Source organism: Lysinibacillus sp. NPDC092081 (genome assembly GCF_044755845.1).
In the GTDB taxonomy this organism is placed as follows: Bacteria; Bacillota; Bacilli; order Bacillales_A; family Planococcaceae; genus Lysinibacillus.
Genome location: NZ_JBIVRU010000001.1, coordinates 56,703 through 172,045, shown reverse-complemented (window position 1 = coordinate 172,045; position 115,343 = coordinate 56,703). Strand labels below are relative to the sequence as shown.

Annotated in this window: 109 protein-coding genes, 1 other RNA gene and 2 pseudogenes (1 of these 112 only partly in view); 84 read left to right on the top strand and 28 right to left on the bottom strand. The window is 36.7% G+C overall.

Features of this window, described 5'->3' with window-relative positions:
• The 15 genes and pseudogenes from ACIQLB_RS00880 to ACIQLB_RS00810 form a co-directional block, all read left to right on the top strand.
• On the top strand, positions 1 to 318 hold the end of the coding sequence (locus ACIQLB_RS00880; protein WP_400719842.1) for a sensor histidine kinase. The gene continues 987 nt to the left of window position 1, outside the view; 318 of the gene's 1,305 nt are visible here — the last part of the coding sequence; its start codon lies off the left edge, out of view; the stop codon is at positions 316 to 318.
• A gap of 326 nt (positions 319 to 644) precedes the next feature.
• The gene (locus ACIQLB_RS00875) at positions 645 to 1,208 is read left to right on the top strand and encodes a histidine phosphatase family protein (RefSeq protein ID WP_400719840.1); all 564 of its coding nucleotides are present in this window, start codon (positions 645 to 647) and stop codon (positions 1,206 to 1,208) included.
• 20 nt (positions 1,209 to 1,228) lie between these two features.
• Positions 1,229 to 2,080, top strand: a complete 852-nt coding sequence (locus ACIQLB_RS00870; protein WP_400719838.1) for a GNAT family N-acetyltransferase — start codon at positions 1,229 to 1,231, stop codon at positions 2,078 to 2,080.
• A 168-nt stretch (positions 2,081 to 2,248) separates the two neighbouring features.
• Positions 2,249 to 2,470, top strand: a complete 222-nt coding sequence (locus tag ACIQLB_RS00865; protein ID WP_049666662.1) for a DUF2829 domain-containing protein — start codon at positions 2,249 to 2,251, stop codon at positions 2,468 to 2,470.
• Between the two features lie 55 nt (positions 2,471 to 2,525).
• The gene (locus ACIQLB_RS00860; RefSeq protein WP_400719835.1) at positions 2,526 to 3,281 is read left to right on the top strand and encodes a 3-oxoacyl-ACP reductase; all 756 of its coding nucleotides are present in this window, start codon (positions 2,526 to 2,528) and stop codon (positions 3,279 to 3,281) included.
• Between the two features lie 153 nt (positions 3,282 to 3,434).
• Positions 3,435 to 3,944 carry a QueT transporter family protein gene (locus tag ACIQLB_RS00855; protein WP_400719833.1) on the top strand — a complete coding sequence of 170 codons (510 nt, stop codon included), beginning with the start codon at positions 3,435 to 3,437 and terminating at the stop codon, positions 3,942 to 3,944.
• Between the two features lie 244 nt (positions 3,945 to 4,188).
• Positions 4,189 to 5,390 (top strand): annotated as a pseudogene (locus tag ACIQLB_RS00850) (IS110 family RNA-guided transposase).
• Between the two features lie 583 nt (positions 5,391 to 5,973).
• Positions 5,974 to 6,102 carry a hypothetical protein gene (locus ACIQLB_RS00845; protein WP_400719831.1) on the top strand — a complete coding sequence of 43 codons (129 nt, stop codon included), beginning with the start codon at positions 5,974 to 5,976 and terminating at the stop codon, positions 6,100 to 6,102.
• An 84-nt stretch (positions 6,103 to 6,186) separates the two neighbouring features.
• Positions 6,187 to 6,957: a hypothetical protein gene (locus tag ACIQLB_RS00840; RefSeq protein WP_400719829.1), complete on the top strand. Its 771-nt coding sequence runs from the start codon at positions 6,187 to 6,189 to the stop codon at positions 6,955 to 6,957.
• Complete coding sequence (locus tag ACIQLB_RS00835; RefSeq protein WP_400719827.1) at positions 6,950 to 8,170, top strand: YcaO-like family protein; 1,221 nt, start codon at positions 6,950 to 6,952, stop codon at positions 8,168 to 8,170. The genes ACIQLB_RS00840 and ACIQLB_RS00835 overlap by 8 nt, the downstream gene beginning before the upstream one ends.
• A gap of 15 nt (positions 8,171 to 8,185) precedes the next feature.
• Positions 8,186 to 8,899, top strand: a complete 714-nt coding sequence (locus ACIQLB_RS00830) for a SagB/ThcOx family dehydrogenase (RefSeq protein WP_400719825.1) — start codon at positions 8,186 to 8,188, stop codon at positions 8,897 to 8,899.
• Positions 8,886 to 9,692, top strand: coding sequence for an arylamine N-acetyltransferase (locus ACIQLB_RS00825; protein ID WP_400719824.1), 807 nt, complete (start codon positions 8,886 to 8,888; stop codon positions 9,690 to 9,692). The genes ACIQLB_RS00830 and ACIQLB_RS00825 overlap by 14 nt, the downstream gene beginning before the upstream one ends.
• Before the next feature lie 128 nt (positions 9,693 to 9,820).
• The gene (locus ACIQLB_RS00820) at positions 9,821 to 10,456 is read left to right on the top strand and encodes a DUF2268 domain-containing putative Zn-dependent protease (RefSeq protein ID WP_400719822.1); all 636 of its coding nucleotides are present in this window, start codon (positions 9,821 to 9,823) and stop codon (positions 10,454 to 10,456) included.
• 485 nt (positions 10,457 to 10,941) lie between these two features.
• Positions 10,942 to 11,877 (top strand): arginine deiminase family protein, encoded by a 936-nt coding sequence (locus ACIQLB_RS00815; protein WP_400719820.1) that lies wholly within the window; start codon positions 10,942 to 10,944, stop codon positions 11,875 to 11,877.
• A gap of 24 nt (positions 11,878 to 11,901) precedes the next feature.
• The gene (locus ACIQLB_RS00810; RefSeq protein ID WP_400719818.1) at positions 11,902 to 13,227 is read left to right on the top strand and encodes an amino acid permease; all 1,326 of its coding nucleotides are present in this window, start codon (positions 11,902 to 11,904) and stop codon (positions 13,225 to 13,227) included.
• Here ACIQLB_RS00810 and ACIQLB_RS00805 read toward each other — a convergent pair.
• The gene (locus ACIQLB_RS00805; RefSeq protein ID WP_400719816.1) at positions 13,224 to 14,000 is read right to left on the bottom strand and encodes a YqcI/YcgG family protein; all 777 of its coding nucleotides are present in this window, start codon (positions 13,998 to 14,000) and stop codon (positions 13,224 to 13,226) included. The genes ACIQLB_RS00810 and ACIQLB_RS00805 overlap by 4 nt on opposite strands.
• 226 nt (positions 14,001 to 14,226) lie before the next feature.
• Here ACIQLB_RS00805 and ACIQLB_RS00800 point away from each other — a divergent pair, with 226 nt between their 5' ends.
• Both ACIQLB_RS00800 and ACIQLB_RS00795 read left to right on the top strand, forming a co-directional pair.
• Positions 14,227 to 15,090 carry a GNAT family N-acetyltransferase gene (locus ACIQLB_RS00800; RefSeq protein ID WP_400719814.1) on the top strand — a complete coding sequence of 288 codons (864 nt, stop codon included), beginning with the start codon at positions 14,227 to 14,229 and terminating at the stop codon, positions 15,088 to 15,090.
• 10 nt (positions 15,091 to 15,100) lie between these two features.
• A complete protein-coding gene (locus tag ACIQLB_RS00795; protein ID WP_400719812.1) occupies positions 15,101 to 15,505 on the top strand; it encodes a GNAT family N-acetyltransferase in 405 nt (134 codons plus the stop codon).
• 45 nt (positions 15,506 to 15,550) lie between these two features.
• Here the strand turns inward: ACIQLB_RS00795 and ACIQLB_RS00790 are convergent, their stop codons facing one another.
• On the bottom strand, positions 15,551 to 15,988 hold the full coding sequence (locus ACIQLB_RS00790) for a MarR family winged helix-turn-helix transcriptional regulator (protein WP_400719810.1): 438 nt from the start codon (positions 15,986 to 15,988) through the stop codon (positions 15,551 to 15,553).
• Between the two features lie 121 nt (positions 15,989 to 16,109).
• Here ACIQLB_RS00790 and ACIQLB_RS00785 point away from each other — a divergent pair, with 121 nt between their 5' ends.
• Positions 16,110 to 16,697 carry an NAD(P)H-dependent oxidoreductase gene (locus ACIQLB_RS00785; RefSeq protein ID WP_400719808.1) on the top strand — a complete coding sequence of 196 codons (588 nt, stop codon included), beginning with the start codon at positions 16,110 to 16,112 and terminating at the stop codon, positions 16,695 to 16,697.
• A 42-nt stretch (positions 16,698 to 16,739) separates the two neighbouring features.
• Here the strand turns inward: ACIQLB_RS00785 and ACIQLB_RS00780 are convergent, their stop codons facing one another.
• The 3 genes from ACIQLB_RS00780 to ACIQLB_RS00770 form a co-directional block, all read right to left on the bottom strand.
• Positions 16,740 to 17,771: a HAMP domain-containing sensor histidine kinase gene (locus ACIQLB_RS00780; RefSeq protein ID WP_483869698.1), complete on the bottom strand. Its 1,032-nt coding sequence runs from the start codon at positions 17,769 to 17,771 to the stop codon at positions 16,740 to 16,742.
• A 122-nt stretch (positions 17,772 to 17,893) separates the two neighbouring features.
• Positions 17,894 to 18,571: a response regulator transcription factor gene (locus ACIQLB_RS00775; RefSeq protein ID WP_400719804.1), complete on the bottom strand. Its 678-nt coding sequence runs from the start codon at positions 18,569 to 18,571 to the stop codon at positions 17,894 to 17,896.
• 17 nt (positions 18,572 to 18,588) lie between these two features.
• A complete protein-coding gene (locus ACIQLB_RS00770; protein ID WP_400719802.1) occupies positions 18,589 to 20,343 on the bottom strand; it encodes an ABC transporter ATP-binding protein in 1,755 nt (584 codons plus the stop codon).
• Positions 20,344 to 20,939: 596 nt separating this feature from the next.
• On the opposite strand from ACIQLB_RS00770, the gene ACIQLB_RS00765 reads away from it, so the two are divergent.
• From ACIQLB_RS00765 to ACIQLB_RS00745, 5 genes are all read left to right on the top strand, one after another.
• A complete protein-coding gene (locus ACIQLB_RS00765) occupies positions 20,940 to 21,515 on the top strand; it encodes a MarR family winged helix-turn-helix transcriptional regulator (protein ID WP_400719800.1) in 576 nt (191 codons plus the stop codon).
• A complete protein-coding gene (locus ACIQLB_RS00760) occupies positions 21,508 to 21,816 on the top strand; it encodes a hypothetical protein (protein ID WP_400719798.1) in 309 nt (102 codons plus the stop codon). Before ACIQLB_RS00765 ends, ACIQLB_RS00760 begins: the two co-directional genes overlap by 8 nt.
• Positions 21,817 to 22,098: 282 nt before the next feature.
• Positions 22,099 to 23,361 carry an MFS transporter gene (locus ACIQLB_RS00755; RefSeq protein WP_400719796.1) on the top strand — a complete coding sequence of 421 codons (1,263 nt, stop codon included), beginning with the start codon at positions 22,099 to 22,101 and terminating at the stop codon, positions 23,359 to 23,361.
• A gap of 544 nt (positions 23,362 to 23,905) precedes the next feature.
• Positions 23,906 to 24,676, top strand: a complete 771-nt coding sequence (locus tag ACIQLB_RS00750) for a helix-turn-helix domain-containing protein (protein WP_400719794.1) — start codon at positions 23,906 to 23,908, stop codon at positions 24,674 to 24,676.
• A 32-nt stretch (positions 24,677 to 24,708) separates the two neighbouring features.
• On the top strand, positions 24,709 to 27,702 hold the full coding sequence (locus ACIQLB_RS00745) for an efflux RND transporter permease subunit (RefSeq protein ID WP_400719792.1): 2,994 nt from the start codon (positions 24,709 to 24,711) through the stop codon (positions 27,700 to 27,702).
• A 149-nt stretch (positions 27,703 to 27,851) separates the two neighbouring features.
• On the opposite strand, the gene ACIQLB_RS00740 is transcribed toward ACIQLB_RS00745, so the two are convergent.
• Positions 27,852 to 29,882, bottom strand: coding sequence for a multicopper oxidase family protein (locus ACIQLB_RS00740; RefSeq protein WP_400719790.1), 2,031 nt, complete (start codon positions 29,880 to 29,882; stop codon positions 27,852 to 27,854).
• Between the two features lie 616 nt (positions 29,883 to 30,498).
• On the opposite strand from ACIQLB_RS00740, the gene ACIQLB_RS00735 reads away from it, so the two are divergent.
• From ACIQLB_RS00735 to ACIQLB_RS00710, 6 genes are all read left to right on the top strand, one after another.
• Positions 30,499 to 30,981: a cell wall elongation regulator TseB-like domain-containing protein gene (locus tag ACIQLB_RS00735; RefSeq protein ID WP_400719788.1), complete on the top strand. Its 483-nt coding sequence runs from the start codon at positions 30,499 to 30,501 to the stop codon at positions 30,979 to 30,981.
• 16 nt (positions 30,982 to 30,997) lie between these two features.
• The gene (locus ACIQLB_RS00730; protein ID WP_400719786.1) at positions 30,998 to 32,191 is read left to right on the top strand and encodes a pyridoxal phosphate-dependent aminotransferase; all 1,194 of its coding nucleotides are present in this window, start codon (positions 30,998 to 31,000) and stop codon (positions 32,189 to 32,191) included.
• A gap of 28 nt (positions 32,192 to 32,219) precedes the next feature.
• A complete protein-coding gene (gene asnS, locus ACIQLB_RS00725) occupies positions 32,220 to 33,515 on the top strand; it encodes an asparagine--tRNA ligase (RefSeq protein ID WP_400719784.1) in 1,296 nt (431 codons plus the stop codon).
• A gap of 161 nt (positions 33,516 to 33,676) precedes the next feature.
• Entirely contained in the window at positions 33,677 to 34,405 is a 729-nt protein-coding gene (locus ACIQLB_RS00720; protein ID WP_400719782.1) for a DnaD domain-containing protein, read from the top strand.
• Between the two features lie 12 nt (positions 34,406 to 34,417).
• Positions 34,418 to 35,080 (top strand): endonuclease III, encoded by a 663-nt coding sequence (gene nth / locus ACIQLB_RS00715; protein WP_400719780.1) that lies wholly within the window; start codon positions 34,418 to 34,420, stop codon positions 35,078 to 35,080.
• On the top strand, positions 35,077 to 35,391 hold the full coding sequence (locus ACIQLB_RS00710) for a YpoC family protein (RefSeq protein WP_400719778.1): 315 nt from the start codon (positions 35,077 to 35,079) through the stop codon (positions 35,389 to 35,391). The genes nth and ACIQLB_RS00710 overlap by 4 nt, the downstream gene beginning before the upstream one ends.
• Positions 35,392 to 35,462: 71 nt before the next feature.
• Here the strand turns inward: ACIQLB_RS00710 and ACIQLB_RS00705 are convergent, their stop codons facing one another.
• Positions 35,463 to 38,168 (bottom strand): PBP1A family penicillin-binding protein, encoded by a 2,706-nt coding sequence (locus ACIQLB_RS00705; RefSeq protein WP_400719776.1) that lies wholly within the window; start codon positions 38,166 to 38,168, stop codon positions 35,463 to 35,465.
• A complete protein-coding gene (gene recU, locus ACIQLB_RS00700) occupies positions 38,165 to 38,815 on the bottom strand; it encodes a Holliday junction resolvase RecU (RefSeq protein ID WP_400719774.1) in 651 nt (216 codons plus the stop codon). The genes ACIQLB_RS00705 and recU overlap by 4 nt, the downstream gene beginning before the upstream one ends.
• A 423-nt stretch (positions 38,816 to 39,238) precedes the next feature.
• On the opposite strand from recU, the gene ACIQLB_RS00695 reads away from it, so the two are divergent.
• From ACIQLB_RS00695 to mdh, 25 genes are all read left to right on the top strand, one after another.
• Positions 39,239 to 39,433 (top strand): endonuclease, encoded by a 195-nt coding sequence (locus ACIQLB_RS00695; protein ID WP_400719772.1) that lies wholly within the window; start codon positions 39,239 to 39,241, stop codon positions 39,431 to 39,433.
• Positions 39,434 to 40,169: 736 nt separating this feature from the next.
• On the top strand, positions 40,170 to 40,556 hold the full coding sequence (locus tag ACIQLB_RS00690; protein ID WP_400719770.1) for a YppE family protein: 387 nt from the start codon (positions 40,170 to 40,172) through the stop codon (positions 40,554 to 40,556).
• The gene (locus ACIQLB_RS00685) at positions 40,528 to 42,792 is read left to right on the top strand and encodes a DEAD/DEAH box helicase (RefSeq protein WP_400719768.1); all 2,265 of its coding nucleotides are present in this window, start codon (positions 40,528 to 40,530) and stop codon (positions 42,790 to 42,792) included. Before ACIQLB_RS00690 ends, ACIQLB_RS00685 begins: the two co-directional genes overlap by 29 nt.
• 513 nt (positions 42,793 to 43,305) lie before the next feature.
• The gene (locus ACIQLB_RS00680) at positions 43,306 to 44,562 is read left to right on the top strand and encodes a ribonuclease H-like domain-containing protein (RefSeq protein ID WP_400719766.1); all 1,257 of its coding nucleotides are present in this window, start codon (positions 43,306 to 43,308) and stop codon (positions 44,560 to 44,562) included.
• A 118-nt stretch (positions 44,563 to 44,680) separates the two neighbouring features.
• Positions 44,681 to 44,974 (top strand): cell division regulator GpsB, encoded by a 294-nt coding sequence (gene gpsB / locus ACIQLB_RS00675; RefSeq protein WP_370043473.1) that lies wholly within the window; start codon positions 44,681 to 44,683, stop codon positions 44,972 to 44,974.
• Positions 44,975 to 45,034: 60 nt separating this feature from the next.
• An RNA gene (gene rnpB / locus ACIQLB_RS00670) (RNase P RNA component class B) lies at positions 45,035 to 45,415 on the top strand.
• A gap of 294 nt (positions 45,416 to 45,709) precedes the next feature.
• Complete coding sequence (locus ACIQLB_RS00665) at positions 45,710 to 47,449, top strand: putative bifunctional diguanylate cyclase/phosphodiesterase (RefSeq protein WP_400719763.1); 1,740 nt, start codon at positions 45,710 to 45,712, stop codon at positions 47,447 to 47,449.
• Between the two features lie 3 nt (positions 47,450 to 47,452).
• The gene (locus tag ACIQLB_RS00660; protein WP_400719761.1) at positions 47,453 to 48,589 is read left to right on the top strand and encodes a THUMP domain-containing class I SAM-dependent RNA methyltransferase; all 1,137 of its coding nucleotides are present in this window, start codon (positions 47,453 to 47,455) and stop codon (positions 48,587 to 48,589) included.
• Between the two features lie 85 nt (positions 48,590 to 48,674).
• Entirely contained in the window at positions 48,675 to 50,582 is a 1,908-nt protein-coding gene (locus ACIQLB_RS00655; protein ID WP_400719759.1) for an ATP-dependent DNA helicase, read from the top strand.
• 246 nt (positions 50,583 to 50,828) lie between these two features.
• Positions 50,829 to 52,271, top strand: coding sequence for a sensor histidine kinase (locus ACIQLB_RS00650; protein ID WP_400719757.1), 1,443 nt, complete (start codon positions 50,829 to 50,831; stop codon positions 52,269 to 52,271).
• A complete protein-coding gene (locus ACIQLB_RS00645) occupies positions 52,264 to 52,842 on the top strand; it encodes an ANTAR domain-containing response regulator (protein ID WP_400719756.1) in 579 nt (192 codons plus the stop codon). Before ACIQLB_RS00650 ends, ACIQLB_RS00645 begins: the two co-directional genes overlap by 8 nt.
• Positions 52,843 to 53,137: 295 nt before the next feature.
• The gene (gene eutH / locus ACIQLB_RS00640; RefSeq protein WP_400719755.1) at positions 53,138 to 54,400 is read left to right on the top strand and encodes an ethanolamine utilization protein EutH; all 1,263 of its coding nucleotides are present in this window, start codon (positions 53,138 to 53,140) and stop codon (positions 54,398 to 54,400) included.
• Positions 54,397 to 54,738, top strand: coding sequence for an ethanolamine utilization microcompartment protein EutS (eutS, locus tag ACIQLB_RS00635; RefSeq protein WP_053482454.1), 342 nt, complete (start codon positions 54,397 to 54,399; stop codon positions 54,736 to 54,738). The genes eutH and eutS overlap by 4 nt, the downstream gene beginning before the upstream one ends.
• 12 nt (positions 54,739 to 54,750) lie before the next feature.
• Positions 54,751 to 55,248 (top strand): EutP/PduV family microcompartment system protein, encoded by a 498-nt coding sequence (locus ACIQLB_RS00630; protein ID WP_400719754.1) that lies wholly within the window; start codon positions 54,751 to 54,753, stop codon positions 55,246 to 55,248.
• Positions 55,249 to 55,268: 20 nt separating this feature from the next.
• Entirely contained in the window at positions 55,269 to 56,693 is a 1,425-nt protein-coding gene (locus ACIQLB_RS00625; protein WP_400719751.1) for an ethanolamine ammonia-lyase reactivating factor EutA, read from the top strand.
• 5 nt (positions 56,694 to 56,698) lie between these two features.
• A complete protein-coding gene (locus ACIQLB_RS00620) occupies positions 56,699 to 58,069 on the top strand; it encodes an ethanolamine ammonia-lyase subunit EutB (protein ID WP_400719749.1) in 1,371 nt (456 codons plus the stop codon).
• A 9-nt stretch (positions 58,070 to 58,078) separates the two neighbouring features.
• Positions 58,079 to 59,110: an ethanolamine ammonia-lyase subunit EutC gene (gene eutC, locus ACIQLB_RS00615; RefSeq protein ID WP_400719747.1), complete on the top strand. Its 1,032-nt coding sequence runs from the start codon at positions 58,079 to 58,081 to the stop codon at positions 59,108 to 59,110.
• Positions 59,111 to 59,121: 11 nt separating this feature from the next.
• Complete coding sequence (gene eutL / locus ACIQLB_RS00610; RefSeq protein ID WP_400719745.1) at positions 59,122 to 59,772, top strand: ethanolamine utilization microcompartment protein EutL; 651 nt, start codon at positions 59,122 to 59,124, stop codon at positions 59,770 to 59,772.
• A gap of 14 nt (positions 59,773 to 59,786) precedes the next feature.
• Positions 59,787 to 61,277, top strand: a complete 1,491-nt coding sequence (locus ACIQLB_RS00605) for an aldehyde dehydrogenase family protein (RefSeq protein WP_400719743.1) — start codon at positions 59,787 to 59,789, stop codon at positions 61,275 to 61,277.
• A 16-nt stretch (positions 61,278 to 61,293) separates the two neighbouring features.
• Positions 61,294 to 61,572 (top strand): BMC domain-containing protein, encoded by a 279-nt coding sequence (locus ACIQLB_RS00600; protein ID WP_053482447.1) that lies wholly within the window; start codon positions 61,294 to 61,296, stop codon positions 61,570 to 61,572.
• A gap of 149 nt (positions 61,573 to 61,721) precedes the next feature.
• The gene (locus tag ACIQLB_RS00595; RefSeq protein ID WP_400719740.1) at positions 61,722 to 62,312 is read left to right on the top strand and encodes a phosphate propanoyltransferase; all 591 of its coding nucleotides are present in this window, start codon (positions 61,722 to 61,724) and stop codon (positions 62,310 to 62,312) included.
• Positions 62,313 to 62,324: 12 nt separating this feature from the next.
• Positions 62,325 to 63,191, top strand: a complete 867-nt coding sequence (locus tag ACIQLB_RS00590; RefSeq protein WP_400719738.1) for a phosphate propanoyltransferase — start codon at positions 62,325 to 62,327, stop codon at positions 63,189 to 63,191.
• A 33-nt stretch (positions 63,192 to 63,224) separates the two neighbouring features.
• Complete coding sequence (locus tag ACIQLB_RS00585) at positions 63,225 to 63,509, top strand: EutN/CcmL family microcompartment protein (RefSeq protein WP_079560024.1); 285 nt, start codon at positions 63,225 to 63,227, stop codon at positions 63,507 to 63,509.
• Positions 63,502 to 63,867 (top strand): BMC domain-containing protein, encoded by a 366-nt coding sequence (locus tag ACIQLB_RS00580; protein WP_400719735.1) that lies wholly within the window; start codon positions 63,502 to 63,504, stop codon positions 63,865 to 63,867. Before ACIQLB_RS00585 ends, ACIQLB_RS00580 begins: the two co-directional genes overlap by 8 nt.
• A complete protein-coding gene (gene mdh / locus ACIQLB_RS00575) occupies positions 63,867 to 64,814 on the top strand; it encodes a malate dehydrogenase (RefSeq protein WP_400719733.1) in 948 nt (315 codons plus the stop codon). The genes ACIQLB_RS00580 and mdh overlap by 1 nt, the downstream gene beginning before the upstream one ends.
• 292 nt (positions 64,815 to 65,106) lie before the next feature.
• Here mdh and ACIQLB_RS00570 read toward each other — a convergent pair whose 3' ends face one another.
• Entirely contained in the window at positions 65,107 to 66,249 is a 1,143-nt protein-coding gene (locus ACIQLB_RS00570; RefSeq protein WP_400719731.1) for an MFS transporter, read from the bottom strand.
• Between the two features lie 64 nt (positions 66,250 to 66,313).
• Entirely contained in the window at positions 66,314 to 66,910 is a 597-nt protein-coding gene (locus tag ACIQLB_RS00565; protein ID WP_400719729.1) for a TetR/AcrR family transcriptional regulator, read from the bottom strand.
• Positions 66,911 to 67,094: 184 nt separating this feature from the next.
• On the opposite strand from ACIQLB_RS00565, the gene ACIQLB_RS00560 reads away from it, so the two are divergent.
• The 8 genes and pseudogenes from ACIQLB_RS00560 to ACIQLB_RS00525 all read left to right on the top strand — a co-directional run.
• Positions 67,095 to 67,919 (top strand): MerR family transcriptional regulator, encoded by an 825-nt coding sequence (locus ACIQLB_RS00560; RefSeq protein WP_400719727.1) that lies wholly within the window; start codon positions 67,095 to 67,097, stop codon positions 67,917 to 67,919.
• Positions 67,920 to 67,943: 24 nt separating this feature from the next.
• On the top strand, positions 67,944 to 68,948 hold the full coding sequence (locus ACIQLB_RS00555) for a serine hydrolase domain-containing protein (RefSeq protein ID WP_400719725.1): 1,005 nt from the start codon (positions 67,944 to 67,946) through the stop codon (positions 68,946 to 68,948).
• 317 nt (positions 68,949 to 69,265) lie between these two features.
• Entirely contained in the window at positions 69,266 to 69,706 is a 441-nt protein-coding gene (locus ACIQLB_RS00550; protein WP_400719723.1) for a CcdC protein domain-containing protein, read from the top strand.
• Positions 69,707 to 69,712: 6 nt separating this feature from the next.
• Positions 69,713 to 70,912 (top strand): sensor histidine kinase, encoded by a 1,200-nt coding sequence (locus ACIQLB_RS00545; RefSeq protein ID WP_400719721.1) that lies wholly within the window; start codon positions 69,713 to 69,715, stop codon positions 70,910 to 70,912.
• Between the two features lie 155 nt (positions 70,913 to 71,067).
• Positions 71,068 to 71,739: a response regulator transcription factor gene (locus ACIQLB_RS00540; RefSeq protein WP_400719719.1), complete on the top strand. Its 672-nt coding sequence runs from the start codon at positions 71,068 to 71,070 to the stop codon at positions 71,737 to 71,739.
• Positions 71,740 to 71,875: 136 nt separating this feature from the next.
• Complete coding sequence (locus ACIQLB_RS00535; protein WP_400719717.1) at positions 71,876 to 73,372, top strand: carboxypeptidase M32; 1,497 nt, start codon at positions 71,876 to 71,878, stop codon at positions 73,370 to 73,372.
• A gap of 630 nt (positions 73,373 to 74,002) precedes the next feature.
• Complete coding sequence (locus ACIQLB_RS00530; RefSeq protein WP_400719715.1) at positions 74,003 to 75,535, top strand: MDR family MFS transporter; 1,533 nt, start codon at positions 74,003 to 74,005, stop codon at positions 75,533 to 75,535.
• Between the two features lie 434 nt (positions 75,536 to 75,969).
• A pseudogene (locus tag ACIQLB_RS00525) lies at positions 75,970 to 76,169 on the top strand (transposase); the annotation flags it as partial.
• Positions 76,170 to 76,291: 122 nt separating this feature from the next.
• Here ACIQLB_RS00525 and ACIQLB_RS00520 read toward each other — a convergent pair.
• From ACIQLB_RS00520 to ACIQLB_RS00505, 4 genes are all read right to left on the bottom strand, one after another.
• Positions 76,292 to 77,953: a b(o/a)3-type cytochrome-c oxidase subunit 1 gene (locus tag ACIQLB_RS00520; protein ID WP_400719713.1), complete on the bottom strand. Its 1,662-nt coding sequence runs from the start codon at positions 77,951 to 77,953 to the stop codon at positions 76,292 to 76,294.
• Positions 77,940 to 78,431, bottom strand: coding sequence for a cytochrome c oxidase subunit II (locus tag ACIQLB_RS00515; protein WP_400719711.1), 492 nt, complete (start codon positions 78,429 to 78,431; stop codon positions 77,940 to 77,942). Before ACIQLB_RS00515 ends, ACIQLB_RS00520 begins: the two co-directional genes overlap by 14 nt.
• Positions 78,432 to 78,898: 467 nt before the next feature.
• Positions 78,899 to 79,021 (bottom strand): hypothetical protein, encoded by a 123-nt coding sequence (locus ACIQLB_RS00510; RefSeq protein ID WP_255349996.1) that lies wholly within the window; start codon positions 79,019 to 79,021, stop codon positions 78,899 to 78,901.
• Positions 79,022 to 79,378: 357 nt separating this feature from the next.
• Complete coding sequence (locus ACIQLB_RS00505; RefSeq protein ID WP_400719709.1) at positions 79,379 to 79,834, bottom strand: chemotaxis protein CheX; 456 nt, start codon at positions 79,832 to 79,834, stop codon at positions 79,379 to 79,381.
• A 574-nt stretch (positions 79,835 to 80,408) separates the two neighbouring features.
• Between ACIQLB_RS00505 and ACIQLB_RS00500 the strand changes: the two genes are divergently transcribed.
• A complete protein-coding gene (locus ACIQLB_RS00500; RefSeq protein WP_400719707.1) occupies positions 80,409 to 81,023 on the top strand; it encodes a pyroglutamyl-peptidase I in 615 nt (204 codons plus the stop codon).
• Positions 81,016 to 81,177 carry a LamB/YcsF family protein gene (locus ACIQLB_RS00495; RefSeq protein WP_400721622.1) on the top strand — a complete coding sequence of 54 codons (162 nt, stop codon included), beginning with the start codon at positions 81,016 to 81,018 and terminating at the stop codon, positions 81,175 to 81,177. Before ACIQLB_RS00500 ends, ACIQLB_RS00495 begins: the two co-directional genes overlap by 8 nt.
• 161 nt (positions 81,178 to 81,338) lie before the next feature.
• Here ACIQLB_RS00495 and ACIQLB_RS00490 read toward each other — a convergent pair whose 3' ends face one another.
• Positions 81,339 to 81,659: a DUF4183 domain-containing protein gene (locus ACIQLB_RS00490; RefSeq protein WP_400719705.1), complete on the bottom strand. Its 321-nt coding sequence runs from the start codon at positions 81,657 to 81,659 to the stop codon at positions 81,339 to 81,341.
• A gap of 29 nt (positions 81,660 to 81,688) precedes the next feature.
• A complete protein-coding gene (locus tag ACIQLB_RS00485) occupies positions 81,689 to 82,111 on the bottom strand; it encodes a DUF4183 domain-containing protein (RefSeq protein ID WP_400719703.1) in 423 nt (140 codons plus the stop codon).
• A gap of 776 nt (positions 82,112 to 82,887) precedes the next feature.
• On the opposite strand from ACIQLB_RS00485, the gene ACIQLB_RS00480 reads away from it, so the two are divergent.
• The 6 genes from ACIQLB_RS00480 (at position 82,888) to ACIQLB_RS00455 (ending at position 91,956) form a co-directional block, all read left to right on the top strand.
• Positions 82,888 to 86,499: a dynamin family protein gene (locus ACIQLB_RS00480; RefSeq protein WP_400719701.1), complete on the top strand. Its 3,612-nt coding sequence runs from the start codon at positions 82,888 to 82,890 to the stop codon at positions 86,497 to 86,499.
• 10 nt (positions 86,500 to 86,509) lie between these two features.
• Entirely contained in the window at positions 86,510 to 87,319 is an 810-nt protein-coding gene (locus ACIQLB_RS00475; RefSeq protein WP_400719699.1) for a sulfurtransferase, read from the top strand.
• A gap of 215 nt (positions 87,320 to 87,534) precedes the next feature.
• Positions 87,535 to 88,077 (top strand): RNA polymerase sigma factor, encoded by a 543-nt coding sequence (locus ACIQLB_RS00470; RefSeq protein ID WP_400719697.1) that lies wholly within the window; start codon positions 87,535 to 87,537, stop codon positions 88,075 to 88,077.
• Positions 88,067 to 89,233 carry an anti-sigma factor family protein gene (locus ACIQLB_RS00465; RefSeq protein WP_400719695.1) on the top strand — a complete coding sequence of 389 codons (1,167 nt, stop codon included), beginning with the start codon at positions 88,067 to 88,069 and terminating at the stop codon, positions 89,231 to 89,233. The genes ACIQLB_RS00470 and ACIQLB_RS00465 overlap by 11 nt, the downstream gene beginning before the upstream one ends.
• 313 nt (positions 89,234 to 89,546) lie before the next feature.
• Positions 89,547 to 90,377, top strand: coding sequence for an MBL fold metallo-hydrolase (locus tag ACIQLB_RS00460; protein ID WP_400719693.1), 831 nt, complete (start codon positions 89,547 to 89,549; stop codon positions 90,375 to 90,377).
• 376 nt (positions 90,378 to 90,753) lie between these two features.
• Entirely contained in the window at positions 90,754 to 91,956 is a 1,203-nt protein-coding gene (locus ACIQLB_RS00455) for an NAD(P)-dependent malic enzyme (RefSeq protein ID WP_400719691.1), read from the top strand.
• Between the two features lie 66 nt (positions 91,957 to 92,022).
• Here the strand turns inward: ACIQLB_RS00455 and ACIQLB_RS00450 are convergent, their stop codons facing one another.
• From ACIQLB_RS00450 to gdhA, 3 genes are all read right to left on the bottom strand, one after another.
• Entirely contained in the window at positions 92,023 to 92,670 is a 648-nt protein-coding gene (locus ACIQLB_RS00450; protein WP_400719689.1) for a Yip1 family protein, read from the bottom strand.
• Between the two features lie 163 nt (positions 92,671 to 92,833).
• Positions 92,834 to 93,520 carry a phosphoribosylaminoimidazolesuccinocarboxamide synthase gene (locus ACIQLB_RS00445; RefSeq protein ID WP_400719687.1) on the bottom strand — a complete coding sequence of 229 codons (687 nt, stop codon included), beginning with the start codon at positions 93,518 to 93,520 and terminating at the stop codon, positions 92,834 to 92,836.
• A gap of 186 nt (positions 93,521 to 93,706) precedes the next feature.
• Positions 93,707 to 95,080: an NADP-specific glutamate dehydrogenase gene (gdhA, locus tag ACIQLB_RS00440; RefSeq protein WP_400719685.1), complete on the bottom strand. Its 1,374-nt coding sequence runs from the start codon at positions 95,078 to 95,080 to the stop codon at positions 93,707 to 93,709.
• A gap of 187 nt (positions 95,081 to 95,267) precedes the next feature.
• On the opposite strand from gdhA, the gene ACIQLB_RS00435 reads away from it, so the two are divergent.
• A complete protein-coding gene (locus tag ACIQLB_RS00435; protein ID WP_400719683.1) occupies positions 95,268 to 95,741 on the top strand; it encodes a YaiI/YqxD family protein in 474 nt (157 codons plus the stop codon).
• On the top strand, positions 95,731 to 97,065 hold the full coding sequence (locus ACIQLB_RS00430; protein ID WP_400719681.1) for a D-serine ammonia-lyase: 1,335 nt from the start codon (positions 95,731 to 95,733) through the stop codon (positions 97,063 to 97,065). The genes ACIQLB_RS00435 and ACIQLB_RS00430 overlap by 11 nt, the downstream gene beginning before the upstream one ends.
• 144 nt (positions 97,066 to 97,209) lie before the next feature.
• On the opposite strand, the gene ACIQLB_RS00425 is transcribed toward ACIQLB_RS00430, so the two are convergent.
• The 4 genes from ACIQLB_RS00425 to ACIQLB_RS00410 all read right to left on the bottom strand — a co-directional run bounded on the left by ACIQLB_RS00425 (position 97,210) and on the right by ACIQLB_RS00410 (position 100,906).
• The gene (locus ACIQLB_RS00425; RefSeq protein WP_049666523.1) at positions 97,210 to 97,401 is read right to left on the bottom strand and encodes a hypothetical protein; all 192 of its coding nucleotides are present in this window, start codon (positions 97,399 to 97,401) and stop codon (positions 97,210 to 97,212) included.
• Positions 97,402 to 97,603: 202 nt separating this feature from the next.
• Positions 97,604 to 98,545, bottom strand: a complete 942-nt coding sequence (locus tag ACIQLB_RS00420; protein WP_400719679.1) for an alpha/beta hydrolase — start codon at positions 98,543 to 98,545, stop codon at positions 97,604 to 97,606.
• Positions 98,546 to 98,574: 29 nt separating this feature from the next.
• Positions 98,575 to 99,648 (bottom strand): LLM class flavin-dependent oxidoreductase, encoded by a 1,074-nt coding sequence (locus ACIQLB_RS00415; RefSeq protein ID WP_400719677.1) that lies wholly within the window; start codon positions 99,646 to 99,648, stop codon positions 98,575 to 98,577.
• Between the two features lie 22 nt (positions 99,649 to 99,670).
• On the bottom strand, positions 99,671 to 100,906 hold the full coding sequence (locus tag ACIQLB_RS00410) for an MFS transporter (protein ID WP_400721619.1): 1,236 nt from the start codon (positions 100,904 to 100,906) through the stop codon (positions 99,671 to 99,673).
• A 234-nt stretch (positions 100,907 to 101,140) separates the two neighbouring features.
• Here ACIQLB_RS00410 and ACIQLB_RS00405 point away from each other — a divergent pair, with 234 nt between their 5' ends.
• Positions 101,141 to 101,722 (top strand): TetR/AcrR family transcriptional regulator, encoded by a 582-nt coding sequence (locus ACIQLB_RS00405; protein WP_400719675.1) that lies wholly within the window; start codon positions 101,141 to 101,143, stop codon positions 101,720 to 101,722.
• A gap of 288 nt (positions 101,723 to 102,010) precedes the next feature.
• On the opposite strand, the gene ACIQLB_RS00400 is transcribed toward ACIQLB_RS00405, so the two are convergent.
• Entirely contained in the window at positions 102,011 to 103,192 is a 1,182-nt protein-coding gene (locus ACIQLB_RS00400) for a pyridoxal-phosphate-dependent aminotransferase family protein (RefSeq protein ID WP_400719673.1), read from the bottom strand.
• 191 nt (positions 103,193 to 103,383) lie between these two features.
• Between ACIQLB_RS00400 and ACIQLB_RS00395 the strand changes: the two genes are divergently transcribed.
• The 3 genes from ACIQLB_RS00395 to ACIQLB_RS00385 are packed head-to-tail and all read left to right on the top strand — an operon-like array spanning position 103,384 to position 104,462.
• Positions 103,384 to 103,542 carry a hypothetical protein gene (locus tag ACIQLB_RS00395; protein ID WP_400719671.1) on the top strand — a complete coding sequence of 53 codons (159 nt, stop codon included), beginning with the start codon at positions 103,384 to 103,386 and terminating at the stop codon, positions 103,540 to 103,542.
• Positions 103,514 to 104,041 carry a DUF1835 domain-containing protein gene (locus ACIQLB_RS00390; RefSeq protein WP_400719669.1) on the top strand — a complete coding sequence of 176 codons (528 nt, stop codon included), beginning with the start codon at positions 103,514 to 103,516 and terminating at the stop codon, positions 104,039 to 104,041. The genes ACIQLB_RS00395 and ACIQLB_RS00390 overlap by 29 nt, the downstream gene beginning before the upstream one ends.
• A complete protein-coding gene (locus ACIQLB_RS00385; protein ID WP_400719667.1) occupies positions 104,010 to 104,462 on the top strand; it encodes a DUF3658 domain-containing protein in 453 nt (150 codons plus the stop codon). The genes ACIQLB_RS00390 and ACIQLB_RS00385 overlap by 32 nt, the downstream gene beginning before the upstream one ends.
• 58 nt (positions 104,463 to 104,520) lie before the next feature.
• Here the strand turns inward: ACIQLB_RS00385 and ACIQLB_RS00380 are convergent, their stop codons facing one another.
• The gene (locus ACIQLB_RS00380) at positions 104,521 to 105,012 is read right to left on the bottom strand and encodes a hypothetical protein (RefSeq protein WP_400719665.1); all 492 of its coding nucleotides are present in this window, start codon (positions 105,010 to 105,012) and stop codon (positions 104,521 to 104,523) included.
• A 512-nt stretch (positions 105,013 to 105,524) separates the two neighbouring features.
• On the opposite strand from ACIQLB_RS00380, the gene ACIQLB_RS00375 reads away from it, so the two are divergent.
• From ACIQLB_RS00375 to ACIQLB_RS00360, 4 genes are all read left to right on the top strand, one after another.
• On the top strand, positions 105,525 to 105,848 hold the full coding sequence (locus tag ACIQLB_RS00375; protein WP_400719663.1) for a phosphoribosyl-ATP pyrophosphohydrolase: 324 nt from the start codon (positions 105,525 to 105,527) through the stop codon (positions 105,846 to 105,848).
• A 99-nt stretch (positions 105,849 to 105,947) separates the two neighbouring features.
• Positions 105,948 to 106,175: a YdbC family protein gene (locus ACIQLB_RS00370; RefSeq protein WP_400719661.1), complete on the top strand. Its 228-nt coding sequence runs from the start codon at positions 105,948 to 105,950 to the stop codon at positions 106,173 to 106,175.
• Between the two features lie 316 nt (positions 106,176 to 106,491).
• Positions 106,492 to 106,785 carry a hypothetical protein gene (locus ACIQLB_RS00365; RefSeq protein WP_400719659.1) on the top strand — a complete coding sequence of 98 codons (294 nt, stop codon included), beginning with the start codon at positions 106,492 to 106,494 and terminating at the stop codon, positions 106,783 to 106,785.
• Positions 106,786 to 106,814: 29 nt separating this feature from the next.
• Complete coding sequence (locus ACIQLB_RS00360; protein ID WP_400719657.1) at positions 106,815 to 108,077, top strand: HEAT repeat domain-containing protein; 1,263 nt, start codon at positions 106,815 to 106,817, stop codon at positions 108,075 to 108,077.
• A gap of 527 nt (positions 108,078 to 108,604) precedes the next feature.
• Here the strand turns inward: ACIQLB_RS00360 and ACIQLB_RS00355 are convergent.
• From ACIQLB_RS00355 to ACIQLB_RS00345, 3 genes are all read right to left on the bottom strand, one after another.
• Positions 108,605 to 108,751 (bottom strand): YrzI family small protein, encoded by a 147-nt coding sequence (locus tag ACIQLB_RS00355; protein ID WP_082172726.1) that lies wholly within the window; start codon positions 108,749 to 108,751, stop codon positions 108,605 to 108,607.
• 1,094 nt (positions 108,752 to 109,845) lie between these two features.
• Complete coding sequence (locus tag ACIQLB_RS00350) at positions 109,846 to 110,472, bottom strand: nitroreductase family protein (protein ID WP_400719654.1); 627 nt, start codon at positions 110,470 to 110,472, stop codon at positions 109,846 to 109,848.
• A gap of 96 nt (positions 110,473 to 110,568) precedes the next feature.
• Positions 110,569 to 111,813 (bottom strand): ferredoxin reductase family protein, encoded by a 1,245-nt coding sequence (locus ACIQLB_RS00345; RefSeq protein ID WP_400719652.1) that lies wholly within the window; start codon positions 111,811 to 111,813, stop codon positions 110,569 to 110,571.
• 212 nt (positions 111,814 to 112,025) lie between these two features.
• On the opposite strand from ACIQLB_RS00345, the gene ACIQLB_RS00340 reads away from it, so the two are divergent.
• The 4 genes from ACIQLB_RS00340 (at position 112,026) to ACIQLB_RS00325 (ending at position 115,255) form a co-directional block, all read left to right on the top strand.
• Complete coding sequence (locus ACIQLB_RS00340) at positions 112,026 to 112,514, top strand: metal-dependent hydrolase (RefSeq protein ID WP_400719650.1); 489 nt, start codon at positions 112,026 to 112,028, stop codon at positions 112,512 to 112,514.
• A gap of 396 nt (positions 112,515 to 112,910) precedes the next feature.
• The gene (locus ACIQLB_RS00335) at positions 112,911 to 113,240 is read left to right on the top strand and encodes an APC family permease (RefSeq protein ID WP_400719648.1); all 330 of its coding nucleotides are present in this window, start codon (positions 112,911 to 112,913) and stop codon (positions 113,238 to 113,240) included.
• A gap of 432 nt (positions 113,241 to 113,672) precedes the next feature.
• A complete protein-coding gene (locus ACIQLB_RS00330) occupies positions 113,673 to 114,464 on the top strand; it encodes an SDR family NAD(P)-dependent oxidoreductase (protein ID WP_049666109.1) in 792 nt (263 codons plus the stop codon).
• 269 nt (positions 114,465 to 114,733) lie between these two features.
• Positions 114,734 to 115,255: a hypothetical protein gene (locus tag ACIQLB_RS00325; protein WP_400719645.1), complete on the top strand. Its 522-nt coding sequence runs from the start codon at positions 114,734 to 114,736 to the stop codon at positions 115,253 to 115,255.
• Positions 115,256 to 115,343 lie beyond the last annotated feature (88 nt).

The following is a 115,343-nucleotide window of genomic DNA, read 5'->3' as shown; positions in this document are numbered from 1 at the left end:
AAAATCTTGTCGAATTTAATAGATAATGCGATTGATGCGGCAAATGAATTACCGGAAGAGCAACGAAAAATTACAATTTGCTGCAAAGCGGATGATAAGCAATATGAATTTAAGGTTACAAATACCGGACCAAATATTGTAGAAGCAGGTCAAATATTCAAGCAAGGATTTTCCACTAAAAAACCAGAATCTGGTAAAATAAGAGGCCAGGGCTTGTTTATTGTGAATGAAATTGTTAATAAGTACGACGGTCAAATTTCTATCGATTCATCCAAACATTTAGAGACAACAGCAATAGTAACCATTCCAATAAAGTAAATTTCTAAACTTCCTACAGAAAATTGTAGGAAGTTTTTTTATCTTTATTGATTGAAGTCTCGACCGACTAAATAAAAGGTTTTAGCGGCGAAGTAAAGGGGTTTACCGGCTAAAAGGGGAGTTTTAGCGGCGAAGTAAAAGGATCTAGTGGCTAAATGGTAAGTTCCACCGGCAAAATAAAGGAATTAACGGTTAATTTAGCTGCTCTACCGATGAAGTAACTCCTTCACTATGCAAAAAAGCTGTTTTAACTTTCATATTTACATTTTTTGAGCAATTCATTTCATATATTACTAATAATCAACATGGTATTCTATTAGGAGGGGATGAAATATTTGGATAAATCAATCCTTGATTTATTGAAAAAGGGTGGATTCGTTTTGTATGCAAGGCATGGCCAAGCAACTGTCGGGGGAGATCAGCCAAATTTAAATTTTCAAGATTGTTTTACTCAAAGAAATTTGTCTGAAGTTGGGCGAAGGGAAGCTATTTACTTTGGACAAATGCTACGCTATCTACAAATTCCAATCAGTTCACCGATTGTCGTAAGTCCTTTTTGTCGAACAATTGAAACGGCACAGCTCGCATTTCCTTATGCCCATATTCAAATTGATCCAATGGGGTATGAAATTTACAAATTGGGTGGAAACATTCCTATCGTTGAAAAAACAAATATATTATCAAATCTGCAATCGATGTTAGAAAGAACGCCACCGCAGGGTATGAATCAAGTAATCATTGCCCATAGCTTTCCTGAAAGTGTTGGATTAGGAGGGATTACAAACATGGGAATGGTTATTGTTAAGCCAAAAGGTCCAGGAAACGGGTATGAAATAATAAAAAAATTAACTTTAGAGGAGCTACCTCTTCTTGGTAGTAGCTCAAATTAAAATAAGGATGGGAGAAAAGCATGGACATAAAAACGGTCTCACAGTGCACTTTAGAGGAAACTTTAAAAACTTGGAATAAAGGCTTTGAGGGGTATTTTGTACAAATAGAAATGAATGAAGAAATGTTTTTAAACCGACTCGTTGGAGAAGGACTATCGCCAGAGCTTTCAATCGTCGCATTTGATCATAATAATCCTGTGGGTATTGTATTAAATGGCTTCAGACAAATAGATGGTATGAAAACCTCTTGGAATGGCGGAACAGGCATTTCTCCAGACTATCGCGGTAAAGGTGTTTCTCGTGTATTAATGGAAGAAACCATCGCCATCTATAAAAGAGAGAATGTGGAAGTTGCAACGCTTGAAGCTATAAAAGAGAATAAAGTAGCAATTGCGTTATATGAGAAGTATGGCTATACAATTACAAATCAATTGCTATTTTTAAGTGGCGAATATGAAGCAAGAGTAGAGGAGCAAGCCACAATTTATGTGGAAACTATTAGACCAGAGCAGCTATCACATTTATCTTTTTATCAGGAAGATGTTCCTTGGCAATGTAGCTGGCAAAGTAATAAACAAGGTGAAGCTAAAGTTTTTTACAACGAGAATAATGAAGCGATAGGCTATATGTTATATAGAATAGTATGGGATAAGGATGGAGCCATCGACCACATAGTGCTTTATCAATTAGAGCTATTGGAGAATGGCAATGTAGAACATATTCCACACTTTATCGCAAGCATTACAAATCATAAAGTAAATTTAGCCACAGTTAACTTTTTAGCAAGCAATCCAGCTACGAGCTATTTGATGGAAATTGGGCTAGAAGTGAGGACAGAGCAAGTGCAAATGAAAAAGAAAATGGATCAATAGTTTGTGAGGTGAGTAGAGAAAATTAGGGAAGGCTTGAAATGTCAATGTTAGCATGGAACAGTTTTGCTTGAGAGCTAGTATCTTTATTTGGATTTGTACCAGGTTGTAAACATCCAAGAATTCCAGTATACTAATCCGATAAAGAATGTAAATAAAGGATGAATTTAAATGACGTTTGAAGAGATATTACCACGCTTAAAAGCGGGAGAAAAAGTAATTCGTAAAGGTTGGGGCGGTGCCGAATTGTATGTGAAGCTTGTTGGACAAAGCGAACATGACGGCGAGGCTTTGAATCCTTATTTTTTAATTAATGTACGTGGTGAGGGCTATACAATGTTCACACCGACAGTCTGTGATCTATTAGCGGAAGATTGGATAATTGTCAATTAATCGAAAGTGCCATCTCAAATGAGGTGGTTTCTTTGTTTTTTGAGGAGAGATATATATGAAGTTTGAAGAATATAACGGTAAAACGGTATTTGTAACGGGGGCTGCTTCAGGTATTGGTCAAGCCCAAGTTATTGCATTTTTAAATAATGGGGCGAGTGTATTCGGGTTTGATTTAGATGAGCAAGGGTTAGTAAATCTACATAACCAATTTCCTGAACAATTTGCCTATGAAGTAGGTAGTGTATGTAATAAGAACGATGTAGAGCAAGCATTTGAAGCTGCGATTTCTATATTTGAGCAAGTAGATATTTTATTAAATACCGCAGGCGTTTTAGATGGCTTTGCTAAAACGCTTGATACAGATGAGGCGCTTTGGGATAAAATTATGAATACCAATGTAAAAGGTACTTATTTTGTGACAAATACGATATTACCCCATATGGTTAAACGAAAATCTGGCACAATCGTTAATATGGCATCTATTGCTGGACTTGTTGCCGGCGGTGGAGGTGCGGCATATACAGCGTCTAAACATGCAATTGTTGGCTATACGAAGCAGTTAGACTTAGATTATTGTCGTGCAGGAATTCGTGCCAACGCCATTGCACCGGGAGCCATTCAAACACCGATGAACAAAGCGGATTTTGAAGGTGATGGTGCAATTGCAAAATGGGTCGCCGATGAAACGCCTGCTGGACGCTGGGCCCAACCAAGTGAAGTGGCAAGTTTAACACTTTATTTGGCTAGTCAATCAGCTGATTATATACACGGTGCCATTATACCGATTGATGGCGGATGGCTTACTAAATAGTATTGTTCAATCGTAAATTCTTCTGCTATAATACGCAAGTAAGCAAAAATTCAGCTTGCACTGCGGCACTTCAGATAGGGCGAAAAGCTCTCTTCCTTTGGCCGTAGTTATTACTAAAATAGCGAATATGCTATTTTACAAAGGAGAATAAAATTGAATACATCTATTGTAAAAGATTCTAGCCGTACTTCTGTAACCGAACTTACAAAGACGGCACTTGTTGCAGCTTTATATGTGGCTGTAACTGTTTTATTGTCAGTCATTAGTTTTGGGGCAGTTCAACTACGCCTGTCGGAGATGTTTAACTACCTGGCACTATACAACAAGCGCTATGTGTTAGCAGTGACTCTAGGAGTAGTACTCGCAAATTTCATGTCACCAACGTGGATATTAGATGTTCCTATTGGTGGAATTGCGACATTTCTCGTTTTAATTCTTTGCCGAAAAGTAACGAAAAATATAACAAATGATATTATGAAAATGGTTATAACTGCATTGATTTTTGCTATATCAATGTTCACCGTTGCAGGACAATTAACAATTCTCTATGATCTTCCGTTTTGGGCAACCTGGTTTACAGTAGGTGTTGGAGAATTGCTATCCATGACTGTTGGTGGTATGACTGTTTATTTATTAAATAAAAAAATTGATTTGACGAAATAGATTAAAGTAAAACATACTAACATTAGTAGCACAAACCAAGGTCATGGTTTGTGCTACTATTTTTTTATAGTAGAAGTGAAGAAAAGCCGACCAGCCTCTGGGACCATTTGTGAGTCAATCGGCTAACTTCATGCCCTTATATGAATCAGTTTAGTATGTTGGGTCCAAGAGATCGTGTATAAGAAAGTGGAATCGATAAGGTACTGTGAAGGCTTCTATGATTGGTCAAAAGGAGAAGAATAAGATGAAACATGTCATTGCGTTAGATGTCAGTAAAGGAAAAAGTACAGTGGCGATTTATGATGGTCACCGCCAATGTGAATTTGAAGGTGTGCTGCATCATACACGGGGTGATTTCGAGCGATTACACGAACGAATGGAAGAGATGACAAAGCAAGATGGACAAGCGCCAGATATCGTATTTGAAGCAACTGGCATCTATTCAAAACCTGTTGAAGCGTTTTTCAAAGATTACGGCTATGTATACTGCCGCATGAATCCACTTGAACGAATTTACAGATGGCAACGATGCGTCGCAATAAAACCGATATCAGTGATGCCCATGAACTCGCGAAGACACATTTCAAAATGGAACGCAAAACAACGTACATACAAGACGATTATTATGAACAGATGCGTGCACTGACTCGTTATTACGATGAAATTGACGAAGAAATCATTTTACTCAAAAGTAGAATGCATGCCATTTTACAGTTGAGTTTTCCAGAATTAGAAAAGCTGATTACACCGAGTTCAGCACTATTTTTAAATATTGTACAACTATATCCGCACCCCGCACTTTTACAGGCCCATTCAAAAACGATTATTAAAAATCGTTTAAAGGTCAATACGCGAAAAAGATTAACGCAAATGCGTGCGGAGGCTAAAGCTATTACATTATTAGAAGCAGCTGAAAATAGTTATCCAGCGATTAAACCCACAGATATTCGTTGTGATCAAGCACGAGATTACGCAGCTCGCATTGCGGATTTACTAGAGAAGAAAGATGCGCTTGTGAAACAGATGGTGCAATTGTCGGAAGGAAGAAAAGAATATTTAGTATTTCGTTCGATTCCTGGGATTGGCGATTCAACGGCGTGCCGATTAATTGGAGAGATTGGTGACATCCGCCGCTTTCAAAATGCGAAACAACTGAACGCTTACGCAGGCATTGATATTATGCGGTACCAGTCTGGGAATACGCAATATCGAGACAGGATTAATAAACGAGGAAACAAACATTTACGGAAGATTTTATATTTTATGGTGTGCGCCATGCTTATGGCTAAAGGAAAACCGAATCATTTTGTGGACTATTACTACAAATTAAAAAAGCAACCTCAGAGGAAGCCTCATAAGGTTGCGATCATCGCCTGCATCAATAAGTTACTGACGCGTGGCATTCTTTACGATTATGAGTCCGCACTACCAGCTCAGAAATCGTAATCACCTACATAGAACTATATCATAATGACCTTTCGAAAAAAATAAAAATCGTCAGGTCTTTTTGGCGTATCTAAAAATGAGTGTGAAGTGGTGAGGGATATCCCTCACCACTTCACACTCATAAAAATATAAATTATTCTTTAAATAAGGTTGACTAATCGTAAGAAAGAGGCTGGGACACAACTAGCTGATATTATAGAGAAATCGACGCTGTTCGATTTCTCTTTTTTGTGCTCCTGGCATGAACTTGGTGGTGAATGGCCCTCTTAAAAAAATAAACTAACTAATTATAAAAAAGCGAATATTATAAATTTTCCACTTTTTTATAATTTTGGGGTGATAAATATATGTATATTCAATCAAAGGTGAACGCCAACATTTACCTGACAAATTTATATTTATTCATGGTAAAGAGTGTTTTGAAATAGGCCGAAAAAAATATGTCCAGTTTTATTGAATTGTTTCCTTACCTAACAGGTACATATATAATATATAGAATATTATTTTTTTTCAGAAACTTTTAAAAATAGTTGTTGAAAATATTTTGAAAATTAGTATAATAATGTCAAAGGGGGTGTTTATTATGAAATTAAACATTAAAAGTGTAGATGTTCAATCGAATACAAAAGAGAATAAAACTTCACTACAATTACTTCAAGCAGGTTGTTGTTGCGGAGGTGGTAGCGAAATTCGTCCACTTAAAAAAAAATAAACTAACATTTGTATTAAATAATTGTGAAAAAGTAGCGAATATTATAAATTTGCTACTTTTTTATAACTTTGAGGTGATAAATATATGTATATTCAATCAAAGGGTGAACTCCAACATTTACCTGACAAATTATTATTTACTAATGGTAATGATTGTTTTGAAATAGACGGAGAAGATATGTCCAATTTTAATAAATTGTTTCCTTACCTAACTGGTACAGTTCCTTTAATTGAGTTGAGTAAAATAGTAGGAATAGAGGAACAAGATCTTTTAGAATTTTTTTATGAGTTGGAAAATAAAGGGCTAGTTATGATTGGAAACAAACCTTTTATGAGAGCTAGCTTGATCTCTGAAGGTTTAGATAAAAAAAAGTTAAATGAACTTTTTGATATACCAACTTTAAATCATGTTATATCTATTACTAATTTAGCTGATATACATAGTGATAATACAGACATTGTAATAGTGATTGATAGTGATGAAAGTGAGTTTTTTCCCCAAGTACAAAATTACTTAAGTACCATTAAAGTCCCCTGGATAAAGTTTTCTTTTAGTTATTCTAAAATTTTCATGGGTCCAATTTTCTTCCCAGATGGGGGACCTTGCTTCAACTGCTTCCAGAGTCGCGTTAGTAGAACTGAGAAGAGCGCTAAAATTAATAAAAGTTTAGGGGATTTAGAATCATATTTTGCGCCACTTATTGAAAAGGAATTATTGAAGTTTTGTAGAGAAAAAACGCCAATACAATGTTTTAATACTGAAATTGTTTTAGATACAGAAGCACTTGAAATTATCAAATATCCTGTGTTCCAAATGCCTGATTGTTTATTCTGTAGAGGTGAAGTTTATGTTTGAACAATTAATTAAAGGGAACAACTTAAGGGCAAGTTTTATATCTACATTTAACGAAATTCTTCCTTTGCCTGGTTCACCAAGACTTTTTAGATATTTAGCCGTAATTAATAGTGAGCAAAGTAATTTGAGTAGCGGTTCTGGATTCTCAATAAATAGAAATCATGCTAAAGCAGCTGCTATTGGCGAAAGTATTGAAAGATATTGTGCTAAACAACAATTAAATGCAAAGGATATATATTATAAAAAATACACAGAAATAAGCGAAATAGCTCTTAATCCTTTAATGATTACTAGATATACAGAAGAACAATATCTGAATACTACCTTATATCAAGACGTTGATTTTGATGAACCAAGAGCTTGGGTAGTTGCTAAAAATTTAGCTAATAATCAAGAAATATTAGTTCCGTTTGAATTGATTTATTTATCTTCGCCTCCGACTAATTTACCTCTAAGGGACATAATATCTACAGGATTAGCCTGCGGTCAGAATTTAGACAAAGCAATTCTTAGTGGTTTTAATGAATGTATAGAAAGAGATGCTTTTATAAACTTTTGGTTGCTTGGAGGTGTAAGAGGGGAAATAGATTTAATTACACTTAATGATGCATATATTGAAAAGTTAATAGAGACTGCTACTAATAGCAACTTAGAGATAAGAGTCTATGATATTACTACGGATTTAGAAATACCGTCAATTTTAACAGTTGTTAAAGTAAAAGGTAAGGAAGGGTTTTATCTAGGATGTGCAAGTGGCCTCGAATTTCTTTATACAATAAGAAAGTCAATTGAAGAAGGATTAGGAGGATTTTCGATTTACTATGAATTGATTCATCATTATAAGCAACCTATTGCTAAAAAACTAGATAATACTTCTAATTTAGATGATCACCCTCTTTATTATTTAGCAGGCAGAAATGATGAAATCTTATCAAAATTGCTACCTGATTCGATACCTAAAATAACTTTTGAAAACAAAAAATTGCAGTTTATAGATGTTATAGAAAATATTAATCGTTTAGGGCATGAAATTTATTTTAGTGATATTACAACCGAAGATGTTAAACGAATGGGTGTATCTGTTGTAAGAGTTGTAATACCAACTTTGTGTTTTCTCTCAATTAATGAACCTTTATTAAATTGTTCAAGGTTACAAGAGAAAGCTTCTATATTAGGAAAGAAAATAAATTTAGAACCACATCCATTTCCGTAAGGAGGGTACTTTAATTTGAGAGATTCATTCATTTACGAATTTTACCATAATAATTCTAAAAATTATCTTTCACAAATTTTAAACGCACCAGGGAGAAATTTCGACATTGATATAGATGGGAAAAAATACCCTTTAAATATCAATGACTTTAGTGATGTATCAAATGTTAAAGGAACGTATACATCATCTTATAGAAATTATGAAGATGCCAATTTAAACTTTGAATTACTCTTAGAAATATTAAAAAAAAGTTACTTTATAGACAATAGTGAGTTAGGAATTAAATCACTAACACCTTCAGCGGGAGGGATGTATCCAGTTGAAATATATGTTTTAACATCCGCTAGTCATTCGATGAAAGGAACATATCATTATATTAGAAATGAGGCGAAACTTAATTATATTAGAGATGCAATTGAATTTAGTTCTTTTCTCCCGGATAATAATAGTTTTGTTCAAAACGCTTCCTTTGTAATTGTTATGACCGCTCGAATGGAAAACATAATTAATAAATACGGTGCTAGAGGCTATAGGTATGCTCTCATCGAAGCGGGGCACATTGGCCAGAATATTTCTAGAGCAGTTACAGAACATCAAGATATCGGTTGTTGTGCTATCGGTGGATTTTATGACGACAAACTACATAACTTACTTAATCTACCATTAAATGAAGTACCCCTATATTTATATTGTATTGGTAAGAAAGGAGTTACAAATGAAAGATTTTAAAGAATACCTTGAATTATTAAAAATAGATGAATATATGCTGACTCATTTTACGAGGTTTGAGATACTCTCTAAGATTATCTTAAATCATCAGTTGTATATTCCTTTTGATACAGTTAGAATGTTTCACGATTATAACTCCGAGAAAAATTTAAAAGAGCTTTATTCAGATGTAGATCAATATATAAACTCAATTAAGAATAATGGTTATGGAGGGACATGCATTCATCTAACATGGGGTCTTTATAATCTTTTGCAATATCTTAACTACGAGGTAAAAATAATAAGATTTGAGGAAGAGCATTTTGCATTAGTTGTGAGCTGTGATTCGAAAGAATACTATGTTGATGTTGCTTTTTGGGCCCCATTATTTAAACCCTTTCCTTTAAAAAGTGATTGGATAGTAACTAATCATGCTCACACTGTTGAATGGAGATATTCTCAAGAAAAAGAGAGCGGTGTGTTACTTTGTGGAGGAGAACCAGCAAAAACATGGGATGGGAAATTTCTAAATGAAGATGAATTTTGGTGGTTTTCGGAAGAATTCATGAAAAAGGATAATAATACTTTTCTTCAAAATTTATATCTAAATAAATGGAGAGATGAAGATACTTTTTTGTTTATAGTTAACGATTGCTATAAAGTATTCCACAAAGGGAAAAAGATAGAAGAAATAAATTTTGACGCTAGAAGCAAAGACGAGTTCAAAAAAATAATAGACAATAATTTTAATGTAGTAGGTGAGGAATACATCAAATATTTTATAAATCTCGAAAAAGTGAAGGTGAGTGATTAGATATATTTTATGTAATTAATTTAATTTATAAACCAATTAATGAAATAAACGAACTACTTTCAAAGTTTGGTTCAAAACTTAATGTCAGTCAATTAATAGAATTAGGATTTAGTGAGATAATACATGAGATGAAAGATAATATGTATGAAAATATAGAAAATGAAGTATTCAACTTTATTAATTCAGCGAGTAATAGACTAATAAAAGTACCTACGAATGTGTATTTACTCCCATTTGTAACGAAAGATTTAACCTTTGTAGAAAAAATGAATGGAGTTGTTGCACATACAGATGGAAACAATACTATTTATATTTATCTAAATGTAAAAAGAAGAGTGAGTATGGATAATATTAAAAGTATTTGTTTTCACGAATATCAGCATGTAGTTCGAAACTCTATTGTAGAATCAAAGGAATCCAAAACTTTGTTAGATGTAATCATAGATGAGGGGTGTTCAGAAGTTTTTGTTGAATATGCACTCGGTAAGGAGTATGTAGGAAAATGGGCAACAGTCTTAAGTAAAAATGAAATAAACAAGTATTTAGAAATGTTTAAACACAAGTTAGAACTAACAGAACCGTATGAGATACAAAAATTTATGCTTGGTAATTCATCGGAATATCCATTGTGGTTAGGATACTCGATGGGATATCATCTAGTTTATAACTATAAAAATAATGAGTTTGTAAAAGACTTTGAAAGTTTAATAAGGATCAATCCGTACCAAGTTTATTTAAAATCTGGTTTCATAATTAACCAATAGGTGATCAATATATCATTTATTTTATGGGTAAAAGTGTGGATCCTGTTGTTATGAAGAGATATCTTTTTAATTAGCTTAAACTATACAATATAATAGATTGTATTTAAAGCACTTTTAAAGCGTTCAGTGAAGAGTTTAAGGAACGTGCACATACTCGTTAAAAAATAGGAGCGAAAATAGTGAATTAAAGAATAGACGCGGGTATGATACGGCAGTAGCTTCGGGTCTATTTAGTGAGGGGAAAAAAGGTTCAACAACCATCTTCGCCCTTCGCCGTGAATTTGAAACGAATCATTTACACGTTTAAAAGAAAAAAAGTAAAAAGACAAATTCTTGTAAATATGAACAAGAATTTGTCTTTTTACTTTTTCAACAATAAAAACCGTATGTTTTGTGCCCTCAAATAGGTCTGTTTTAGCTCTGTATAATTCCAATTTTGGTGGTAACGCTAACAGAGATAGTAATAATGAAGGGGAGAATATATTATGGACTCATTTCAACCGAATTGTTGGTCGGAGCATGAAGAGCTTAAGGTTGTTATGCTTTGTGCACCTTCAAAATTAGATGTAACAGATTTAACAATAGCTGAAAATGTAGGATGGAGTGCTGCTGTCAATCATGTAAAAGCTATGGAGAATTTCATGGAATTTAAGACAGCGCTAGAAAATGCGGGTGTCCATGTTATTGACTATTCGAAAGAGCTAACAAATGATGAGAAAACAGTAAGTGAGCAACTTATTAATAGGTACTTTGTACGCGATCTAGCCTGTGTTTTAGGAAATAGTATTTTCCTTGGAGAGGCAGGTAGCTCGCTAAGGCGTCCAGAGTATCCACATGCTCATTCAGTATTGGAAAAGTGGTTTCCAGAAAAATTTTTAAACATTAAACAACCGTCTACTGCTTTAGAATGTGGAGATGTGCTGATTTTAAATAAGGATGCCGTACTTATTAATATTGGAATGAGAACAACGTTAGAGGCTGTGGAAAGTATCAAGGAGCGCATCTTCCAAGAAGGATTTTCGGAAATTGCGATCATTGATTTGCCAAGACGTTCCGATACACTTCATTTAGATATGAATTGTAATGTGACGCACGCTAATCTGCTACTAGCTAAAAACTTTATACGTTATTTTCCTGTACACGTGTTCACAGCTCAAACAAGTCGTTTTGAAATGACAGAGCAATTTTTAAATCACCATGGCTTTGACGTTTACTGGCTTGAAAAATATAATACAATCCCTGATATCAATTTTATTAATCTTAATCCCGAAACACTGTTGATTAGTAAGCAAGCAACGAAGCAGCAATGGACGAAGCATCCACTATTGCAAAAGAAGAATTTGATAGAAATTAACGTCACGGAGCTTGAAAAAGGCGGTGGTGGCATTCGTTGTATGACATTGCCATTGGTAAGAAAGTAGAAAAAAGTAGGAGGGTTGATCAAAATGACATCTAAAACAAGTAAAGGAAGGTTGTCTTGGTGGCAGCTTTCGCTTCTCGGTATAGGTTGTACACTTGGAACAGGATTTTTTCTTGGGACAAGTATGGCCATTCATAAAAGTGGTCCTGCTGTTGTGATTCCTTTTTTGTTAGCGGCGATTGCTACGTACATTGTCTATGACGCTCTTGTGAAGATGTCAGTTGACAATCCAGATAAGGGTTCATTCCGTACTTATGCAAAGCAAGCTTTTGGCAATTGGGCAGGATTTAGTAATGGCTGGATTTACTTGATTTCTGAGATGCTTATTATGGGTAGCCAATTGACGGCGCTTGGTATTTTCACAAAGCTGTGGTTTCCGACACTGCCATTATGGGTTGCTGCGTCTATTTATGCTGCACTTGGATTAGCCGTTATTCTTACAGGTATGAAGGGCTTTGAAAAATTTCAAAATATTTTTGGTGCGTTAAAAGCAGCAGCGGTTGTGATGTTTATTATAGTAGCGGTTGTCTTAATAATAAAAGGATTTAATTCGGAATCAACGACACTCGATGCACTGCATGCAAATTATGAAGAATTTTTCTCACAAGGTGTGAAAGGACTATGGCTTGGGCTGTTATATGCCTTTTATGCATTTGGTGGAATTGAGGTTATGGGATTAATGGTCATTGATTTAAAAAATCCTAAGGAAGCACCGAAAGCCGGAAAAGTGATGCTTATTGCTATAACTGTCATTTTTCTAATGGCTATTATGCTTGCCTTGGCGCTTGTTTCTTGGAAGGACTTTAATATTGAGGAGAGCCCATTTATTACAGCGCTTAACGGTTATCACATACCTTTTTTTGCAGACATTTTTAATGGCGTGTTAATTATTGCTGGTTTTTCAACAATGGTAGCCTCTTTATACGCGGTCATAACGATTCTCATTACGTTGGCAGAAGATCATGATGCTCCAACGGCTTTGGCGAAAAAAGGGAAGATGAAGATTCCATTTCCTGCATTCCTTTTTTTAACGAGTGGTTTAATCATCACTATTGTTATAGGCTTTCTTATGCCAGAAAAGATTTTTGAATATTTGGTGACAGCTGCAGGCTTAATGCTAATTTATAACTGGCTCTTTATATTAGTGACATATAGCAAGCTAATGGAGCTGTCGAAGTGGGAGCATGTGAAGAATGGTATCGGGATGTTGCTCATAGTGGTGACGGTGTCTGGGACGTTAGGGGAAAAAACAAGCAGACTCGGTTTTTTCGTGAGCCTGCTTTTTATCATCATCATAGCAATTGCGACTTGGCTTGTCATGAAAAGGCAAAAACACGGTAAGCAAATCTAATGTTGTTCTTTATTCTGCGGAAAAATCAGAGAATGTTGCATACGTAAAAATGGACATTTCGATGGACTACTATTATCATCACTTAAAAAATACTGTTTCCATTCATAACTACCTTCTTGCCCATACCATTTTAAATCGGTATGAGCTGGAATAGCATCGTATTCGGTAATGCGTTGACGAATAAGTCTCTTTAATTTTCGACCAAAGGCAGTAGAGTTGTTCATTTCTTCAAATATCCAGCGTGGTTGAAATACCATTAATAAAGTGGAAAAATTACGACTCTTGCGTAATTTATGTGCGGGCGTTGCACAAGACACAAAATAAGGCTCACCGTTAAAACAAAATTCCCATTCATGATGCGATGGATCGGTTGGAATTTCCTTTGGCCAATCGATCTCATCAAATTTAGTTAAATTGTTTAAAATTGACCAAAATAAATTTCGATAATGCTCAACATCGAAGTTTGTATGCATATCATTAGGGGTTTTGAAGAAAATGGTATGTGTTGTATATTTTCCATATGTTTGAGCGCACTTATCGTATTCCTTTAAGCATAGTGCTAACGTCTTTATCGATTGCTCGTCTCGTGGATCTCCGATAAAACTATAGCGAAGCTCGTTCGATAAAAACCCTTTTCTAGCTGGAATACAGGGGAACGTATTTGCTTCATCTGCAACCATAGCAGCGAAGTCGGTATATGCTGACTGTTGCCATAATGGAAGTGTTTCAAAATGTTCTTCGATCCACTTCTTGTCTAACACTGCTACTTCCACTTATGTCTCCTCCTTCTATACATCCTTATACTATTAAAAAGTGTGCAAATGGGTGACGATGTATAAGCATTAACGTTTTTTAAATGCAAAAGCAAGAGGGATTCCCACTAAATAGTTCAGGACTTATTTATAGAAAAAATGATTAATGATAAGATAAAGTTCTGACAATCATAAAATACATATAGCTCGATCATTAAGGTCAGATAAAATGAAGGGATGAAGGCAAATGAATTCTCCAAATATAAAATTAACAAATCGCATGTTAAGGATTTTTCAGAATGCGGAAAAAGAAGCTTCCTCTTCACAACATAAAGTGTTACAGCCTATTCATTTTTTACTTGCTTGTTTAAAAGAAAAAGAGGGGGTGCTTGGCGAAATAGTATTCAAATGTACTATAGATAAAGCTTCTATAAGAAACTTGGTTAATGAACTTGATCTAAAATCAGACATGAATGTTACAAGCCATAATTTATTTAGTGTTCCAATAACAAATGATGTTTTAACAGTATTGGAACAAGCAACTTGTTATATGCAAAACTATAACCAGGTTTATATAAATGAAGGTCACTTTCTGAAAGCATTAATAAAGACGAATATGCTTGAGGGATTCGTTTCAGAAGAAGATACGAAAATGATTTTAAAGCTTGGTACCACTTCACGGGATATGGTTACTCATCTTCACAATTACAGTTTCCCAGATGTGATTTCTAGCAGTATTCGTAGAGTCGAACGTGATGATAAGAACAAGCTAATTCATTTTGTAGAAAGTCATTTTTCGCAAGATTGGTCAGAAACGATTAAAAGTGCATTTTTTAGTACTACGCCTTCCATATATGTAGCTTTTGATAATAAGGGAGATCTTGTTGGATTTGCTGCATTTGACGTTTATCAAAATAAAAAATGTTATTTTGGCCCAATGGGTGTAGCGAAATCTAATCGAGTGAAGGGGATAGGATATTCCCTCCTCCATCATTGTTTAAAAGATATGCATGAGATTGGATATGAATATGCAATTATCGGAGGAGCAGGTCCAATCGAGTTTTATGAAAAAGCTTGTTATGCTGTCGTCATCCCTGCTACCAACATTTAAGGAGAAAGTTATGAATATAGTTCAAGCAAACACTATTTCACCAGCTATTAGAAAACTACTTTCATTTGCAACTTCGGATAAAAAAGTTCAACAAGAGTATGAAAAATATATACTTTTATCGAATAGGACATTATATAGCTTCGAATCCGAAGTTGAGATAATTGGTTGTATTGGAATAGAACAAATCAGTTTATCAAAGTGTGAGATTAAACATATCGCCGTATTAGCTAATCAAAGAGGAAAAGGCATTGGCAGTAAAATGATTAACTTTATAGCATGTAAGTACCCATCAATTGTTGCTGAAACGGATTATGAGGCAGTAGATTTTTATCGACGCTATGGTTTTTTCGTAATTAGCCTAGGAGAGAAATACCCAGGTGTGGAACGTTTTCTATGTCAATATAATAAACAGTGAAAAAACCTGCATTGCTTTTCCTAATGAAAAGCAATGCAGTTTTTTTTATGATTTTGGATTAAAGACCTTTTCATCAAGAATGTTTAGTGCATTATGAATGTCCTCTAAATCTTTTTTAGATGCATGTTGGATAAGTTGTTGAAAGCGCTCTTCTATACAGTTGAATGCTTTCTCCATTATTTTTTCTCCATCTTCTGTAAGGCAAACATAGTGCTTTCTTCGATCTTCGGTATCGCTAATTTTTTCAATAAACTTTCTTTCCTGTAATTTTCGTAATTCTCGACTTGTATTAGGTAGGGACATATGCTGGCAATCACTAATTTCAGTAGGTGTAACTGGCTGACTTACTTTTATATATTCAAGAATTTTATATTGAACTGGTGTAATATTATCGATTTTAACGTTTTGAGTTAGTTCGTGCGTTACTTGGTGTACCGCTGTTGTAAAAGCTACGAACTGATTAAATAATTGTTTTTTGTCCAAATGGGTTCACCTCTTACAGACAAGATAACAAAAAACTTATCTTAAAACAATTATCATTTGACAACTAAAATTATATAGTTTACTATTTTGTTATCAAATGATAAGTAATGGAGGACGCATGATGAATACATTAATTATTTATACATATCCCAATCATAAAAGTTTGAATTATGCTTTTTTGCAGGAGGTTATGAAGGGTTGTCATGAAAATCCACTCATAAATGAGATTCAAGTATTAGATTTATATGAAGAGCAATTTAATCCGCTTTTAGTATTTCATGAACATAAACGACGTCGTGATATGTTTCGTGATCCAAAGCTTGAGAAATATCGAGAACAAATTAGTTGGGCTGATAAAATCGTTTTTGTTTATCCGATATGGTGGGGGAGACCACCTGCAATGCTTTTAGGGTATATTGATCAATTGTTTGCGGCCAACTTTGCTTATAAAGATAAAAAGGGACTATTTCCTGAGGGGCTTTTGAAGGGAAAATCTGTGGTGTGTATTTCGACAATGAAAGGGCCAACAAAATATCCACTATTATGGCTGAATAATGCTCATAAAATATTAATGAAAAGAGCGCTATTTAATTTTGTTGGCATTAAACAAGTGAAGTTTTTTGAATTTGGCAATATGGAAAGTAAAAAGGGGAGACAACGCAGAAAACTCGAAAAAATTTATCAATATTTTAGGGAAATAGCTTACTAGTTTACCTGTTTAATAGACTCGTGCAGACGAAGAAAGAATCTCCTATTCGTTTGCACGAGTCACATTGGCTTCTAACGGTAAGGTTACAAAAAACGTTGTAAATTCACCAAGTTTGCTTTCCACAGTAATTGTGCCGTTATGCATATCGGCGATTTTCTTGACAATAGATAGTCCTAAACCACTGCCTCCATTCTCAGCTGTCCTCGATTGGTCCGCCTTATAAAATCGTTCGAATACATGCTTTTGTTGTTCCGCCGTTAAACCAATACCATTATCATGAATGGCAATGGTGATTGTGTCTATTTGCTTCGTCATAGATAGTGTAATCATGCCAGCAGCTGGCGAGAATTTAATGCTGTTGCTTAGTAAATTCATCCATACTTGATTCATTAAATCTTCATCAGCCATTATCGAAATGTTTTCTAATTGCAGATCCATGTCGATATTTTTGGCTAGCCAATTTGGCTCAAGGGTAAGGACGACATTGCGCAATTGCTTATCGAGTCGGTAATGTCTCGGCTCGAAGGGATGGTGTTGTGATTCTAATGAAGTTAGCTTAAGTAAATTGTCACTAATTTTTGATAGTCGATTACTCTCCATCTCAATGATTGTTAAATAATGCTGTCGCTTATCCTCAGGGAGGTCAATGTTTTTCAATGCTTTAGCAAAGCCATTAATAGATGTTAGAGGCGACTGAATTTCATGAGAGACATTTGAAATAAATTCTTGGCGCATTCTTTCTATCTCGCCTAATTCGACTGCCATATGGTTGATGCCATGTATTAATTGACCAAATTGATCTTCGTCATCTGCTTTAAGATCTAATTTGACAGAAAAGTCACCTTTTGCAATCCGGCTTAATGCATCTACAATCGTATTCCAATAGTTCCGTTGTCTTTTTAACCCAATTAAAAAAGTGATGATGACTGAGCAAGCAAAGAGAACAAAAACGCCAATTACGGTCCATAATTGAAGCCAGAAACCTTTTGGATGTATGCCTAACCATTCATAAATCCAGGCCGTTATATGGTAGGAAAGAAAAGCAAAGACGATGCTAATGATAAGAAGAAGCATTAGAGTTAAAAAAAGCTTTAAAAAATTTTTTAGTCTTCTATGGTAGGAAAGAAAAGCAAAGACGATGCTAATGATAAGAGGCATTAGAGTTAAAAAAAGCTTTAAAAAATTTTTTAGTCTTCTCATGAAACAAGTTCCAATCGATAGCCTAGGCCACGAATCGTGCGAATAGCAAACCCACTTATTTCTTGTGGGAAACGCTGACGAAGTCTTTTTATGTGAACATCCACTGTACGTTCATCACCCTCGTAGTCAAATCCCCAAATTTCTTCGATTAATTGTTCACGTGAAAAAGTTTTCCCAGCATAGCTTGCTAAGGTAAATAAAAGTTCGAATTCCTTTAAACGAAGTATAAAAGGTTGCCCATTAAAGAGTACTTCATGTGTATTACGATTAAGCTTAACATTGCCAGCTTCCACAAGTTGAGATAGTGAAATGCGGTATCTCTTAAGTATTGATTTAACACGGACAATTAGCTCTGCAGGCTCAAAAGGTTTCACAAGATAATCATCTGTTCCAAGATGAAAGCCTTTTACCTTTTGAGAGGTTTCTCCCTTTGCAGTAAGCATCAAAATAGGCAGATTATCATTGAATGAACGTATTTCTTCGCATAATTCCCAGCCGTCCATATTTGGCATCATAATGTCCATGATAATCATATCCACCTTATCAGAATCCAATTTGGACAGTGCATCCACACCGTCCGTAGCTTCTATTACTTCTAAACCTTCATTTTGTAAAAATACCTTTACTAATTCTCGAATATGCGCATCATCATCTACAACTAATAGTTTTGTCATGCTAACAAATCCCTTCGTTATTCTTCTTTAATACGTAATTGTTGTATGGCAAACTCTCGATACATGTCATGAGTCTCAAATAGAGAATCATGTGAGCCGCAGCCCGTGATATGTCCTTTCTCCACAAAAAGTATTTGATCGGCATCTACTACCGTAGAAAGGCGGTGTGCAATGACAAGCGTTGTTCTTCCTTGCATTAAATTATCTAATGCTTTTTGAACATAGATTTCCGACTTACTATCTAGACTAGATGTTGCTTCATCTAACATTAATATTTGAGGGTCGCGCAAAAGTGCTCTGGCGATAGATATTCGTTGTCGTTGACCGCCAGAAAGCTTAATACCTCGTTCTCCGACTTCTGTATCAAATTGCTCTGGTAATTCATTGATAAATTGATCGGCATAGGCCATTTTGGCAACTCGCTCAAGCTCTTCATCCGGCACTTCTCTATCAATGCCATAGCAAATATTTTCGCGAATCGTACCAGACAGCAGTGCACTCTCCTGAGCAACATAGCCGATTTGGCTTCTCCAAGAATGTAATGAGTACGTGTTGATAGGGGTTTCTCCAAGTGTAATACGTCCGTTAGTAGGCTGATAATATCGCTCTAACAGGGAAAATGTTGTTGTTTTTCCTCCACCACTAGGTCCCACAATGGCCGTAACTTTACCTGGTTTAATGGTAAAATTAATATTCGATAAAATTAAGTCTTCTCCATATGCAAAGTCAACATTTTTTACATTAATCGGTTGATCCACTTTTTCTAATGTTTTTCCTTCAAAAATATCTTCTTCTTCATGCTCAAGTAATGCACTAATTCGCTCTGTAGCACCCATTGCTTTTTGAAGCTGTGTAAAGAACATTGTTAATTGGGTCATCGGCATGATGATTTGGATTAAATATAAAATAAATGCTACCATGTCGCCAGCTGTAAGCTCGCCTGAAGAAACTCGTACACCGCCATAACCAATAATGGCTACAAGGACTGACATTAAGACAAACGAAATGAGTGGCGAAATAAGCGCATGGATTTTAGCTTCTTTTAAGCCAAACGTAAAGAGGTTAGTAATTCCTTTCTTGCCACGCTCATATTCTATAATTTCGGCATTTGACGCTTTAACTAATCGTGTTTCTGGTAAAACTTGATTGAGCACTGCTGTAAATTTTGCTGTCTCATCTTGCATACCTTTTGAAATGACAAACATACGTCTTCCTAACAGCATTAAAATAATCATAGCAAGCGGAACAGCAATCAGCATGACTAAGGTCATTTTCCAATCTAAAATTAATAGAATAATGACTGATCCAATAATAGAAATAACGCCTGATAAACAATTCGCAAGGTGTTCCGTAATGAGCTCCTTGACTACAGATGTGTCATTCGTAACACGACTTAATGTTTCACCTGTATCGTTCTCATCGTAATAAGGAATTGGTAAATGAAGTAGCTTTCTCCATAGCTGATCTCGTAATGTCGCGACAACATGATGTCCGACACGATTTAAATAGTAAATGGAAAGTCCACCCGCAATAGCCTGCGCGATAAAAGCAATACCTAACAAAAGTATTTGCCAATAATCAAGCGATGCTAATGAAAAACCATCGACTAATTTTTTTGTAAATAACGGCACGATAAAGCCAACGCCCGTAGTTGCTAAACTCATCATTAATGCAATAATTAAAAGCCATATCGGTGGCTCAGCCTGTTTGACTAAGCGAACAAAGCGCCGCCAATCCTTCAGTTTTGTGGTATCTTTTGATGCCTCCTGCAAAGTGAATCCTCCTTCAATTTCATCAACAATAAAATATGAATCTTATATGTTACTAACTATAGCATGCCTATATGAACCGAATATGAAATGAGGTGAGATGATAAGGAAAAAGGTTACTCAAAATTCTGAGTAACCTTTTCGTGTGTCCATGGTGTGCTTATTCAAGAGCATGTTAAAACATTCATTGCTATTACACTATTAACCAGTAAAATCATTCTATCGAATGACTATCCAATAAGTCGATAGATTCTTAATGCTAATTGTAATTGGAGTAACCAAAAAGACGACTATGCCTCATGGTGAGGGGAAATCGACTTTTTCTGTTTTCCTAAGAGGGCTGGCTTTTTCTAATGTTTCAAATAGTGAATACTCTGGGGTAAGTAGGTATAACTGCACCAAGAGTATTGGTAAATGAAAAATAAATAAAAGTAGTTCCTCTTTTTGGATTTATATCATATAATAAACATAAACCGACAGTCGGTCTATTATTTAAAATATATCTCTTGCCATTTGCAAAATAGTCACCATGTTAACATTTCAAAAATCTTAAAGTATTATTTTAGTAAACATGGTGACTAAATAGAGAGGTGCTACATATGGATTTTAATCTGTTATTGAAGGAATTGCATTTTATGCAGCAAAGTTATGCGACATTGTTTTCAGTTGTCAATAAAGTTCAAATAAGAGGAGATGAATATTTAGAAGTATTAACTTCTAGACAGCATATGGCTCTAATTGCCATTGCCCATTTACCAGTAGAAAATACAACACTCGTAAATATCGCCAAAAAGCTTGGTACAACTAAGCAAACTGCGAATAAGTTAATAACGAGTCTGGTGAAAAAAGGATATGTTCAAACGATACCAAGTAAATTAGATAAAAGATCGATCAATGTCGAGATTACTTCAGAGGGAAAAACAGCTTTAATTGCTTGTTCGGAGAAGTCTACTTACTTTTTAGCAGATATCTTTAAAGACTTTAAAACAGAGGAAATTGAAACATTGTGGAAGCTATTACAAAAACTCTATCGTTTTGACGGTGAGGAATTAGATGGGTATGAAGAAACGGTAAATATGGAGGTAGAGGAGCCAGAACCGATTTCGGACTTCCAAGAGAGAGTTTTAACGGAGTTATTAAAACGGCGATATGGAGATGAAGAACGTCATGATTAAAGGAGATACATCATTTTTTTTTCATCAAAAAGCGAAAAAGACTGAACAGAAGTTAAAAGAAAAAGTTTATCTTATGAAACATAAAATAAAAAAATCTACGTATGACGTTAAGGGAAAATTTCATCGGAAATCAAAGATTAGTCGCACTGGAAATTATGTATCTATTATCGTGGGACTCTTGTTGCTAATAATTTCTTGGAGTGCGCAAATTGAGTGGCTCATTTGGTTAAGTAATATGAGTATTTTTAGTAATGTACTTCTTCTTGCGATACAAAAAAATAATTTATTTTCAGGCGTGTAGATTGGGGGAAAATAGAATTATCATTGAGTGATAATAGGATTTTTTTGTTGCTATTTTGCTAATATATTCCCATTTTAACTGATTGTAGCGTAGGGCTACTCGACTCCCGCTCCCCCAGGAAAGCAAGTAGCCCGTAGCGGAAATCAGAGCCTTCTAATTAGGGTGGATAAAAATGGTTAATCAACACACCTGATTAATTTTCTTAGTCATTGCAATATACACATTCAAGATGGGCGTGAATGTTAATTACTTTAATAGTTCTAAAAGGAAGGGGTCTAATGAATGGAATCACAGATTAAAAGAAAAGGTTTTTCAAAAGATTTTAACCTGATGGTGCTTGGGCAAATTATTTCTATTTTAGGATCTGCGCTGTTAAGGTTTGCCTTATCACTTTATGTACTAGATATTACAGGACGTGCAGATCTTTTTGCAGTACTATTTGCGATATCGAGTGTCCCAATTTTACTTGCACCGCTTGGAGGAGCAATTGCTGATAGGTTTAATCGACGTAATTTAATGGTGATTTTCGATTTTACAAGTAGCCTAATTGTTTTTATTTTCTTTGCAATGCTAGCAATGGGTAATAGCTCTGTTTTGCTTATTGGTGTTGTGATGGTACTACTTTCCTTTGTTAGTGCTATGTATGCGCCTGCAGTGATGGCCAGTATTCCGGTTCTTGTAGAAGAGGAAAAGCTTGAGCAAGCCAATGGAATTGTTAATGGTATTCAAGCATTGTCTAATGTAGCTGCTCCTGTATTAGGAGGAATACTGTACGGTTTGATTGGCTTAAAAGTGCTCGTCGTGTTGAGTGGTGTGTTCTTTTTCCTTTCTGCCATATTAGAGATGTTTATTCATATACCATTTATTCAACGAGAGCAAAGCGAACATATTATTCCCACGCTTGTCAATGATTTGAAAGAGGGCTTTAGCTATGTAGTGAAGCAATCTTTTATATTCAAATGTATGATTTTAGCGGCATTATTAAATTTATTATTAACACCGTTGTTTGTAGTAGGGGTCCCTATTATTCTCCGTGTTACAATGCAAAGTAGTGATACATTGTATGGAGTAGGGATGGGGTTAATTGATTTTGCTACAATTTTAGGAGCTTTATCTATGGGGTATTTTGCGAAAAAAATGGGTATCAATAATTTGTATATTTGGATTTTTATCACTGCTTTGTTGATTGTCCCAATGGCTCTAGCGGTCACGCCTCTGCTGCTTAATATTGGCTATTATCCATCCTATACTTTATTTGTTGTTAGCGCACTTTTAATCGCTATGATTATGACGATCATTTCTATTTACGTTATTACAGTTGTTCAAAAAGAAACACCAAATGAAAACTTAGGGAAGGTCATGGCTATCATCATCGCCGTTTCACAATGTATGGCACCAATTGGGCAAATATTGTATGGCTTATTATTTGAAGCATTTAGTGTTAAAGTCTACGTTCCTATTTTAATGATTAGTATTGCCATGGTAGTGATGGCAATAGCAACAAAGAGAATTTTACGATTTGAAAAGAGCGAGGCAGCTAAATGATTGACAAGAAATCTGTTGATCTATGTTTTACTCTTCAATATTGAGAATTCGAAACAAAAATCAATTATGCCTTGGCATAATTGCATCCGGAATCGACTTTGTGCTTAGGCCTGAATGAGGGCCAACACGATGTCGGTCATTTCGATAATGCCACAGGACGTGGCGTTCTTAAACTGAGTTCCTCTATTCAGCGGATGTTTGGACACCCGCTGAAAGAAGTTAAATACTGACTATCATTTTCAGATGATTAACCTTTGAGTCCCTTAATGCACAGCAAAAGGGGCTCTTTTTTGTAGATAAAAAAATTAGGTGTGTTGCTTAGGGAAATATAGGCTTATTATGGACCGATTAAAGGATCTTTTTGTTGATATTTTGCTTATGTGTACCCATTTTTAGGGATTGTAGCGGAAATCAGCGTATTCTAATTAATTTAAGTAGATAAAAATGGTTAATTAACACCCTAATATTTCGTTGGTTTGGTAAAAAAATCTTGACCTTCAAGTTAGTTGAAGGTTTACATTGAAATTAAGAGAGGTGTGATGATTTGAAAAAACATATGACAATTCAAGAATTCTCTGAAAGAACAGGTATAGCCAAAAGCACATTACGCTTTTATGAAACCAAAAATTTACTGTTACCGGAGGAAAGAAGTTCAAATGGCTATCGGGTGTATTCGGATAGTCAAATTGCAACAGTAAAGTTAATATCCACTTTGCGATTATCAGATGTATCTATTCATGAAATTCAAAGTTATTTACACGAGCAGGATGAAACGACTCGCCAAGAAATGATGAAAGTATGGATTCAAAATATGAAGCAAAAAAGAGAGCTGTTGGATATTAGCCTACGTTACTTGGAAAGTAATTCCATTCGAGATGATATCTATTTGATTGATAAAAATGATGAAAAAATTATTTGGTATACAGCTCAATCCACAACAGGTAAATTTGGAGCCCATTTTGAAAATAGAGCAAGCGAATTAAAACAATTAAATATTAACATTAAAAGTTATTATTTGAATTATTTATCAGGTCAAGATGTAATCAAAGCTCAAATCGGCTTTGGTGTTCCAGCAGATACAAAAATAAATGATATACCTGATAGTGATTTCATTGAACATATGCCTTCTTGTATATGTCTGGCATTACCATTTAAAGAAAAAATGTCAACGATCAAGGAAGGATACATAAAATTACTTCAATACGCGCTTCAACATAAATGGGTGCCGTCACGCTCCATTCTTGAGTGGTATCGAGGTGATGATTTTACTCAACTAGATTTATTGTTACCTGTAATGCAGATTGAGCAGGGATAAAAGGACTGGGGATAGTTTGAAGGAGGGGCAATATGAAACGATTCATCCGCTTTTGTATGAAAAATGCTTTAACAATGATATTCGTAATACCTCTGATTATTGTTGGAGGAATTTATTCATTACAAACATTACATAGTGAGAAATACCCGAATATTGATATTCCATATTTAACAGTAGTTATTCCTTATCAAGGCGCCTCACCCGAACAAGCGATGAATGATATAGGGGAGCAAATGGAAAGGGAATTTATGAAACTGGAAGGGAGAAAAAATGTATATACAAACGGTGTCGCCAATGCCGTATATTCAACTATTGAATTTGAAATGGCAATGGATATGAAGGAAGCAGAGCAGCTCGTAAGGAGAAGTGTAGATAAATTACAGTTGCCTAAATTTGCAGGGGAACCGAGGGTTGAATTAACTAAAGCTGGTGGAAACCCAATAATTTTCTCAATGGGTATATATGCTACAGAAAAAAATGACGAAGTTCAAACCTTTGTAAAGAATACTATAATTCCACAACTTTCTGTAATAGAAGGTATAAGTGATATAGAAATCAGTGGAACCACTGAAAAGTTTGTTTTTATTCGACTCCTGCCACATCAATTGATGGCAAGGGGAATTACATTAAACGATGTTCGAGAAGCTATTTTGGCAAATAATCTTTCGATGCCGACTGGAGACATCTCCATTTCAAATGAAGTATTGCCAGTGCGAATAAATAGCGAGCTAAAATCTATTGAGGATATTAAAGACATAAAGCTTTTTACTAAAGAAGTAAATTCGCAAAACATTACAACCACGAGTTTAGGAGAAATAGCTGAAGTTTCATATGAAAGTGAATACACAAACAATATGACACGCATTAACGGAAGGCAGGGCGTAAGTTTCAGTATTATACCTGAAGGTGGAGCTAATGCAGTAGCAATCGTTGATCAAGTGAAAAAAGAAATAAATAATTTAGCTATTCCGGAAGATTATAAAGTCGAAATCTTACGTGATCAATCCATTGAAATTAATCAATCGGTCCATTCTATGCTACGTGAAGTATTTTTAGGGGCATTAATGACAATCATCATCACCTTATTATTTTTAAAAAATATACGTTCAACTATTATTGCCGTCATCTCCATCCCGGTCTCAATTTTTGCATCTTTTCTTTTGTTGAAGGCAATGGGATATACATTAAATATTATGACACTTGCTGGTATTGCTGTAGCAGTTGGACGAGTGGTAGATGATTCAATTGTCGTCATTGAAAATATATTTAGAAGAGTAAGAGCTTCAAAAGAAAGAAATGTAGAATTAATAGAGCAGGCTACAAGTGAAGTAGCATCTGCGATTACTTCCTCAACGATAACAACTGTTGCTGTATTCTTACCACTTGCCTTTGTGCCAGGAATTGTAGGAGGTTTTTTTAAGCCACTTGCATGGACCATTGTGATTTCATTGTTAATTTCATTAATTGTTGCTGTAACTGTTGTTCCAATATTGTCAAAGATCTTTTTGTTAAAAATTACTCCTAAAGAATCACATGAAAATAGACTTCAAACTTGGTATCGAAATAGTTTGACTTGGGTTTTACACAATCGTTTAGTTACTTTAACCGTGGCAATATTAATTTTGATAGGTTCTATTTTCATTATTGCACCGAAGCTAGGGACAACCTTCTTGCCACAAGAGAAAGTGAATGATTTCAAAATCGACATCACAATGGCAAAAGGAACAGCTCCAATGAAAACAGCTGACGTCGTAAGTAGAGTAGAAAATATATTATTAGATCAAAAGGACATCAACCTTATAAATACTAATATTGACGGACACTCTGAAAGTGCAACGATTTCATTCGTTGTCAATGATTCTGTTGGAAATTTGACCGACTATGTAAATGACGTTCGACAACAATTAACAACGATAACTGAACCAGAGGAAGTGACAGTATCAGGGATTGGTGGAATTATAGGAGGAGCAGAAAGCAGATACACACTAGTTGTAAATGGGGCGGATTTTGAGGATATTAAAAAAGCAAGTGAGCAGATTACAACAGCTTTAAATGAAGTACAAGGAATGGAGGATGTGACAACATCTTTAGAAGGAGAAGTACCTGAAATCGTTTTCGATTTGGATGATAAAAAACTTGCTGAAAAAAGAATAACTTCAGCTATAGTTGCACAAAGTCTTCGAACAATCATTAATGGGGATGTAGTAACGACCATGAGAGTTGAAGAGGAAATGAGAGAAGTGAACCTAGGATTGAAGATGGGTGAGGTTACATCTCTAAAAGATTTAGGACAGCTCCAAATTAGTAATGCAATGGGAATGCCAGTCTTTCTTCATGAACTGGGAGAACTAAAGAGGGTTAATAATATAACTTCAATTACTCATCTAAATGGTAATGAATATATCATGGTGTATGGAACTATTACTGATGAAAAAGTAGGAGATGTAACTGCTCAAGCAGATAAGGTAATTAATAACTTACGGCTTCCTGAAAATATTAGCTATTATAAGGAAGGTGTATCTGCATCGATGGATGATGGTTTCAAAGATTTGTCGATTGCCATAGCAATTAGTGTTATCTTAGTTTATTTGGTTATGGTTTTTACCTTCAAAGAAGGAAAAGCACCGTTTGTTATCTTGTTCGCTATTCCATTTTCTATTATTGGTGCATTAATTGGACTTTATATAATGAAGGAACCAATCGGTATGCCAGCAATGATCGGTTTGCTCATGTTAAATGGAATTGTCGTAACGAATGCTATCGTTCTAGTCGATAAAGTGAAGCAATTTGAAAGATGTGGAATGACCAAACAAAAAGCTTTAATTGAAGCAGGGGTCGTACGTATTCGTCCGATTTTGATAACTGCTATTGCAACAATGGGCGCATTAATCCCAATGGCTATTTCGAATGAAACTGGGATGATATCAAAGTCTCTTTCTGTTGTAGTTATAGGTGGACTATCTACTTCTACTTTTTTAACATTATTTATCGTCCCTATTCTTTATAGTCTATTAAAAAAGAATTAAAATCATAGAGAGGCTGGACATAAGTATATTTTCAAGGAAAAGAATTTTTTTACATCAGAAAAGCGCGAGAAATCAACGTTTCTAAAATTGATTTCTCGCGCTTTTTAAGCGTTTGACCAGTTTTGTCCCAGCCTTTTATATTTGTAACATTAGTACCATCTTCTTCTCCGACGCCTAACAGGTATCCTTTGTCGAGCTTGAATCTCAGTAAATGGGAAGATTGGTTGAGGAATGCTTTCACTATCCGACACTTTATGAATTTGATGTTCCGGGAGTTCTACATTTGAAAAAGTGATATTTTTAGTATTGTTCAAGAATGGTGTAGATAGCTGATTATATTCCACATTGTCTACTAAATAAGCTGTTTCAGTAGAGCGAGTAATGTTTTGAGTAGTAGTTAAGAGGGGAATAGTTTGCGGATTATATTCTACTTCGTCTTCTAAATAAGTTGTTTGCAAAGAAGCATGAGCGTATTCTATTGTTTCTTCTGTGGGAGTGATGTGTGGAATATTGTTCAAGAGTGGTACAGTGTGCTCATTATTGCCCGTAACAATAGTAGAGTCGTCGTGATGCTGTTCTTGTGAATGCTCTACTTCATGCTGGATTTCAGCATGTTGCTCTTGCACAGGGTGAACGTCCTTCATGACGAGTATTGGTCGCATCATGTCATGATCTTCATGTTCTAGGAAATGACAATGCCACATATAATGGCCGACATGATCTTTCCAATGCATAATAATTTTCGTAACCTTCCCTGCTTCCGCCTTTACAGTATCCTTCCAACCTTGCTCATAGTTACGCGGTTTTTCAGAGGGACCTGTAAATTCCAGTCTACCTTCATTTTGATATAGCTCCATATCGAAAGGGCGCCGTTCTAGTATTTTAAATTGAATTAAATGTAGATGAATAGGGTGATCAAACTGTGTGGCATTCAAAAAATTCCATATCTCTATACTATCAAGTGCGGGTTTTTCAGTAGTAGGGTCATGATACATTCGATTATTTAATAATAACATTGGTCGACCAAAATCATCTGTCGTAGCGGTTAATGGTAAATGTCTCTCGATATGTGCATCGTGTGAATGTAAATCCATTGATACTGCAAGCCTTTCTGGTATTTCACTAGTATCCTCACACTTTAGAGGAAGACACACGTTAAACTGCATGATTTCTTTTGTATGTTCATCAATGAAATCTTCATCAGAATTGACTAACGTTATTTCTTGACCTTCATATTTTGAAAAATCGACAATGATATCTGTTCGTTCTGCCGGCAATAGCTCGACAGATTGAATTTCTTGAGGAGCTGTTAATAAGCCCCCGTCTGTTCCGATTTGTATCATAGGCTCACCATTTGACAGGCTAATAACATAACCTCTTCTATTGGAGCCATTCAGAAAACGAAATCTATATTTACGAGGTTCGACATTTAAATAAGGCCAAACTTTCCCGTTTGCGACGATGGTATTACCAACAAAGCCAGGTGTAATAGATGGGTGTACGGGTACTGGGAATGGTGGTTCATCAGGATAGTAAAGAGAGCCGTCTTCATTAAACGATTTATCTTGAATTAAGATAGGGTACTCATAGTCACCACAAGGTAGGTTAGAACGCTCCTCAAGCGAATCCCGAAGTAAATAAAAACCCGCTAATCCCGCATACACATTTAAACGAGTTAGCGCCATTGCATGATCATGGTACCACAGTGTAGTACCGGGTTGATGATTGGTATATTCATGTATTTCTTTACTGAATTTTGGGCCTGTTTGCGCATAATCTCTTGTATACCATGCCTCGGGATGGCCATCACTTTCCCAATCTACATTTGCGCCATGTAAATGTGTAACAGTTCTTACTTCCTTTGAATCGTTTGCCGCATGAAGTGAAAAATCAACGGGTAAAAAGTGCTTTAAGGGCAATTGGTTACTATATCTAACATAAATGCTTTTGTCTTTTATAGCCTCAATTGTCGGTCCGGGATAAAGCCCGTTATAGCCCCAGATGATGGATTTGGGGAAATCTTTATGGAAACAATGCTCTGCTTGCATCATTTTAAGTTCATAATAATCTTTTCTCTGTTGGCCTTTATAATATTTAGGTTTAGCGGTAACCGGTTTTGGCAGCTCATCCACAAATTTTGGTATTGTCGCTGGATCTGTAGGATTAACTTCTTTAGTCAAAACATCACGTCCCTTTTCAATTCTTAAAATTGCTCATTTCCTCATCATATGGGTAAAAATAATAGGCAACAAGGACAATAATGGAGATATTTGTGCTAATAAAAAAATATCTACATTTAATCATCTGCAGGAGTTCGACATTTAAAGAAAAGAATAGGGTATATGAACTGCCAGAAGAGGCTTTAAAGCGGAGGTGTGAGCATGGGTGTTTGTGTCAATTAGAGCAAGTAGGTTGATACTTATTCCGCACTAAAAATGACGCTCATGCGAACTGTGTTATATGTGAATTGTCATTGGTTTTTAGCGAAAATTTTACTTCCTATTGGCAATTGTGAATAGGAATTTTTATATTGAAAGAGTTATCATTTTAGGGGGGTGAACTAAAAAGAGAAAAATTACTACCCGAAACATTTGAAAACGTTATTCTATCAACGTACAATATATGAAATTAAGAAACACGACAGCACAAAATTGTTGTATAATGTTGTGGTATGAGGAAAGAAAGCAGGTTGACAAAAATGGAAAGCAAAATGAATGTATACGCAGTTATAGACATGCAAATGCATCAGGCGTTCGTGTTAAAGAATACGCTAGATGTGAAACATAAGGTGAATATATGAAAAACTGGTTGATTTTCATTTCTGTCTTTATGGTTTCATTGTCACTTGTCATTAGTATTTTAGTACTCTGGAAAGCCGAGGCTCCATTCCGTTCAATTGAAGAGCAGGCTGAACAGTTGGCACTCGATGCCAAAGCCCTCGCAATTGTTTCGGAGTCTTACACATATAATGGCAAACATTCGTATGTCACTGTGTTCGGGGTAGATGAATATGGTGATAAAAAAGCTGTCTTTGTTCCGACGAATCTAAAAGCTGATTCAATTAAGGAAGTACTTTTAAAAGATGGTATTACGGAAAAGCAGGCATTATCGGTTTTAAAAAAAGAAGGCAATGTACAAAAAGTCCTCAATATCAAATTAGGCTATGAGGAGCCAGGTGCTGTTTGGGAAATTACATACCTAAACGATCACGATAAGCTCAACTATGTCTATATTATGTTTAAGGACGGCGACTGGTGGAAGCGCATTACGAATTTATAAGAGGAGTAGATCCCGTATGAAAAATTTATTAGCAAACCGTGTAAAAACTTTAACACCTTCTTCAACTTTAGCAATTACTGCGAAAGCAAAGGAATTAAAAGAGCAAGGTATTGATGTTATTGGTCTAGGTGCTGGTGAGCCAGACTTCAACACGCCACAAAATATTTTAAACGCTGCCATTGACTCAATGGAAAAAGGTTTAACAAAATACACACCTGCTGGCGGTCTTCCAGTACTTAAGAAAGCGATTATCGATAAACTTCAACGCGACAACAATCTTACATACAAGCCGAATGAAGTAATTGTAGGTGTTGGAGCAAAACATATTCTTTATACTTTATTCCAAGTTATTTTAAACGAGGGCGATGAAGTTATTATTCCGATTCCTTATTGGGTTTCTTATCCTGAGCAAGTAAAATTAGCGGGCGGTGTACCTGTTTATGTGGAAGGCACACGTGAGCAAGGCTATAAAATTACTGCGGATCAATTAAGAGCTGCTGTGACAGATAAAACAAAAGCAGTTATTATTAACTCTCCTAGCAATCCATCAGGTATGATTTATTCTCGTGAAGAGATTGCTGAAATTGCTGCTGTTGCAGAAGAAAAAGATATTTTAATCGTGTCAGATGAAATTTATGAGAAGCTTGTATACAATGGTATTGAGCATTTTTCAATTGCTGAAGTTTCTGATGCAGTGAAAGCACGTACAATCGTTGTAAATGGTGTTGCAAAATCACACTCTATGACAGGCTGGCGTATCGGGTATGCTGCAGGGGATGTGGACATTATTAAATCAATGACTGACCTTGCATCACACTCTACATCAAACGCAACAACAACTGCACAATATGCAACAGTGGAAGCGTATAATGGACCACAAGACGCTGTAGAAGAAATGCGTCAAGCATTCGAATCTCGTCTTGAAAAAATTTATCCACAGGTAAGTGCAATTCCTGGCTTCAACGTTTTAAAACCTCATGGTGCATTCTATTTATTACCAGATGTAGCAGAAGCTATGGCTCATACTGGTTATGATTCAGTAGATGCATTCGCTGCGGATATTTTAACAGAAGCAAACGTAGCAGTGATTCCAGGTTCTGGCTTTGGCGCACCAACTACAATGCGATTATCTTATGCTACATCTTTAGACTTATTAGAAGAGGCAGTCCGTCGAATTGATACATTTGTAAAATCAAAATGGCAAGACTAATCCTTTTAACCAACTTTGGAGGATTTCTATGAAAAAAATTATGATTCAAGATATGCCAAAGCATATCGGTGAAACCGTCAAGCTAGGTGCTTGGCTAGCGAACAAACGATCAAGTGGTAAAATTGCCTTCTTACAATTACGTGATGGTTCTGGCTTTGTACAGGGCGTTGTTGTAAAAGAAGAAGTAGGCGAAGAAATTTTTGCCATTGCAAAAGGTATGTCCCAAGAAACTTCTATGTACATTACAGGAGAGGTTAAAGCAGATGAGCGTTCAAGCTTTGGCTGTGAGCTTGTTGTAACTGGTATTGAAGTATTACATGCTGCAACTGATTTTCCGATTACGCCAAAAGAACACGGTCCTGAGTTTTTAATGGATAACCGTCACTTATGGCTGCGTTCTCGTAAGCAACATGCGATCATGAAAATCCGTAATGAAATTATTCGTGCAACTTATGAGTTTCTTAACAACACTGGCTTTACAAAAATGGACCCGCCAATTTTAACTGGATCGTCTCCTGAAGGTACTTCTGAGCTATTCCATACAAAATATTTTGATGAAGATGCTTTCCTTTCTCAATCTGGTCAGCTTTACTTGGAAGCGGCTGCGATGGCTTTAGGTAAAGTGTTCTCATTCGGCCCAACATTCCGTGCTGAAAAATCTAAAACACGACGTCACTTAATCGAGTTTTGGATGATTGAGCTGGAAATGGCGTTTGTTGAATTTGAAGAAAACCTAGAAGCGCAAGAACAATACGTGGAGCATATCGTACAATCAGTGCTGGCAAATTGCAAATTAGATTTAGAGCGTCTTGGCCGTGATACATCTAAACTTGAAAATATTAAAGCACCATTCCCTCGTATTTCTTATGACGATGCCATTAAATTATTACATGAACAAGGATTTGACGATATTGAATGGGGCGATGATTTCGGTGCACCACATGAAACTGCAATTGCTAATTCATTTGATAAACCTGTATTCATCACTTGCTACCCAGTAGGCATTAAGCCATTCTACATGCAACCACATCCTGACCGTGATGATGTAGTATTATGTGCAGATTTAATTGCACCAGAAGGTTATGGTGAAATAATTGGTGGTTCTGAGCGTATCCATGACTATGATTTATTAAAATCTCGTCTTGAAGAACATCATTTATCTTTAGATGCTTATGCATGGTATTTAGAGCTACGTAAACAAGGCTCTGTACCACATTCAGGCTTCGGTCTAGGATTGGAGCGTACAGTGGCATGGATTTCAGGCACGGAGCACATCCGTGAAACGATTCCATTCCCACGTTTACTAAACCGCTTATATCCATAAGCAACAACTCTTGCTGAAAGTTGAGGCGGGAGACTTGTACCTGACGCTTCGCTTTCGGTACTATAAATTACTGCCCGTTAAAGCAGTTATAATTAAAAGTCGCGTAGTTATATGTCTACGCGGCTTTTCTACTTACGATGGAAAAAGGAGTCAAGTATAATATGAGCACAAATAACAATCGACTCCGTACATGGACTGAGCAGAGAATGATTCAAATTCCTCAGCTTTTTTTTCAGTTTTATAAGGAGTTAAATATTGAGGATGATGAGGCACTTATTGTTATGCATTTACTTGCGTTCCATATGGAGGGTAATGATTTTCCAACGCCTAATGATTTGATGAATCGTCTCACAATGCCTGGCAATGACATTACTTCACGTCTACAGCGATTAATGCAAAAAGGTTTCCTTGAAATAACAAGCGACGTTGATGCAAGTGGCAAATTATATGAAAAATATTCGGTATATCCACTTTGGGAGCGTATTATGCAGATGATTGAAATGAAGGAACATCAAAAATCAGCAGCATCACTTCAACAAGAAGAGGGTGAAATATTCCGGTTATTTGAAGAGGAAATAGGGCGTCTTTTATCTCCTTTAGAGCTAGAAAAAATCGGGTCTTGGCTAGATGAGGATAAGCACAGTCCAGCGCTTATTAAGGAGGCGCTTAAGGAGGCTGTGTTTGCTGGCAAGCTAAGTATTCGTTATATTGATCGAATATTATTAGAGTGGAAAAAGAAAAATATTACGACACCAAAGGCTGCACAGAAGCAAAGCGAGCAGTTCCGTGAAAAACAAACATTTAACAGACCACCAGTCCGTACGATGCAGCAAGAAACGCAGTCGACAAATAAAGTACCATTTTATAATTGGTTAGAAGAAAGAGAATAGGGGGCTTCCGATATGTTAACAAAAACACAATGGGAGCATTGTCTAGCGGAAATGGATCGTATGTTTCCGGATGCGCATTGTGAGCTAGTGCATGACAATCCGTTTGAGCTGACAATTGCTACGTTATTATCGGCACAGTGTACGGATGTACTTGTAAACAAAGTAACGAAAACATTGTTTCAAAAATATAAAAAGCCAGAAGATTATTTAGCTGTATCCCTAGAGGAGCTGCAACAGGATATTCGTTCCATCGGCTTGTATCGAAATAAGGCGAAGAATATTCAAGCATTATGTCAACGACTATTAGATGAGTACGACGGCGAAATACCAGCAAGCCGAGAAGCACTAGTCACATTGCCCGGTGTTGGTCGTAAGACGGCTAATGTCGTGTTGTCTGTAGCTTTTGATATTCCTGCACTTGCAGTGGATACACATGTAGAGCGCGTTTCTAAACGATTAGGGCTTTGCCGCTTGAAGGATACAGTGCTAGAAGTCGAAGAAACAATTATGAAAAAAACACCGATGGACAAGTGGTCGAAAACACATCATCAGTTAATTTTCTTCGGTCGTTATCATTGTAAAGCTCAAAACCCTAACTGTCACACATGCCCTTTACTTGATGATTGTAGAGAAGGACAGAAGCGTTTGAAAAAAGGACTGGTGAAGGAAGCGTGAATGTAGAGGCAATCGAAAAGGAAAAAATAGATGCTTGGTTTGCAGAATGGACAGAACTGGAGGCCAAAATTCATGCAGCTCATGATGCAAGGAATGGTGAAGCAAAAGGATTGATGGAAATGGCCATTTTATTGTTTGAGCGCTTAGTGCAAGAAGCAGGCGATGAAGTGTTCCCCATTAACGGTGTTGAACGATTAGCCTTTATAAAAGCAAAGCCTGGCCAATATGCTTGTTATCGTCAGCTCGATGAATTATTTAAGGAAACAAAAAAACGAGCAGCACGACTACGCTTGCAGGCTGCCAAAAAGTAATACAGAAGGACAGTCTAAGCAAATCTAAAGAGATAAAAAAGCAGAGTAGCGTTAAGCTACTCTGCTTTTTTTTATTCAGTACTTCCATTACCATCATCCGGTACGGTTGGTTCAGTTGGCGTTGTTGGTGGCTTGCTACCATTATTGTTGCCATTGTTACCTGGGGGGGTACCGTTATTTCCTGTATTGCCGTTGTTACCATTCCCAGCATTACCATTGCCATTGTTGCCATTGTTGCCATTGTTGCCATTATTACCATTATTACCATTTCCGTTACCATTGTGGTTACCGTTGTCTCCGTTATTGCCATTTTGATCAGGTGCCGTTGGTTCCTCAACATCTGGTTGATCCGGAGTATCTGGCTCTTTATTTTCATCAGTCGTACCTGTTACTTGGAAGGCGGTTGTACCTGGTTTACTGCGTGTACCATCTACAACTGCCACGACAGAAATCGTATATTTGCCATCTTCCAGTTGTTTGTTGCTAATTGTTAAGCCTTTGCTTTCCGTTTTACCAAGAGAAATAGTCTCTCCACCTTCTTTTGTAGCGGATACCTCGAAGGTAGTTGGTAGCGGTTCATCTGTTTCCGGATTAAGCATTGCATCATGCTCCCAAGAAATATTGATAGATTGACCTTCTGTATCAAGGCTTGCACTTACATTGTATGGTGAAGAAAGTTCTGGCATTGCGTATTCATTAGAAACTTCATTAGGCTCTGTACCACGTACAAATAGCTCTGTTCGACGTTTCTCACTTGGTGTAAAATTACTTGCTAATTTAAGCGGCTTTGTGCCTACTTCAATTGTAGCTTCCACAACTGAGTTTGGCTTTTTGAAACGTGGTGTTTCAACGTTCGCCGAAATTTCTTTCATAATTTGTTTAAATAAATGTTGTGGTAAACGACGTTCATCCCAAGTTGTAATTGGATCAAAGTGTTTTTCATAACCACTCCAAATAGCGATTGAATAGTTTGATGTGTAACCAGCGAACCATGAATCTGGGACACTTGTATCCGGTAAATTATGCTTGTTAAAATCAGCGCTTGAATAGTTTGTTGTACCTGTTTTACCTGCGATATCTAATCCAGATACATTGGCTGCAGTACCTGACGCATCAGGCTTATTGCCGACAACGTCACGTAACATATCTGTCACCATATAAGCTGTATAATCGCTCATTGCTACATTAGACTCTGGTGTGTAATCTTTTGTTGTTTTACCGTCACGGTAAACGATTTTTGTAATCGCATAAGGATCAGTGTAAACACCATTATTCCCAAATGCTGCATAGGAAGCTGCCATTTGTGTAGGAGACATAGTAATATCCCCACCACCGATCGCGTCAGATTCATAAACCTTTTCAGCATTAATACCTAATCGGCCAACAAATTCTTGTGCTTTGTCAATACCAACTTCTTTTAATGTTTTAACAGCTGGAACGTTACGTGAAGCATATAAAGCTTTACGTGCTGTCATTGTACCCATATATTTATTATCCCAATTCGTGATAGTTTGTTTCGTTCCTGTGTATTTCATAGGTTCATCCACAAGTGTTTGACCTGTTGACCATTTTAAATTTTCGATTGCTGGTCCATAATCTAGTAATGGCTTCATTGTTGAACCTGGTTGATGTTGTAAGTCATATGCATAGTTGAAACCACGTTCTACCCCGTAATTGCGTCCGCCGCCGATTGCTTGAATTTGACCTGTTTTCGTATCAACGACAGTTACACCCGATTGAATCTTTTCTGTTGGGAAGTTACTGTCATCATTCATAATGTTTTCAACAATTTGTTGTGCTTTCGGATCAAGTGTTGTATAGACTTTAATTCCTTCAGCCATTGCACTACCATCACCGTTTTTCTCTAGCTCATTAATAACGACATCAAGGAAGGCATCGTATTTAGAGCCAGAAAATTTTTGACGTGTTGCGTCGTCAGCTAAACCAGCTTGAACGTTTACTTTCTTTGCTTCCTCCATCTGAGCTTTTGTAATTTTACCATGTTGATACATTAATCCTAGAACCGTATTACGACGTTTTTCTGCAAGTTCTGGATTTTTTAATGGATTGTATGCATTTGGGCGTTGTACTAAACCCGCAAGTAATGCTTCTTCATCTAAAGTTAAATCTTTTAGTTCTTTACCATAGAAATATTGGGCTGCTGTACCGAAGCCATAAACACGACCTGACATCAGCATTTTGTTAAAGTACATTTCAAAAATTTCTTCTTTTGTATATTTACGTTCTAATTGGAAGGAAAGCCAAGCTTCCTGTGCTTTACGTTTTAATTTTTTCTCATTTTGTAAAAATGAATTTTTAACAACTTGTTGTGTTAATGTCGAGGCCCCTTGTGCCCCGAAGCCATCACGGAAGTTTGCGAGTATTGCACCACCGAGGCGATAAAAATCCATACCACCGTGTTCGAAAAAGCGAACATCTTCCGTTGCAAGGATAGCGTTAATCATATCCTGTGGTATATCTTCATATTTTACAAATTTACGGTTTTCTGCACCAATTGTTGCAAACAAATCACCGTTTTTATCATAAAACTCAGACGAAACAGGGTCCTTCAGTAATTTTTCATCTAGTTCAGGTGCGGTACTTGCATAATAGGCGAATAACCCGGCACCTCCAATAAAACATGCTGCAACAATAGCTACAAGTGTTAACGTAATGCGCTTGAACCATTTTTTCTTCGATGGTTTCGAATCGCTTTTTTTATTTTTTTGAGCGCGAGCCTTTTGATGCTCACCGCGTGTCGCACGACGTTCAGTCATTCTACTATCTCCTCACTTTCAGAACCATGGCTTTTTGCTTCAATTAGCATTTGGACAATCGGTAAATAATCGATCCGTGGATAATAGCTTGTAGGAATTTCAAAAGCTTCCTTTTCTATAGTTGAAAAGGGAATCGATTTACGTTCACCGTTTTCCATCGCTAGCCAGGCCTTTTGTAAAACATCGTATGGCACAATAAAATATCGTTCAAAAGCTGAGAAACGAACGATAATAAAAGCCACACCATTTTGTTCCGTCACTTGCTGCATATGTGTCATTTGATGTACGTGAATATTTTTTAGTGGAAAACTGGTTTTTGAAGCCGTTTCCTTTGCATCAAAATCAATATAATGCCCGTTCCAAACACCATTGTAATCTGTAGTTGAGGGTGTTCGGAAATAAGCCTCACGAATAACTGCAGCACTTCGTGATGGGTACTCTACTTTGACGATTTGCACGGGAACAGGTTTCTTATGAATGATAGCAAGTCGTCTTTTTACATAATAATCGTTTGCTTCATCAATTTCATCTTCTAGTGTTTTTCCTCGATTACTAAAAGAAAAATCCTTGTCCTTTCCCTTTTTTGCTGTTTTTTGAACAGTTGGATTAGGGGAATACAATTTCCCGTTCGGATAACGAATTGTCACTTAGTTCACCCTCTATAATACTGCTATTATACAATAGTTTACCATGATTAAGTAGCAGTTCTCCACTTCTATAGATAGTATGATTGATGCTAGATTAGCAATAGTTAAAATTACCAACAAATAACCGATCTTTAGGCAATTTTCTATTTTTAAAGTCGAAAAATATCATGTTGCATAATTTATTCTATAACGCGAATCGTCAAAATAACTGATGAAATTTTCACACGAATTTATAGAAAAAACTGGTCTCTACGTTAGTTTCTCTACTTGATAGACGATATTGAAGACAACGAAAATAGATTAGTTCAATTAAATTTTATCGAAATACTTCTTCTTTCAGCTAACTTACGCTTATTTTGTCACGCATGAAGGTAATTTTATACATGCGAGGAATACATAAATTAAAGCAAAGGAGGCGTTATTTTGAACAAGTTAAAACAATTAGTTGCGCAGTTGGATCTAGTCAATCAATTACTGTTAACGAGAGTGTCTTTGGAAAAAAATGCTCAAAACATGAATTTTTTTATGCAGCTCAAATCTGTTAGCCAGAAAGTAAGCTTAGCAGAAAAGAACTGGCAAGTAAAGAATGCTTGTTCGCCTATTAGTAGTGAAAAATGATAGACTTTGGTACACTTATCTCATATGCAATTGAAATAACCCAATATGAGTATTTTTCATACATTATCTACCATGATGAGTGATGTACCTTGAATAGGACTCATCATCAAAAGCTAGGGGTGTCATTTTCTTGAAAGATATGCCATTTATATGGGCTAATTGCGGTGAAGACTGGGCAACGCCTTAGTCACAGGTGAGACCCGAGAACGAGCTAGTAGTGGATGAAGGCTAAAAGCATTACGTCCTGAGATAACTCTTTTGTGGCCAACATTGTGCGCTGTCGTTGCACTTTCACACAGTCGAAACGGAAATCAATCCCAAGTAATGGTGATGAGCCATAAATAAAGCTTTTATACATCATTGGGAGTAAAATTACTCATATAACATAAATAATTTTGTAGACTATTTTTTAGGTAGAACGAATGTTAATAGGTTCGGAAAATTAGCTTTAAATGATACTATGCGTTAACGTAAATGCAGATGAATCTTCATTTAAAGGATGGATTCAACCTAAATACGATAAAATTTCAAGGCTCATCACCAAAAGTTGTGTTGAAACGTGTGCCATGTAATAGGTTAACGGTTTCGCACAGACGAACCCATGTTGTTGCTGTCGCTCCGCTTTCGCACAGACGAACCCATGTTGTTCCTAAGCGACTCATTGGACGGCACAGACGGAACAGAGTAAATCCTACGTTATGGTGATGAACCTTCATTGATGAGATGAGGTGCAAAATTGATATTAATACAGCAAACTTCCAAATTAATAGATGAATGTGATAAATGTGTTTCACGCTTCTGGCAAATGCGTGAGGAGAATCGTACGCCCGACTTTTTTGTTGAGGTTAAGCCATACGCTGATGTTATTCACCAGTTTTTAAAGGAATGGCAGCAAGAGGCGCATGAGTGGATTCAAAAAAATCAACCAAAATATATGCATACACAACAAATTGCTTCAGCAGTAGAATCGATGGAGCAATTTGTTGTGCAATCCTTTTATAAAGAAACGAGTAAAAAGCGTTTTTTAGATGCGATTCATTCAACCTCGTATACGTTAAAAATTTTTGAACGGCTAGTGAAGGAGATAGAAACAGATGTTATCGAAAAAAAGGACCATCAGTGAACTATTAAACGAGTGGAGATATGATGAGGAATTGAAGGAACGCATTTTACACTGGCAAACGCTTGAAGGGCGTGAAGCTAAATATGCACCTTTCCCAGAAAATTTACATCCTTCACTTGTAAAGGCTCTTCGAACAAGAGGGATAGAACAACTATATACCCATCAACGTCAGGCGTTTGATTACGCAATGGAGGGTGTTTCTTTTACTGCCGTCACACCAACAGCGTCTGGAAAATCATATTGCTACCATCTACCGGTGCTTCAAAAAATAGTAGAAGATAAAAATTCACGTGCGATTTATTTATTTCCAACGAAAGCTTTAGCGCAGGATCAAAAAAATGATTTAAATGAATTAATCGAACAAAGCGGTGAAGAAATTTTAAGTTATACGTATGATGGGGATACTGCGCCTGGGATTCGTCAAAAGGTTCGGAAGGCAGGGCATATTGTGATGACAAATCCAGATATGCTTCATTCAGGGATTTTGCCACATCATACGAAATGGGTTTCACTATTTGAAAATTTGCAGTATATCGTCATTGATGAGTTGCATACATATAAAGGTGTGTTCGGTTCGCATGTTGCGCATGTTATTCGAAGGTTAAAACGTATTTGTGAGTTTTATGGCAGTAAGCCGATTTTTATTTGTACATCAGCAACTATTAAAAATCCAAAAGAGTTAGCGGAATCTCTAACGAATGAAAGCCATGCCTTAATCAGCGATTCCGGAGCGCCAGTTGGGAAAAAGACATTTCTTTTTTATAACCCACCTATCGTCCATAAAACATTTGGCGTGCGCCGAAGTGCTGTTTTAGAGGTGAGTGACCTCGCAAAAAGATTATATACAGCAGGTATTCAAACCATTATTTTTGCTAAAAGTCGTGTACGAGTAGAAATGATTGTGACGTATTTAAAGGAACTTACACGCAATAAGCTTTTAGATGAATCGGTGAGAGGTTATCGTGGTGGTTATTTACCCTCTGAGCGACGTGTTATTGAACGAGGTCTTCGTGACGGTACTATTCAAACAGTGGTTAGTACAAATGCGCTGGAATTAGGCGTCGATATTGGACAATTACAGGCATGTATCATGACAGGTTACCCTGGAAATATCGCAAGTGCTTGGCAGCAAGCAGGTCGTGCTGGCCGTCGCCAGGACGAGGCGTTAATCATTTATGTAGCGCAATCGGCAGCGCTTGACCAGTACGTAGTGAACCATCCGCTCTTTTTACTTGGCAGTGCACCAGAGGAAGCGCGTATTTATCCTGAAAATATGCTGATTTTAATGGATCATTTGAAATGTGCAGCGTTTGAGTTACCTTTTTCCACGCATGATACGTATGGTGAATATGAAATTCAAGAGTTACTTGAATATTTAGCGGAGGAAGGCGTTGTGTTTAAAACGAGTGAGAAGTGGCATTGGATGTGTGATCGCTTTCCGGCACATGATATTAGTCTTCGTTCTGCTTCACAAGAAAATGTTGTTATTATTGATATGACGGTCCCTGCACAAACAAAGGTTATTGGTGAAATGGATCGCCATAGTGCGATGACATTGCTACATGAAGAGGCTATTTATTTGCATCAGGGCATTCAATTTCAAGTAGAAAAACTTGATTGGGAAGAGAAGAAAGCGTATGTACGAGAAGTAGATGTCGATTACTATACTGACGCTAATCTAGCTGTTGAGATGAAGGTGCTAGAGGAAGATCGGAGTCGAGACTATAAGGATGGTGTTATTGGCTTCGGTGATGTTGGCTTAGTCGCGCAGGCAACGATATTTAAAAAAATACGCTTCGGTACACACGATAATATCGGTTCTGGACCTATTCATTTACCACCAGATGAAATGCACACAAACTCTTCGTGGCTATCATTCTCTGCGCTAGAAAAATGGTCGGAGGCGGAGCTAACAGACGCCATGACAGGAGCTGCATATGCGATGAATGCGTTCATACCATTGTTTATTCAATGTGATAGTAGTGATGTAGCAGTTGTCCCACAGGTAAAGGCAACTCATAATGAGCAACCGACATTTTTTGTTTATGATAAGTATCCTGGCGGTATTGGATTAAGTGAAAAGGTATATGATTTATGGGAAGATCTGTTGACTAAGACGCGGGAGCATGTAACGAGTTGTGCTTGTGAATCAGGCTGTCCATCATGTATAGGAGCTCAAGATAGCTTACAGCAAGCAAAGAAAAAAGTAATAGAACTTCTTCACATTTTAAATTAGAATACACAGAGGGCTTGAAGAGGAAAAAGTCTAAAAAACTATTCCTACAAGCCCTTTTTTTATTATTATATAAATCATTTTACGGTTATTACTAGCCAACTCTTTATGTATATTCTTCCGTTGTTATTTTTGGATATGCTTAATCGATTTTAAATAGTTAATTAATTTAAACCTATTGAGCCTATCACATGTGAACAATATTACACCTTACTAGCACATCTTCTCTTTGTGCAGAAGCTAAAAGATGCGCTATGATTAATATAGATTATACTTGTGGTAAAAAAATAAGGACAATCCTCAATTTTGAAAGTGTGATAATCATGTTATAACAAGCGTTTTATCCACTGTTCATTCGGAGGGTTTCACAATTTTTGGGTGAGCACTCTGATGGTAATGGCAGCAGCATGAAGGCTAGCTGTGATTGTGATTCAGTCTTTCCATCGAGATAGTTTAAAGGAAGCAAAAAAGTACTATAAGTTTTAGCAATCTTACATGCAGAAAATGGTGAAGTAAATGTCTTACGAAAATAAAATTTTACAAATGAAAAAAATGCTCGGTAAGAAAACGACAACAACTCTAAAAAAAGAGGATAAACCTGCTTATCAAAAACCTGTTGCTCCAAGCTATACTGAGCAGTGGGGAAAAGCTGGACTAACAATTGTAGAAAATGAATTCGGCATTGTTTTTAAACGACAAGTGCGTTATCCGTTTAGTTATCAGCATGGTCATTATAAGTTGCAGTCATTTTTTGATGCATTAGTAAAATGGCAAGAGGCAAAGTTCGAACATCCATATGCATTAGAAATGAATGAAAAGGTATTGTTTTTTGATACGGAAACTACTGGTTTAAAGGGTGTAGGCACACAAATTTTTCTTCTAGGCTTTTTAGAAGTATCAGAGGAAAATGAAAGCTTTATTTTAACTCAATATATTTTAGCTGATCCTGCACATGAGGCAGCGTTACTTTTTGAATCAAAGCTTTGGCAAAAAACAGCGACGGTTATAACCTATAATGGGAAAAGTTTTGACTGGCCGCAACTTGAAACACGTTGGACACTCAACCAAAAAGAATTACCTAAACTGCGTACACAACGGCAAATCGATTTATTGCATAGTTCAAAGCGTTTATGGAAAAATGATATGGAAAGAATGAAATTAAAAGCTGTAGAAGAAGAGAAGCTTGGCTTTTCTCGCATTGGAGATATACCTGGATATCTTGCACCTATTATTTATTTAGATGCAATCAAAAGCGGTGTTCCAGATACACTTATGAAAGTCCTTCTTCATAATGAATGGGATTTACTTTCACTCGTTACGCTTTATGTCCATTCTACAAATTTGCTATTTGAAGAGACGAGTGAAGAATCGGCAAAAACGTTTACAAATATCGGGAAATGGTATGCTGATTTAAAAGAGAGTTCACAGAGTGTAAAGGTTTTAGAAAAGGTTACGACCCAATTTGATGCACTAGAATCGGGAAATGCACAATATTATTTAGCAATACAGCATAAAAGAAATAAAAAGTTTAGTGAAGCGATCGATGGATTTGTGGCTGCTCTACATTTCGTTGATCAACGAAAAAAGTTGCATGTATTAGAACAACTAGCGATGATATATGAGCATCAAATGAAAGATTATGACCAGGCCTTTTATTATACGCAAGAGGGCATAAAATTAATAAAAAAGAATGAGCAATGGAGAGTAGAACAAAAGCAGAAATGGGAAATTTCTTGGGAAAAGAGGTTACTCCGGTTAGGAAATAAGAAATAATTTCCCGGGTAAGCGCAAGAAACGACAAGTTTAGCCTTACATTTGATGTTTTCAAACGATATAATGTGATGAAGTATGCTATAATGTAACGCATGTAGTGTGAGGAAGGGCGATGTGAATGGATATTAAATTAACGTCAAAAATGATCCTTGAAAAGGAATTTAAGAAAAATTTTAAAGGCTACAATGTAGAAGAAGTCGATTCATTTCTTGATGAAATAATACAAGATTATGAAACGTTTGAAAAAGTGGTGGCCCAACTTCGTGAAGAAAATAAACAGTTAAAAGAAGAAATTGATAATACGCCTAAGAGACAACCTGTCGCATCGGCAGCTGGTACGACAAACTTTGATATTTTAAAACGTCTTTCGAATTTAGAGAAACACGTATTTGGTAGTAAGTTGTACGAATAATTTTTGTCAATTATATTGTATTTATCATAAAACTCTAGTATAATCTTTTTTATCATCATGAAATTCTGGTAATCGCTGCGGCGCTAGACGTCGTAGAGGAAAGTCCATGCTCGCACGGTTCTGAGATGACCGTAGTGTTCGTGCTTACTGAAAAAATAAGGTAAGGCAGCTGTAATGGCTGACGGCGGAAGGAAAACCTAAGTCTTAATGATATGGTTGAAACTTCCTGAAAGTGCCACAGTGACGTAGCTTGCTTGGAAACATGCAAGGTGGAACGAGGTAAACCCCACGAGTGAGAAACCCAAATTATGGTAGGGGCACTCTCTAAAAGGAATTGAACGGATAGAGGGACAGAGTTAACTCTGTAGATAGATGATTACTACCCGGCCGTACGAGGCGATAGCTGTTTGAGTACTCGGGAACAAAACATGGCTTATGGAATTTTTTGATGCTTATTTATGAAATGACAAGCGCTCTCCAATTTGGTGGAGAGCTTTTCTTTTGACTATAGAAAGAAAAAGTTACTTGTTAATCATGTCTAGACATGCGCGATATACGTTTGAGAATAAGGCTGTACACTGTTGGTCATGCCTCTGCTGCTACGATTCGAAACAAAAACATCTAATTAAACTGTTATCGCAACGATGTACATATTGTCTACTTAAGAGTAGACTGGCGCAAAAGCGCTTTTCTAAAAAATGAGGGTAGTAAAGAGAGATAGGATGGAGCGGAAACATGAACCGAGTGAACGATAGTCTGGGGAAGCTAAATTCGATTTCCAATTATCCTACTGCCTTAATAACAAAAACCTTTGAAAATGTATCTGAAGGCATCATGATCACAGATAAAGATAAAAGAATAGAATTGGTCAATCCTGCATTTGAATTTGTAACTGGCTATAAACGTGATGAAGTAATTGGAAAAACACCAGCCGTTCTACAGTCAGGTGTACATGAATTGCAATTTTATTTAGATATGTGGGAAAAGATACGACAAGAAGGCATTTGGCAGGGGGAAATATGGAATCGTCGAAAAACCGGAGACGTATATCCAGAATGGTTAACAATTGTAGGTGTAGCCAACGATGAGGGAGAGATTACAAATTACTGTGGTATTTTCACAGATTTGTCTGAAAGAAAAATAGTAGAAAATGAACTAGAAAAGAGTTTATTAACGGACTCTTTAACGGAAGTATCAAATCGATTTGCATATATTGAAAGAATGGATAATCTATTAGAATCATCTTCTACTATTTCTCATTCAGTACAGCATGCAGTCTATTTTTTAGATTTAGATCGATTTAAACAAATTAATGATACGTTAGGTCATGCAGTCGGAGATACCATTCTAGTAGAAGTGGCAAAGCGTTTAAAAACATTGTTAAAAAATAAAGATATCATTGCAAGATATGGCGGTGATGAGTTTATTATTACGTTAACAAACGTTAAGAATGCCAAAGAAGCCGCAAATTTTGCTGAACAAATTATCGGGATTATTGAACAGCCTTTGGATGTTAATGGTCAAGATATTTTTATTTCTACGAGTATTGGTATCAGCATGTATCCATCAGAAGGTGATACAACCGAGCAATTGATTCATTGTGCTGACAAGGCAATGACTTATTCAAAAAAGAATGGCCTAAACGACTATGCATTTTATTTTGAGGAATTGAAGACTGACTCTCAGCGTGTTTTATTATTAGATTCGGAACTACGGAGAGCTATTGAAAACCAGGAATTTGAGCTTCATTTCCAACCTAAAATATCTGTGGAAAATGAAGAGATTCAAGGGTTAGAGGCACTTGTACGTTGGAATAGTGAAAGATTGGGATTTGTCTCGCCAGCAGAATTTATTCCTTATGCTGAGGAAACAGGACTAATCATTCCTTTGAGCGAAGTGATTATAGAAAAAGCTTGTAAGGCAGTTATAGAGATGCGTCGAAGTGGCTACAAGACTCCGGTTGCCATCAATATTTCAAGCATTCACTTTAAGCAACAAAATTTTTTAGACTCTGTTCAAGCGATATTAGAGCGTTATAACACGCCTGCTAACAATTTTGAAATCGAAGTTACAGAACGTACTGTGATGAACAGTGCAAATGAAACGGTTAGCAAGCTTGTGCGACTTAAGAAAATGGGCTTTAAAATTTCTATTGACGATTTTGGGACAGGCTATTCGTCTCTTAGTTATTTAGTTCGTTTCCCTCTTGATTATTTAAAAATCGATCGAAGCTTCATTCAACATATTGGCTCACTCGATGAAAAACAGGCAGTAGTGGATGCGATTATTCAAATGTCGCATCGCTTAAAAATGAAAGTTGTTGCTGAAGGTGTAGAACAAGCACAACAAGTGGATATACTACGTAAAATGAACTGTGATATAATTCAAGGCTATTATTACAGCAAACCGTTGCCACTTCATGAACTTATTGAGTTTATGGAGTATTGGGAAATTGAGCATCAAGGAAGGAATTAGTGTATGGCAAACTATAAATTAGTAGCAACTGCTGCAATGGGATTAGAGTCGATTGTGTCACAAGAGGTAAAGGCACTAGGCTATGAAACAACAGTCGAAAACGGCAAAGTGTATTTTGAAGGTGACGAAACGGCCATTGCACGAACAAACTTATGGCTACGTGTAGCAGACCGAGTAAAAATTGTTGTAGGACAGTTTCCTGCTAAATCTTTTGAACAGTTGTTTGAAAGTGTAAAAGCTTTACCGTGGGAAAAATACTTACCAGTTGATGCGGCTTTCCCAGTATCAGGGAAGTCTGTTAAATCCCAATTATTTAGTGTGCCAGATTGTCAGGCAATTACTAAAAAAGCAATTGTAGAGCGCATGAAACAACATTATAAACGTTTAGGATTTTTAGATGAATCCGGTGCAACTTATAAAATTGAAGTTTCAATTTTAAAAGATGTGGCTACACTTACTATTGATACATCGGGTGCGGGCTTGCATAAGCGTGGATATCGTCAAGCACAAGGCGAAGCACCATTAAAAGAAACATTAGCAGCGGCACTCGTACAAATTTCTAAGTGGAATCCGAGTCGACCGTTCGTAGATCCATTCTGTGGTTCTGGCACAATTGCGCTAGAAGCAGCAATGTTTGGACAAAATATTGCACCGGGCTATAACCGTGAATTTATTTCAGAGGATTGGCCATGGATGAAGGCAAAATTTTGGGATGCAGCGCGAGATGAAGCGGATAGCTTAGCGAACTATGATCAACCATTAGAAATTTTCGGATCTGATATAGATCATCGCATGGTGAGTATTGCACAAGAAAATGCACTAGAAGCGGGCTTTGGTGATATGATTACGTTCAAGCAAATGCAAGCACGTGATTTTACAACACTGCTAACAGATGGTGTTATGATTGGTAATCCACCATACGGAGAGCGTATTGGTGACATCGAAGTCGTGGAGCAGGTAATTCGAGACTTAGGAAAAGTCATGAAAAACTATCCGACTTGGTCTGTGTACATGTTGTCCTCAATGAAAAACTTTGAGGAATTGTACGGTCGTCAATCGACGAAGAAGCGTAAATTATTCAATGGCTTTATTGAAACGAATTATTACCAATTCTGGGGACAAAAGTCTAAAAGAGATTAACGAATGATAACGGAAGATAAGATTTTTTCTTATCTTCCGTTTCGTCGCGTATAATAGGACCAGATAGTTAGAGGGGGAACGTCAATTGCGTAAATCTTTACCATTTGTATTAACAAAGGACCGCTCATTTTTTGAGTCATTAGGTGACTGGATGGGGGACGTCCTTTACGATGAATTACCTGAAAAGGGCTTTGAATGCCGTGATGAGCAAATTTTTATGGCCTATCAAATTGAGCAAGCCCTAAAAGAAAAAAACGTGCTTTTTGCGGAGGCAGGTGTAGGGACTGGGAAAACAATTGCCTACTTACTACCAGCTGTATCCTATGCACGCTATACTGGCAAACCAGCCCTTATCGCATGTGCAGATGAAACTTTAATCGACCAGCTAGTAAAAGAGGGCGGCGATATTTATAAGCTACAGAAAACGTTAGGTCTTGAAATTGATGTTCGCCTAGCAAAGTCACGAGACCAATATTTATGCTTAAAGCGTTTCGAGGAAGCTGAAAAAGTGGAAACCGATGAATGGATCGATGATATTGCATTTTCTATACCTGATGGAGTATATGCGCAGGGCTCAATGATTGCTATACAACCTTATGGTGAACGCAGCGAATATCCAACTGTCAGTGATGAAGATTGGCAAAAAGTAAACTACAACTCGATTATGCAGTGTTCAGTATGTGATCTACGTAATCGATGTGGTCAAACATTACATCGTGCACATTATCGTAAATCGACGGATTTAATCATTTGTTCGCAAGATTTTTTGATGGAGCATTTAGCAACAAAGGAGTCTCGTGAACGTGAAGGGCAACTAGCATTATTGCCTGAAGTATCAATGATGGTGCTAGACGAAGGTCATTTATTAGAATATGCTGCGCAAAAAGCAATGACGTATAAAGTACAGGCGACAACAATTGTGACATTGTTAGAGCGTTTAATGGTGGATGGTGTGCGAGAGCGTACATTATACGCGATGGAAAAATTACAAGATGACCATGAGCTATTTTTTGACCAACTACGAGATGATCTAGTAGCTTCTGAAGAAGAGCGTAAACGTATTAATAAATCGCCAAATCTGCTGAAATACGGTAAACAACTTATTGAGGATGTCGAAACATTACTCGAGGAATTTGTCTTTGAATCTGAAATGTATATGATTCCAGAGTATGAATTAAATATGGCAGAGGAGTATTTAGAACAATACGAGGCATCTTTACGTATTTTCATAGCACAGGGAGATGCAGTTGATTGGTTAGAAGAAACGGATGGGGAGGAAACGCTCGTAATTATGCCGCGTCTCATCACAGAAGTTTTATCAGAAAAATTATTCTCTAAAAAACTTCCAATAGTATTCTCTTCAGCAACTTTATCCGTCAATAAAGATTTTTCGTATATTGCCTATAGTTTAGGAATACGTAATTATCAATCGTTTTCTGTTCCCTCTCCATTTGATTATGAAGAAGTTATGCGAATTTATTTACATGAGCTATCTCAAAAGGGGAAAACAGCGCGTGTTCAACAGCTATTACGTGATGGTGAAAAAACATTAATTTTATTTAAATCAAAACAAGCAATGTTAGATTTCAAAGCGGAACTACCTCTTATGGAACGGATGTATGTAGCGTTTGAGGGGGATCGTGAACTATCAGGGATTGTTCGTGATTTCCAAGTAGGCACAATCAAAACATTATGCTCCTATCATTTATGGGAAGGTCTAGATTTGCCGGAGGAGGCATTAACACGAGTTATTATTTATGATTTACCATTCCCTCCACATGATCCATTATTTGATGCGAAACGTACATTTGCAGAAAATCCATATGAAGAAGTGGAATTACCGTTTATGCAACTTCGTTTACAACAAGGGATGGGACGTTTAATTCGTACTTCAAATGACCATGGAGATATCCATATTTTGTTGAATGAAGAAGAAGCAAAGCAGCGTGAAACATTTGAAAATATATTAGCCGTTACACCAGAAATAAAGTAGAAAAAAGCGAGATTGCACCTACTGCAATCTCGCTTTTTTTGTATATTAAAATAACATTTTTATCGTGAGATAATGATGAGTTTGAAAAAAAGTGTTGAATATTTCTCTTTTAAGCTATATAGTTCTTTGTAATGCAACGAAAATTATTAAAATAAATTATTTTTTATATTGAAAATAATTTTGCAAAAGGTTTATAATGATGACAAGATATTTCAAGAATAATCAAAATTAATTTTTGATTATTCCGTGATAGGGGGTTTTAGCCTGTCGAACATTCAATCATTGTGTCGAAAATATACGAACTTATCTGTAACAGATATAGAAAAGTTAATAGAAATAGAAACTACACTATCGTATTATGCTGAGTTGACAGATTGTTATATGTTCATAGATTGTATGATGGAAAACTTACCGCATGCAATTGTTGTAGCAGAGGCATTCCCACAAACAGAAAGTGGCTTATACGAAAAATCCGTAATTGGCAAATTTGTATTTGAAAGTTTTGAACCAGCAGTATTTGCTGCTTTTAGAAATAAAGAAAAATCGTCAATTACTAGAGCGATCACACAGGAAGGTATAACGGTTGAACAAAACGTTGTCCCTCTCTTTAATGACCAACAACAGGTTATTGCAGTATTAATCCAGGAAAAAAAGGTGGAAATGCAAACAACACCTAATGATGATTTACGACAAATGCCTTTTGCATTAATTGAGCATATTGTAGAGGCAAATTCTCAACCGATTCCAGTAGTTTCTGATTTGCTAGTAGAATCAATTATTCTCACAAATCATGAAAACAAAGTTATCTATAGCAATCCTGCGGGCTACCGATTTATATCGGAACTATCAGGGCTAGCGCGTTTTGACAACGTTGCATTGAATAAGATTTTACCTTTTTTACAGGAGGTCTATGATAAAGGCGATGATGTTTTTTTCTTAGAAATTACGATTGATCGTAAATCCTTTATTGTGAAGAAAATTCCTATTCGTGATCAAAACGATAAAGTGACACTCCTCATTATTCATGATCTTACAGAGCTTAAGCTGAAAGAAAATGAACTAATGATGAAAACATTTGCTATACGAGAAATTCACCATCGGGTGAAAAATAATTTACAAACAGTTACAAGTCTATTACGCTTGCAAATGCGAAATGATTTGTCAGCTGCAAGTGCAAGTGCATTTCAAGAGGCATTAAATCGAATATATAGTATTTCATCTGTTTATGAACTTATTTTAGAAAATGAGGATAACGCTGAAGAGAAAGTAGACGTTATCGCGTTGTCTAAAAAGATTGGATATAAAATGGTTGGGACATCCAACACACCATCTATTCAGTTAACCTTTCATCACGATAATGTACAGTTATTTTGTCATTCTAAAAAAGCTGTTTCGCTCGCGTTAATCATTTGTGAGCTACTGCAAAATGCACTGAAATATGCTTTTATTGGTCGTGAGGAGGGTGCAATCGATATTCAATTTCAACAGGATGCTTCCACTATTTCACTTTATATTTCTGACAACGGCGTTGGAATGCAAGAGGTGAAGGCATCGTTTGGAATGGAAATTATTACAAGACTTGTTGAATATGATTTAGCTGGCACATTTTCAATTATCCCTAGTGAACAAGGTACACATACTCAAATTCAGTTCCCTGTAAGTGAGGAGGTATTTATCCTAAATGACTAGGAAAGTTATGATTGTCGATGATGAGTCACTTATTGCGATGGATTTGAAATTTATGCTAGAGGATAATGGCTACGAAGTGGTAGCACAAGCGAATAATGGAGAATCAGCAATTGAGTTGGCTTTTACACATAAGCCACAGTTAATCTTAATGGACATTAAAATGCCAAAGCTAGATGGTTTAAAGGCAAGTAAAATTATTGAACAGCAGCTCGGTATACCGGTGCTATTTATATCAGCTTATAGTGAAAAAGAATTGTTGCTGTACATGAATCAAGACAATATTTTAGGCTATGTTATGAAACCGTTTTCTGAGAGGAATGTCCTTCCAGCTTTGGAAGTAGCGTTTCACCAGATTGATAAGTTTAACCGTCTAAATGGGGAATTGCTTCATAAACAAACAGAATTAGAAAAGCGAAAAATAATCGAACGAGCAAAAGGTTTGCTAATGCAGTCAGAGAACCTGAGTGAGGACGAAGCTTATAAAAAAATTCGCAATGAGAGTATGCAGACTCAACAGGAAATGGCGCTTATTGCAAGGCGCATTATCAATTCCTTACAAGTAAATAGTTAAAGCAAAGACGCTTTAAAGAGATTTCCTCTTTATTGCGTCTTTTTTTAATGTCACTCAGCTCCCACCTCTAAAGATGGTGAGATGAATGTGGTTGTGGTTCCTTTACAGTGGGTGTCCAACACCTGCTGGTTAAACATAAAGCCTCTGATGGATGTCATGGATTTTGAAAGGAATGAATTGTGCCTGCACAATTCAAAATCTAGACGCATTGTTTACCTATGCGAAAGCGAAGCGACACACAATCCAGCCAAGGCGAAATAGATATATAGATAAAAATAAAGGGGTGATGAGTAGGATGGCAATGGTAGGAACGGTTATCGTTTATATTATTATGACTTGTGCAGTTTTAGGGGCAATCGGAGCAATTCGAGATGCTGAATATGGAATCGGGAAAGAGTTTATGAATGGTATTCATACGGTTGGACATATTTTTGTACCTGCTGCAGGGATCATGGCTGCTATACCTTACTTAACGTGGTTTATAAGTCATTTTATTAGTCCGATTTTTGAATTGATTGGTGCTGATCCAGCTATTGCAGCAACGACAATTTTAGCTTCAGATATGGGAGGATACCAATTAGCAAATGCGTTAAAAGAGTCCTATGAAGGATGGGTCATGGCTCTAGTGGTCGGATTTATGTCTGGCGCAACAATCGTGTTCTCTATTCCAATGGGTCTTGCCATGTTAGATAAGCGTGATCATAAATATATGGCTTTAGGTATTATGGCGGGTGTTTTAACTATTCCGATTGGAGCATTTATTTCTTCCATCATGATTGTGACGTTTAATACAAATGTTCGGGAAGTGATTAGTACAACAGCGGAACCAACATATGTCTTTGCCATTTCAGTTTTACAAATATTAATTAATTTATTACCTTTATTTATTTTCGTAGTGTTAATTGCGTTAGGTCTTAAGCTAATTCCAAATGGCATGATCAAAGGCTTCATGATTTTTGGACGTGTGATGGATGCTGCTATCAAGCTTGTGCTAGTGTTCTCGATTGTAGAAATTTTCACAGGTGTTTTCACAAAAATTTTCGGTGCGTGGGGCTTTGATCCGATCATGGCAGATAAAGTCGATCAATTCCGGGCATTAGAAACAGCAGGGTATATCGGTATTATGCTTTCGGGTGCATTCCCAATGGTGTACTTAATAAGAAAATATGCATCGAAACCTCTAGAAGCGTTAGGGAATAAATTAGGCTTATCGTCAGTAGGAAGCGCAGGTCTTTTAGCGACAATTGCTAATATTTTAGCCATGTTTACACTCATTCGACATATGCCACCGAAAGATAAGGTTATTAACATTGCCTTTGGTGTTTGTTCAGCATTCCTTTTAGGAGATCATTTATCGTTTACGGCTAACTTCCAACCGACAATTATTTTACCTGTTATTGCTGGTAAGTTTTTAGCGGGTGTTATCGCTATTATTTTAGCCTATAAGCTATCTGTTCCAACAGCTCTAAGGTTAGAACAAGAGGATCGCAAGGCAGGAATTATTAAAGAAGGTGAATATCTAACAGATAAAAATCTTGAAAGAGGTGATGATGTGTGAGTGAAGAAAAGAAGCGGTTTATTCAGGAGTTTGTGCCAGGAAAGCAATTAACACTGAGTCATCTAATAGCAAATCCCGATCCTGAGATGTTTCAAAAGCTGGGCATTCAAGAAGCAGGTGCACTGGGCATCATGACATGTACACCGAGTGAGACAGTTATTATCGCAGGGGATTTAGCAACAAAGGCAGCCAATGTAAGACTAGGGTTTTTAGATCGCTTTACTGGCAGTCTCGTTATTGTTGGTAGTGTCTCCGAGGTTGAAATGGCGATGTTAGAGATTAACCGTTTTCTATCAGAGATGCTAGGCTATACGCCATCAAAAATAACTAAGTCATAGGATGTGCCGTATATGAAGAATCGAGTAATGATAATAGGTGGTGTGCAAGCAGGTAAGTCGACACTGATGAATGCATTATTGGGTAAAGATGGACAAGCCAATAAAACACAGGCACTCGTTTATGATGACTGGATTGTTGATACACCCGGAGAATATATAGAAAATCCGATGTATTACAAAAACATTATGGCGACATCGTTTGAAGTGACACATGTGATTTATTTGCAGGATGCCACCTCATCAAAGAGTGTTTTTCCACCGCAATTTAGCTTAGGAATTCCTAAAATACAAATTGGTGTCATTACAAAAATTGATGCACCCCATGCAGATGTAGAAAGAGCAACAGCGTTATTACAAAATGTCATGACGCAAGGTCCTATTGTGAAAACCTCTTCGTGGCAAAAGCTTGGTATTGAGTTTATTGCGCCACTTATTCAGCTCAATTCTGACGAAGAAATTCGTCAATTTGTGAAGGATCGTGATAGTCCTTATCTCATTTATTGCCCGTAGTGGCGAGAGGGGAGAGTAAGTTGAAGACAGAAAAAATTTATAGTGCAGGCATTGATATTGGTACAAGTACAACAAAGATGGTTGTCAGTAGTTTTCTGTTGAAAAACGTTGCAGGTGTAACACATGTGCCACGAATAGAAATTATAGAAAAAACGGTTTTGCATCAAAGTCCTATTATTAAAACACCGTTTATCAATAAAGAAATTATCGACATGGAAAAAATCGAGCAATTTATTTTTCAGCAATATCAATTAGCCCAAATTTCACCAGCAGATATTTCAACAGGTGCCATTATCATTACAGGCGAATCTGCAACAAAGGAAAATGCCAGCGAGGTTGTTCATGCGATTTCAGATACAGCCGGGCACTTTTTAGTTGCTACTGCTGGACCCGATTTGGAAGGCATCATTGCAGCAAAGGGCGCAGGTACCTTACAGCAATCTAAAAATACTGCGAAAGTTATCGCGAACATCGATATCGGTGGTGGTACAGCAAATATTGCGGTAATGCAATTCGGAGAAGTAATTGGTACGTGTACATTACATGTCGGTGGAAGACTTATAGAATTTCATAACGGAATGGTCCAATCGATTTCACCACCCATTATGAAACTTATGGAAAAATGGTCAAAGCCATTAAAGGTTGGTGATTCAGCAGAGGATGTACGCGTCATACAACTAATCCAAGAAATGGTGGATATAGTAACGATGACGCTAAGCGGACAATTAACAGATGAACAGCATCCATTATTGCTAGGACATTTGCCAACTTGGGATAAACCAGTTGAAGCAGTCGTTTTTTCCGGTGGAGTAGCCGCCTGTATTTATGAAAATGAATGTACAAACCGTCAGTATGATGATATTGGCGAAAAATTGGCAAAAAGTCTTTTCCAGCATGAACAGCTACAATCCTTTTTATGGTTAAAACCAGAGGAAACAGCGCGGGCAACTGTGACTGGTGCGGGTACGCAAACAACTGAAATTAGCGGTGCAACGATTCAGGTAGATGCGGAAGTATTGCCTTTAAAAAATGTGCCTGTTTTCAATTGTCATATGGATACGAACAGCAAAGAATTCGACAATACGGTGAAAACAGCTGTAGAACGAGCTGATGCTCTATTTTCTATCCAGGAGAATCGCTCTCCGTTTGCACTCTATTTTAGTCAGTCACCATATTTAAGTTTCCAGGATGTCCATGCATTATGTCAGGCCATTTTGAAGCACTTAGCGACGAGAAGCTCCAAGGAAATGCCAATTATCATAGTCATTCAATCAGATTATGCAAAGGTTATTGGGCAAACGATACGAGCGATCAATCAAACAGTTCCCATCATTTGCATCGATCAAATTAAAGTAGAAACAGGTGATTATATTGACATTGGGGAAGTACTACCATCCGGTGTTGTCCCAGTCGTTGTAAAAACACTTGCTTTCCACTCAAAGTAAGGAGGATGAATGTGAATCTATCGGTGATATTTGGTGGAGAAAAATATAATTTTAAATCATTAAAAGATGTAATGGCCAAGGCCAATGAAGAAAAATCAGGAGATCAGCTAGCTGGTATTGCGGCTGAATCTGTACAGCAACGAATTGCGGCAAAGGCCGTTCTTAGTGAGCTGTTAGTGAAGGATATAAGAGAACATCCATTAGTTCCTTCGGAAAATGATGAAGTGTCACGCATTATTGAAGGTGATATCAATGAGCAAATTTATGGAGAAATTAAAAACTGGAGTATCGAGCAATTAAGAGAATACATTTTGTCCAATGAAACAGGCGATCGGGAATTAAAACGATTAAGCAAGGGCATGAATTCAGAAATTATTGCGGCCGTTACAAAGCTGATGTCAAACTTAGATCTTGTCCATGCTGCCAATAAAGTGGAAATACTGTCCACTTGTAATATTACGATCGGACAAAAGGGCACGCTTTCCTCAAGATTGCAGCCGAATCATCCTACAGACAATATTGACGGTATTATTGCTTCATTAAAAGAAGGGTTGTCCTATGGTATTGGCGATGCGGTCATTGGAATTAACCCGGTAGATGACTCAGTTGAAAGTGTGAAAAAAGTATTGCAAGCCACAAAGGAGTTTATCAATGATTGGTCGATCCCTACACAAAACTGTGTGTTAGCGCATATTACAACACAAATGAAAGCCATTAAACAAGGGGCGCCAGCCGATATGATTTTCCAAAGTATTGCTGGAACGGAAATTGCTAATCGCTCGTTCGGTATTTCCGCTGACCTTATAAGAGAAGCAGAGGAGCTTGTGAAAAAGCAAGGAACAGGAACTGGCCCGAACTTATTCTATTTTGAAACTGGACAAGGTTCGGAGCTATCTGCTGAGGCACATATGGGTATTGACCAAGTAACACTTGAATCGCGCAATTACGGCTTTGCTAGACATTTTAATCCATATATTGTGAATACGGTTGTTGGCTTTATTGGACCTGAGTATTTATACAATAACAAACAGGTTATACGTGCAGGACTAGAAGATCACTTTATGGGCAAAATGCACGGCATCCCAATGGGCGTTGATATTTGTTACACAAACCATATTAAGGCAGACCAAAATGATGTTGAAGATTTAAGTGTTTTACTAACAGCAGCTGGTGTCAACTTTATTATCGCTGCACCTATGGGCGACGATATCATGCTGAACTATCAGTCAATGAGCTTCCATGATGTCGCAACATTACTTCAAACGTTTGGTAAAAAACCAGCTCCTGAATATCTAGCATGGTTAGAAAAAATGGGCATTTATGAAAATGGTCGTCTATCTGCAAGAGCTGGCGATTTATCTATATTTGAAAGGTAGGTGAGTCCATTGAATGAACAACTAGTATCGATGATTACACAGCTCGTTATGGAAAAGATGGGCAATAATGCGTCAGACAAACCTTCTCATGAAAAAGCTGTACCAGTAGAAGAACAAAAAGAAACACTTATTAAGTTTAACGATACGGAAGCCAATGCTAATTATGCTAATGAAGTAGCAAGTTCAAGTCTAACAGAACAATCAAATGAACCATTAATTAAACTTTATCATTCTGAATCAAGTAATCATGAACAATCGTATTACAGCGCAATTAATGATGAACCGAGTTACACTTCGACATCTAGTAAAGCCTTTAAATTTGAAGAGGATGAAGTGTCTGAAAGTGTACAAGCTGCTAAAAAGCATACACCAGCAAGAATAGGTGTTGGAAGAGCTGGGACAAGACCTAAAACAAAAACTTGGCTAAAGTTCCGACTCGATCATGCAGCGGCAGTAGATGCAGTATATGGAGAAGTGACAGAAGGGCTACTACAAAAGCTTGATGTCTTTCAAGTAACAACAAGAGTGACAGATAAGGAAGAATATATTACTAGACCGGATTTAGGTCGTCGTTTATCAGATGAAGCAAAGACACTTATTCAATCAGAATGTAAAAAAAATCCAAAAGTACAAATCGTTATTTCCAACGGATTAAGTGCAAGTGCGATTGAAGAAAATGTACAAGATGTTTATTTAGCGTTACAGCAAAGTCTTCGTAATTTAAATATTGAAATAGGAACTACTTTCTATATTGATAAAGGGCGAGTTGCTCTTATGGATGAAATTGGTGAGCTTTTACAAGCAGAAGTGATCGTTTATTTAATCGGTGAGCGTCCTGGACTTGTATCGGCTGAGTCAATGAGTGCTTATATATGCTATCAACCTAGAATGGGCACAGTAGAAGCTGATCGAATGGTCGTTTCGAACATTCATAAAGGTGGTATCCCCCCATTAGAGGCAGGTGCTTATTTAGGAACAGTCGTTCAAAAAATATTGCATTACAAGGCAAGTGGAGTAGGTCTTGTGGCAAAAGAAGGTTAGGGGGCCAAATAATGAATCCTCAAAAAATTATGGCAGAAATTTTGGCAATGCAAATCATTCCAAGAGTGAATAGTGAATTAGCGGAGCAATTAGATTTAAAGCCATATCACAATAGCATTGGACTCGTAACTCTAACAATAGATGATGTTGGCTATGTAGCGTTGGACGAAGCTACGAAAAAAGCAGATGTTGACGTTGTTTATGCAAAAAGCTTTTATGCTGGAGCGGCACATGCATCTGGACCATTATCTGGAGAGGTCATTGGTATTATTGCTGGTAGCTCGCCTGATGAAATACGCAGTGGTTTCGATGCGATACAGCAGAAAATTAAGTTTGATACGTATTTTGAAGCCATTCTTCAAAATGAAAGCCATGCTCTTTTTGCACATACTGTAGCAAGCTGCGGTACGTATTTGGCTGAGCTAGCAAACGTTAAGGTTGGAACAGCCCTTGCTTATTTAATAGCACCGCCCCTTGAGGCAGTCGTTGGTTTGGATACTGCATTAAAGGCGGCAGATGTAGAGCTAAAGGTTTTCTTTGGTCCACCATCTGAAACCAATTTCGGTGGCGGTTTAGTAAGTGGTAGCCAATCTTCCTGCCAAGCTGCTGCCGATGCTTTTAGAGAAGCTATTGAGAATTTAGCAAGAAATCCAGTTGTTTAGAAAGGAGGGGCTTTATGGCCACATTAGATAAAGATTTATTAGCAATTCAAGAAATGAGAGACGCAGTGAAACGTGCCAATATTGCACAGGCTGCTTACATGCAGTATTCACAGCAACAAGTAGATAATATCGTCAAGGCTGTTGCGGATGCCGCATTTAAAGAGGCAGAACGTTTGGCAAATATGGCCGTTCAGGAAACAGGGATGGGCATACCTAATCATAAAAAAATGAAAAATGAGGTAGCCTCTAGAGATGTCTATGAAGATATTAAAGATTTGAAGACTGTTGGTGTCGTTGGTGTCGATCGAATGAAGAAAGTGACAGAGATTGCTAGTCCGTTTGGAGTAATCGCGGGCATTGTACCAACGACAAATCCAACATCAACAGCAATCTTTAAAACACTTATCTCATTGAAAACTAGAAATGGTCTCGTACTAAGCCCACACCCATATGCGGTTGATTGTACAAAGGAAGCTTTAGAGATTTGTAGAGTAGCTGCAGAAAAAGCAGGAGCACCAGAAGGATTGCTACACTGTTTAACAATGTCTTCTATGGAGGCTACGCAGCAATTAATGAAGCACCCAGATATTCACTTAATTTTAGCGACTGGTGGCGGTGCGCTAGTAAAAGCTGCCTATAGTTCAGGTAAGCCAGCTTATGGTGTAGGACCAGGGAATGTTCCAGCTTACATTGAAAAATCGGCGAATATATCCAAATCAGTTCGCCAGCTTGTACAAAGTAAGTCTTTTGATAACGGCACGATTTGTGCGACAGAGCAATCAATTATCGTAGATAAAGTCATTGCAGAGCAAGTTTTAACAGAGTTAAAGAAAAACAATGCGTATATTTTGAGTGATGAAGAGAAGGTGAAGATGGAGAAGTTGATCTCTCCTGTTCCTGGGAAAGTAAATCCTCAAATTGTAGGTAAATCAGCAGCCTGCTTAGCAGATTCTATCGGTATTACCGTGCCGGAAGACACAAAAGTACTTGTAGGTATGGAAACAATGATCGGCAAGAACATTCCATTTTCACTTGAAAAATTATCACCGATATTTGCGTTATATACAGTCGAGGACAGTACAGAGGCAAAACAGGTGATGATTGATTTACTAAACATTGGTGGACGCGGGCATACATGCTCGATTCATACAGAGAATACAGCTTTAGCGGAGCAGTTTTCAGTCGATTTACCAGTGTCCCGAATTGTTGTCAATACATTATCATCTATTGGCGCTGTTGGTGGAACTACTGGATTGGCACCATCCTTTACATTAGGGTGTGGTACGTTTGGTGGCAATATTACGTCCGATAACATTACAGCGAGACATTTATTGAATATTAAACGTATGGCTTATGGCATTAAAGATGTAGATGTGCCAAAACCAGAATTCTTAGTAAAACCAGTAGTAGAGAATATTAAGGCACAAGATCCATCTTTGGATACAGCAGTAGTTCAACAAATTGTTGATCAAGTATTAAAACAAATCACATTACAAAATAAATAATTTGGAGGAATGACAAATGAGTACAGCATTAGGAATGGTAGAAACAAAAGGATTAGTAGGAGCAATTGAAGCAGCGGATGCAATGGTGAAGGCTGCTAGCGTTAATTTAGTAGGAAAAGTACATGTTGGTGGCGGTATTGTCACTGTATTAGTTCGTGGTGATGTAGGCGCTGTAAAAGCAGCTACTGATGCAGGTGCAGCAGCGGCCCAACGTGTTGGAGAACTTCTATCAGTTCATGTAATCCCACGCCCACACCATGAATTAGAATTAATTTTACCAAAAGCAGAGGCTTAATTTTAACTCTAGCATATAAAGGCGACGGAAAGAAAAGCCGAAGCGACGGATAGAACATCATAAAGGGAAGGGCAGGATGTTAGACATTGCGCCTCATCCTGCTTTATTCCCTATAAAAATATAGCTAAAAAGATATAGAGGTGGCTAACTTGAATACAGCGACGAAAACATTTCCTGTGGCCATTTCAGCTCGTCATATACATGTCAGTGAAGAGGATTTACAAGCACTTTTTGGTCCGAATGCAGCACTAACGAAGGATTTTGATCTTTCGCAGCCAGGACAGTTTGCAGCCAAAGAGCGTGTCTCTATAGAGGGACCAAAAGGTGTTCTTCACAATGTACGTGTATTAGGTCCTGTAAGAGCGGCAACACAGGTGGAAATTAGTCGAACAGATGCAATGAAATTAGGATTAACCCCTCCTTTGAGACAATCGGGTGATATCGAAAGTTCAACTGGCATCAAATTAATCAATCAAGAACATGAAATAATCATCAAGCAGGGAGTCATTATTGCACAGGCACATATTCATATGACGGAAGAAGATGCGATAGCATTGAACGTTCAAAATAATGAATTAGTATCTGTTGAAGTTGATAGTGAGCGACCTGTGACATTTCGTGGAGTTGTAGTTCGTGTATCGAATGATTTTAGTTTAGAGATGCATATCGATACAGATGAAGCGAATGCGGGCTTTATTGAACAACAAGCCCAAGGAAGAATTATCAGATCATTGACATAAGGAGGAGGTTAGATGCAGGAAAATTTAGTCCAAAAAATTGTTGAAGAAGTATTGCAGCAAGTTTTAAAAAATCAGCCTTCCTCTCAACATGACGGAAAAATCCCTGTTGGTGTATCAGCACGACATGTCCACCTTGCTCAAGCGGAAGTGGAGCAGCTTTTTGGTGAGAATTATCAATTAACACCGAAGTTTGAGCTTTCACAGCCAGGACAGTTTGCTGCTGAGGAAACAGTTGTTATTGCTGGTCCAAAGGGTTCCATTGAGCGAGTGCGCATTTTAGGCCCAGCTCGTTCATTATCCCAAGTGGAAATTAGCTGGACAGACGCGATGAAATTAGGGGTTAAACCACCACTAAGAATTTCAGGAGATATAAAAGGATCTAGCCCCGTTACACTTATTGGTCCAAAGGGTAGTGTCGTGCTAAATGAGGGACTCATTATAGCACAGGCACATATTCATATGTCACCAGCTGACAGTGCTCGGTTCCAAGTAGTGGACGGACAATCGGTACAAATTAAAGTAGAAGGTTTAAGATCCATTATTTTATCAAATGTAACGATTCGCGTGTCTGAGCGTTATCGCTTGGAGATGCATATCGATACAGATGAGGCAAATGCAGGTTTAATCCAACAAGGCGCATTTGCAGAGATTGTCAATGCTCAAGCTAATGAACAAATGAATGTCAAAGAACTTCCGCTAGTCGTAAGTCAAGCTGAAAGACCATTAAGCTATCAATTTGATAAGAAGCTACTTTCGCAAGTAGAAGTACTTGAAATAGAGGCGCAGGAAATTGTTGTTCCTAAAAAGACAATTGTGACAGCATTGGCTTATGACAAAATACGAGAGTTGAATAAGACGTTAACAATTCGCTCTGAGTAATTATAGTCCATGTGGGATAAAGAGGTGAAGTTCATGCAGATGGGAAGAGTGATAGGTAGTGTATGGGCAACACGTAAAGAAGAAGGGTTGAATGGCTTAAAATTATTAATTATTCAACCAATCGATTCTAATCAACAGCCGATTCGTTCAGAAATTGTAGCAGCTGACCGTATCGGGGCAGGGATCGGCGACGATGTGCTCATTACAAGTGGTGGATCATCCAGATATATTATGAAAGAAAATCCGTTGCCTATCGATGCGGTCGTTATAGGTATTATTGATTCTACAGAAGTGATGCGAGGTGAAGAGAATGAGTAGCGCTATTGGAATGATTGAGACAAAAGGATTAGTAGGCTCTTACGAAGCTGCTGATGCGATGATAAAGTCATCAGATGTAACTATCGTCAAGCAAGAGTTCGTTGATGGTGGGATTGTGACAGTCGTCGTGAAAGGTGATGTTGGTTCTGTCCAAGCAGCAGTAGAGGCTGGAAAAGCCGCTGCAATGCGCGTTGGAGAACTATTAGGTGCTCACGTAATTCCTAGACCAGATGAAGATGTTTTTCAAATGATTAAAGGGCCAGAAGCACCAAAGAAAAAGCCAGCATCAACTCCAACACCAACGCGTGCTAAAAAAACGACAGAAACAGCAGCTACTGAAAATCGAGGTGAGGCTTAATGACATTTCGAAAAAGTAAAATTGCTGTTATCGGAGCGGGTCATACAGGCGCGACATTAAGTTTATTTTTAGCCCAAAAAGAGCTAGGAGATGTTGTCCTGTTAGATATTCCAGAAGCGGAAAATCCGACAAAGGGAAAGGCGTTGGATTTATTACAAACAGGACCAATCGAAAAGTTTAATGTTTCTATTAAAGGAACGAGCAATTATGAGGATATAGCTGGAGCAAGTATTGTCATTATTACAGCTGGTATTCCTCGTAAACCTGGTATGAGTCGTGATGACTTAGTGACGACGAATGCAAAAATCATTCAACAAGTTTCTAAACAAATCAAACACTATGCACCTAACAGCATAGTGCTTATATTAAGCAATCCAGTCGATGCCATGACCTATGTTTGCTATAAGGAAACAGGCTTTCCAAAAAATCGTATCATCGGTCAATCAGGTGTATTAGATACAGCGCGTTTTAATACATTTGTAGCACAAGAACTGCAAATTGCACCAGAGGATGTATCAGGATTTGTTTTAGGTGGACATGGAGACGAAATGGTTCCTCTAATTCGATATTCCTATGCTGGAGGAATCCCATTAGAAAAACTGATTCCTCAAGACAGACTACAGCAAATCGTAGAACGTACACGTAAAGGTGGCGGTGAAATTGTTGGTTTGTTAGGCAATGGTAGTGCTTATTATGCGCCAGCTGCTGCATGTGCACAGATGGTCGAAATCATCATGAAAGATCAGCGTAAAATAATTCCTTCTATCGCCCTTTTAGAAGGAGAGTACGGTTACCACGAATTATTTTTAGGGGTGCCGACAATATTAGGTGGCAATGGCATTGAATCGGTCATAGAATTGCACCTTACAAATGAAGAACAAACGGCACTACATCAATCGGCAGAAGCCGTCAAACAAGTATTAACAATTTGTCAAAACATAGGGTAATCAGACTCTATACAACAATAAGATATGTAGGATCCCCAACTATATATATTTGTTGTTATAACATTTAGCTCTTGAAAATGTTTGATTGGAAACCGAACATTGTACTTGAAAGCTAGTTAAAATTCCCCCGTATTTATATAAAATAAGAAGCTCTCTTTGATCGCGAAGGCGACGAGGAGAGCTTCTTTGGTATACACACTCAAATTAGCAGTTTAAGATAGGGGCGAGTACCTAGATACTCCTGCTGAAAAATGGCTTGGTAGTAGCCGGAACACTTTAGATGTAGTACCCATTAATTTTTCTTCCTTTTATGTAAATAGGGGAATAATGATAGTAATCCTAAGGTAGCTAAACTAACGCCAATCCACAGTGGTGATATATAGCCATATCCATTACTAATACCTAGACCGCCAAGTGATGAACCAATAACAATACCAAGCGTAATAAAAGAACTATGAATGGTATTGATCATCGTATTATTATTAGCTGTTTTCATCACTCTCGCTACCATAGCTGGATTCATTGCAACACCAGTCAAGCCAATAAAAATAGTAGTAATAACTGCAATATATTTATTTTCAGCTCCTAAAGCAAATAAAGACAATGCTACGATTAAAATAATCAATCCACTCAACAGTGTTTCTATTGTGTATTTATCAGCAAACTTGCCAATCACTATATTTCCAATTATTGTTGCACTACCATAGAGAGCAAGTAAATATGGAATACTTGCGCTTGAAAAGCCAGTGATATTTGTAAAGATAGGTGTGAAATAACTAAATGCTGCAAACGTACCACCTATAATAAACATACTTGTTATGTACGCTGCCCAAAGATGAATGTTCTTAAAGCGTATGAGCTCGTCTTTCCAGTTTAATAGTTCTTTGTTTGGCGATGATGGTAGTAACAATTGAATCATAATCCCGGAAACTAGTACGAGAATAGTAACAAAGCCAAAACTAATACGCCAGCCAAAATTTTGCGAGATAATCGTTGTTATAGGTAAGCCTAAGACTGTTGCGATCATTAAACCTGCAAGTACGATAGATGCAGCTTTTCCTCTTGAATTAGGGGGAACCAATGTTGCAGAAAAGGAAATGGCAACACCAAATGCTGAAGATGAAGCAATACCGGTAATAATACGTGAAACCATCATACTATCATAGTTCCAAGCAATAGCTCCGAGTGACTGGCCCATTAAAAATACAAACATTAAAAATAATAATGCTTGTTTACAGCGTATTCGTAGAAGAGTCGCAGTTAAAATAGGTCCTCCTACTACCATTGCTCCTGCATAAGCAGTAATTAAATATCCGATTGAAGATACAGAAACCTGAAATGCAAGAGCAAGTTCGTTCATCATACCTGCAACCATAAATTCAGATGTAGTCATACAAAATATCGCTAAAGCTAGTAAATAAATAATCGATGGCATAAAAACACTCCTTAAATTTACTATTGTAACGTTCGGTACAAAAATGGTGCTAAAAAAGAGCGCACTAAGCGCCAAAAATAGATTCCAATGTTCCTTTCATAATCTGCTCAGACAACATCCGATTTTGCATCGAAACATTAAGAACACGAAAGCCGTAATAACTGCTTAAAAATAGACTAGCTATTTCCTCGGCTGTTTGCTTTTTTGAAATTTCGCCAGTTTGCAATCCTTCCTCCATTACTTTTTCAATAGCTTGTCTAAGAAGCTCGACATGTCGTGAGAAAATTTCTTGAACCGCTGAATCGTTTTGAGCTCGTTCCACGCCGGCATTAATTAATAAACATCCTTTTTGATCACTGTTCTCAAAGTCTTCTTTCAATGCCCATTGAAAAAAATTACTTAATCGTTCTTTAACTAGGATTGGAACATCTAGCAATTTCATTTGTTCCCTAATCCCAGTTTCATGATAGCGTTCTAATACTTGTTCATACAGTTCATGTTTACTACCAAAAGCATTGTATAAGCTGCCTTTCCCAAGTCCAGTATCATTGCATAAATCCTGTGTAGAACACCCCTCATATCCTCTTTTCCAAAAGGTTTTCATGGCGACATCTACAATTGAGGAATACTCAAACTCTCGGGGTCTGCCTCGTTTATTCAAATTTATCCTCCTCCCACATACATTAATAGAATATCCTTTTTGTACTAAGTGGTCAATAAAAGTTTTCAGTCAAGGAAAGTAAAAGATAAAGAGATAAAAGTATAAGTCTTGATTGACTTTGTCCTTAGGGGAAGGTGTATAAATGAATTGTAGCAAGTAACAAATAAATGAGTGAGGTGGTTTTGTGCTATCAATAGGAGAATTCTCGAAAATATGTGGTGTCTCTACAAAAACACTTCGATATTACGATGAAATCGGATTAATTAACCCCAATGAGATTAATGCTGAAAGCGGTTATAGGTATTATTCCATCGAACAACTTAAAAAGATGCTCTATATTAACCGTTTAAAATCTTATCATTTTTCTCTTGAAGAAATTAAAATGATGCTGGCATTAGAAGAGGATCAATCCGAAGAAATGCTTTGTTCAGTGCTTAACCAGAAGAGCAATGAACTTCAAGAGAAACTAAAGGCTTTTGAATTCCTTGTAAAACAACTAAGTCATGATATTTCAAACTTAGAAAAGGGGGTACCAATCATGTCGTACCTTGACGATATCGAAGTACACCTTATTGAAACAAAGCCAATGAATATCCTTTATAAGCGACTGGTATTGAGCAGTGATGACTATGCATTGGGATATGGAAATTATTTTAGCAAGCTATATGAAAAGATTGCTAAGGAGAAGTTCACTCTACTCGGTAAGCCGATGACGATTTACCATAGCCCAGAATTTAATCCTGCCGGCAATGATACTGAGTTTGCCATTCCAATAGCTGAGTCTGTCAAAGGAACGAGAGAATTGTCTGGTAGTCTCTGTGTTAAATCTGTTTTAAAGGGAGCTTATCCAGAATTAACATCTGTCTATGCTAATTTGATGAAGTGGATTGAAAACGAGGGTTATGAACTGATATCGCCACCATATGAAATATATGTAACAGATCCAAATCAAGAAAACGCCCCTGTGGATTATGTTACTGAGGTACATTTTCCTGTAAAGAAAAAATGACAAAACTACATTTAGGAGGTTCCTATGCAAACAATAATAAATTGGCACACGGTAGAGCCTGAAAGCATATATATGAACAATGAAAAGCTATCCAAGCTAGAGCACACGATAAAAAGTGATTATAACAATATAAATGGCATTGTTATAATTAGAAATGGTCATTTAGCCTATGAAAAATATTTTAATGGCAAAGGTCCTGATGATTGTCACCATGTAGCATCTGTGACCAAAAGTGTACTATCTGCACTTATAGGCATCGCTATTGATAAAGGATATATTCAGAGCGTGGAAGAGAAAGTGATAGATTTTTTCCAAAAATATATTTCTGATGCTGATAAGCAGAAACAACAGATTACTATACGGCATCTTCTTACAATGACAGTACCATATCCATATGAGGATTGGCACGAGCCGCTAGATATTCTATGTCAACAGCAGGATTGGATAAAATATACACTTGATATAATGGGTAAAAACGGGGATTTAGGCATTTTTAAATATTCCTCAGCTGGAGCACATTTATTGTCAGCTATTCTTACTCAAAGTACAGGCAAGAGTGCACGAGCGTTCGCCAATGAACATTTGTTTACACCGCTTGGCATGAAAGAAATTCCAGACTATAAAATGAACGCATATGGGTTTGATGATTTATTCGGGAAAAACGTTAAGGGGTGGGTTCATGATCCAAACGATCATTCGACAGGTGGATGGGGGCTAACATTAACTACTCGTGATATGGCGCGATTTGGCTACCTCTATTTAAATAAGGGCATTTGGGATGATAATAGAGTTCTCTCAGAGACATGGATTCGTGATTCAACGGAGATGAACCAAAACAATTACGGTTACTTATGGTGGTTAAGACAAGAAGATGGACTCTCTACATATTCAGCAATAGGGGATGGTGGCAATATGATTTGTTGTATACCGAAAATGAATATGGTTGTGGTAATTAGTTCAGAATTCATCAAGAATCCACGAGATAGATGGCCATTAATTAAAGAGTATATAATTCCAGCGGTAATATAAATTTTATGTTATACATAAAAAAGAAATATGAGTTATCCAAATAACAACTTCTTATACCGAATCTTGAAAGTAAATTTAACCTCTCCGAACAAGAATGAAAAGGCGGCTATAGTCATTTACATTCCTAATTGGGGAGGTTTTTTCTATGAGGGGACGAATATTATTGAAATAACAATCTAGTCCTTTTTCAGGTACTTCTTTGACACTACATCTACAGATGGATAGTAGTTCAAAAAATCAATCCAAAAATGGACGATTTTTATTTTCTTATAAATTATACTTTATTAAGAATTAATAAAACAAAGAGAGGGAAAGAAATGAGTAGTTACTTAGGTGTCCTTATTGTCATTATTCTTCTTATGGTAAGGGAGAAACAAATTAGACCAACTCGAATGTGGATAACACCGATTTTGTTAATTTGGTTAGCGTGTACTTCTATTTTAACTTCAGATAAAATAACGCCAATAAGCATTATTTTGTATTTCATTTGTTTAATAATTGGCATAGGTATAGGGATATGGAGAGGAAAACTAGAAAAAATTCGTGTTAATCATGAAAGAGGAATCGTAACTTCACAAAGTTCTGTTGCTGGGGTTATTGTATTTCTTGGCATTCTTTTTTTACGTCTACTTGCAGCAAATTGGGGGAAAGAGCATGCGGTAATATCATTAACGAATGCTCTTATGTTTATACCGCTTGGTAGTGTATGTGCTCGTCGGTATATTATTTATATGAGATACAAACAACTTACGGGATGAAAAAATATGAATTTAAAAAGTTTCTTTAACAATAAAATGAGAAGAGTTTTTTTAAACATCTTATTATTATGTTTTTTAATAAAAAATATAAGTGCTGTTACCATATCAAACATAATACTTGTCATTGTGATTTTCACACTGTATTCGGTTCTTCTATGGTTACCGAATACAGTGAGTAGTAAAACACGCATTTTTATGGGACTCTCGGTATTGATTTTAATAGCGTGTTTCTGGGGTGGTTTTGGACAGGAGCGGGCATCAATTGTCTTAATGTTTTATCTAATAGGATATGCTGCATTACGACTACCCGATAAATTATCCCTTATTTTTGCAGCTATTGTGATTGCTACAAACGTAATAATTTTACTTAAATTTGAACATAGCACGATGGATGACATATTTGCATTTTTTATTGTCTATGCAGGAATGTTTGCGATTTTTCGAAGTGCTCGTATTAGACGTGAAGCGAATGAATTAAGGGCCCATCATTTTAAAGAATTACAAGAAATTCATTCACAGTTAGAGTCTGCACATAAAGAACTTCAACAAGCACATAAGGAGTTAGAAGAATCTACAGTCCAATCTTTACGCTATGCAGTGCTTGAGGAAAGAACCAGAATTGCTAAAGATATTCATGATAGTATTGGACACGGGCTTACCACCATCATTGTTCAATTACAAGCGTTTCCTTATATAATGAGAGCAGATTCCTCAAAAATTGATAATACGTTACAAACGATTTTAGAAATAACGCGTGGATGTTTAACGGAAGTACGTACAGTTGTACATCAAATGGCGATAGATGATGAAGGGATAGGTTTGATTGCTTTGCAAAGCCTTATTAAACAAGTTCGAGAGCATAGTGGGTTAGATATTAAATTCACAATGACTGATGAAATTACAGAAGGGAAACTGGAGACTTTTGAACTGCTGTATCGAATTTTGAAAGAGGCATTGACGAATGTTATTCGCCATGCCGAAGCTTCGGATGTTGAAGTTACAATTTTTAATAATGGGACAAGTGTAATAATGAGTATAGTGGATAATGGGATATTTACAGAACAAACAAAATTCATTCCCGGGTTTGGATTAGCAGGGATAAAGGAACGATGTCAAAAAGTAGGTGGATCTTGTCTAATCCAATCACGTGATCCTCATGGGTTAGCTTTAATAGTAAAAGTACCAAGCAATTATGCCTCGACATAATTGCGTCCGGAATCGGCTTTCGGCTTTAACCTCTTTCAGCGGATGCTTGGACACCCGCTGAAAAATAACTTAAATCCGCATTCATCTTATCACCTATAGAGGAGGGAGACTCTTCTGAAAGATGTTAAATAGCGGTATTTGAAAGGTGAAGCAATATGAAGAATAATTTAATTCGTGTAGCGATTGTAGATGATCAAAAGTTAATACGTCATGGATTGAGTTACATTATTAAAGCTCAAGAAGATATGGAAGTTATAGGTGAAGCAGCAAATGGGCGTGAAGCTGTAGATCTAGTTAAGAGTACTGTTCCTCATGTTGTATTAATGGACGTTCAAATGCCAGAAAAGAGTGGTATTGAGGCAACTCGTGAAATTTTAACAGCATTTCCGAATATAAAAGTGGTCATACTTACAACGTTTGATTTAGAAGAATATGTTTATGATGGTATTCGTTCAGGCGCAGTAGGATATTTACTGAAAGACGCAACCCCAGATGAACTTATTGATACAATAAGAGCCGCATACCGTGGAGAAGCAATTTTTCGTACGTCTATAGCAGCAAAGGTTATGGCCAAAGCGATTAAATCAGCAAATGAGGATATTAAAACGAATAAAGCAAAAATAGAGATGTTTGAAATGTTCACTGAGCGTGAGCTTGAAGTTCTCCAACAAATGGCGTACGGATTAAAAAACGAAGAAATTTCCAATGTACTTCACATTAGTGAGAGTACAGTGAAGACGCATGTTCATCGAATACTACAAAAAATTGGTGCAGAGGATCGAACACAAGCTGTTGTATATGCTATTCGCAATCGAATAGTTTTGTAGCTAAGCTGAGGCTGAAGGTTTAACAAATTATAAAAGTGTCAACAGCTACTATGCGGTGAAAAATACTATAAAGTCCATAATATACAAAATTTTCGAAAATATGATAAACTAGTAGCGTGAAAAGGAGGATGTTAGCATGACTGTTCAACAATTTACTGATTATGTAAAAAAAATGCAGCACTACGGAGAAGCGTTAAGTGTGATTTATTGGGATATGCGTACAGGTGCACCTAAGAAAGGGTTAGCTCAGCGTTCAGAGGTAGTTGGGACATTATCTGCCTCCTTATTTGACATGCAAACTAGTGAAGAGTTAGGGCAATTACTAACGGATCTAGAGGGGCAAAAGGCAGATCTCGATTATGTTACGCTGCGTGTTGTAGAGGAAGTACGTAAAGAGTATGATCAAAATAAAAAAATTCCGGCTGAGGAATATAAGAAATTCGTCATTTTACAATCTAAAGCGGAAACAGCATGGGAAGAAGCAAAGGAAGCTAATAACTTTGCTTTATTCCTACCTTATTTAGAGGAAATTATAAGCTGGCAGAAGAAATTCATTCAATATTGGGGTATTAAAAACGGTTCTCCGTACAATACATTACTAGATTTATATGAACCGGATATGACGACTGATGTTTTAGATCAAGTTTTTGGTGACTTACGTGAAACAATCGTTTCTCTTGTGCAAAAAATCACAGCTTCACCAAATAAACCAGATACAAGCATATTATTTAAGCATTTCCCTCGTGAATCTCAGCGTGCATTATCATTAGAAATGTTAGCACAACTTGGCTATGATTTTGATGCAGGCCGCTTAGACGAAAGTGTGCATCCATTTATGATTGGCTTAAATCATGGAGATAATCGTATTACTACGAAATATGATGAAAACGATTTCCGCTCAGCAATTTTTGGAACGATCCATGAGTGTGGACATGCTATGTATGAACAAAATATCGATGCAAAGCTTGATGGTTTACCGTTAGCAACAGGTACATCTATGGGAATACATGAATCCCAATCTTTATTTTATGAAAATTTTGTAGGTAGGAACGAAAAGTTCTGGGAGCATAACTACGAGCGACTTCAAAAGTATTCACCTGAGCAATTTGGTGATATAGCATTAGCTGATTTCCTGCGAGCAATTAATATGGTGGAGCCATCGTTTATTCGTATTGAAGCAGATGAGTTAACATATCCACTACATATTATGATTCGCTATGAAATCGAACGTGACCTATTCAACGGCGATCTTCAAGCGAAGGATCTTCCACAAGTATGGAATGATAAATACGAAGAATATTTAGGTATTCGTCCTGAAACAGATGCAAAAGGGGTACTGCAAGATATGCACTGGTCAGGGGGCATGTTCGGCTATTTCCCATCTTATGCTCTAGGAATGATTTACGCTGCACAATGGAAGCATGCAATGGATAAAGATATTCCAAACTTTGATGAGCTGTTAGAAATGGGTGAGCTTCTACCAATTCGAGAGTGGTTAACAGACAAAGTCCATCAATACGGTGCGCTGAAAAAGCCGTTCGAATTGCTACAGGAGGCAACAGGGGAAGGCTTAAACGCAAAATATTTAGCAAACTATTTACAAGAAAAATATACGAAGCTGTATCAGCTCTAAATGACAAAGCGATTTCTTTATTGTTGAGAAATCGCTTTTCATAATGCCGAAAAACAAAATGGTCAAGAAAATTATTATGAATGTTGTGGCGTTTTCGATGAAGGTGGTTCTAAGCTACTCGCATTCCTTAGGGAGGCGTCGCGCCACTCCCACCGCTTACGTATGTTGCTGTCGCTACGTTTTCGCAGATGAAAAACATTTACTGAAATTTTGTTTTATCATTATAAATTAGAGTGACATGCAAGAAGATAAATGCTATGTGAAGTGGTTGAATGGAGTGAAGGTTGGGCGACTCCTTTACTCGTCGAAAAATTTCACCGGCTTTATATTCTTCATTTTTTCGCAATGAGAGCTAGTTTTGTACAAATCTCTAGCTTTTATATGAATTATTATTTTAACAAAATTTTTTAGGCTATGTTTTATCTTTCTTTCGAAAATCAATTTCCTCCTAATCCGCATTATCGACTTCAATTTCAAATAAACCACTTCTCTCCAAAAGAAAGTGCAGGATCCTATATGCGTATATAAACTTGAATAAAACTGATATAATACAAAATGGTTATTTAAGCATCCCCCTATCAAGATACATATAGATAGTTAAAAATAGTAGGGATTCACAAAAACGGAGGTATGAAAGTGGCAAAGAATACAAGTAAAATAGGTGTAGTAATCGCTGGCCTATTGTTAGCGATTTTAATGGCTGCAATGGATAATACAATTGTAGCAACGGCAATCAGTACAATTGTCGGAGATCTTGGTGGATATGACAAACTTGTCTGGGTGACATCAGCTTATATGATCGCGTCGGTTGCAGGTATGCCGATTTTCGGTAAATTATCCGATATGTATGGTCGTAAAAGATTCTTTATTTTCGGTTTAGTTGTATTTTTAATCGGTTCGGCGCTAGCCGGTACAGCAAACTCAATCATTCAGCTTAGCATTTACCGTGCAATTCAAGGTATTGGCGGTGGTGCATTAATGCCAATCGCATTCACAATTATGTTTGATGTTGTGTCTCCAGATAAACGCGGTAAAATGGGTGGCTTATTCGGGGCAGTATTTGGTCTATCGAGTATCTTTGGTCCGCTTCTTGGAGCCTATTTAACAGATTATGTTCATTGGTCTTGGATTTTCTATATTAATTTACCACTTGGGCTAATTGCTTTTGTGTTAGTTGCAAAATTTTATAATGAATCTGTTGCACATGCCAAGCAAAAAATCGACTACTTTGGCGCAGCTACTTTAGTTGGTTCAGTAGTTAGTTTAATGTTTGCTCTTGAGCTAGGCGGCAAAGAATATGCTTGGGATTCCGCATTGATTCTTGGATTATTCGCTCTATTTGCAGTGCTTCTTATTAGCTTTATCTTAATTGAACTACGTGTAGAAGAGCCTATTATTTCCTTTAAAATGTTCAAAAATCGTCTCTATGCAACGAGTAATATCATTTCAATATTTGCTGGAGCTGCTTACATTACTGCTGCCATCTACATTCCAATTTTTGTTCAAGGCGTACTTGGAGGCTCGGCAACGAACTCAGGTCTTATTTTACTTCCGATGATGGTCGGTTCGGTTGTAACAGCATCTGGAGGTGGAGCTCTCCTCACGAAATTTAAGTATCGAACGATTATGTTACCGACTTTAACTCTATTCGTTGTTGGTATTACCTTGCTTACAACATTGACAACTGAAACGTCGCACTTTATGGTAACAATCTTTATGATACTTGTCGGTCTTGGCATTGGCTCGTCTTTCTCTGTGTTGAGCAATGCCGTTATTCATGGTCTTAGTATGAGACAACGTGGCTCGGCTAACTCAACGCTAAACTTCAATCGAGAACTTGGAATGACATTAGGAATTACAGTGTTTGGGATAATCCAAAACCATATTTTCTCAAATAAATTAGCGTCCGCATTTAGTGGTCAAGCACCTATTGGTATGGATTTAAGTGATCCGAGTGTAATCCTAACATCTGAAACTCGAAACTTCATTCCTGTAGAGGTTCTCGATAAAATGCAAGAAGCACTTACTATTTCAGTTGCTCATACTTTTGCTTGGGCGATAATCCCAGCTGCTATTGCGCTAATTATGGCATTTGCTATGAGTAGAGAGCAATTCGACCCTGCTTCTGAAATGGAAACGTACAATCAAGAAGCATCACATTAATATATGAGCCTGTGTTTCACAAATTATCAAACTGCGGCCTCTCCTCAATTAAAACTGTTATAATACGAAACGTGTATTTTAAAACATTTCATATTCGAATAGCAATAAAGATTGAGGTAGTCGTATGAAAAAGCAGTTGAGATTGCGGAATTTTCGCATACAAAAATTGAAAAAAAGAGCTCGCTAAAAAATATTTCAAAAAAATGGTCGGTGGGCAAAAAGTAAGCCATCATGCTAATTTTGCAGATACCTTTACTAAGAGGCAGGGGCAAACCCCTCCACTGATACCAAAAAGCCGGTGAAATTTTACGACATGTAAAATTTCACCGGCTTTATATTTTTCGTAATAAGCACTCGAATCGTTTATACGAAGTACGGTTGTCCTGCCTTATCATCCACGCATGGTGCTTAAAATGATTTTATGCGCCTATAGGCAAGTGAAAACGAAGCTTTCAGAAGAAAAAACGAACGCCATTTACGTCAACGCAAAATTGACGTGAAACCAGTTTTTGGATTCTTGAAGGCTAATTTGCGTTTCACTCGATTATCTGTCCGAGGAAAATTGAAAGTTGAAAACAAAATAGGTCTTGCATTAATGGCTGTAAATTTGAGAAAATTCACGGCCATTCACTAAGAAGTGTAATCTAAAATAGAGAAAAATCGAAAAAAGTGAAATTAAGCACACTCAATATCACTTTTTTCGATATTAGAAGCTAGTTTTGTCCCAGCCTCTTTTTATTAAGATGTAAAACGTTGTTACCAAAGCTTAAAGCCTTTAGAGCCAGGAGGGGAATTAGAAATAATATCAATAATTGGAATAGTATAAGCGAATAAAATTAATGCTACTAAAATAACAAGCCATACTTTAAAGTTCTCTAAGATAGCCGGAGTAGTACCACCGTTTTCATGTACTTCACCCACTGGGAATTCCTCTTCGCCTTTTGGTGCAAACCATGCTAATTTCACCACAATATAAAGTATGATTATGATAGCGATGAACAGGATTGTGCCACCAATAGCTTGAGCGATTTGATAAGGAATCCAATCATAAGCTTGTTGAGCACCGCCATACTCAGAGTAATCGGATCGACGAGGTGCACCGATCAGACCAGCGATATGCATAGCGGTAGACATAATTGTCATACCAGTAGCCCATAAAATAGCGGCAAAATTACCAAGATTGTTTAAAGATTTAGTCAGTGTGCGACCTGTTAAATATGGAATTAACCAGAATGCCGCACCAAAATAAGTTAAAACGGCTGTTGTTGCAATCGTTAAATGGAAATGCCCTGTAACCCAAATAGTATTATGGATTAATTGGTTCATTTGGTAAGAAGCATTGATGATACCGCCTGCGCCACCAGGGATAAATGCTACCATACCGATAAATGGTACGAAGAAACGAGCATCTTTCCATGGTAATTTTTTAAACCAGCCGTAAAGCCCTTTCCCACCTAATTCACGACCGCGTAATTCAAACATCGCAAACATCGAGAAGGCCGTCATTAAGGATGGTACGATTACCGCAAATGTTAAAACAACTTGTATGAATTTCCATGTACCATCAATACCTGGCTCTGTTAATTGGTGATGGATCCCAACGGGTACAGAGAAAATTAAGAACAGCATAAATGACAGTCTTGCTAAAGAATCAGAGAAAATTTTCCCTCCAATAACCTTCGGAATAATGACATACCAAACCATGTATGCTGGTAATAACCAGAAGTACACAAGAGCATGACCGAAATACCAGAACAATGTACGGGATAGTGCTACATCAACACGTTCGATAAAGCCTAAGGACCATGGAAGTAGCTGGAATAGAACAGAAACAGCTACACCTAGAGTTGCTACGAACCACATTAAATTATTGACAACAACCATAAATGACAGTAATGGGCTTCGTTGTCCGCTACCTTTGTTTTCTTTACGCCACTGTGCATATCGTAAAATTTGACCTGCGCCGCCAACCCAAGAACCAACAACGACTAATGTAAGGCCTAAATAGAATATCCAGTGAGCTTTCAGTGGAGCATAGAACGTATATAAAACAGATGCTTCGTTCAGTAGAACCATTACTGCAGCTGCTGCTGTACCGATAGTCATTAACCAGAAGCCAATCCAGCCAAGGCGACGTTGACCATCTGAAAAAGTCCCTGACGTACGGCTAACACTGGCAATTTGGAAACCAAAAATAAAGAACGTTGTTAAAATAAGACCGAGTAAAACACCATGTACAGTTAAAACTTGATAGTAACCAATGCCTGCTGGTAATGTAAATTGACCAGAACGAACGAAAACTTGTAATAAACCTGCAAGACCCCCTAATAACAATGCGATGAATGCCACGTAAATATGGGCCATTGCTAGCTTCGCATCACGACGATCCGCTTTTGTCAAATTATTATTTAGACTCATTTGACTTCACCACCTTTAGCATAGAGTGCATCATCGTATGTCCTGTACCACAGTATTCATTACATACGATTAAAAACTCTCCTTCTTTATTTACTGTAGTTACATATTCAGAAATGTAACCAGGTTCAAGCATCATATTAATATTTGTACCTGCAACTTCAAAACCGTGCATTACATCCGCACTTGTTGCGATAAACTTCACCTTAGCTCCAAGTGGAACTTCAATTTCTGGAGGATTGTAATTAAATGCTGATGCTAATACAACCACTTCATAATCCCAATCCTTACCTTCTACTTTATGAACACCAGGATTATCGAAGGGTGCAAATTCTTTTACTTTCTCATAATCTAGTGTTTTTTTACCATTGTTCGGATGTGAGCCTTGATGGAATGCACCGATGCCTAGAATGATAAGGAATGCTACTAAAGTAGCAACTCCGAACACAAGCCAATATTTCTCATACTTATGTAAGTGCATATGTCTCTGTCCTTTCTTAGTAGAATCAATTATGCCTCGGCATAATTGCGTCCGGAATCGGCTTTGTGCTTAGGCCTGCACGAGGGCCGACACGATGTCGGTCATTTCGGTAATGCCACAGGACGTGGCGTTTTTACCGATGCAGGTCAGTTAGCCGTTATCGCATGGATGCGATGATTTTAGGCTAACATCCTATGTGAACTCCTTTTCGATTCCGTGTCATCCGCCGGAGGCTTTGGGCCAACACGACGTTGGTCACTCAGTCGTTGCCACAGGACGTGGCGTTCTTAGACTGAGTTCCTCTATTTCAGCGGGCGTTTGGATACTCGCTGAAAAGTAGCTTAAATCCGCATTCATCCACCACTTATAGAGGTGGGGACTCTTGTAACTGACGTTTCACTTTCGTTACAAAGAACATTTGTTGCTGACGCTTCGCTTTTGCTCCAAAAAACAATTGCTGAAAGAAGTTAAAAACGATTGATGAACAAATCGAAGCAGTACGCCCAAAGCAAGATAATGATGATTCCTACTCCAAATACTGCATAGAGTGAACCTTTTAAATTTTCATCTGACTTTTTTTTATTTGCCATTTTTGCTCCTCCTACGCTTTTATTGTGTCTTTCTTATTGCCATGATATATAAATAAATTTCTTTTTGATGTGAAAAAAATCACATATCTTGGCTAATTGTGTGAAAAAAATGTGAAAAATTGCGGGTGGATTAAAAAATAGCCATCTCAATAGTCATTGAGATGGCCACTTTTAGGTTGAAATTGGAGTAATTTTTATTAAAATCTCTTGTTTTTCAAGAAATTTTACTATTGAAATTTAGACTTGAGCCTTATGGGGCATCCTCCGTTAATGTAAGAGAATGATAAAGTGTGATCATAAATGTTTGATGTTTTGGCATAGGATATATCATTTGGAGCAGTCCGATATTCTAGAATTCTATTCTTCCTCAATTGTTAAAAGAACTGTCAGTGGACCAACGTTTGGAATTGTAACAGGGAGTACAAATGCCTTATCAAAGCCATATAGCTTTGTATTGCCAACCATCACTGTTGGTGGTGTGATATCAATTTCTAAGTTTTCTTGTCCTACGGTAGTACATAATTTTCCTGCAATCATATTTCCAAATTCCCCTGTAAAGGATTCCAACATTTCACCTTCAAGAGGCATACCAAACATTGTATTTCCGATGCCACTAAATATTTCAGGAGAGGAATCAATGATTACACGGCCCTTTAAATCTCCTATTAAACCAATTAAAACACCCATTTGCTGTTGTTGAAATGGTTCTGAAATAATACTAGGCGTTTTTACCTCTATATCCATAGGTAAAATCGATTTTAAAGCGTGAATTGTCCCGTTTAAAATAGTTTGAAAGTACTTCGAATTACTCATCATTACCGCATCCTTTTTCCGACTTTTCTACATCTTACCATGATAAATGGGTAAGATGAAAGTATGTCTTGACGAATTAATGGGAATTTTATATTATATTAATGAGAATGATTTTCAAAATCAATAAAAGGACGTTTAGGTCTTTTCGAATACAAATATTTATATAAAAAGGAGTGGTCAGTGATGACATTCGTATTTATTGGTGCAGCAGTGGTTATCTATATTGGAGTGGGAACACACGTCATGAAACAGACGACTGCACATTTAAAATAAGAGGATATCAAAAACGACAATTTTCATATAGGTAGAGCATGGTCTAAGTAATTTTGAGATCATGCTTTTTTTTGAATAATAGTTATCTTTAACTTTCATTGTAATAAAAAGAAAAGCGTTGTTTGTTTTTTCTGAAATATATTGTAAATGAGAATTTTTTTTGAAATAAACAAAACAGTAGACCAATACAATATAGTAAGTGATGGATTTGCTGCTTAATCAGGCAGTCATTTAGGTTACAGTATGCACCAGAAAATAGATGGAAAATCAAGCGAAGTCCTATAGAAATTAGGTGAAGAAAATGACAAAAATATTGTTAACAGGGTTTGAACCATTTCTTGAGTATAAAATGAATCCAACGATGCAAATTGTAGAAAACTTAAATGGAGAAAAGATGGGTGGCTATGAAATTGTAGGACGCATTTTGTCTGTAGATTTTCAGCAATCTGCTCAGCAGCTGAAACAATATATTGTTGAGATAAAGCCACAAATCATTATTTCCTTAGGCTTAGCTGGAGGTCGTTTTAAAATAACGCCCGAGCGAATTGCGATTAATGTTAAAGATGGTGAGGCAGATAATAATGGTTATACACCAGTAGATGAGAGCATTTATATTGATGGTGCAGATGCATATATAACGAATTTACCTATCCGAAATATGGTCAATCGATTATGCAAAGAAGGATATCCAGCGGAAATTTCAAATACGGCGGGTACCTATTTATGCAATAATATTATGTATGAAGGGCTAGTTTACGCAAAGCAACATGAAGGGATCCGTGCTGGATTTATTCATATTCCTGCGTCATTTGATTTGGCGATTCAGCATGGAAAAATACCGGGATGGAATATCCAAGATTTAATTACTTCTATTAGGCTCTGTATCGAGGAGACCATTCGTGCAACAAATGATTGATTTTCCTAATACGATGTGGATTAGCCAAGTTAAAGGCATTTTAACATCGAATGAAGTGTTGTCCGTACAGCAAAAGAAAATTAATATTTCCGCGCAAACATTATGTATACACGGAGACGGTCCGCATGCACTGGATTATGCAAAAAAATTATGAACTTAAATGTCAAATGGATAATTAAAATAATGGATGCCCTAAAATATTTTAAGGCATCCATTATTTTAATTATATGAAGTTTATTCTTTTATAGAGGGAACATATTATTGGATAGATTCGTATAACAACATATATTTCTCTATCCGATTTACTCAAAATAATTAAAGTGTAGTCACTAATTCAACAGCTTCAACAATAATTGGTGTTCCAGCTGGTAAAGTGCCTGTAACAGTATGGAATGTTAATCCTGTTGCAGAAACTGAGTAAGAACCACCTTCCTGAAGTACCCCATTTATATATAAATTATAGTACCCGTTTGTTACGATTGGGAAAGTAGTTGCAGCAGAACCGCTATCATTTAAAAAGGTAGTAGAGGCAACCGTTGTACTATCAGAGATCGTTAAGGGTGCAGCTAAAACATTGAAAAATCTAGTCGAAGTACCTGTAACATTGATATGAATATTAATAATAGAAAGTGCCACTTATTTTCACCCCCTTTCAGGTTTGTTACTTACATTGTAGAAAAACCTAATGATTCTATGATGATTGGAGTACCTTTATAAATTGTTGAATTATCTGGACTTAAGGTTAACGAGGTTGGAGTTAAGGTGTAAATTCCACCTTCCTGCATTACGGCATTGATATAAAGATTAACGTAGCCATTAGGATTAAAAATCTTAAATTCAGTTGCTGGGTTCCCATCATTATCCCAAAATTGGCTAGCAGCTAGAGTCGCCCCATTCGTTAAATGAATATCTGATATAGCAATATAGAAATATCTATATATAGTAGGAATAATATTTCCAGTAGGTTCAATGCTGGGAGGGTCTACCGAAGGAATGGTACTAGCTTTTATACGAGGCCAAATAAACCGATCTTTACACCCACATTCACATTCTTGCTCGATTTTTCGGTGATTCCTATAGTTCACCATATTTTTTCACTCCATTTAATTATTGTTTTCCCCAGTTAGCTTTGTGCTTATATTTTTCACTACTATTAGTATTGCAATCACACATCAAACCTTTTTAAAACTTAAGTTGCCTTACCTTAAAAATAGAAAATAGTAGTTTTATAAAAAAATAATGGTCCATCACCACAACTCGATGATGACATTTGTTAAAACGTATGCCAGGCATAAGTTGATTTCCGTTCCGACTGGATGCCCCCGGGAAAGCGCCCAGTCGGAACGGAAATCAATCCCACGTTATGATAAGGAGCCAGAATATTGCCTTATTTTTTTGATTAAACAGGACTATATGGATGAATATGGCGTCTGAAACCCTGATATATATGCTTTTTTAAGTAAATTAGTGTTATACTTTGTTTGTCGAATAAGGTAGAATACTAAATATGACTATCTTCATTCATAAAAACTACTTCCTCTGAAGTGGTAAGATGAATGCGGATATAGTTCCTTTCCAAACAAGACTGAAATAGAGGAACTCAGTCTAAGAACGCTACGTCCTGTGGCAACGACTGAGTGACCAACATCGTGTTGCTGCCGCTGCGTTAGCACTACGCTTTCGCACAAAAAACATCTGTTGGCCAAAAGCCTCCGGCGGATGTCACGGATTTTTAAAGGAGTGAATTGTGCTCGCACAATTCAAAATCCGGACGCATTGTTTATCTGTAGCGAAAGCAAAGCGACAGCTACAATTACGCCAAGGCGAAATTGATTAATTTATGAATAAAGGGGTTACAGGTTTTATGAAAGATTTTGAACAACAACTGGAGGCGCTATTAAAGCAAGCCTCGTTACAATACATAATTTATCAGCATAATGGTGATACAGAGCGTATGGATAAGACATCACTTTTTGCACGTAAAATACAGCAAAAAGAATATGTTATTGGCTTTGCTGGCCATTTCTCTGCTGGTAAGTCGAGTATGATTAACGCGTTATCAGGTGAAGATTTACTTGCGGCAAGTCCTATTCCAACGAGTGCCAATATCGTCAAAGTCCATAAATCAGACGAAGATTTTGCGATTGTCCATATGCACAACGAAAAGCCGGTAAAATTTGAAGCAGGCTATGATTTTAAAACAGTTAAAGAGCTAAGTAAAAATGGTGAGCTAGTATCACAAATTGAAATCGGTCATAGCACATCGACATTACCACTAGGCGTTACTGTTATGGATACACCGGGTGTCGACTCGACAGATGATGCACACCGCATGTCAACAGAGTCAGCTCTTCATATTGCTGATATCGTATTTTATACAATGGACTACAATCACGTGCAATCGGAATTGAATTTTCAATTTACAAAGCAATTAATGAAGTACAATCCAAATGTTTATTTAATCGTTAACATGATTGATAAGCATAATGAAAATGAATTAAGCTTTGAGGAATTTAAAGCAACAGTTCACAATTCCTTTGCAGCTTGGGGAGTAGTACCTAAGGGCATATTTTTCACTTCATTAAGAGAGACTGAGCACCCTAATAACGATTTTGAGGTCGTAAAGAAAATCGTTATGGATAGTATGAATGATTGGCAGGATCAACTTGTACAAACTGCATCAAATACGCTGCGTTTATTACAAAGTGAGCATGACAATTATTTAACGGAAGAAAGACAAGATCGTTTAGACATCGATGAAGATGTATTAAGTGCAGATGACTGGGCAAACCATAAAGATATTTTAGAGCAATACAATAAGCTAAATCGTCAAGTTGAATTGTTCTCAGTTGAGGCATGGAATGAAACGTTCGAAGAGCAACGTAAAGAGCTACTTGCGAATGCAGCCATTATGCCAGCAGATTTACGCGATAAATTACGTCTGTATTTAGAAAGTCAACAGGATGGCTTCAAAGTAGGGGGCTTATTTACTGCTAAGAAAAAAACAGAGGAAGAGCGTAACCGCCGTAAAGAGGATGCCTATAGTGCCTATCAAAATGTTGTGCATGCACAGGTTACAGGACATTTAAAAGGGCTAATGAAAAAGGTGTTAAAGGATGTTAGTGCATTAAATGAAGAACGTGCTACAGCTATTGATGCCTACGCCTTTGAATTACCATTCTCACTTATTGAGCAGCAAGTACAAGTTGGTGCACTTTTAACGGGAGATGCTTTGTTGAATTTTGCCAACCGTGTGGCAGAGGCGACTAAACGTTACTATATCCAAGAAACAGATAATTGGAAGGATGCACAAGCAACAACTTTAGAAGCGGTAGCTACTGAAACAGCGGCTCCATCTAAATTAAAAATGGCAGGGATGCAAGAGAAAGTTGATGCCATTCATGCAGTGCTTGAAATCGAGGGCTACCAGCAATATAGTGCAACTATTATGCACCAGGCAAGCAATGAAATACGTCAGCTAGCAAACCAACAGCTTACAAAATGGGATAATAGCTTTAAGCAAGATTTAGCAAATATTCGATTGTTTGACGAATCGATGTTAAAGCCAAAAGAGGTAGCGTTACAACAGGAAGAATCACAGCAAGCAGTTAGTGCAACAAGCCTTCCTATTGAAGGTGTAGTTAAGCGTGCACTTCATACGGCAAACTCGGTAAAAGATGTACAAGGCTTTGCGGAAGTAGCAACTTACTTAGAAAATAAAGTAGAAAGATTACAGAAAAAGGATTTCACAATCGCGCTTTTCGGTGCATTTAGTGCAGGGAAATCTTCGTTCTCTAATGCGTTAATGGGTGCCAAAGTTTTACCTGTATCACCAAACCCTACAACAGCGGCTATTAATAAAATTCGTCCTGTGACACCAGAGCATCCACATGAAACAGCAGATGTACTGTTAAAAACAGCTGACCAAATGCTAGAGGATATTCAAACTTCATACGCTGCAGTTGGTTTATCAGTGTCTTCTTTAGAGGAAGCATTTAGTCGTGCAGATGAGGGACTTGCTGTACAGCTATCGGACGAACGCTTAAATGTGCATAAATCATTTATTCGTGCATATAAAGAAGGATTCCCAACATTTAAGTCTGAGCTTGGAAAAGTATTACGTGTTAACCGTGAGGAGTTCGAAAAATTTGTTGCGCAGGAAAATAAATCATGCTTTGTCGATAATATTGATTTCTATTATGATAGTCCGATAACACGCATGGGTGTGACACTTGTTGACACACCAGGAGCAGATTCTATTAATGCGCGTCATACAGGTGTTGCGTTTGAATATATTCGTAATGCTGATGCAATCTTGTTTATTACTTATTATAATCATGCTTTTGCTAAAGCTGACCGTGAGTTTTTAATCCAGCTAGGGCGTGTGAAGGATGCTTTCGAACTTGATAAGATGTTCTTTATCGTCAATGCAATTGATTTAGCGACAACAGAAGAAGAGCAGGAAGATGTAAAAGGCTATGTACGTTCAGAATTACAACGCTTTGGCATTCGCTTCCCTCGACTTTACGGTGTGTCAAGCTTATTGGCTTTAAATGAAAAAGTAGAGGGTGCTGATTTAACATCAGGTATGCCACCTTTCGAAGATGCCTTCCACACGTTCTTAAATGATGAATTAAGTGCATTGGCTGTCCAAGCACTTGCAGAGGAAGTCGATAAAACGGAGCAACGTTTAGGTGACTTAATTGCGCAAACAGAAGAGAACTTAAAGCGTAAGGATGAGCGTTTAGAGGAGTTAACAACTCTTGAACAGCATATAAAATCGAAGTACAATTCACTTAATACAAGTATGGTAGAAAGTGAAACGAAGCAAGAGCTTGATGAATTATTGTATTATGTTCTTCAGCGTGTGTATTATCGTTATCCAGAGTTCTTTAAGGAAGGCTACAATCCGTCAACATTTGCAGCAATGCCGGCTCAGCAAGCATTAGAGCATGCTTTAAAAGAAGTAATGCAAAGTTTACGCTTTGACTTTACACAAGAAATGCGTGTAACAAACTTCCGTTTATCACAGTTTATTAGTAAGAAGATGCAACAGCGCTTTAAAGATGAAGTACGTGAGCTAAAAGAATTAAACCGTAGCTTCTCGTTCTTAGCGTTTGAATCTTCTGAGCCAGATTTACTTGATTTTGAAGGACCATTTACAGATATCGCGAAATATTCAGGTGTTAAATCTCATTTCCGTAACCAGAAAGCATTCTTTGAGAAGAATGAAAAAGTGAAACTAAGTGAGGCGCTTGAGGTATTAACAAAACCAGATGCGCAAAATTATTTAGATTCACAGAAAGTATCTCTCATGACATGGGCTATTACCTATATTGCTGAGGAAGCGGAAAAATTACGTCTGCATATTTTCCATCAGGCACTTGAACAAATTTCAACAGAAAGACTTGCACTTCAGGAAGAAAGTCGTTTAGCTTCTTGGAAAGCTATTTACGCTCAATTACAATACGCATGAGGTGATTCATTTGGGAAAAGTATTCAAATCAGTTGAGGAAATTCAGTTAGATGGAGTCCGTTTCTTAGATGCCCGCTTTGATTTACAAAACAAAGAGGCGGGCAGTAAAGTATTTGAAGAGGGGCATGCACCAGGAGCGATTTATATCGATTTAGAGCAGGATCTATCAGATATGGGGTCTAGCCATGGTCGTCATCCTATGCCAAATAAGGAAAAGCTATCGGCAATATTTCAAGGGTTTGGATTAAGTTACGAGGATCAAATTGTCATTTACGATCAAGGGGCTGCGCCATTTGCACCACGTGCTTGGTGGATGCTGACATATGCGGGCTTTCCCAATGTAGTGATTGTGAATGGTGGTGCACCTGCTCTCGAGGAAAAAATATCTTTTACAAAAGACATTATAAAATATCCACCGACTTCGATTGAATTTGTTTGGCGAGATGAACTATATGCTCCACGTGAAGCAGTTAAAGCCATTGTAGATGGAGAAGTCAATGCGACTTTGCTAGATGCACGTGCCGCAGATCGCTACCGTGGTGACGTGGAGCCTCTTGATATGGTAGCTGGACATATTCCAACAGCGAAAAACTTTGACTGGGAGCAATTAAAGTCAGATGGTCGTCTACAAGCCAATGATGAGTTACGCAGTAAGGTTGCTCAAGACGAGCACGTTGTTGTGTATTGTGGTAGCGGTGTTACAGCATCACCATTGTATGCAGTGCTAGCAGATGAAGGTTATGAAAATATTCAACTGTATGTAGGCAGCTTTAGTGACTGGATTACACAATATGATGTAGAAAAAGGAACAAATGAATAAATGATTGAGGAAGAAACGCTCACTTTGGTGGGCGTTTTTTTCTTGGAGTGAGGGGAAGAAAAGGTTTAATTGCATTAAATGTATGCAGCTTCAAGCACTTCAGAGCGGGTTTGTTTGAATAACAAATGTCTAAATTCGAAATTAGTAAAAAAATATAGGGAAAATTTGAGAGGAAATGAAAATTTTATCGTTATAGAAGTAGAGAGGTGAAACAAATGGAGATGGATGAAGTAATCACACGAGTAAAGAACGGTGAAAGTCATCATTTTGCACATATTGTAAAACATTATGAGCAGAAAGTTTTTATCACTGTCATAAGGATCGTAAAAAATCGCGCGGTAGCTGAAGATATCGTACAAGATATTTTTATAAAAGTATTTTATAGCTTACATAAGTATAAAGAAACGGGCTCATTTAATGCATGGCTATACCGAATTGTAGTCAATAGTTGTTTCGATTATTTACGGATTCATAAGTTACAAACGATTCGAATCGACAGTGATGTAATGGATAATCGTTATCCTGAAAAAGTATTGTTGTTACATGAAAGAAATGAGCAGTTAGAAAAGCTTCTTCAACAGTTGGATGAAACAGAGTACATGGTATTGTTACTGAAATATGTAAATGAGCTAAGCTACGATGAAATAAGCGAAGTGCTTCAAATTTCGTTAAATGATGTTCGTAATAAGCTACACCGAAGTAAAAGAAAACTTAGGTCAATCACAATGACAAAAGGAGGTTATTTTTATGAAATGTGATTCGAATTTGTTGGAAGATTATGTAGAAGGTTTTTTAGATGAGATTGAACAAAAGAAAATCGAAGCTCATTTGCAATTCTGTGAAAATTGTCAACGTGAATATGAGCAATTAGTAAATGAACAAAAAACTTTATTTGCACAGCTCAATAAGCCAATGATGACACATAGCCAAAGTGATGCTATTATGCAACGTATTCAAACGAATACAAAGCGTAAAAAATCTTGGTATTCTTTAAAAATTACTGTAATCAGTGCAGCTATTATTATGCTAAGTTTTGCGTTGTATTATTGGAATCGTCCATCGATTGAGGTGGCACAGCCGATTGATGAGCCAACAAAATTAGTAGAAACGAATAGTAACGAGCAGAAAGAACATTTAGATGGTGAACAAGTCTTAAATTATAATGAGCCATTCTTGGATGTTTCTATTGATAAAGTTGTCGAAAATGGAGAAAACATTGATATTCAATATCGAGTTAAATTTAAAGAACAATACCAGCGAGATCAAGATAATATATATAAGCATCATTTAAATAAATATCAATATAACATGCCAAAACTTGACGATACACAAGATGACTTTTTCGGTAGAGTAAGATCAGAAGTTCGATTTGCAATTCGAGATAAAGCAGGACAATTAATTGTATCTACCAAACGTGAAGGACGTGATGCCGAACAACAAATGATGTCAGATTTTTCAAGTAGTGGCCGTGGCACAGATGTACTGGGCGAAATGGTTAACAGGGTATCCGTCCCAAAGTATACTAACCCCACAACGTTTGAAGTGCTTCAAATGGAAGCAGATGTGTTCGATTTATTTGAGACGGAAGTGAATACAGCACAATTACAGCCATTTCAATTTAATAACGTAACTTATACAATTGATTCATTAGAAATCAAACAAGGTACATTACATTTACAAATTTCTACGGAAGGTGATCCAGAAGTTCGTGCAGCTGGTTGGGAGATGGTCATTAACGATCGTTTAATTTCTTCTGACCAGGCAAGGGTACATTTTGATGACCGAATTAATAATCGTACCTTTTATGAATTACAGTTTAAGAATTTCGAACAAATCCCAGCTAATTTAAAATTAGTGCCTTCTACTGTATGGATAAAAAAACAAATTGATCCAATTGTATTAGATTTACACTAGAAAAAAGCCCTCGATTAGTATAGTGTTTAATTGAAAGTCTAGTAATTTGATAAGATTTTTAAATTGTAATTTATATCTAGCTAAGAATTTGTGTATTCAACCATGCGTTTTTTGAATTCGGGCTTACCTTTAAATTATGATCTCGCTATTAATAATATGAGCTGTTTTGATAGTAATCGTCAATCTACGTTTACTGTTCCTTTTCTATAGTTTGAGAAAGAGTATTAAACAAACGATGAAAGTTGTGATGTATTCATAAAATGACTGGTTATTCATTTTATGCTACACTCTTTTTACAAAGGGGTGGAAAAGGATGTTTAAACGAGAGAAAAGTATAGAGATTCAACAAAATCGTGATGTGCAATGTGCGCATGGTAAAGTGGCAGTTCAGGGTATTGGAATGAGTGTATATAGCTTTTTGGTGGATGGGGTACTAATTGATACAGGCTCATATTCACTTTCACGGGAGTTCCAATCCTTTTTTAATGAAATACCGATTGAACAATTGGCGCTCACTCATTCTCATGAGGATCATTCAGGAAATGCAGCATGGATTCAGCAACATAAGAGTGTACCTATCTATGTTCACCGTGATTCGGTAAGTCTTTGTGCAAAGGATGGTGAATATCCTTTTTATCGACAGGCATTATGGGGGGAGCGACCAGCATTTATTGCTCAACCGTTAGGCAATACATTGCAAACGAAATCAGCTACATTGGATGTTATTGAAACACCAGGACATACGACCGATCATGTATCATTTTACAATCGAGAAACAGGTGCTATGTTTACAGGCGATTTGTATATACAGACGAAAACTAAGGTTGTCCTGGATGAAGAAAATATCGTACATACCTTGGCGTCTTTGAAGAAAATCTTAAACTATGATTTCGAGGTAGTATATTGCTGTCATTCAGGCTTTCTAGCGGATGGTCGAGCGAAAATACAAGAAAAAATTGCTTATTTAGAAGATATGGAGAATAACATAAGGCAGTTGTTTCTTAAAGGTTATTCAGTAGACGAAATTACAAAATCTATCTTTTCTCGTGATTACCCGATTACGAAAGTATCAGGGGAACAGTGGTCTTCCAAGCATATTATTACCGCTTTTATTAATCAATTTACGCAAGAGTCCTTAAAATAGGGGCTCTTTTTTGTTGAAATAATAAAAAACTTTGTGAAAAAATGTGAAGAAAATGTGACGGAACCAGATGGAATAATGGATACGCTTACATTCGTTTGTGAAAAATTTCTCATTTACACAAGAAAAATACTATGTGAAAAGTTGAACAGGCTTAATGGAGGTATTTGTACATTTTTTATAAAGCAAATCGACGTTTATATTATATCAGAATAATTGATTGTGAAGTTGATAACAAAGCGTAAAATTAGAGCAGACGATAATAAATGGCTCTATTTAGAAGAAAAAATAAAATTGACAGAAAATTCGTTGACTTTATTTTCACAAAGTATTATGATTCTGAAATATATAATAATTCAAAAGAAAAGGATGGGATTGAATGGACATTATGAAAAAGGCTTTAGAAATGCACGAGTATTATAGTGGGAAATTAGAGGTGATATCTAAGGTGCCTGTGCAAGATTCATATGATTTAAGTCTTGCGTATTCTCCAGGGGTAGCTGCGCCTTGTGTAGAGATTGAGAAAAATCCATCACTTGTTTACGACTATACAATGAAAGGTAATATGGTGGCGGTTGTTTCAGATGGTACAGCGGTATTAGGGTTAGGGGATATTGGTCCGAAGGCAGCATTACCAGTAATGGAGGGGAAGGCTATTTTATTAAAGCGTTTTGCCAATGTTGATGCTTTTCCTATTTGTTTAGATACGAAGAATACGGATGAAATCGTCAGCATTGTGAAGGCGCTTGCTCCCACTTTTGGTGCTGTAAATTTAGAAGATATTTCAGCGCCAAGATGCTTTGAAATTGAAGATCGTCTGCGCCAAGAATGTGATATTCCTGTATTCCATGATGATCAGCATGGAACGGCGATTGTTGTAGGTGCAGGGATGATTAATGCCAATCGTATTGTGAAGAAAGATGTGGCAACGATGAAAGTCGTAATTAATGGTGCAGGAGCAGCGGGCATTGCAATTTTGCGTATTCTTGTGCAAATGGGCTATAAAAATATTTATATGTGCGATACAAAAGGTCTCATTTATGAAGGGCGCGCTGAAGGTATGAATCCAATTAAAGAAACGGTTGCCCATTTAACAAATCCAGAAAAATTACATGGAACACTGGAGGATGCCATTAAAGGCGCTGACGTCTTTATCGGCGTATCTGTTGCTAATTTATTAACAGAAGCACATATTGCTTCAATGAATGAAGATCCAGTCGTGTTTGCACTAGCAAATCCAAATCCTGAAATTACGTATGAAAACGCCAAAGCATGGGGTGTACGTATTATGGGGACAGGACGCTCTGATTATCCAAACCAAATTAACAATGTGCTTGCTTTCCCTGGTATTTTCCGCGGAGCGTTGGATGTTCGAGCAACAGATATTAATGAGGCGATGAAAATAGCTGCAGTGGAAGCAATAGCTGCTCTTGTAAGTGATGAGGAATTAAAGGAGGAATATATTGTACCTAAATCATTAGATGAGCGGGTTGTTGAAATTGTTTCGCAAGCTGTAAGTGGTGCAGCTGTTGAGTCAGGTGTGTCGGAGTTGTTCCAACAAAATACAGTCCTTTCGGTTTAAAATGAAAAATCGACCATACAGTGAATGTAAAAAAATCTCCCACTCTCATAGAGAGGGGAGATTTTTTTACATCATAAAAATACCTAAAACGAAAAAGAGAACAATAATCAGAATAATGATTAAGATAAAGAAAATAATGCTCGGAATTAAGAGTGTAAAGAAGGCCATCCAATTAGATATTTGATGTGCCTCTGCAACAACTCCTACAGTAATGACGATTGACCAAATACCAATCACAAGCGTTACTAAAATGGCTAGCCAAAAAACCCAAGGGTAAGGACCAGCGAAGTCAGGGTCCATTAAAGACTCAGGTGATGTAAATAACCAAATTAAATAAAAAGGAATAAGTATAATAAATGGAATAGCGGTTAAACTTAGCCCTTTAAATAAGTGTGAGTACGTACCTGTTCCTTTAAAAAGTTTACCGAACAGCCAAGCGATTAGTGCAACAAAAGCCGTACCGATTATTCCTGAAATCGGTGATAGAATAACACAAATTAGTACGATAAGCCAAGGAGACCAGTCTATAAAAGAGATCTTATCAATAAGGTCTGAAAGTGTAACACCAATATAACCAATTGACAAAAGAAGAATCGCAAAACCTATTGATTTTTCTTCTATCATGTAACGGGCTGTTTGCTTTGGATGCAACCAAATAGACAAAAATGGATTAACCTTTAGCCTTTCTCGTGATGTTTCATTAAAGTTATCCATTAAATTACCTCCAAAATAATAGTATAAATGCATTATGCGTATAATTAGTATACGAGTGATCCGATGAAAAGTTTCGAAAAAAAGAAAAACCATCTTATCAACAAAAAGAGCCGCAAGAAAGCGACTCTTTTTGATTACTCGTATCTAGTCAGACATGGCATTTTTATTCAGCTAACATAATTTTTTCAAGCTCTAATGGTTCTATGTATTGTTCGCCTTTGTAAGCGCGCATATTACCACCTGAAATTTCATCTATTAATAAAATTTCATTTGTTTTAGCATCGCGGCCAAACTCCAGTTTAATATCATAAAGTGTTAACTCTTTTTTGTCAAGCTCTGCAGCAATAAATTTAGCGATTTCAATTGTACGTTGCTTTAAAATTGCGTATTCTTCATGTGTTAACAGGTTTAACATGGCTAAAGCATCTTCAGAAATAGGAGGATCTAGTCGATCATCATCTTTGATGGTAACTTCTACGAAAGAATCTAAGTCTTGTCCTTCTTTCACGTAAGCACCATAGCGACGTAGGAAAGAGCCTACTGCCTTGAAGCGGCATATGACCTCTAAACCTTTACCGAAAACAGTTGCAGGCTTTACTGTCATTGTTGCATCGTTGAAGTTTGCATCAACATAGTGAGTAGGAACACCTTGTTCGTTTAGTTTTGAGTAGAAATAAGAAGTTAAGCGAAGTCCAGCTAAACCAGCGCCGTCGATTGTTAATCCAACAGTATTAGCACCTGGGTCGAATACGCCGTTTTCACCAGTTACATCATCTTTAAATTTTAATAAGTAATGACCATCTTCTAATTGAAACACATTTTTCGTTTTACCTGTATACAATAATTCCACAAAAAACCCTCCAATATTTCATAGTACTCTAATATTATAACACGAATATTTTAAATGTTTAATAGTAAAATTGTTCGTTTTAAACGTTGATTTTTATGGTTTTTAACTTTATTTCTAACAAAAAGTAAGATGATAACGAATATTCGTTATCATCTTACGGTAGATTAAGAGGATTCTAAATGGGTATTAATATACGCCTTCAGCTAGCATACCATCAGCAACTTTTATGAAGCCAGCGATGTTTGCGCCAACTACAAGATTGCCAGGGTAACCATATTTTTCAGCAGCCGCTTTACTGTCCGCGTAAATGTTTTTCATAATTTCATGTAATTTAGCATCTACTTTTTCAAATGACCAGAATACGCGGCTAGAATCTTGCGCCATTTCAAGAGCAGATACAGCAACACCTCCGGCATTAGCAGCTTTAGCAGGACCGAATAATACGCCAGCATTTAAGAATTCGTTAATTGCTTCAAGATCTGATGGCATGTTTGCGCCTTCACCAATAGCTTTCACACCGTTAGAAATTAAAGTACGAGCTGATTCACCATTAATTTCATTTTGAGTAGCACATGGAAGCGCGATGTCACAAGGGATCGTCCAGATATCAGTACAGCCTTCTGTAAATGTAGCATCTGGACGATAGTTTAAGTAAGTGGAAATACGATCGCCTTTTACTTCTTTAATTTCTTTAATTGCATCAAGATCTAAACCTTCTGGATCGTAAACATAGCCTGAAGAGTCAGAGCAAGCAACAACTTTTGCGCCATAAGCTTGTGCTTTTTCAATAGCATATGTTGAAACGTTACCAGAACCAGAAACTACAACTGTTTTACCTTCGAATGAATCGTTGACATCTTTTAGCATTTCATTTACAAAATATACAGTACCATAACCAGTTGCCTCTTTACGGGCTAAAGAACCACCATAGCCAGGAGTTTTACCAGTTAATACACCAGATTCGTTTGCTTTTGTTAAACGCTTATATTGGCCCCATAAATAACCTACTTCACGAGCACCAACACCGATATCACCTGCTGGAACATCGACATCTGGACCAATATGGCGGTATAATTCAGTCATGAATGCTTGACAGAAACGCATGATTTCCGAATCTGATTTACCTTTAGGATCGAAGTTCGAACCACCTTTACCACCACCGATTGGTTGGCCTGTTAAAGCATTTTTAAAGATTTGTTCAAAGCCTAAGAATTTGATAATTGATTCATTTACGGAAGGGTGGAAGCGAAGACCGCCTTTGTATGGCCCCATTACGTTGCTGTATTGAACACGATAACCACGGTTTATTTGAACTTGATTGTTATCATCTTGCCAAGCCACACGGAAAGAAATAATACGATCTGGCTCAACGATACGAGATAAGATATTGGCTTTAATATATTCAGGGTGTTGTGCAAATACAGGCACTAATGAAATGAAAATTTCTTCAGCTGCTTGTAAGAACTCCGCTTGATAACTATTTTGTTGTTTTAGTTGCTCGAATACGCCATCAACGTATTCTTTTGCTAATTGTTCGTTGCTTACAATTGTAGTTGTCATAGTAAAAAACCTCCAGTTATTTGATATTTGTATCGTATATCTATTTTTCGCACTATTCAATAAAATACTTTTTCCAACAGTCTAAAGTTTGTGAAAAATTGAACAAATGGAGGGAGGGATTTATTATATTGAAATAATAACAACGTGAATGATCTATCTAATTATGAGAAAGGAATGATGCTTTATTGTGAAGGTTTTAATTGACGCTGATGCCTGTCCAGTCGTGGATTTAGCGCTATCTATATCATCTGAGTTTGAGATTGAAACAATCTTGTTTTGCGATACATCCCACCGTATCGAACGTGATAACATAATAACAATTATTGTTCCTAAGGGTCCAGATTCGGTTGATTTTACGCTAGTGAATGCGCTTTCAAAGCATGATATTGTCATTACACAGGATTACGGTTTAGCGGCTATGGTTTTGGCAAGAGGGGGTTATCCAATCGATCAAAATGGGCGTGAGATGTCCAATGAAAATATCGAACGTTTGCTCGATATGCGCCATGTTGGACAAAAAATTAGACGTGCTGGTGGACGTACGAGAGGACCTAAAAAACGAACACAAGAAAACAATATTTCGTTCGAATTGAAATTTCGACAAATTTGTGAACGAGCAATTTTAGCTAAAAAAATGGAGGAATCTGAAGGTGAAAAATGAGCTTAAACACGAACTATTAAAACAATTTCCGAAACTAAAAGAGCTAGCAAATCATGAAACTGTGCTTTGGGAAAATACAAATAGAAAAAAACAGGCGCAAACAAGTCTTTTTTCAATGAAGGAAGTTGAGGAGGCAGAAGAAACACTTAAACGCTTTTCTTCCTATTTAACTTTAGCATTTCCAGAGCTTTTAGAAAGCAAAGGACTTATTGAATCATCTTTACAAGATATACCTTTATTGAAGAAAGCTCTTGAAAAGGAATATGATATTTTAATACCAGGTCAATTTATCTTAAAATGCGATCATGCATTGCCAATTTCCGGCTCTATTAAAGCCCGTGGTGGTATTTTTGAAGTATTAAGGCATGCAGAACGGCTTGCAATCGCTAGTGACAAACTAACAAAAGAGGATAGTTATGCAGTGTTGGTAACACAGGACTTTCAATCCTTCTTCCAGCAATACACAATTGCCGTAGGTTCTACAGGTAATTTGGGATTAAGTATCGGCATTATGGGCAAAAAACTCGGCTTTAATGTCGTTGTACATATGTCGAGTGATGCAAAAGAGTGGAAAAAGGCATTGTTGCGTGAAAAAGGTGCGACAGTTATTGAATATGAGGCTGATTATAGCGTTGCTGTAGAACAAGGTCGTCAAGAGGCTGAACAAGATCCTATGTGTCATTTCATTGATGATGAGAATTCGAAGGACTTATTTGCCGGCTATGCAGTGGCGGCAAAGCGTTTAAAAGTACAGTTTGAAAAGACGAATATTACTGTGGATGAAGCCCATCCATTGTTCGTATATTTGCCGTGTGGTGTAGGAGGAGGACCGGGGGGAGTTGCGTACGGCATACGTGAAATTTTTGGAGAGCATGCCCATATCTTCTTCGCTGAGCCCGTTGCATCCCCTTGTATGACAATTGGCTTGATGACAGGTTTACATGATGAGATCAGTGTAGAAGATATTGGTCTTAATAATAAAACCGAAGCAGATGGCCTTGCTGTTGGTCGTGCTTCTAAATTCGTTGGGAAAGTTATGGATACGTATATTAGCGGCTGTTATACAGTGAAAGATGAGGAATTGTTTACGTCACTTGGTTTAGCCATGGATTCAGAAGGTTTATTTTTAGAGCCATCTGCACATGCAGGGATGTTTGGTCCTATTCAGTTAATGAAAAATGGACAAAGTTATTTAGAAAAGCATGATTTAGTTGATAAGATGGAGCAAGCTACCCATCTTGTATGGGCAACAGGTGGAAGTATGGTGCCGGTGGAAATGCGTGAGGAATACATGGCAAAGGTGGATGCAAGTAGCAAGAATTAATGATTAAGGTAGTTAGTTAATGAAAAAACGCAAGAATGCTATTTGGAATCAACATTCTTGCGTATATTACTTTTAAAAATTTGATCGCAAATTTATTCAAAATATCACATCGTGTTTTATTTCAAGTATTTTGCTCATTTAGAGTTATTTATATAAATAGTCCAACGCTTGATAATCTTGCTGATAGCGTCCACCGTCCGCTACCTCAGCGTGATATAGAGCTTTCAAAGCATAATTTTTTTGCAAATCCATTTCGGACATTAACTCTTTTAGGCGATCATGTAATTCACGGTTTTCTTTCACAAGTTGCTGCATTTGTGGTTTAAAATATTTCATACTGTCTAACTCCTCAATTTATAACGTGCTTATTAGTATAACACTTTTAGCTTTTGAAAATGTACTCATATTCATAATTCTGGCTGTAAAAGATTATTCAGTCGATTATGCCGTGAAGTACTGGCCTAAATTGCAATTTTACTTAGGTGTATCGTTCTCTTACACGGAGAGGGCTACATTTGAAGTTTAGGGTTATCCGATATTAAGAATAAAGTGCGCGTGCCATAGCATCTAAATAATTCTGACTAGCTCGTTGACTTACTTCCGCATCTGGCACAAAGACTTCAAAGCAATGGAAGCTACCGGGGTAGAGATGGAATTCAACATCTACTCCTGCTTGGGCAAGACGTGTCACGTATTCAATGGTTTCATCTCGGAATAAATCGAATTGACCTATACATGTATAAGCTGGAGGTAATCCTGCTAAGTTATCTGCTCTTGAAGGGACTGCATAGGGAGATAGCTCATGGGTGTCCTTTTCCTCACCTAGATACATACGCCAAGCTGTCAAATTATTAGTTCTACTCCATGTTGCACGATCCTCGGTAATCTCGTAGCTGGAAGGTGTTTCATTTCGGTTATCAAGCATCGGATACAGTGGCATCTGGAATATAATTGAGGGTCCTCCTTTGTCGCGAGCCATTAATGCTAGAGCTGCTGTTAGCCCTCCGCCACCACTTGCGCCTGCAATCGCCACCCGTTGGACATCGATGCCAAGTGATGATGCCTCGGTTGTCATCCATACTAACCCTGCATAACAATCTTCTATAGCCGCCGGATAGGGATGCTCAGGAGCAAGTCGATAATCAACCGAAACGACAACGCAATTAGCAGTCTGAACAAAGCGTTCACATAAAATATCATCCATATTAGGGTGTCCCATAACGAAGCCACCGCCATGAATCCAAAGCATCGCTGGAAGTTGATTAATATTTCGTTCAACGGGTTCATAAATTTTAACCAACATCTCGTCTCCGTCACCCCTGGGAATCATACGATTTGATGTGTGTACAAGTTCTGACTTCTCCGAAGGTGGGTTGGACAAGAGACTTCGACTCCACTCTAAATCTTTCTCCAACCGAAAACCTGGAAATTGGGAGTAAGCCTGTCTTAATTCTGGCAAGACTCGGTTATTGATCGTCATATAAATTCCTCCTGTTAAATAATGATATCTTAAAGAAATGGATGTCCTTCTAGTGCCATTTCCGCCTCCCATTTGGCAACTTCCTCACGTACACGAGGAGCAACTTTTGTTCCGAGCAATTCTATAGCTTGCATAACTTGATCATGTGGCATTGTACTTAATGGTACGTACAGCATAAAACGTGTAATCCCTACGTGTTTACGAAGATGGATGATTTTTTCAGCAACTGTATCTGGATCACCCACATATAACGCCCCTTCAAAACTTCGTGCAGCATCATAGCTAGAGCGATCGTAATATCGCCAACCCCGTTCTTTGCCTAATTTATTCATGCCCGCCTTTGTTGATGGGAAAAATGTATCCGCTGCCCATTCAGTATTCTGACCAACAAAACCTATTGAATGAGATCCCACCTGAAGCTTTGATAAATCATGCCCTGCTTGAGCAGCTGCCTTTTTATAGAGCTGTACGATAGGTGCAAACTGCATTGGACTGCCACCAATGATTGCTAGCATAAGTGGTAATCCTAAAAGTCCTGCACGGATGGCAGATTGTTGATTTCCTCCACTACCAACCCATATTGGTAAGGAGTTTTGAACAGGTCTTGGATACACACCTAAATTATTGATTGCTGGTCGATGTCTACCTTCCCATACTACTTTTTCTGACTCACGAATTTTGAGGAGTAAGTCCAAATGTTCCTCAAATAGTTCATCATAATCATTTAAATTGTAGCCAAACAAGGGGAAGGATTCGATAAAGGAACCACGACCTGCCATAATCTCAGCACGCCCATTTGATAGTCCATCTAATGTGGAAAAATCCTGAAAGACACGTACAGGATCAGTTGAAGATAGAACTGTTACTGCACTTGTAAGCCGAATCTTTTTTGTCTGTGGAGCTGCAGCAGATAGCACCATTGCTGGAGAGGATGCAGCATAATCTTCTCGATGGTGCTCGCCAACACCAAACACATCCAGCCCCACTTGATCTGCAAGAATGATTTCTTCAACCACTTCACGCAAACGTTGTGCGTGACTAATAACTTCACCACTATGAACATCTGGTTTTGTTTCTACAAAAGAGGTAATTCCTATTTCCATTTGTTATCTCTCCTAATCAAATCTAATATTTTGTAAACCGTTTAGTCGTAACCCAAAAAATAAGAGCAAATGCACTGATTAAAGCTCCGAGGAAACAAACCCCTTCCCAACCAAAGTGTGCATACATCTGTGTAGAAGCAATTGAGCCGCCAGCACCGCCGATGGAATAAAACATCATATATCCAGCAGTAAGTCGACTCCGTGCCTCTGTACGTAATGGAAGAATCATCGTCTGATTAGTTACATGTACTCCCTGTACGGCCAAATCAAGCAACACAATACCTACAATTAATGCCAATAAAGACTGTTCTAGATAGTTGATAAACAACCATGAAATGAGTAATAGAACTAAAGCAATACCTGTCGTTCTTTGTCCGTAACCTCGATCGGCCAGTTTCCCGGCCTGTGCTGCAGCTAGTGCACCAGCCACTCCAACGAGACCAAATGCGCCAATTACACTATGTGAAAGAGCTAATGGTGGCGCACTAAGTGGCAGAACAAGTGAAGTCCACAAAATACTAAAATCAGCGAAAATTAGCATCGCTAGAACTGAGCGGATACGTAATGTTCTTTCTTGCATAAACAGAGTGAACACGGATTTAATTAGCTGATGATAGGGGAGCGATTTTACTTCACGCTCCACCTTTGGTAACACCTTTAGAAACATACAAACCATTACAAGCATGAGGGCGGCCGAGACTAGATAGACTGAACGCCATCCTGTAAGGTCTGTTAATAGACCAGCGAAGGTTCGAGCGAGCAGAATGCCAATGACGATCCCGCTTGTGACAATGCCAACAACACGTCCACGTTCTGTGGGGGAAGCCATAGTTGCTGCAAACGCCACAAGTGTCTGCGTCACAACTGCAAGTAAACCGACTAAGGCCATACCTGTAAAAAGCGCCACGCTAAAAGAAGCGGTACTAACTATAACCAAAGCCGTTGTGGATAATAGCATCTGTCCAATAATCAAGCGTCGTTGGTTTAGTAAATCTCCGAGAGGCACCAGAAGTAATAAGCCCAACCCATAAAAGATCTGCGTGATGGTAATTACAACACCTATTATCGAGTGATCAATATTAAATTCATTAGACAATTGATCAAGCAACGGCTGTGCGACATAAATATTGGCGACAGACATTCCACAGGCTGTTGCGAATAATAAAGTTACAGTTCTAGACATAGAAGGTTGTAGTTTCATCACAGGTGCATCAACTTCTTGCTTCGGGTCATTATCCACACCATTTCCTCCTTTCATCATTGGATTTTAATTATAACATACCGTTCGGTACAATATAATTATTGGTAAATATATCTTAGTGTTGTTTATAATGTCAAGGGTTTATTTAAAATTATTTTACTCCGTATTTACCTAATACAATGAAAATTGACAATAAAAGCAGCTGATTATACAATGTTTACATACTGTTTGGTATTTAAAATTTAATAGTGACAAACTCAATAACTCTTAAACAAAGGAGGTGGATTTTTTATGGCAAGAACCCGTGAATTTGATGAGAAAAAAGTTTTAGAGGCTGCCATGCAGTTATTTTGGGAGAAGGGCTATGAAGCTACTTCTTTAAGTGATCTCACTGCAAGAATGGGGATTCAACGTCCGAGTATTTATTCAACCTTTGGTGATAAAAAGGAACTATTCGAAGCAGCACTTCGTAGATATACGACATCTCGTGCAGCTGATATACGAGCTAGACTTCAAAGTCATACCTCTGTAAAACAGGCATTTGCTATTTTTTTTGAAGAAGTGATTGCAGCTGAATATACGAAAGATCTTAGTAACGGCTGTTTTTGCATCAATACAATGGTTGAATTAGCTCCTCATGATGAGAGATTTGAAATCTTAACGAGAGAACATCAACTTTATCTCGCCGTCATTTTTCAGGAGACAATTGAACGAGGAATCCAATCTGGGGAGTTAGAGGAAGGCATGGATGCAAAGTCTATAGCACAGGCTCTAATTGTGGCGTTAATTGGATTAACGGTCATGATGAAATCTCAACCACAAAAATCATTTGTTGACAATGCAATCGCAACAACTTTAACATTACTCAAATAAATTTTGTAAACTATTAACATCTTTCGAAAAAAAGTGAAATCGACGACGCGATTTCACTTTTTTCACTTCTTCTCGATATTATTAATGTTCTAGCCTCATAAAAGAGCCATAACGAAAAGTTTGTTTCAGAGATGAAATTAACTTAAATAAATAAACAAACCTCCAAATCCATGCATAGATTTGGAGGTTTAAATCTTTATCCCACATTAGTAACCAGTAAATTGGAGAATAACTATCCATGTAAGTCCTATTGGTGAAGACTAACCGGTGGATGCAGAAGACCACGGATTAAAGTTTCACTTTATCGTGGTATTGTTTTCGCTGAGCGGTTAAAAATACTTCCTGTGCTGCCCGTACACCCGCACCTGGCTCAAAGTCATATTCAAAGTCTTGAAGTGCGGCTTCCATTAAAGAAACGGCCTGTAAAATATCACTTGGGAAGCAATAGCCCATATGGCCAAATCTAAAAATTTTACCCTGCAAATGACCGAGGCCACCAGCGAAATCTAAATGATATTGCTGCTTTAAATGTGACAAGAAGTCACCAAGTACAATTCCTTTTGGTGCCATAATCGCTGTAATGGTCGGAGAAGCATGCTCATCCGTAGTGAGAAGTTCAATATTAAGGGCGTTCATCGCATGACGCACCATATTTTTCATTAGTTCATGGCGGGCAACTGTATGTTCAAAGCCTCCTTCTTCCTCTATCAGTTTACATACTTCATGAAGTCCATATAGAAGTGTGACAGTAGGCGTGTTTGGAGTCATCCCTTTTTCTGCCCAGCTACGATAGCTTAATAAGTTTAAATAATAGGACGGTGTATTATTTTCTTCAATAACGTTCCAAGCTCTATCACTAACGCTGACAAGAGAAAGTCCTGGGGGTAGCATCATCGCTTTTTGAGATCCAGTAACAAGAATATCGATTCCCCAGGCATCCATTTCAGCAGGAGCTCCACCTAAGCAACTTACACCATCGACAATACATAATGCATCCGTTTCCTCACGAACAACTTGTGCTAATTCAGCAATTGGGTTCAGGATACCAGTCGAAGTTTCATTGTATGTGACAAAAACAGCTTTAATATCTTTTAACGGCTGCAAGAATTCTCGTAACTCGTTTGCTGTGCATGCTTGTCCCCATTCTTTTTCAAGCTTATGTACATGAAAGCCGTATTTCTCACAAATTGAAACAAAATAGTCTCCGAACGCTCCAACAGTAATTACAACAACATTTTCACCAGCAGAAACAGTGTTAACCGCTGCAGCCTCTAAAGCGGCCGTACCACCTGATGGAAGGAGTAAAATATCCTGTTTTGTCCCGAAGACAGGTTTTACTAATTCAATTGTTTCACGGTAAAGCTCCACAAATTCATTACTGCGATGACTAATAATATCACGATTCATCGCAAGCTGAACCTTTTTAGGAATAGGCGTAGGTCCTGGATGTCTTAAAATATTTTCATACACAATCATCAAACCCCTTCGTAATTTAAAATTAGAAATTCAAAATTTTCTAACTATAATATAGCATATATTTTCTGTTATCTAACTTCTTTTTCAAAATTTGATAAGTCAAGTGTCGTAAGAGAGTAGAAAATACAACGAATAGTTCCCCAATTTTTATATGGTAAAATTTTTATATAAATGGGGGCTGAGTCATGGAATCGAAAGTAAATTATCCATATATTTATTTTTTATTGGAATCAAATACGGTTTTTGTCTATCGAATTAAAACACATCATTTTCTGAACGCATCGGATTTGATGGATTATAGTGAATGGGAGGCATATGAAATACTGCATCATGCTTCTATTTGAAACATTCAACCATGAAGAAAGTGAAGCAATTGAGGGGTGGGGGTTCTGGCTTGAGCAAGATAAATTAAGCGACATAGTAGAAATTATCAATGACTGTATTCAAAAACATCGTTCTGTGGACCAACGAATAACAACTCAGGCAGTTCATATTGTGAGCTCTGAATCTGCTGCTGGTTCAGTAAGAGTAGCGCTTGCACCACCTAAACATGTGATTGGATTTCCTGATTGCTTCTCAATTGGACCATTGTGGAAGCTAGAGGAGAAAAGAGGTCAAGCATTTCGAAAAGATTGGTTATTTGAAAATATTAACGATGAACAGGAAGATGTTTATCAAAATAAATTTACAAATACATTGCGTGAAATAGAAGATATTCCAAATCATGTTCCTATCTATATTTGGTATGGTAATAATGCTGATGAACAATGTGGGCTTCGTTTTTTCCTCTATTTATTGCGAGATAAATCAAATGAGATTTTTCTTAGATACAACAGAACATAGTAAGACTCATTGTCCGGCAAGTCATCTTAGTTCACAGCAATTGGCGCAGCTTTTTGTGAACATAAAAGAAAAAAGACCCTTAACTATCCAGGACCATCTTATTTTCCAAAATGAATGGGAAACATTATCACAAACTAACGATGTTCTGCGCTTATGGATTAATAATGAAATAAAAGGAGTTCCAGAAAATTATTTTGATCCACTTATTATAGAGACGATAGGAAGGCTACATAATGAACAAACAATAAAAGATTTTATAAAAACGGGGATAGTGATTGCGGAACTCTTACCTTTAATAGAAGAGCTACCTAGTGTCTTCTTTTTAGAATGTAGAATAAGATTTTTAGTCTATAGTGGAGTGCTAGTATTGAAAGGTATTCCTAAGTCCATGAGACACTATAGTGTAAAATTACGTGAATAACTAGAAAACCTCTTTAACCTTTAAAAGGTGTAAAGAGGTTTTTGTACTTGCATATGTATTATGCAACGAAAGGTTTATTCATTTTCATTAAGCCGTAGATAAAATAGAATAGTCCGAATGTAATGAACGATAAAATAATATAAAGTACAGCTCTCCCAGGCTCACCAGACCAACGATAAAATAGGCGATATGTGAAATACAAAGTAAAGCCAAAAAGACCTAATGAAGCAATAATACCTAGAAACGGAATAAATGAAACAAGTATTAATCCAACGTAAATAAGAACATTCTTTTTCGTTGCTGCACGAACTGATGCATCATCATCACCCTTTGCTGTTAATAAGAAAAGGTTATAAACACCAACAAGTGGAATCCAAGCGATATAAGCTTGTTTGCTAAAGCCATTTGCTTTAGATGCCTGGTAATAAATAAGTGAATTAATCAAATAGTCTGCAATGCTTATCAATGCAATACAAATTAACATAATAATAAGAAATTCCACATCTAAACCATCTAATCCATCGAACTCATTGTATGAAGAATCGTACATATGAAAACCTCCTTTCCAAAAAAATACTTCATAATAATAACAATACTAAAGTCATAAATCTACAGTTAATTATATCCGGAATTTAATGTTAGTAATATATTTATACTATTTTATTAGATGTGAATATTGTATTAATGATGATTTTTTGATAGTTACTTGATTGGATAAAAATGGGGTTTGTTAGTAATTTTGTTTCTTTCACTTGAATTTAAGTAATATCGAAAAATAAGAAATCCAGCAAATTAGGGTATTTTTTGCTGTCGAAATTATTTTCTCTCTTTATTACAAAACCCAATTGTATTGTTGTCACAAATAAAAAAACTTCTTGATGAATTATTAAGTATTGATTGAAAAATACAAAAAGTATCCTTAGTAATGTTGGTATAATAGAGTTATTAGGGATAATTTTGTTTGCTAACTATCTTTTATCTCATGAAAAAAATTACCGGAAAAGGGTCAATTATATAAAAACTAATTTCATTGCGGTTAAATTCAATAAAGGGGACAATAACATGCCAGTATACAATAAATTAGTACGTGATTTAATTCCACAACTAATTGAAGCAGGGGGTAAAACCTGTAGCATAAGAGTATTAGATCAAGGAGAACACTTAGAGGAAATAAAAGTGAAAATGCAAGAAGAAGCTATAGAATTTCTAGAGGCAACCTCTCCAAAAGCGGCCATTGAGGAACTTGCAGATATTTTAGAATTAATACATACAGCTATACAAATGTACGACGTGTCCTACGAACAATTAGAACAAATACGCACTCAGAAGAGGACTCAACGTGGAGGATTTTCGAAAGGTATATATTTAATTGAGGTGAAGGATTAGGAGGAAGCAAAGTGTAATTATTTCATGCGTAGTCACGTTTGATAATCCTATTATTTCAAGATATAGTTCTTATTACAGATAAAATAAGGAGGAATGGATATGGCAGAAATTAAATATGAAATTGTTGAAACAATTGCGGTATTATCGGAGGGCAATAAAGGCTGGAAAAAAGAATTGAATTTAATTAGCTGGAATGATCGTGAACCGAAATACGATATTAGAGATTGGTCGGAGGATCATACAAAGATGGGGAAGGGTGTTACATTGTCACTGTCTGAAATACAGCTTTTGAAAACGTCATTAGCTAAATTGTCAGACTTAGATTAATGTACAGAGCTACTCTTTAGAGTTGTTTTAGATTAAATATGTAAGTTGGGATTCATGCTCATGAAGCGATAGATGTAAAGTATAGCCTTTTAGCTGACTAATGGTACCATTTGTAATAAAGTCCGATAATTAGTAAAAAGATTTGATACAATTGCATTGAAAAGATGGATTATGACAATTCAACAAACGGGCCATTTTGCGGAACAAGGCGTTTAAAGAAAATTGTTCTGAGTGAAGAGATTGTATAGGTTTACACTTAAATTAATGGGCAGTATTAAAAGAAGTCTATTTGGCATAGAAAGGAGGAAAAACTGAGTTGAATTGGGGATTTTTTAAAAGGAAACAAGCATATTATCCTGCTGACAGATATTCAAAAGATTATATAGAAGAAATGTTACAGGTTACTGGCAAATATGAAGTATCACGAATACCTGCAATTTTTGAGTTATTATTAACCAGTTCTAATGAATTGAAAGTTAGAACAGCAAAAGCTCTTCATGACTATGTTCAATCATTAAACATTCTTGAATTATCAAAGCTGGATAATTTATTTGGTCTTCATTGGATTGGTCATATGATTGGAAAACTGAATCTCCAGAGAATTTATTAACAACCGATATGACTGAAGAAGTGAGATTAATGATTCTAGGTTTATGTAGCTTTCATCCAAGCGGATACTTTAGAGAAAAAGCACTTCATTTATTAGATCAGCATGATTCAGGTAAAGAATTGTCCTATTTGCTTATAAGATGTAACGATTGGGTTACAGAGGTAAGGGATACGGCTAAAAAATATGTTGAGCGTCGTTTAAAACACTCATATGTAAATAATATTGTAAATAACCTTCCATTAATATTTAAGTTAAAGAATACAAATAGGAATGATAACAGAAAAATTTTTGAACAGGTGGTTCATATTTTATCTCAAAAGGAGTCATTTCCCTTTTTAGATAAAGGTACTAAATCTAATTTTGGTAAGATAAGATATTTCTGTTATCGAGTCATTATATCTTCAAAAATGTATAATAAAGAATTACTTTTAAAATATCTAAAACTAGAAAAAGAACCTCATCCACGTCTCTTGCTGTTTAATGAATTAATAAGTGATATTAGTGTTGATGAATTTAAGTTATACTACCCAACTTTAAAGAAGGACAAATTTCCAATGATACGGGCAAAAGTATTAGAGAAATATTTCTCTTTCTTTCCAGATGAGAGCATCAAAGAACTAGAAAATGCACTATTAGATAAGAGTGGTACGATTAGGTCAATAGCAAGATTCCTATTAAGTAAACAAAATAAATCCGACTTCGCCTCTTATTACATACGAATGTTAAAGTCTTATCAATTGGTTCGGGGGGCTTTATTAGGATTAGGAGAAGTAGGTAAGAAAAATCATGTAGAGTTAATAATTCCATACTTAGATGATAGTAATGTTTCAATAGTTAAGGCTGCTATCCGTGCAATATCATTATTAGATGGAGAAAATCATAAGGCAGAATTTGTTGGATTGCTTGATCATAAAGATGAAGGAATATCTAAAGTTGCAAGAAGGTCATTATCGACAGTTTATTATAAGGATATCAAGGAACAATTATATAGTTTGTATACAGAGACGAATTACAAACATACAAAATATAATATTGCTCTTTTGCTAAGTTCACTTTCAAAATGGGATGCAATAATCTATATTATCGAGTTTTATGTGAATGAGGAAGAATGTGAAATCTCAAGATTAGGGAAAACCAATTTTATTAATTGGATAGTAAATTTTAATCGTACTTTTGATTTGCCAACTAAGAACCAAATTGTTTCAATTAGGAACACATTATCAAAGTATGGTAGTGAATTAGAAAAAAGCGACGTAAGAGAAATTGAATTTTGTATAAAAGGTTTTCAATGATAAACTTAATTAATTTTATAATAGTTCTATTTCCTAATGTATCCAGAACTAATTATTGTGAAGTGTTTGTTATGAATTTCACTTTTTCTAACGGGGAGTGTAATTTTAACAAGCTAAGGTAGGAATCATTATCATGATCTTCAACAATCGGGCGCTGTTTTTGCGCTACATGGATGGCTAACGGGGCAGAATAATGGAATTAATCTAAAAATTTCCAAATTCAATTTTAGTATCGAGGAATTACGCTTTTTAGAATTAGAATTTCCCTAACATTGTAATTCCGCATTTTCTTAAACTACATCAAGTTGTATGTGTAAAATATCGCTTAAAAAAGTGCAAAATGAAGCAACCCGTCCTAGATTAGAACGGGTTAGCTTTACTGAGATTATAAAATTAAATAGCTATATTGTCACTTTATATTACTTCATCTGGTGGCTGTGTCTTTCTCCACCCATAAAACTGCATGACGTCTTTTGATCATATAAATCATTTCAATTCCCACCTTTCATGTTTTTTAATTAACAAAATTAATATTGACGAATACGAATATAATTTTCTACTTTTCTTCGGTTCTCCTCAAAGATTTTTTTCGCATTTTCATTATGAAGTGCTTTCTCAAGAGAGATCTCACGTTTTGTAATAGTTATCGTGAGAGCAAAAATGTTTAATATCATTTATTATCACCTCCTTAAATTACCATGAAAAATGAAAAAACCGTAGAGAGACTCCCCTACGGTGAAAAAAGGCACAAAAATACCGCAGGGGCACACTTCTCCCTGCGGTATGGGTATGCTTAATTACAAAAAAATCCTTAAGCGATCCATTCCGATCTGGTCGAATGTGTGATTTTCATTTTTACTGAAGTTGTAACTACCAATGACATCAATTTAACGATAACGATCATTTCATTCGACCTCCTTAAGAATTTTTTGTTTGCTTTGTAAGCATATCTAACTTTAAGTTGTTTGTAAACATCTTTTACTAAGTTTTCCTGATTGTGTTAATGACTAGGAAAACTCTTTGCTGCTTTACATTGTTAGTTACTTGATTTTTTCGGAGTAGCAAATAGAAGATAGAGAAGACTTAAAGCCAAAAAACATAATTATTATTAAGACAGGGATTTCAGAAATGGTTTAGAATTATTAAATTTAAGGACAATTTAAAGGAAAACCTAAACGACAACTGGATCTTTATGGAATTTTAATGTGCTTGAGAATTTTTGTACTTAAAGTAAAGGGGGCTTTAGTTGAAAACCAATCTTCAACAATTGGGCGCGATTGTTTTAGAATTACTAGGTAGAAAATGATCAAACTTTATTATAAAAATCGCATAGTATTTCACAAAGAATTAACCCGTTTTGATCAATCTTTTTTCAAAAAGAGTTCTTATCATTTAACTTAAAATATGGATTTTGGGGATATTTTAGATCAAACTTTATTCCAAACTAACATTGGGAACGGTCTTTTTCTTTTAAAGGGCAGTGTAGTCTTTTGCTAATTGCAGTACTGACACTGATGCTTAGCATTATTGTCTCTCAAAATAAAAAGAAATAGCCACCCTGCCGGCTAAGTAAGGTGACTATTTCTACAACTTTAACTTGGTCAGCCGCTATGGTTGCGGCATGATTGTTGCTTTGACTGGATGTTGACGCATCCAGTCTTTTTTATTCTATATTTAGTGTATCGTATTTATTCTAAAAAGAACATTTTATTTACATTCAGTGGACGTTTGATACCAAAGCGTAATTGATACTGTCTTTATCTCGCGATTAAATGAATTTTGCAATGTCATTTAGCGCTAAACGAGAAGAGCCGTAAGCTGGTGATGCTGCTTTTCCGATGGCTATTAAGACGATCGGCACTAGATTATCTGTTAATTCAAAGCGCTGTGCAAAAGCCTCTTTATTGAAACCACCCATTGTAACCGTATCATAGCCCATATCCTTTGCTAAAAGCATGATTTGCATAGAAATTAAGCCTGCATCAAATGTAGCTATATTTTTAAGAACTTCTTTAGGAAGATTTGAATAAATCTTTAATGAATTTTCAATCATCATATTTTTTGTTGCTTCATCCATATAGCCAAGCTCGAAGTTTTTTGTATAGACTTCTTCTACATTTTTATACATTTCAGTATCACCTAATACCGCAATGATGGCAGACGCAGTTTCTACTTGCTCCTGGTTATTAGCAATTAAACGTAGTTCTTTTTTTACTGCCTCATCTTGGATCACTAAAAAGCGCCAAGGTTGTAAATTACTTGATGACGGAGCGGTTGTTGCCTCTACAAGTAATTCCTCTAATTTAGCCTGAGGAATTTTAAAATTTGCCTCATACTTACGAACAGATTTACGATCGTGCATTACTTTATTTATATAACTTTTAGTTGTAGTCATCGTTAATAAAATCTCCTTTATATTTATGATATTTTACTATACGACATTCTTTTTTAAATTCCAAGTAAATTGCTCGAATTAGATTGGTTTGCCTTTTTACTTAAATTTAAATGCTTCGAAATTTATGCTTATATCTTTATTGCGGGATTTCAATTGTTTGGCAAAATGTTTTAGCATTTTTTCAGGGCCGCACATAAAAATACTTGTTTGCGCTGGCACTGAAAAGTTTTCAAATGAAAGCCTGTCCATTTGAGTAGTATCAATAAAGTTCACTCTGAATTGTTGATTAGATTTTGCATACTCCTGTAAAAATTCTTTATAAATAGCATTGTCTTGACCTTGATAAGTGTAAAATAATTCAATATCACGATCGACGGGCTGTGATTGCAAATAAGATAAAAATGGGGTAATACCTATGCCACCTGCTATCCAAACTTGTTGTTGCGACTCATTTTCAAAATTTAAATGACCATAAGGACCATCAAGTGTGACTGGTGTATTCAGTTGAATTGAATCATATACTTTTTTTGTGAAATCACCAAGAGCCTTAATAGAGACAAATACTTTTTTTCCGTCGCCACCTGAAATTGAAAAGGGATGAGGCGCCTTTTCTATGCCATCTTGCAAAATCTTGATAAAAATAAATTGTCCATGACGATATGGTATTTTTTTATCAAGTGTTAGCTCCAGTTCAATAACATTGGAGCCAAATTTTTTGATTCCCGTAATGTGGCCATTATATTTAAAAAACATATCTTGATACATCGTTAACATATATAATGCCGACATAAATCCAATAGTCGCAGTAATTGCGGTAAAAATTCCTAAAGGTGTAGGCTGCAATAAATCGTATCTGCTTGAAAAATAGGCATGATAAATTCCAAATGCATAAGGGATAAGCAATAATCGATGAAAGATCCGCCAGTGCTCATATTTTAGAAATTTAGCCAAAAGCGCAATCAAAATAAGTGCTATGAAACCATATTGGCCAAGTGATCCTAGTTCTTTCGCAAATTCACTGAGTGAAGTTCTTTGTACTTTATCCCAGTGGGGGACCAGACCTTGTAATTGCCCATGAATAACCACTAATACTAGTGAAAGTATTGCTAAATATTTATGATAAAAATAAACATTTCCTAGACCATGGAACCAACGCTCAAAAATTTTCATTCTTGTTGCTAACAAAAAGACAAGAAAGAAGCCTGTGATGGCCATGCCTCCAATGATGTGACTGAGCCTGTTAACTGCCTGGATAGGCTCTATAGGTGTAGCAAAATACCACAGTAAAGCGCTACTACTCATTATTAGTATGATAAATAAAATGCCTTTAATAGATTTCATAAATAACCTCCAATATTCATTTTTATCTCTAATCATCTTACATATACAATGAGAACCTGAAATGTTTCTGATATTTTTAATTTAATTTTATATGAGAGATTTTGTGAGTAGGTATAAAAAAAGGGATTGTGTGTTCGGAATATATGTTCCCTTTTGCGCTGGAGTGTGTTAAATTAAGAAGGGTGAAAATATAGAGACATAAGGAGCAAATAATGCAAGGGAATACACATATTATCGGGGGCATCACGGCTAGCCTTGCTTTTGCACAAATTTCTAATGATAATCCGCTTGTTTTAGTAGGAGCAGGTGTTATCGGTGCATTACTTCCAGATATTTGTCATGGTGGTAGTAAAATCGGGAGGAAGTTTCCCATCATATCAAAAACTGTGAATTCGCTGTTTGGACATCGTTCCTTTACACATAGTTTGCTTTTTTTATTTTTGATTTGGATGCTACTACATACATTTATACCTTACGAATCCATTTCGCTAGGTATTTTATTAGGAATGGCAAGTCATATTTTCCTTGATATGGGGACGAAGAAGGGTGTTAAGCTGTTCTTCCCAGTATCTATTTCAGTACGCCTACCACTTACTACAAAAACGGGTAGTAAAGTTGAAAAGGTAGTATTTATGTTGTTAACGATGCTTTCAGTCTTTTTTAGCTATGAAATGATTGTTAAGCTTATTGATACCGTTTAAGCAAAGGAATCCAATATTAGAGTGAGATGCTCCTTCTTAGGTAGACAGATAAAAGATCTGTTTATCTAAGGGGGAGTATTTTTTCTTCATTCAGAAGTGAAGCGTTAATCAATGTCTACTAAAAATAGTAGCAATTCGTCATGAAAGGATTTTTTGAAAAGTTTTGCCCATCTAAAGAAATATCATAAAAAATAACCTTCGTAGGATATGTAGCTTTACCTCGTTAGAGTCCCACTTATTACTGCATTTTGCTGTATTTCTACGGAGAGTTTTTTCATTAACGAAAATTATAATTTGGTTATTGACCTTTGTGTAACACAAACCTTTATAGTCAATATCAATAGAAATCAGAATCTTCGGAAGATTAAAATTACGAAGGTGGATGGGGGAACTATTATGAAACGACAAACATTAATGCGAACACTGACTTTGTCTCAAGTTGTATTTTTAGGGATTGCATGGAATAACCCGATGGTATTCTTCAATACATATGGAATCGCAACTGTCACTTCCCAAGGTGTCATTATGGGAGCGTATGTTATCGCTTTTCTTGCAATCTTGTTCACTGCTTTTAGTTATGGAAAGATGGCAAAAGCATTTCCAATCGCGGGTTCGGCTTATACATTCACACAAAAATCAATTAATCCACAACTTGGGTTTCTTATCGGTTGGGCAATCATGTTGGATTATATGTTGACACCAATGGTCACTTGTTTATTTTATTAAAAGTCAAGAGTTAAAGTAATTCGCTTGTTACATCAGTATTCTTTATAAAATGTGCAACATTATAATGAGTTCTTTTTAAGCTGAACTAATGCAGAAATTAGTTCAGCTTTTATTTGTGATTAAAATTATATTTAGGAATATTTGTTAAAATTAATTGTAGTATAATTGTGGTGTAAAATCGTACCTTCTTCAACTAACGGAGCAGAATAGTTGAAGAAGGATTTATTTATTCTAAGGAGAACTTATATATTTATTGGGAAAATTAGTAAAGGTGGTTTTCGATTTGAAAAAGATATTAATACTTTATGAGTTTCTCGTTACTGTTAGCATCTTGTAATAATGATAACAGTGGTACCGTCTTTAAAGGAGAAGGAGATAAATGGAGTGGGGAATTTTTGAACTATGTTGAGTATTTACTCAGGAGGTGTTATATTGGATGATTTTATAAAAAAATATGGTCCATGGGCAGTTATAACTGGTGCTACATCAGGGACGGGATATCAATTTGCTCACTTATTAGCAGAAAAGGGCGTTCATTTAGTATTAGTTGCACGTGACGAGAGGACTCTTTTACAAACCAAAGAAATGATCAGGAATCAATATCATGTTCAAGTCAAAACAATTGCGACGGATTTATCAACTTCAGATTCTATTTCTGAAATTAAAAAAGTGACTCGACCATTAGAGGTAGGGTTATTGATCAACAATGCCGGTTATAGCATTACTGGGGAATTTCATTGTGAAGATTGGGAGAATCAAAGTAAACTGCTTGAAACCATATTAAAAACCCCAATGGCACTTACACATTTTTTTGTTAATGAGATGGTTAAACGTGGTCGGGGTGGAGTCATTTTAGTTTCTTCTGCAGTTGCTTATACCTCTGTGCCATTATGGAGTGTTTACTCAGCAGGTAAAGCAGCACTGTTAAACTTTGGGGAAACTATATCACAAGAGTTAAAAAAGTACAATGTTGATGTTTTAACCGTATGTCCCGGAGCAATGAATACTAAATTTCAAGAACGTTCAGGAATTAATACACCCGGCCTTATGGAACCCGAAAAAGTCGCTATTTTGACTCTTAGTTCTCTTGGAGTTAAGACTTCCTTATTACCAGGAATGACGAATAGTATTATTTTTCAAGGGTTAGTACGATTTTTACCAAAGTGTATAAGGTTACCACTAATTGAAAGTCTTATGAAGAAATTCCAAAGGCAAAGTAAGTAGTTTACGGTTACAAATAGATTCGTTAATTCCCATAGATTTTTTATCAGTTAAATGAATAATATGCAAGTAATTATATTGCTTTTATTATTTGCAAAAAAAGCGTTAGATTACTTCAACTAACGGGTGCTTTACTTGAAGATCATTGAGTTGCATAGGCAGCTCTTTTTTTCTTATTGAACTAACGGGGCAGTTTAGTTGAACAAGAAATGTCAATTTAATTTTAATGAAGCTGGGAATACTACACCTAAAATACATTGAGGTGTTAGAAAATGACCAGATCTATTTCACTATTGTTGATTTCATTTTGTTTGTTTTTTTTCTTGACCATATATGCAACTGCAAACGATAAACCCAGTCCTTATGAAGAAATTTATCCTGAAATAGGTTACAAAACTGTGGAAGCTGCATTGGAAGATTTTGAACAGCATTTCAAACAAAAACTTAAGCTTCCGCTTAGGGTACCACCAATAAGCTTTACACATCATTTTGGTAGGTTTGGCGATATTAATGACTCATTTGAAGTGACGTTTATAAATGATCAATTATCCGAAAATCATTATAAAATTGACGTTCGACCGATAAAGAATAATATTCCTATAAGAGAGAAGTACGTGGTAAAAACCTTTGAATTAAAAAATGGAAGTGTAGCCACTTATATGACTATTTCAGGATTTAATGTGCTTGTTTTCGAGAGAGATGATTGGCAGTATATGCTAAGTATTGATAAACGAGTATCAGATAAAGTTACTCCTGAAACCTTGATAGATATAGCCAATTCAATTGATTATTAATTCAAATTGGAAGTTATGTTATTCAACTAACGGGTAGCTTTAGTTGAATAAGATAGATAAACCAGAAGCAACAATCTTTGAGAAAACA

Coding starts and splice junctions, on each gene's coding strand:
- ACIQLB_RS00760 (WP_400719798.1), top strand. CDS start 21,508: ATGATTAAAGGAGATACATCATTTTTTTTTCATCAAAAAGCGAAAAAG.
- ACIQLB_RS00605 (WP_400719743.1), top strand. CDS start 59,787: ATGGCCACATTAGATAAAGATTTATTAGCAATTCAAGAAATGAGAGAC.
- ACIQLB_RS00335 (WP_400719648.1), top strand. CDS start 112,911: ATGAAACGACAAACATTAATGCGAACACTGACTTTGTCTCAAGTTGTA.
- mdh (WP_400719733.1), top strand. CDS start 63,867: ATGACATTTCGAAAAAGTAAAATTGCTGTTATCGGAGCGGGTCATACA.
- ACIQLB_RS00745 (WP_400719792.1), top strand. CDS start 24,709: ATGAAACGATTCATCCGCTTTTGTATGAAAAATGCTTTAACAATGATA.
- ACIQLB_RS00795 (WP_400719812.1), top strand. CDS start 15,101: ATGAATATAGTTCAAGCAAACACTATTTCACCAGCTATTAGAAAACTA.
- ACIQLB_RS00840 (WP_400719829.1), top strand. CDS start 6,187: ATGTATATTCAATCAAAGGGTGAACTCCAACATTTACCTGACAAATTA.
- eutL (WP_400719745.1), top strand. CDS start 59,122: ATGAATCCTCAAAAAATTATGGCAGAAATTTTGGCAATGCAAATCATT.
- ACIQLB_RS00685 (WP_400719768.1), top strand. CDS start 40,528: ATGTTATCGAAAAAAAGGACCATCAGTGAACTATTAAACGAGTGGAGA.
- ACIQLB_RS00550 (WP_400719723.1), top strand. CDS start 69,266: ATGAGTAGTTACTTAGGTGTCCTTATTGTCATTATTCTTCTTATGGTA.
- ACIQLB_RS00875 (WP_400719840.1), top strand. CDS start 645: ATGAAATATTTGGATAAATCAATCCTTGATTTATTGAAAAAGGGTGGA.
- ACIQLB_RS00865 (WP_049666662.1), top strand. CDS start 2,249: ATGACGTTTGAAGAGATATTACCACGCTTAAAAGCGGGAGAAAAAGTA.
- ACIQLB_RS00705 (WP_400719776.1), bottom strand. CDS start 38,168: ATGACTGAACGTCGTGCGACACGCGGTGAGCATCAAAAGGCTCGCGCT.
- ACIQLB_RS00845 (WP_400719831.1), top strand. CDS start 5,974: ATGAAATTAAACATTAAAAGTGTAGATGTTCAATCGAATACAAAAGAG.
- ACIQLB_RS00540 (WP_400719719.1), top strand. CDS start 71,068: ATGAAGAATAATTTAATTCGTGTAGCGATTGTAGATGATCAAAAGTTA.
- ACIQLB_RS00580 (WP_400719735.1), top strand. CDS start 63,502: ATGAGTAGCGCTATTGGAATGATTGAGACAAAAGGATTAGTAGGCTCT.
- ACIQLB_RS00730 (WP_400719786.1), top strand. CDS start 30,998: ATGAAAAATTTATTAGCAAACCGTGTAAAAACTTTAACACCTTCTTCA.
- ACIQLB_RS00455 (WP_400719691.1), top strand. CDS start 90,754: ATGGACATTATGAAAAAGGCTTTAGAAATGCACGAGTATTATAGTGGG.
- ACIQLB_RS00870 (WP_400719838.1), top strand. CDS start 1,229: ATGGACATAAAAACGGTCTCACAGTGCACTTTAGAGGAAACTTTAAAA.
- ACIQLB_RS00380 (WP_400719665.1), bottom strand. CDS start 105,012: ATGTACGATTCTTCATACAATGAGTTCGATGGATTAGATGGTTTAGAT.
- gdhA (WP_400719685.1), bottom strand. CDS start 95,080: ATGACAACTACAATTGTAAGCAACGAACAATTAGCAAAAGAATACGTT.
- ACIQLB_RS00425 (WP_049666523.1), bottom strand. CDS start 97,401: ATGAAATATTTTAAACCACAAATGCAGCAACTTGTGAAAGAAAACCGT.
- ACIQLB_RS00370 (WP_400719661.1), top strand. CDS start 105,948: ATGGCAGAAATTAAATATGAAATTGTTGAAACAATTGCGGTATTATCG.
- ACIQLB_RS00510 (WP_255349996.1), bottom strand. CDS start 79,021: ATGGCAAATAAAAAAAAGTCAGATGAAAATTTAAAAGGTTCACTCTAT.
- ACIQLB_RS00545 (WP_400719721.1), top strand. CDS start 69,713: ATGAATTTAAAAAGTTTCTTTAACAATAAAATGAGAAGAGTTTTTTTA.
- ACIQLB_RS00395 (WP_400719671.1), top strand. CDS start 103,384: ATGGAATCGAAAGTAAATTATCCATATATTTATTTTTTATTGGAATCA.
- eutH (WP_400719755.1), top strand. CDS start 53,138: ATGGCAATGGTAGGAACGGTTATCGTTTATATTATTATGACTTGTGCA.
- ACIQLB_RS00645 (WP_400719756.1), top strand. CDS start 52,264: ATGACTAGGAAAGTTATGATTGTCGATGATGAGTCACTTATTGCGATG.
- ACIQLB_RS00600 (WP_053482447.1), top strand. CDS start 61,294: ATGAGTACAGCATTAGGAATGGTAGAAACAAAAGGATTAGTAGGAGCA.
- ACIQLB_RS00530 (WP_400719715.1), top strand. CDS start 74,003: ATGAAAGTGGCAAAGAATACAAGTAAAATAGGTGTAGTAATCGCTGGC.
- ACIQLB_RS00505 (WP_400719709.1), bottom strand. CDS start 79,834: ATGAGTAATTCGAAGTACTTTCAAACTATTTTAAACGGGACAATTCAC.
- ACIQLB_RS00680 (WP_400719766.1), top strand. CDS start 43,306: ATGTCTTACGAAAATAAAATTTTACAAATGAAAAAAATGCTCGGTAAG.
- ACIQLB_RS00485 (WP_400719703.1), bottom strand. CDS start 82,111: ATGGTGAACTATAGGAATCACCGAAAAATCGAGCAAGAATGTGAATGT.
- ACIQLB_RS00630 (WP_400719754.1), top strand. CDS start 54,751: ATGAAGAATCGAGTAATGATAATAGGTGGTGTGCAAGCAGGTAAGTCG.
- ACIQLB_RS00355 (WP_082172726.1), bottom strand. CDS start 108,751: ATGATATTAAACATTTTTGCTCTCACGATAACTATTACAAAACGTGAG.
- ACIQLB_RS00480 (WP_400719701.1), top strand. CDS start 82,888: ATGAAAGATTTTGAACAACAACTGGAGGCGCTATTAAAGCAAGCCTCG.
- ACIQLB_RS00720 (WP_400719782.1), top strand. CDS start 33,677: ATGAGCACAAATAACAATCGACTCCGTACATGGACTGAGCAGAGAATG.
- ACIQLB_RS00500 (WP_400719707.1), top strand. CDS start 80,409: ATGACAAAAATATTGTTAACAGGGTTTGAACCATTTCTTGAGTATAAA.
- ACIQLB_RS00515 (WP_400719711.1), bottom strand. CDS start 78,431: ATGCACTTACATAAGTATGAGAAATATTGGCTTGTGTTCGGAGTTGCT.
- ACIQLB_RS00350 (WP_400719654.1), bottom strand. CDS start 110,472: ATGACTACAACTAAAAGTTATATAAATAAAGTAATGCACGATCGTAAA.
- ACIQLB_RS00415 (WP_400719677.1), bottom strand. CDS start 99,648: ATGGAAATAGGAATTACCTCTTTTGTAGAAACAAAACCAGATGTTCAT.
- ACIQLB_RS00835 (WP_400719827.1), top strand. CDS start 6,950: ATGTTTGAACAATTAATTAAAGGGAACAACTTAAGGGCAAGTTTTATA.
- ACIQLB_RS00375 (WP_400719663.1), top strand. CDS start 105,525: ATGCCAGTATACAATAAATTAGTACGTGATTTAATTCCACAACTAATT.
- gpsB (WP_370043473.1), top strand. CDS start 44,681: ATGGATATTAAATTAACGTCAAAAATGATCCTTGAAAAGGAATTTAAG.
- ACIQLB_RS00585 (WP_079560024.1), top strand. CDS start 63,225: ATGCAGATGGGAAGAGTGATAGGTAGTGTATGGGCAACACGTAAAGAA.
- ACIQLB_RS00815 (WP_400719820.1), top strand. CDS start 10,942: ATGGACTCATTTCAACCGAATTGTTGGTCGGAGCATGAAGAGCTTAAG.
- ACIQLB_RS00775 (WP_400719804.1), bottom strand. CDS start 18,571: ATGACAAAACTATTAGTTGTAGATGATGATGCGCATATTCGAGAATTA.
- ACIQLB_RS00325 (WP_400719645.1), top strand. CDS start 114,734: ATGACCAGATCTATTTCACTATTGTTGATTTCATTTTGTTTGTTTTTT.
- asnS (WP_400719784.1), top strand. CDS start 32,220: ATGAAAAAAATTATGATTCAAGATATGCCAAAGCATATCGGTGAAACC.
- ACIQLB_RS00665 (WP_400719763.1), top strand. CDS start 45,710: ATGAACCGAGTGAACGATAGTCTGGGGAAGCTAAATTCGATTTCCAAT.
- ACIQLB_RS00420 (WP_400719679.1), bottom strand. CDS start 98,545: ATGACGATCAATAACCGAGTCTTGCCAGAATTAAGACAGGCTTACTCC.
- ACIQLB_RS00810 (WP_400719818.1), top strand. CDS start 11,902: ATGACATCTAAAACAAGTAAAGGAAGGTTGTCTTGGTGGCAGCTTTCG.
- ACIQLB_RS00825 (WP_400719824.1), top strand. CDS start 8,886: ATGAAAGATTTTAAAGAATACCTTGAATTATTAAAAATAGATGAATAT.
- ACIQLB_RS00385 (WP_400719667.1), top strand. CDS start 104,010: ATGAGATTTTTCTTAGATACAACAGAACATAGTAAGACTCATTGTCCG.
- ACIQLB_RS00590 (WP_400719738.1), top strand. CDS start 62,325: ATGCAGGAAAATTTAGTCCAAAAAATTGTTGAAGAAGTATTGCAGCAA.
- ACIQLB_RS00800 (WP_400719814.1), top strand. CDS start 14,227: ATGAATTCTCCAAATATAAAATTAACAAATCGCATGTTAAGGATTTTT.
- ACIQLB_RS00470 (WP_400719697.1), top strand. CDS start 87,535: ATGGAGATGGATGAAGTAATCACACGAGTAAAGAACGGTGAAAGTCAT.
- ACIQLB_RS00405 (WP_400719675.1), top strand. CDS start 101,141: ATGGCAAGAACCCGTGAATTTGATGAGAAAAAAGTTTTAGAGGCTGCC.
- ACIQLB_RS00735 (WP_400719788.1), top strand. CDS start 30,499: ATGAAAAACTGGTTGATTTTCATTTCTGTCTTTATGGTTTCATTGTCA.
- ACIQLB_RS00360 (WP_400719657.1), top strand. CDS start 106,815: ATGATTCTAGGTTTATGTAGCTTTCATCCAAGCGGATACTTTAGAGAA.
- ACIQLB_RS00410 (WP_400721619.1), bottom strand. CDS start 100,906: ATGAAAGGAGGAAATGGTGTGGATAATGACCCGAAGCAAGAAGTTGAT.
- ACIQLB_RS00535 (WP_400719717.1), top strand. CDS start 71,876: ATGACTGTTCAACAATTTACTGATTATGTAAAAAAAATGCAGCACTAC.
- ACIQLB_RS00390 (WP_400719669.1), top strand. CDS start 103,514: ATGAAATACTGCATCATGCTTCTATTTGAAACATTCAACCATGAAGAA.
- ACIQLB_RS00570 (WP_400719731.1), bottom strand. CDS start 66,249: ATGCCATCGATTATTTATTTACTAGCTTTAGCGATATTTTGTATGACT.
- ACIQLB_RS00465 (WP_400719695.1), top strand. CDS start 88,067: ATGAAATGTGATTCGAATTTGTTGGAAGATTATGTAGAAGGTTTTTTA.
- ACIQLB_RS00460 (WP_400719693.1), top strand. CDS start 89,547: ATGTTTAAACGAGAGAAAAGTATAGAGATTCAACAAAATCGTGATGTG.
- ACIQLB_RS00520 (WP_400719713.1), bottom strand. CDS start 77,953: ATGAGTCTAAATAATAATTTGACAAAAGCGGATCGTCGTGATGCGAAG.
- ACIQLB_RS00450 (WP_400719689.1), bottom strand. CDS start 92,670: ATGGATAACTTTAATGAAACATCACGAGAAAGGCTAAAGGTTAATCCA.
- nth (WP_400719780.1), top strand. CDS start 34,418: ATGTTAACAAAAACACAATGGGAGCATTGTCTAGCGGAAATGGATCGT.
- ACIQLB_RS00620 (WP_400719749.1), top strand. CDS start 56,699: ATGAATGTGAATCTATCGGTGATATTTGGTGGAGAAAAATATAATTTT.
- ACIQLB_RS00820 (WP_400719822.1), top strand. CDS start 9,821: ATGAAAGATAATATGTATGAAAATATAGAAAATGAAGTATTCAACTTT.
- ACIQLB_RS00780 (WP_483869698.1), bottom strand. CDS start 17,771: ATGCTTCTTCTTATCATTAGCATCGTCTTTGCTTTTCTTTCCTACCAT.
- ACIQLB_RS00785 (WP_400719808.1), top strand. CDS start 16,110: ATGAATACATTAATTATTTATACATATCCCAATCATAAAAGTTTGAAT.
- ACIQLB_RS00755 (WP_400719796.1), top strand. CDS start 22,099: ATGGAATCACAGATTAAAAGAAAAGGTTTTTCAAAAGATTTTAACCTG.
- ACIQLB_RS00555 (WP_400719725.1), top strand. CDS start 67,944: ATGCAAACAATAATAAATTGGCACACGGTAGAGCCTGAAAGCATATAT.
- ACIQLB_RS00495 (WP_400721622.1), top strand. CDS start 81,016: ATGATTGATTTTCCTAATACGATGTGGATTAGCCAAGTTAAAGGCATT.
- ACIQLB_RS00340 (WP_400719650.1), top strand. CDS start 112,026: ATGCAAGGGAATACACATATTATCGGGGGCATCACGGCTAGCCTTGCT.
- ACIQLB_RS00660 (WP_400719761.1), top strand. CDS start 47,453: ATGGCAAACTATAAATTAGTAGCAACTGCTGCAATGGGATTAGAGTCG.
- ACIQLB_RS00860 (WP_400719835.1), top strand. CDS start 2,526: ATGAAGTTTGAAGAATATAACGGTAAAACGGTATTTGTAACGGGGGCT.
- ACIQLB_RS00345 (WP_400719652.1), bottom strand. CDS start 111,813: ATGAAATCTATTAAAGGCATTTTATTTATCATACTAATAATGAGTAGT.
- ACIQLB_RS00765 (WP_400719800.1), top strand. CDS start 20,940: ATGGATTTTAATCTGTTATTGAAGGAATTGCATTTTATGCAGCAAAGT.